The 100,030-nt window shown below is 34.6% G+C and carries 93 protein-coding genes and 1 other RNA gene (1 of these 94 running past the window's edge); 38 read left to right on the top strand and 56 right to left on the bottom strand.

Annotated elements, in window-relative coordinates; genetic code table 11:
• Positions 1 to 262 precede the first annotated feature (262 nt).
• From FHP04_RS06700 to xerA, 8 genes are all read right to left on the bottom strand, one after another.
• Positions 263 to 814: a hypothetical protein gene (locus tag FHP04_RS06700; protein ID WP_139855286.1), complete on the bottom strand. Its 552-nt coding sequence runs from the start codon at positions 812 to 814 to the stop codon at positions 263 to 265.
• Between the two features lie 157 nt (positions 815 to 971).
• Complete coding sequence (locus tag FHP04_RS06695; protein ID WP_139855285.1) at positions 972 to 1,370, bottom strand: hypothetical protein; 399 nt, start codon at positions 1,368 to 1,370, stop codon at positions 972 to 974.
• 245 nt (positions 1,371 to 1,615) lie between these two features.
• Positions 1,616 to 2,176: a hypothetical protein gene (locus FHP04_RS06690; protein WP_139855283.1), complete on the bottom strand. Its 561-nt coding sequence runs from the start codon at positions 2,174 to 2,176 to the stop codon at positions 1,616 to 1,618.
• A gap of 281 nt (positions 2,177 to 2,457) precedes the next feature.
• Positions 2,458 to 2,895 (bottom strand): hypothetical protein, encoded by a 438-nt coding sequence (locus FHP04_RS06685; protein ID WP_139855281.1) that lies wholly within the window; start codon positions 2,893 to 2,895, stop codon positions 2,458 to 2,460.
• 3 nt (positions 2,896 to 2,898) lie between these two features.
• Positions 2,899 to 3,363: a hypothetical protein gene (locus FHP04_RS06680; RefSeq protein ID WP_139855279.1), complete on the bottom strand. Its 465-nt coding sequence runs from the start codon at positions 3,361 to 3,363 to the stop codon at positions 2,899 to 2,901.
• A 233-nt stretch (positions 3,364 to 3,596) separates the two neighbouring features.
• On the bottom strand, positions 3,597 to 5,711 hold the full coding sequence (locus FHP04_RS06675; protein ID WP_139855277.1) for a GmrSD restriction endonuclease domain-containing protein: 2,115 nt from the start codon (positions 5,709 to 5,711) through the stop codon (positions 3,597 to 3,599).
• Positions 5,712 to 5,915: 204 nt separating this feature from the next.
• Positions 5,916 to 6,890, bottom strand: coding sequence for a hypothetical protein (locus tag FHP04_RS06670; RefSeq protein WP_139855275.1), 975 nt, complete (start codon positions 6,888 to 6,890; stop codon positions 5,916 to 5,918).
• 52 nt (positions 6,891 to 6,942) lie between these two features.
• On the bottom strand, positions 6,943 to 8,073 hold the full coding sequence (xerA, locus tag FHP04_RS06665; RefSeq protein ID WP_073221019.1) for a site-specific tyrosine recombinase/integron integrase: 1,131 nt from the start codon (positions 8,071 to 8,073) through the stop codon (positions 6,943 to 6,945).
• 84 nt (positions 8,074 to 8,157) lie between these two features.
• Between xerA and FHP04_RS06660 the strand changes: the two genes are divergently transcribed.
• Positions 8,158 to 8,541, top strand: coding sequence for a hypothetical protein (locus tag FHP04_RS06660; protein WP_073221022.1), 384 nt, complete (start codon positions 8,158 to 8,160; stop codon positions 8,539 to 8,541).
• Positions 8,542 to 9,160: 619 nt separating this feature from the next.
• Here the strand turns inward: FHP04_RS06660 and FHP04_RS06655 are convergent.
• Positions 9,161 to 10,375 (bottom strand): hypothetical protein, encoded by a 1,215-nt coding sequence (locus FHP04_RS06655; protein WP_139855273.1) that lies wholly within the window; start codon positions 10,373 to 10,375, stop codon positions 9,161 to 9,163.
• A gap of 2,565 nt (positions 10,376 to 12,940) precedes the next feature.
• On the opposite strand from FHP04_RS06655, the gene FHP04_RS06650 reads away from it, so the two are divergent.
• Entirely contained in the window at positions 12,941 to 13,363 is a 423-nt protein-coding gene (locus FHP04_RS06650) for a DUF6943 family protein (RefSeq protein WP_139855271.1), read from the top strand.
• A 458-nt stretch (positions 13,364 to 13,821) separates the two neighbouring features.
• Here the strand turns inward: FHP04_RS06650 and FHP04_RS06645 are convergent, their stop codons facing one another.
• The 4 genes from FHP04_RS06645 to FHP04_RS06630 are packed head-to-tail and all read right to left on the bottom strand — an operon-like array spanning position 13,822 to position 15,455.
• Positions 13,822 to 14,055 (bottom strand): hypothetical protein, encoded by a 234-nt coding sequence (locus tag FHP04_RS06645; RefSeq protein ID WP_139855269.1) that lies wholly within the window; start codon positions 14,053 to 14,055, stop codon positions 13,822 to 13,824.
• Positions 14,056 to 14,059: 4 nt separating this feature from the next.
• Positions 14,060 to 14,296 carry a hypothetical protein gene (locus FHP04_RS06640; RefSeq protein WP_139855267.1) on the bottom strand — a complete coding sequence of 79 codons (237 nt, stop codon included), beginning with the start codon at positions 14,294 to 14,296 and terminating at the stop codon, positions 14,060 to 14,062.
• Positions 14,274 to 14,696, bottom strand: coding sequence for a DUF5675 family protein (locus FHP04_RS14710; protein ID WP_139855265.1), 423 nt, complete (start codon positions 14,694 to 14,696; stop codon positions 14,274 to 14,276). The genes FHP04_RS06640 and FHP04_RS14710 overlap by 23 nt, the downstream gene beginning before the upstream one ends.
• Positions 14,697 to 14,702: 6 nt before the next feature.
• Complete coding sequence (locus FHP04_RS06630) at positions 14,703 to 15,455, bottom strand: hypothetical protein (protein WP_139855263.1); 753 nt, start codon at positions 15,453 to 15,455, stop codon at positions 14,703 to 14,705.
• A gap of 198 nt (positions 15,456 to 15,653) precedes the next feature.
• On the opposite strand from FHP04_RS06630, the gene FHP04_RS06625 reads away from it, so the two are divergent.
• Complete coding sequence (locus FHP04_RS06625) at positions 15,654 to 15,854, top strand: hypothetical protein (RefSeq protein WP_139855260.1); 201 nt, start codon at positions 15,654 to 15,656, stop codon at positions 15,852 to 15,854.
• 271 nt (positions 15,855 to 16,125) lie between these two features.
• Here FHP04_RS06625 and FHP04_RS06620 read toward each other — a convergent pair whose 3' ends face one another.
• The gene (locus tag FHP04_RS06620; protein ID WP_139855258.1) at positions 16,126 to 16,413 is read right to left on the bottom strand and encodes a hypothetical protein; all 288 of its coding nucleotides are present in this window, start codon (positions 16,411 to 16,413) and stop codon (positions 16,126 to 16,128) included.
• A gap of 647 nt (positions 16,414 to 17,060) precedes the next feature.
• Here FHP04_RS06620 and FHP04_RS06615 point away from each other — a divergent pair.
• The gene (locus tag FHP04_RS06615) at positions 17,061 to 17,978 is read left to right on the top strand and encodes a DUF5996 family protein (RefSeq protein ID WP_139855256.1); all 918 of its coding nucleotides are present in this window, start codon (positions 17,061 to 17,063) and stop codon (positions 17,976 to 17,978) included.
• Positions 17,979 to 18,067: 89 nt separating this feature from the next.
• Here the strand turns inward: FHP04_RS06615 and FHP04_RS06610 are convergent, their stop codons facing one another.
• From FHP04_RS06610 to FHP04_RS06590, 5 genes are all read right to left on the bottom strand, one after another.
• Positions 18,068 to 19,387, bottom strand: coding sequence for a TolC family protein (locus FHP04_RS06610; protein WP_139855253.1), 1,320 nt, complete (start codon positions 19,385 to 19,387; stop codon positions 18,068 to 18,070).
• Positions 19,365 to 22,463, bottom strand: a complete 3,099-nt coding sequence (locus tag FHP04_RS06605; RefSeq protein ID WP_139855250.1) for an efflux RND transporter permease subunit — start codon at positions 22,461 to 22,463, stop codon at positions 19,365 to 19,367. The genes FHP04_RS06610 and FHP04_RS06605 overlap by 23 nt, the downstream gene beginning before the upstream one ends.
• Entirely contained in the window at positions 22,460 to 23,542 is a 1,083-nt protein-coding gene (locus FHP04_RS06600; protein WP_139855296.1) for an efflux RND transporter periplasmic adaptor subunit, read from the bottom strand. Before FHP04_RS06600 ends, FHP04_RS06605 begins: the two co-directional genes overlap by 4 nt.
• A gap of 167 nt (positions 23,543 to 23,709) precedes the next feature.
• A complete protein-coding gene (locus FHP04_RS06595) occupies positions 23,710 to 26,178 on the bottom strand; it encodes an outer membrane beta-barrel family protein (protein WP_139855248.1) in 2,469 nt (822 codons plus the stop codon).
• A 24-nt stretch (positions 26,179 to 26,202) separates the two neighbouring features.
• The gene (locus FHP04_RS06590; RefSeq protein WP_139855246.1) at positions 26,203 to 26,634 is read right to left on the bottom strand and encodes a DoxX family protein; all 432 of its coding nucleotides are present in this window, start codon (positions 26,632 to 26,634) and stop codon (positions 26,203 to 26,205) included.
• 196 nt (positions 26,635 to 26,830) lie between these two features.
• Here FHP04_RS06590 and FHP04_RS06585 point away from each other — a divergent pair, with 196 nt between their 5' ends.
• The 5 genes from FHP04_RS06585 to FHP04_RS14500 all read left to right on the top strand — a co-directional run bounded on the left by FHP04_RS06585 (position 26,831) and on the right by FHP04_RS14500 (position 30,142).
• Entirely contained in the window at positions 26,831 to 27,859 is a 1,029-nt protein-coding gene (locus FHP04_RS06585; protein ID WP_139855244.1) for a sensor histidine kinase, read from the top strand.
• On the top strand, positions 27,859 to 28,563 hold the full coding sequence (locus FHP04_RS06580) for a LytR/AlgR family response regulator transcription factor (RefSeq protein WP_179951775.1): 705 nt from the start codon (positions 27,859 to 27,861) through the stop codon (positions 28,561 to 28,563). The genes FHP04_RS06585 and FHP04_RS06580 overlap by 1 nt, the downstream gene beginning before the upstream one ends.
• Positions 28,564 to 28,631: 68 nt before the next feature.
• The gene (locus FHP04_RS06575; protein WP_139855240.1) at positions 28,632 to 29,243 is read left to right on the top strand and encodes a trimeric intracellular cation channel family protein; all 612 of its coding nucleotides are present in this window, start codon (positions 28,632 to 28,634) and stop codon (positions 29,241 to 29,243) included.
• A 23-nt stretch (positions 29,244 to 29,266) separates the two neighbouring features.
• Positions 29,267 to 29,584, top strand: a complete 318-nt coding sequence (locus FHP04_RS06570; RefSeq protein ID WP_139855238.1) for a GNAT family N-acetyltransferase — start codon at positions 29,267 to 29,269, stop codon at positions 29,582 to 29,584.
• A 417-nt stretch (positions 29,585 to 30,001) separates the two neighbouring features.
• Positions 30,002 to 30,142, top strand: coding sequence for a hypothetical protein (locus FHP04_RS14500; protein ID WP_158319123.1), 141 nt, complete (start codon positions 30,002 to 30,004; stop codon positions 30,140 to 30,142).
• A gap of 8 nt (positions 30,143 to 30,150) precedes the next feature.
• Here FHP04_RS14500 and dnaE read toward each other — a convergent pair whose 3' ends face one another.
• A complete protein-coding gene (dnaE, locus tag FHP04_RS06565; protein WP_139855236.1) occupies positions 30,151 to 33,138 on the bottom strand; it encodes a DNA polymerase III subunit alpha in 2,988 nt (995 codons plus the stop codon).
• Positions 33,139 to 34,353 carry a DNA polymerase IV gene (dinB, locus tag FHP04_RS06560; RefSeq protein WP_139855234.1) on the bottom strand — a complete coding sequence of 405 codons (1,215 nt, stop codon included), beginning with the start codon at positions 34,351 to 34,353 and terminating at the stop codon, positions 33,139 to 33,141. It abuts the gene before it with no gap.
• 227 nt (positions 34,354 to 34,580) lie between these two features.
• Here dinB and FHP04_RS06555 point away from each other — a divergent pair, with 227 nt between their 5' ends.
• The 8 genes from FHP04_RS06555 to FHP04_RS06520 all read left to right on the top strand — a co-directional run bounded on the left by FHP04_RS06555 (position 34,581) and on the right by FHP04_RS06520 (position 40,908).
• Complete coding sequence (locus tag FHP04_RS06555) at positions 34,581 to 35,156, top strand: sugar O-acetyltransferase (RefSeq protein ID WP_139855232.1); 576 nt, start codon at positions 34,581 to 34,583, stop codon at positions 35,154 to 35,156.
• 206 nt (positions 35,157 to 35,362) lie between these two features.
• The gene (locus FHP04_RS06550; protein WP_139855230.1) at positions 35,363 to 36,046 is read left to right on the top strand and encodes a DUF6624 domain-containing protein; all 684 of its coding nucleotides are present in this window, start codon (positions 35,363 to 35,365) and stop codon (positions 36,044 to 36,046) included.
• Between the two features lie 221 nt (positions 36,047 to 36,267).
• Positions 36,268 to 36,651, top strand: coding sequence for a hypothetical protein (locus FHP04_RS06545; protein WP_139855228.1), 384 nt, complete (start codon positions 36,268 to 36,270; stop codon positions 36,649 to 36,651).
• A 220-nt stretch (positions 36,652 to 36,871) separates the two neighbouring features.
• Entirely contained in the window at positions 36,872 to 37,414 is a 543-nt protein-coding gene (locus FHP04_RS06540) for a DUF4287 domain-containing protein (RefSeq protein WP_139855226.1), read from the top strand.
• Between the two features lie 242 nt (positions 37,415 to 37,656).
• A complete protein-coding gene (locus FHP04_RS06535) occupies positions 37,657 to 38,145 on the top strand; it encodes a MepB family protein (RefSeq protein WP_139855224.1) in 489 nt (162 codons plus the stop codon).
• Between the two features lie 55 nt (positions 38,146 to 38,200).
• On the top strand, positions 38,201 to 38,863 hold the full coding sequence (locus FHP04_RS06530) for a hypothetical protein (RefSeq protein WP_139855223.1): 663 nt from the start codon (positions 38,201 to 38,203) through the stop codon (positions 38,861 to 38,863).
• 245 nt (positions 38,864 to 39,108) lie between these two features.
• The gene (locus FHP04_RS06525; RefSeq protein WP_139855221.1) at positions 39,109 to 40,497 is read left to right on the top strand and encodes an MATE family efflux transporter; all 1,389 of its coding nucleotides are present in this window, start codon (positions 39,109 to 39,111) and stop codon (positions 40,495 to 40,497) included.
• Positions 40,498 to 40,701: 204 nt separating this feature from the next.
• A complete protein-coding gene (locus FHP04_RS06520) occupies positions 40,702 to 40,908 on the top strand; it encodes a hypothetical protein (protein ID WP_139855218.1) in 207 nt (68 codons plus the stop codon).
• Between the two features lie 101 nt (positions 40,909 to 41,009).
• On the opposite strand, the gene FHP04_RS06515 is transcribed toward FHP04_RS06520, so the two are convergent.
• From FHP04_RS06515 to FHP04_RS06505, 3 genes are all read right to left on the bottom strand, one after another.
• Positions 41,010 to 41,498: an MgtC/SapB family protein gene (locus tag FHP04_RS06515; RefSeq protein WP_139855216.1), complete on the bottom strand. Its 489-nt coding sequence runs from the start codon at positions 41,496 to 41,498 to the stop codon at positions 41,010 to 41,012.
• Between the two features lie 230 nt (positions 41,499 to 41,728).
• Positions 41,729 to 42,493, bottom strand: a complete 765-nt coding sequence (locus FHP04_RS06510) for a CDP-alcohol phosphatidyltransferase family protein (RefSeq protein WP_139855214.1) — start codon at positions 42,491 to 42,493, stop codon at positions 41,729 to 41,731.
• Positions 42,494 to 42,588: 95 nt separating this feature from the next.
• Entirely contained in the window at positions 42,589 to 44,079 is a 1,491-nt protein-coding gene (locus tag FHP04_RS06505; protein WP_139855213.1) for an aminotransferase-like domain-containing protein, read from the bottom strand.
• An 86-nt stretch (positions 44,080 to 44,165) separates the two neighbouring features.
• Between FHP04_RS06505 and FHP04_RS06500 the strand changes: the two genes are divergently transcribed.
• Positions 44,166 to 46,055, top strand: a complete 1,890-nt coding sequence (locus FHP04_RS06500; RefSeq protein ID WP_139855211.1) for a TonB-dependent receptor plug domain-containing protein — start codon at positions 44,166 to 44,168, stop codon at positions 46,053 to 46,055.
• A gap of 153 nt (positions 46,056 to 46,208) precedes the next feature.
• Here FHP04_RS06500 and FHP04_RS06495 read toward each other — a convergent pair whose 3' ends face one another.
• Positions 46,209 to 47,399, bottom strand: a complete 1,191-nt coding sequence (locus FHP04_RS06495) for a T9SS type A sorting domain-containing protein (protein WP_139855209.1) — start codon at positions 47,397 to 47,399, stop codon at positions 46,209 to 46,211.
• Between the two features lie 349 nt (positions 47,400 to 47,748).
• Positions 47,749 to 49,029: a PQQ-dependent sugar dehydrogenase gene (locus FHP04_RS06490; RefSeq protein ID WP_139855207.1), complete on the bottom strand. Its 1,281-nt coding sequence runs from the start codon at positions 49,027 to 49,029 to the stop codon at positions 47,749 to 47,751.
• Positions 49,030 to 49,226: 197 nt separating this feature from the next.
• On the opposite strand from FHP04_RS06490, the gene FHP04_RS06485 reads away from it, so the two are divergent.
• Positions 49,227 to 51,578, top strand: a complete 2,352-nt coding sequence (locus FHP04_RS06485; RefSeq protein WP_139855205.1) for a TonB-dependent receptor family protein — start codon at positions 49,227 to 49,229, stop codon at positions 51,576 to 51,578.
• Here the strand turns inward: FHP04_RS06485 and FHP04_RS06480 are convergent.
• From FHP04_RS06480 to FHP04_RS06460, 5 genes are all read right to left on the bottom strand, one after another.
• Positions 51,573 to 52,025: a methyltransferase family protein gene (locus FHP04_RS06480; RefSeq protein ID WP_139855203.1), complete on the bottom strand. Its 453-nt coding sequence runs from the start codon at positions 52,023 to 52,025 to the stop codon at positions 51,573 to 51,575. The genes FHP04_RS06485 and FHP04_RS06480 overlap by 6 nt on opposite strands.
• An 89-nt stretch (positions 52,026 to 52,114) precedes the next feature.
• Positions 52,115 to 53,173, bottom strand: coding sequence for a metallophosphoesterase (locus tag FHP04_RS06475; RefSeq protein ID WP_246051400.1), 1,059 nt, complete (start codon positions 53,171 to 53,173; stop codon positions 52,115 to 52,117).
• A 243-nt stretch (positions 53,174 to 53,416) separates the two neighbouring features.
• Positions 53,417 to 53,803 carry a hypothetical protein gene (locus FHP04_RS06470; protein ID WP_139855199.1) on the bottom strand — a complete coding sequence of 129 codons (387 nt, stop codon included), beginning with the start codon at positions 53,801 to 53,803 and terminating at the stop codon, positions 53,417 to 53,419.
• A gap of 57 nt (positions 53,804 to 53,860) precedes the next feature.
• Entirely contained in the window at positions 53,861 to 54,712 is an 852-nt protein-coding gene (locus FHP04_RS06465) for a universal stress protein (RefSeq protein ID WP_139855197.1), read from the bottom strand.
• A 154-nt stretch (positions 54,713 to 54,866) separates the two neighbouring features.
• Positions 54,867 to 55,499: a YceI family protein gene (locus FHP04_RS06460; protein WP_139855195.1), complete on the bottom strand. Its 633-nt coding sequence runs from the start codon at positions 55,497 to 55,499 to the stop codon at positions 54,867 to 54,869.
• Positions 55,500 to 55,627: 128 nt separating this feature from the next.
• On the opposite strand from FHP04_RS06460, the gene FHP04_RS06455 reads away from it, so the two are divergent.
• Positions 55,628 to 56,398, top strand: coding sequence for a patatin-like phospholipase family protein (locus FHP04_RS06455; RefSeq protein WP_139855193.1), 771 nt, complete (start codon positions 55,628 to 55,630; stop codon positions 56,396 to 56,398).
• Here the strand turns inward: FHP04_RS06455 and FHP04_RS06450 are convergent, their stop codons facing one another.
• From FHP04_RS06450 to FHP04_RS06430, 5 genes are all read right to left on the bottom strand, one after another.
• Entirely contained in the window at positions 56,399 to 57,163 is a 765-nt protein-coding gene (locus FHP04_RS06450; RefSeq protein WP_139855191.1) for an exodeoxyribonuclease III, read from the bottom strand.
• A gap of 183 nt (positions 57,164 to 57,346) precedes the next feature.
• On the bottom strand, positions 57,347 to 57,925 hold the full coding sequence (locus tag FHP04_RS06445) for an outer membrane beta-barrel protein (RefSeq protein WP_139855189.1): 579 nt from the start codon (positions 57,923 to 57,925) through the stop codon (positions 57,347 to 57,349).
• A gap of 115 nt (positions 57,926 to 58,040) precedes the next feature.
• Complete coding sequence (locus FHP04_RS06440) at positions 58,041 to 59,582, bottom strand: acyl-CoA carboxylase subunit beta (protein WP_139855187.1); 1,542 nt, start codon at positions 59,580 to 59,582, stop codon at positions 58,041 to 58,043.
• A gap of 81 nt (positions 59,583 to 59,663) precedes the next feature.
• A complete protein-coding gene (accC, locus tag FHP04_RS06435; protein ID WP_139855294.1) occupies positions 59,664 to 61,103 on the bottom strand; it encodes an acetyl-CoA carboxylase biotin carboxylase subunit in 1,440 nt (479 codons plus the stop codon).
• Entirely contained in the window at positions 61,099 to 61,593 is a 495-nt protein-coding gene (locus FHP04_RS06430) for a biotin/lipoyl-containing protein (protein ID WP_139855185.1), read from the bottom strand. The genes accC and FHP04_RS06430 overlap by 5 nt, the downstream gene beginning before the upstream one ends.
• A 116-nt stretch (positions 61,594 to 61,709) precedes the next feature.
• Between FHP04_RS06430 and FHP04_RS06425 the strand changes: the two genes are divergently transcribed.
• Complete coding sequence (locus tag FHP04_RS06425; protein ID WP_139855183.1) at positions 61,710 to 62,828, top strand: PQQ-dependent sugar dehydrogenase; 1,119 nt, start codon at positions 61,710 to 61,712, stop codon at positions 62,826 to 62,828.
• Between the two features lie 151 nt (positions 62,829 to 62,979).
• On the opposite strand, the gene lepB is transcribed toward FHP04_RS06425, so the two are convergent.
• The 6 genes from lepB to FHP04_RS06395 form a co-directional block, all read right to left on the bottom strand.
• Positions 62,980 to 64,539 carry a signal peptidase I gene (lepB, locus tag FHP04_RS06420; protein WP_139855181.1) on the bottom strand — a complete coding sequence of 520 codons (1,560 nt, stop codon included), beginning with the start codon at positions 64,537 to 64,539 and terminating at the stop codon, positions 62,980 to 62,982.
• Between the two features lie 123 nt (positions 64,540 to 64,662).
• The gene (gene dapB, locus FHP04_RS06415; protein WP_139855179.1) at positions 64,663 to 65,373 is read right to left on the bottom strand and encodes a 4-hydroxy-tetrahydrodipicolinate reductase; all 711 of its coding nucleotides are present in this window, start codon (positions 65,371 to 65,373) and stop codon (positions 64,663 to 64,665) included.
• Positions 65,374 to 65,400: 27 nt separating this feature from the next.
• Positions 65,401 to 65,979, bottom strand: a complete 579-nt coding sequence (locus FHP04_RS06410) for a DUF5683 domain-containing protein (protein ID WP_139855177.1) — start codon at positions 65,977 to 65,979, stop codon at positions 65,401 to 65,403.
• The gene (locus tag FHP04_RS06405; protein WP_139855175.1) at positions 65,969 to 66,868 is read right to left on the bottom strand and encodes a ParB/RepB/Spo0J family partition protein; all 900 of its coding nucleotides are present in this window, start codon (positions 66,866 to 66,868) and stop codon (positions 65,969 to 65,971) included. Before FHP04_RS06405 ends, FHP04_RS06410 begins: the two co-directional genes overlap by 11 nt.
• Entirely contained in the window at positions 66,869 to 67,639 is a 771-nt protein-coding gene (locus tag FHP04_RS06400; protein ID WP_139855173.1) for a ParA family protein, read from the bottom strand.
• Positions 67,640 to 67,829: 190 nt separating this feature from the next.
• Entirely contained in the window at positions 67,830 to 68,714 is an 885-nt protein-coding gene (locus FHP04_RS06395) for an SDR family oxidoreductase (protein ID WP_139855171.1), read from the bottom strand.
• 179 nt (positions 68,715 to 68,893) lie between these two features.
• Between FHP04_RS06395 and FHP04_RS06390 the strand changes: the two genes are divergently transcribed.
• Complete coding sequence (locus FHP04_RS06390; protein WP_139855170.1) at positions 68,894 to 69,520, top strand: SDR family oxidoreductase; 627 nt, start codon at positions 68,894 to 68,896, stop codon at positions 69,518 to 69,520.
• 69 nt (positions 69,521 to 69,589) lie between these two features.
• Here the strand turns inward: FHP04_RS06390 and FHP04_RS06385 are convergent, their stop codons facing one another.
• Positions 69,590 to 70,273 (bottom strand): 2'-5' RNA ligase family protein, encoded by a 684-nt coding sequence (locus FHP04_RS06385; protein WP_139855169.1) that lies wholly within the window; start codon positions 70,271 to 70,273, stop codon positions 69,590 to 69,592.
• Between the two features lie 173 nt (positions 70,274 to 70,446).
• Between FHP04_RS06385 and pheT the strand changes: the two genes are divergently transcribed.
• Positions 70,447 to 72,873, top strand: coding sequence for a phenylalanine--tRNA ligase subunit beta (gene pheT / locus FHP04_RS06380; protein WP_139855168.1), 2,427 nt, complete (start codon positions 70,447 to 70,449; stop codon positions 72,871 to 72,873).
• Between the two features lie 18 nt (positions 72,874 to 72,891).
• Here the strand turns inward: pheT and FHP04_RS06375 are convergent, their stop codons facing one another.
• Positions 72,892 to 73,470: a fasciclin domain-containing protein gene (locus tag FHP04_RS06375; RefSeq protein ID WP_139855167.1), complete on the bottom strand. Its 579-nt coding sequence runs from the start codon at positions 73,468 to 73,470 to the stop codon at positions 72,892 to 72,894.
• Positions 73,471 to 73,623: 153 nt separating this feature from the next.
• Between FHP04_RS06375 and FHP04_RS06370 the strand changes: the two genes are divergently transcribed.
• The 3 genes from FHP04_RS06370 to FHP04_RS06360 all read left to right on the top strand — a co-directional run bounded on the left by FHP04_RS06370 (position 73,624) and on the right by FHP04_RS06360 (position 74,944).
• Entirely contained in the window at positions 73,624 to 74,343 is a 720-nt protein-coding gene (locus FHP04_RS06370) for a hypothetical protein (RefSeq protein ID WP_317129556.1), read from the top strand.
• 126 nt (positions 74,344 to 74,469) lie between these two features.
• Positions 74,470 to 74,712, top strand: coding sequence for a putative signal transducing protein (locus tag FHP04_RS06365; protein WP_139855166.1), 243 nt, complete (start codon positions 74,470 to 74,472; stop codon positions 74,710 to 74,712).
• Between the two features lies 1 nt (position 74,713).
• Positions 74,714 to 74,944, top strand: a complete 231-nt coding sequence (locus tag FHP04_RS06360) for a DUF2007 domain-containing protein (RefSeq protein WP_139855165.1) — start codon at positions 74,714 to 74,716, stop codon at positions 74,942 to 74,944.
• A gap of 95 nt (positions 74,945 to 75,039) precedes the next feature.
• Here the strand turns inward: FHP04_RS06360 and FHP04_RS06355 are convergent, their stop codons facing one another.
• A complete protein-coding gene (locus FHP04_RS06355; RefSeq protein ID WP_139855164.1) occupies positions 75,040 to 76,665 on the bottom strand; it encodes an ABC-F family ATP-binding cassette domain-containing protein in 1,626 nt (541 codons plus the stop codon).
• Positions 76,666 to 76,808: 143 nt separating this feature from the next.
• Between FHP04_RS06355 and FHP04_RS06350 the strand changes: the two genes are divergently transcribed.
• Entirely contained in the window at positions 76,809 to 78,197 is a 1,389-nt protein-coding gene (locus FHP04_RS06350) for a TlpA family protein disulfide reductase (RefSeq protein ID WP_139855163.1), read from the top strand.
• Positions 78,198 to 78,285: 88 nt separating this feature from the next.
• Here the strand turns inward: FHP04_RS06350 and fsa are convergent, their stop codons facing one another.
• The 4 genes from fsa to ffs all read right to left on the bottom strand — a co-directional run bounded on the left by fsa (position 78,286) and on the right by ffs (position 80,689).
• Complete coding sequence (fsa, locus tag FHP04_RS06345; protein ID WP_139855162.1) at positions 78,286 to 78,939, bottom strand: fructose-6-phosphate aldolase; 654 nt, start codon at positions 78,937 to 78,939, stop codon at positions 78,286 to 78,288.
• 63 nt (positions 78,940 to 79,002) lie between these two features.
• A complete protein-coding gene (locus tag FHP04_RS06340) occupies positions 79,003 to 79,482 on the bottom strand; it encodes a hypothetical protein (RefSeq protein WP_139855161.1) in 480 nt (159 codons plus the stop codon).
• A gap of 111 nt (positions 79,483 to 79,593) precedes the next feature.
• Positions 79,594 to 80,400, bottom strand: a complete 807-nt coding sequence (locus tag FHP04_RS06335; protein WP_139855160.1) for an SDR family oxidoreductase — start codon at positions 80,398 to 80,400, stop codon at positions 79,594 to 79,596.
• Positions 80,401 to 80,590: 190 nt separating this feature from the next.
• Positions 80,591 to 80,689, bottom strand: an RNA gene (gene ffs / locus FHP04_RS06330) — signal recognition particle sRNA small type.
• An 87-nt stretch (positions 80,690 to 80,776) separates the two neighbouring features.
• Between ffs and FHP04_RS06325 the strand changes: the two genes are divergently transcribed.
• Both FHP04_RS06325 and FHP04_RS06320 read left to right on the top strand, forming a co-directional pair.
• Positions 80,777 to 81,820, top strand: a complete 1,044-nt coding sequence (locus FHP04_RS06325; protein WP_139855159.1) for a glutaminyl-peptide cyclotransferase — start codon at positions 80,777 to 80,779, stop codon at positions 81,818 to 81,820.
• A 175-nt stretch (positions 81,821 to 81,995) separates the two neighbouring features.
• The gene (locus FHP04_RS06320) at positions 81,996 to 83,525 is read left to right on the top strand and encodes a hypothetical protein (RefSeq protein WP_139855158.1); all 1,530 of its coding nucleotides are present in this window, start codon (positions 81,996 to 81,998) and stop codon (positions 83,523 to 83,525) included.
• 76 nt (positions 83,526 to 83,601) lie between these two features.
• Here the strand turns inward: FHP04_RS06320 and FHP04_RS06315 are convergent, their stop codons facing one another.
• The 3 genes from FHP04_RS06315 to FHP04_RS06305 form a co-directional block, all read right to left on the bottom strand.
• A complete protein-coding gene (locus FHP04_RS06315; protein WP_139855157.1) occupies positions 83,602 to 84,099 on the bottom strand; it encodes a lipocalin-like domain-containing protein in 498 nt (165 codons plus the stop codon).
• A gap of 161 nt (positions 84,100 to 84,260) precedes the next feature.
• Complete coding sequence (locus FHP04_RS06310) at positions 84,261 to 84,740, bottom strand: nucleoside deaminase (RefSeq protein ID WP_139855156.1); 480 nt, start codon at positions 84,738 to 84,740, stop codon at positions 84,261 to 84,263.
• A gap of 174 nt (positions 84,741 to 84,914) precedes the next feature.
• Entirely contained in the window at positions 84,915 to 86,189 is a 1,275-nt protein-coding gene (locus FHP04_RS06305) for a serine hydroxymethyltransferase (RefSeq protein WP_139855155.1), read from the bottom strand.
• Positions 86,190 to 86,475: 286 nt separating this feature from the next.
• Here FHP04_RS06305 and fahA point away from each other — a divergent pair, with 286 nt between their 5' ends.
• Both fahA and FHP04_RS06295 read left to right on the top strand, forming a co-directional pair.
• Positions 86,476 to 87,756, top strand: coding sequence for a fumarylacetoacetase (fahA, locus tag FHP04_RS06300; protein WP_139855154.1), 1,281 nt, complete (start codon positions 86,476 to 86,478; stop codon positions 87,754 to 87,756).
• A 154-nt stretch (positions 87,757 to 87,910) separates the two neighbouring features.
• On the top strand, positions 87,911 to 89,092 hold the full coding sequence (locus FHP04_RS06295; protein WP_139855153.1) for a hypothetical protein: 1,182 nt from the start codon (positions 87,911 to 87,913) through the stop codon (positions 89,090 to 89,092).
• 29 nt (positions 89,093 to 89,121) lie between these two features.
• Here FHP04_RS06295 and ytxJ read toward each other — a convergent pair whose 3' ends face one another.
• Positions 89,122 to 89,514 (bottom strand): bacillithiol system redox-active protein YtxJ, encoded by a 393-nt coding sequence (gene ytxJ / locus FHP04_RS06290; RefSeq protein ID WP_139855152.1) that lies wholly within the window; start codon positions 89,512 to 89,514, stop codon positions 89,122 to 89,124.
• Positions 89,515 to 89,742: 228 nt separating this feature from the next.
• On the opposite strand from ytxJ, the gene clpB reads away from it, so the two are divergent.
• On the top strand, positions 89,743 to 92,343 hold the full coding sequence (gene clpB, locus FHP04_RS06285) for an ATP-dependent chaperone ClpB (RefSeq protein ID WP_139855151.1): 2,601 nt from the start codon (positions 89,743 to 89,745) through the stop codon (positions 92,341 to 92,343).
• 53 nt (positions 92,344 to 92,396) lie between these two features.
• On the opposite strand, the gene FHP04_RS06280 is transcribed toward clpB, so the two are convergent.
• Together FHP04_RS06280 and FHP04_RS06275 are read right to left on the bottom strand one after the other, a co-directional pair.
• On the bottom strand, positions 92,397 to 92,927 hold the full coding sequence (locus FHP04_RS06280; protein WP_139855150.1) for a hypothetical protein: 531 nt from the start codon (positions 92,925 to 92,927) through the stop codon (positions 92,397 to 92,399).
• Positions 92,928 to 93,176: 249 nt separating this feature from the next.
• Entirely contained in the window at positions 93,177 to 93,362 is a 186-nt protein-coding gene (locus FHP04_RS06275; RefSeq protein ID WP_139855149.1) for a CsbD family protein, read from the bottom strand.
• Between the two features lie 156 nt (positions 93,363 to 93,518).
• Between FHP04_RS06275 and FHP04_RS06270 the strand changes: the two genes are divergently transcribed.
• The 5 genes from FHP04_RS06270 to FHP04_RS06250 all read left to right on the top strand — a co-directional run bounded on the left by FHP04_RS06270 (position 93,519) and on the right by FHP04_RS06250 (position 98,688).
• Positions 93,519 to 94,073: a SixA phosphatase family protein gene (locus FHP04_RS06270; protein WP_139855148.1), complete on the top strand. Its 555-nt coding sequence runs from the start codon at positions 93,519 to 93,521 to the stop codon at positions 94,071 to 94,073.
• Between the two features lie 66 nt (positions 94,074 to 94,139).
• Positions 94,140 to 94,607: an SsrA-binding protein SmpB gene (smpB, locus tag FHP04_RS06265; RefSeq protein WP_139855147.1), complete on the top strand. Its 468-nt coding sequence runs from the start codon at positions 94,140 to 94,142 to the stop codon at positions 94,605 to 94,607.
• A gap of 134 nt (positions 94,608 to 94,741) precedes the next feature.
• Entirely contained in the window at positions 94,742 to 97,225 is a 2,484-nt protein-coding gene (locus tag FHP04_RS06260) for a DUF5686 and carboxypeptidase regulatory-like domain-containing protein (RefSeq protein WP_139855146.1), read from the top strand.
• A 161-nt stretch (positions 97,226 to 97,386) separates the two neighbouring features.
• Positions 97,387 to 98,103 (top strand): dienelactone hydrolase family protein, encoded by a 717-nt coding sequence (locus FHP04_RS06255; RefSeq protein ID WP_158319122.1) that lies wholly within the window; start codon positions 97,387 to 97,389, stop codon positions 98,101 to 98,103.
• Positions 98,104 to 98,169: 66 nt separating this feature from the next.
• Positions 98,170 to 98,688, top strand: a complete 519-nt coding sequence (locus FHP04_RS06250; protein ID WP_139855144.1) for a GNAT family N-acetyltransferase — start codon at positions 98,170 to 98,172, stop codon at positions 98,686 to 98,688.
• Here FHP04_RS06250 and FHP04_RS06245 read toward each other — a convergent pair.
• Complete coding sequence (locus tag FHP04_RS06245) at positions 98,685 to 99,326, bottom strand: protein-L-isoaspartate(D-aspartate) O-methyltransferase (RefSeq protein ID WP_139855143.1); 642 nt, start codon at positions 99,324 to 99,326, stop codon at positions 98,685 to 98,687. The genes FHP04_RS06250 and FHP04_RS06245 overlap by 4 nt on opposite strands.
• Before the next feature lie 326 nt (positions 99,327 to 99,652).
• On the opposite strand from FHP04_RS06245, the gene FHP04_RS06240 reads away from it, so the two are divergent.
• A protein-coding gene (locus FHP04_RS06240) for a Gfo/Idh/MocA family protein (RefSeq protein ID WP_139855142.1) crosses the window boundary here: on the top strand, positions 99,653 to 100,030 show its beginning. The gene runs 591 nt beyond the window's last position; only the first 378 of its 969 coding nucleotides appear in the window; the start codon lies at positions 99,653 to 99,655; its stop codon lies beyond the right edge, outside the window.

Raw genomic sequence — 100,030 nt, 5'->3', positions numbered from 1 at the left:
TAGTATCGAAAAACTTGATGGCCCTGGTTTGCAACCAGTCCTACCATAAAATACTGATTATTTTCCTTCCAAATTCGCGCGCTTTACTGATTTTTTAAATAACCTAGCAAGCAAGGGTTATTGCACACAACGGTCTTGTGTATGGCTCGTTGCGGGAAATCCGCGAGGATTTTCCGCCGTAGCCGAAAGATAGCAAATTGCAATGAATTCCGATTAGGAATTCAGCCGCAATGAGCTATACACGGTGTTGTAGCACGTTTTTTTATTTTATATTCTCAAAAAATTCAATCGGATTTCTCAAAAATCTGTCCGCATCTGAATCTTTAATTAATTCAGCTAAATTTTGAATTTTCGGTTCGCACAAATTTCCTTTGTCGTCCATTAAAATCCATTCTTCTCTGTCGCATAAATCCAACATTGATTTTATAAAAGTCAGAGTTGAGTCGGTCAAGTCAGTCCGAAATCGAAAATCTTCAATGTAATTTTCTTTCTCGTTAAAATCTATACTCAAATCGTGGTCAAATTCCGCTTTTTCTGTTTTCCAACTCGTTCCGCCATTCCATTCCGCACGAGTTATTATTTTGTCAATTTCATTTCTCAATTCCGCAATATCAATTTGAATTCCTTTCCACCATTTTGTTGAAATCGCATCTTCAAATTCAGGTTCTGGTGCGTCATTCAATTCCATATCATAGTTTTCCCAATACTTTTCCCATTCAGCGTGTTTAATTTCGAGCTGTTTTGGTATTCCGCCATATTTTTCTTCAATCGGCTTTTTTGGAAGTACAAATGTCAGAAATTGGTTTATTGCCATTAGGTTTTCTTAAATGTGCTACAACGTTTATGTATAAGAATAGTTGCGGGTTTGTATGCGAGGATTTTCCGAAGGAAAATCAGACGTTACAAACACGCAACGACCTTTGTTTTAGCACTAAATCGCAATTATTTTTATACGGTGTTAGCATACGTTTTTATATTTCAGCGTACATAAATTCAACTTTCTCCAATTCAATTCCGCTTTTGGTTTTCTTTAATTTCATTCGATAATTACTATATCCAACGTATCTAATAATATCTTCTGATTTGTCCGATTTTGGCTTTTGTAAAATCCGCAATCTATATTCCGTTTTATTTATCCGAACGAATTCCGCAATTCTATATTCAAATTTTAAATCCGAATCTTCTTTCAGCTTGAATGTAAAATGAGTTCCGTTCAGATTGTTTTTTAAAAACTCCGCATTTATTAATTCAGGAATCAGTTCCGTATTCTGAATAATAATTTCATTCCCATATTTGTCGATGAAACTAAATTCAGATGTTTGATTTTTAAACCCGAAAGAAACTCCGATTAAAATCAGAATTAATGTCAATTTCGATATTTTGTTTTTCAGTTCCAATGTTTTTCTCAAATGTATGCTAACGTTCCGGCTATGCGCAGTGCGGGATTGAAAAGCGATAGTTTTCAATCGTGCACGGCTGTGAGCCAAAGCTGTGATTTTGTGTTTTTACTTTATTCATCTAAAATACCAAAGCGGAGCTTTGGCGGGATAGGGGATGAGATCTATCGGCTATTCCTTCAGCCCGCATTGCGTATAGGTACTGTTGGCAAGCGTTTTTATTTTTCTTTATATAGCCCATTTATTCTCTCAAGTTTCAATTGGTCACAAGAGTTTTCTTTTATATGAATAATTGTGAATCGTGATTCGTTCTGGTTTTTTTCTTGTTTAGATAGAAGTAAGATACAAGAACAGTCTTTGACTTTCATGTTGAAGGAGTGTGCTTGAATGTCTGTTGAATCAATATTGACCACTTTCTTGTTCAGAACATCTAAAGTCATGGATGCGGTAGATTCGTAAGAATCAGTTTTGTCAATTACAGTCACTTCAAGGTCTGTGTAATTTAGCCTTTTAAGTTTAAGCTCAACTCCTTCATCGTTTTGAAAGTTGTAAGTCTGATTTTTCTCAATTCCTGTTGAAATATTGGCTATTAGATAATTTGTGTCAGGGTTTATTTGAATTATACTGTCGTGTTGAAGGGTAAAGCCGTGATTTTCACTTCCTGTAAGAGCTGTCCCAATACTATCAACGTATTTTATCATTCCTCTAGAATAGTCTTGATTAGATTCAATTTTGCACTGAGTTGTTAATAGGATTATGAATGGCAGAATTTTCTTCATTTTCAAATGCTTGCCAACGGTTGGGCTATGGCAAGTAGGGCAGGTGATAAGAACAGACCTTTCCGTTTAAGCACTTAGCCAAAGCTTTTGCATTTAGTTTTTATCTTATTTTATCTAAAAGCCAAATCAAAAGATTTGGCGGACTCTGCAAACACGCCCAAGTCAATGGATTCAGCACTTTCTGCCCTATTTGCTATAGCCGTTGTTGCCAACTGTTTTTCCCGTTCGGGAAGCCCATAGTACCCTATTTTTTCGATTTATTTTCGGTAGATATTCTTGTTTTAAGGTTTTGAAATCGGTACCAGACTAAATTCTTTCACTTTCAAATATTTTGCCATTCCTCGGTCAATTCTGTTAGTGAATACATCTTCGATAGCCTTACCCGAATCTGGGATAGCCTCGAAAACTATTTCGACGTTTTTCTCATCTACCTCTATATTCGACCATCTGAAAACAATTGCATTCAGTCTGCTATTACTACCATCTTGGTTCATGGTCCCCATTGATTTTACATACTCCGGCATTCCCCAACGGTTTATGCACATACCTAAATTGCCTAAATCCGCAAATTCTCCTGTTGAACTATTGTAATACAATGCCTCTTTGAATTGTTCGTAAGAAAAAGTGTTTTCGTCTTTTTTTTCGTTACAAGAGTTAAACAATAATATAAATGTTGCTGTTGCAGATAGAAGTGCTTGTTTTGTTCGTAAAATGTTCATGCTTTATTTAAAAGTGAGTTTTTCGTTAACTAGTAAGTGATTTTGCTTATCCTCTTCTGTGAGGTGAACCCATTCATTAGTTCCTCCAATTTTAGAATAAGTTCCACTTTCAATTCTGTTGTTATACCGCTTTTTCAATTCAAGAGATAAATCATTTAATTCTTTTATCTCTATTTGAAAATCATTTTTGGAAAAATAAATCGAACCTATATTTTGATAATAGGTTTTCAGTCCATTCCAGTTTTTAAATTTGCCTAAAACTAATTCGTCAATGTCATTGCAAGAAGATATTAGTATTTCATATTTTTCTTTGACAATTTCGGCAAAAAAGTCTTCGATTGAATACTCTTTTAAACTTGTATTCAATCTCACGCTCCCTATGATGTTTGAAATAGTCAATCCAGTCTGACCTTTTTCAACGCAATAGAGATTTATATATTCTTTCCAAAAGTATGTGCTTTGATTCATTCGTTAGTTTGATTGTTTTTTCAAATAGTTGGCAACGGTCTTGTATATGAAACGTAGCGTGTAAAAAGACGCTAACTTTTCGGATTATGCACGAGCCGAATTTTTAAATTTTTCTTTTTATATTTATTTTACTAAAAGCCAAATTTAAAAATTTGGCGGTCTTCGCAAATACACACAAACCTCTCGAAAAGCCTGTAATAGCTATGTTTTATATACGTTGTTGCCCACAGTTATTATTTCCAATGTAGCTTTTCGTACTCGCTTTGTTCTTCTCTGTTTTTCGGAATTGATGAGTTTCCATTTCTGACGTAAAAACTGTCTTTCCCCTCAAAATTCGCAAACACAGGTTTTCCACTTTTTAGGATTTTAACTTTGCAAATAGTCTTTTCGTCAATTATTGGAAATGTGATTTTTAGATGCTTTTCAAAGTTTGAACCTAAATGTTTTTTAATGATATTCCTTAAATGCAATTCAAATCCGTCAACATCTTTTTTAGAAAAGGTTTCAATATCTTTGTCAAGTCCTAAAGCATTTCCATTATCGTCAACTCCGATTATTAAAATTCCGCCTTCGCTGTTTAAAAATGCAGAAACGGTTTTGGCAATTACATATTCTAAATTTTTATTTACAATATTCTGTCTTAAATCGTAGCGTAAAGTTGATTTCATTTCCAACTTTTCATTTTCTCCGATTAAGATTAATTCCTTTAATTCGGTATCTTCTATTTTTTCCGTTTTTGTAAACTCAATTCTATTTTTCAAAGCTTTATAAATAGAAGTCGCTCTTTTTTCTAAAAACACAGAATAATCATCGCTGTGAATTCCAAAATCATCAATATCATCAATTAAATGTGATTTTATAGATTTATGCAATTCCGCATTTTCGTCCAAGAAGTCTTGAATATAAATTGAAGGTGCTTTTGCTCTAATTTTGCGTTTGTTTAAATCTGCACCAACCAAAGTGATATTAACAATACTATTTTCATTTCCAATTCCTTGTTTTCTCAAATATGATTTTGGGAAAAAGTGATGATAATTTTTACTATTCGCCATTTTTAACCAAGAATTATCAAGAATAACTTTTCCGTTATCTTGAAAGTCTTTTGGCTCTGAATAAGCTAACAAACAAAGAACTGCTTTACAATAACTATTTCCTGCACTAAAATTTGTGTCTATTAAATCTCTTGGCGAACTTAAAAAGACTTTTAATTCATCGTAGTTTGGTCGTTCTCCATTTAGAATTTGGTCAATTCTTTTAATGTCTTGAGCAAGTTTAGATTCTGTTGAACTTGAATATCTATATGATAACGATATTCTCCAAAAGAACTCTTCCAAATATTTAATCTGTTCGCCTTTTGGCTTTTCTTTATGGTAGTAAAAAAAGTAACTGAAAGGAACTAAAAGTGCATCGTAAGGCAATAAAGTTGACACAGGAATTCTATAAACTGAACGGAAATAGTCAATACTTTCTTTAAGCGATGAAATTACATCATCCCAAATATCAATAATACTTTGCTTGTCTAATTGTAAAACGACTTTTCGTTTACACTCTTTGTTTTTGCTTAATATTAAACCTAAAACATTTAAAATTACTGTACTTGATATTGTTTCGTATTTACTGACTTCAAGTTGTTTTAGTAATTTTTGAAATCGGTCTTGCATATCGAATTTCTGTTCCTCGTCATAAGTTTTTGCAGACATTATCTCAAATAGAGTTAAGGTTTGTCCGCCTGTATTTATTCGAGTAAAAACTTCTATTGCAGAATCAATATCTTCTTTACGAAGTACTACTGTCGAGAAATCATAAGAAGTAAAAGTTTCTTTGTATTCTTGAATTTTGTCTATATCCTCATTTGAATAATTTTCTCTTAAATCGCTGTATTTTGAATTTAGCAAATCTTTTAGAGAGATATTTTTAGTTTCAGGTTGTTCCGATAAAATTATTTGTTCATCGTTATTATCAATATCGCCTTCTAAATCAACGAATATTGAACCATAATTCGTAATCTTTTTTTCTCCTTCTTTTTGAATTGAAGCACCCAAAAATGCTGCGTACAATGATGTAATTCGCTGTTGTCCGTCCAAAACGTACTGAACTTTTATGTCGTCTGGAACAGGTGGCAAAACAAGATTTCCAATATTCTTAATATCGTTTAATCTTTCGTTGGTTTCCCACAAAATAAAAGTGCCAATCGGATAGCCTTTTAAAATACTGTCCAAAAGTTTTGCAGTTTTGTCAATACTCCAAACAAAATCCCGTTGGAATTTCGGGATTTTAATTTGTCCTTTTTGAATTTCGGATATCAAGTCCGTATATTTTTTTGAGTCTGGTTTTGGCTGTTTATTCATTCAGTTTAATTGTATTACTGGTGTTCGTTTTAATTGTGGGCAACGGTCTTGTATATGGCTCGTAGCGTGCAAATTAGCGATAATTATTCGGTTAAGCACGAGCCGAATTTTTTAATTTTCTTATTACCTTTTTTTCAATAAGCCAAATTAAAAAATTTGGCGGACTTGCAAATATGCCTTAACTTCGTTTAAGCAACTAATTAGCTATGAGCTATATACGTTGTTAGCACCAGTATTTTTTTTCGTTTTCATTCGATAGACTAAATATAAAAATACAACCAGAATTATCGTAAACTTAAAAATCAGTCCCAATAAGTTCTCTCCGTTTATAAAGTAGTCCGATGATGTTGTTAATAAAGTTAAGGTCTGTGAATAAATCACAATTCCGATACAGACCAATGAAAATATTAACTGATTTTTAAAATTCGCTCCAATAACTATTGCAAAGCAAACCAGAAATAAAGTCAGAAAACTATTTAAATATCGAGTGTTTTTTGTCCAATTAGATTTTCTTAATTGCTTTGTCAAGAGCGTATTCTTTCTTATTTCGTTTTTTAATTGAAATAAATCTCTGCGATTAAATTCTATTGTCAACTCGTTTTTTGAGATTCCATATTCGTTAAGTTCCGTTTTAGAAAAATCACTTTGAATTATGCTATCAGGAATTTTTTTAAACAAGTCAGAGATAATTTTCTTTTGAGACTTATTTTCAGTTTCTAAAGAGTCAGAATATTGGTTTATAAGTCCAATACTCATCATATCAACATTTGTTTTTTTGTATTCGGTAGCTTTTTCAATTCTTTCTTGTGACGTAAATGGTTCTTTTCTTGCGTTTTCATATCTATCCAAGAATGTTGTCATTCGCAGTTTTGGCACCACACTATTGGATAGTAAGAATATTAGTCCGCCAAAGATTAGTGATGCGATAAGTCCGAATTGGAAAAATTTTGAGAGAGGAATTTTCTCTTTTATTAATTCCGCTGTAACCAAGATTAAGGCAATGAAAACACCAAAATTAATTACTGCTGGTATTTGACTAAAACTAAAAAGTATTCCATTCGTTAGGTCAAATCCAAATTCGCTAAAATATAAGCTGATGGTCTCAACAACTAAAAACAAGTAGTAAACTAAACCACTTATTGTAAAATACGATATAAATTTTCGCAGGATTTTTGTCATATTGGTGCTAACAATTGGATAAACTCCCATAGGGAGTTTATATCCATCATACCTACAAATCTAACGGATTTTTTATAGTATCAAAATTATTTGTGGCTACATGTGTGTAAATTTCTGTCGTTTTAGTAGAATTATGACCTAATAACATCTGAATATATCTTAAATCTGTACCAGACTCCAATAAATGTGTAGCAAAACTATGACGCAATACATGTGGCGAAACCTTAACTAGAATACCTGCCCGCTCCCCTGCACTACTCACTATTTTAAAAACACTATTCGCATGGTATTTACGACCCTTCATTCCCTCAAATAAATACTCCTTAGGTTGGTACTCCTTATAATACAACCTTAAATCCACCAACAACTTTTTAGACAACAATGTATACCTATCCTTATTACCCTTAGCACCAACAACACGTATCACCATTCGCTTGCTATCAATATTCTCAGGCCTCAAATTCAAAAGCTCACTACGCCTTAATCCAGCCGAATAAAGTAAACTCACTATACACTTATGTTTTAAATTATTAGTCGAGGCTATAACACGAAACACATCCTCCTTAGACAAAACAACAGGTAACTTCTTTTCTTTCCTAGGTCGCTCTATTTCATAAAATCTATTAGGCATACCCAAAACAATTTCATAATAAAACTTAATACTGTTAATAGCCTGGTTAATATAAGAGGTAGAATGACGCTTCTGTATTAACATTTGAATATACCTTCGTATATCAAACTCATTCAAAGTATCTATTTCTTTACCTTTATAATAATTAATAAAACGCTCAAAACAAGACACATAAGCCTTCACCGTATTGTTTGCATACTTTTTTAATTCTAGCTTCTGTAAATAGCAAGGCGGACAAGCCCTATAATCATCAGGCAAAGCTCTTTTCTTATACCAAGAAACATCAAACTCTTCATCCAAATTCTTAGATCTATTAGACCCAAAAAAATACTTGCCATTAACCCAAGCAACACCCTTAAAAACAGTGAAAATACTAGTAAGATTATTAGAATTATTAACTATATAATACATGCTATACTCCTCAGACCATTGTAAACCCGGCAACTCCCGTATCAATGCATTCAATACCTTATCCGAATAAAACTGCAAACCAATATATTTCTTATTATCTAGCAATAAGTGCCTTAAAGTAATATGCTTTTTAAAATCCATAACCAATAATACTAATAATCAACATTTTAACCGTATATTAAGCGTATAATAAACGTATAACAATCAGATAAACATCCAATAGCCATGCAAAAACAAAAAAAATGCAAATCATGCAACAAACTTTTGTCTGGTCGATCAGATAAAAAGTTCTGCGACACCTATTGTAAAAGCTCCTATCACTACCAAAAATCAATAGAAGAAAAACCAAATTTCTATACCAAAGTAGATAAACAACTAAAAACAAACCGACGCATTTTAAAAAACTTCAATCGAGCAGGAAAAGCAACCGTAAGAAGTGAAATATTAATAAATAAAGGATTTAACCCCAATTTCTTTACCCACTATTGGAAAAACAAAAACCAAGACGTCTATTTATTTATATATGAATATGGCTTTCTAAAGAAATCAGAACATGGGGTAGAAAAATTTGTCCTGGTAAAATGGCAAGAGTATATGACAAAAAAATAATAGTAAAAACAAAAGCCAAATCGTGAAATTTGGCCTTGTAATTAAATCCTTAAATATAAAAACCTGTATGTTTATAAAAACTGAACTTTATAATAATCTAAAACACTAAAATTGTAAATCTGCAATAATATCAAACCCCGCTAGTGCGCGAGTCCCCTCGCGTTCTTTCCTCATCCAACACAAATTCTCATTATCGATTTAAACACCCCACCTTCAGCACTTACTCATTCTTTCGTACCGCAGGCTACACTCCTTCAAACGTAGGAGCCTACGGTGTAGTTTATCTTGAGCGCAGTCGAAAGGCGCAGCATAAGCAATAATTTAATAAACAGAAACTCTTTCCATTAAAGCAATATCAAATTCTTGACAATGCTATTTGCCAATGTGCGCACTGCAGGAAATAACATAATATTTTCGGTTACTCAATTTAATATAGAAAGGTAAGCGGCCACATCAAAAATTGCAGTCAACGATCCCAAATCAGGGAAAACCGACTCCTGAAAACCCATCCCAAACTAGACCAATCCCCATAAGGACAAACCGACATACACCGGTTCAGTCAACACTGCATTCATGTTGGGTCGTACCCACCACACGAATGCTTAGTTATTGTGTGTAGTTATTTTATCCATCCGCTTTGTTGAAACGAACGATATATTTGTTTTAAATTATCTTCTTTTAATACGTCTTTAATTTTTTCTGTTACTCCATAAATACAGCCTTCACAAGTATTGAGTTGAATTTCAGATTTATTTAATTCACTCATTCTAGTAAACCAAGATTCTGGAATATCAATTTCATTCTGAACTAGGTATTGTAGTCCGATATAACCATAGGTCGCAATTTCTGGATTTAATGATTGCAACCATTTTGCTAATTCTTTAAAGTCTTTTTTATTAACTAGGGCAAGCATTTTTTGGCATTTGTCTGGTGGTGTTCCTGCAATTCCACAAAAAGTTCCGTATGTGTAAACATCAAAGTCGGTTTTCTCAAAGTTCGAGTTTTCTATTCTTTCAAATAGTGTTTTTTGTTCGTTATTGTCTGTTAGTTTTAAATAAACTAATTCATTATCAGATGATTTAATTATGTTTAGGTTATAAGAACTACCTACAAGCCATAATTCAGAGGTTTCTTGATTTAAATTGTTCTCAATCTTTCTATTGAAGCTTATCCGTTTTTCAATTCCATAGGGTTTATTTTCGGTAACTTTTTCTTTACTCCAAAAGCTGTCCAATTCCTGAAAGTTGAAACTGTCCGATTTAAGAATTGCTATCAAACTGTTTAATTTTTCTTTTACAGGTTTATCGTTAAACTCGAAGTTTGTTCTCGAAGAAATTCCAAAATCGCCACTATTGTTTATTTCTATTTTGAATATTTTCTCTTCTGAATCATATCCTTTTTTATTCGGGTCTTTTTTGATATAGTAAGAAATTCCATTTTGAGTATTCCAAGCATAAGTCTTTGATGTGAAACAGCCTTTGTCATTGTATGTATTCCAGACGTCTTTCATTGTACTTTCATTTAGTACAATTCCGTTTTCTGTTGTTGCTTTAAAAGGCGATTCAACTGAAATTGACCTAACAATTTGGTTTTTGTCATATGGGTCAATTTGAAAAGTTAAACCGATTTTGTTGTAACGATAGTTTGTTATCAAAGTCTTTTCGGATAAAGTATATTCAGTTCCATACGTTTCAATAACATCCGAAATATTGGATGAGTCAATCACAATAGATATTCCCTCAATTCCTTTATTCGGAATTAGCACATTTGTTTGTCCAGATAATGGATTAAAACAAAGTATTAAAAGGATGATATTTATTGTCTTTAATGTCATTTTCATAATTACACACAACGTCAGTCTGTCTCAAAACTACACTAATTTTCCTTTAAATTCAGTTTCAGGGTTAAGATTTCCGTATTTCATGAATTTTATGAAATTTCTCGGGAATGCGATTTTTAAAGCTTGCTGAGTGGATAATTGGGTTATAGCAAGCAACATAACCCCTAAAACGAATTGAGCGCAGCGCAAACGTCCGTTATATCGAACTTTACCCCGCTAGTGCGCGAGTCCCCTCGCGTTCCTTCCTAATTACACTTAAATTCCAAAACGTCTATTTAAGAACAATTCAGTAAACTACAACATCACCTTCAAACCTACCATAAAAAAACCTAATTTTATTACGGGATTCCTCAATGAAGTAACATTTTATTACAATACCATCCAAAAAATAGGAATTCTACTAAAGAAACAAAGCTATTGTAAATAACCAAACGCCCCACCTCCGGCACTTACTCATTCTCTCGTTCCGCAGGCTACACTCCTTCAATCGCAAGAGCCTACGATGTACTTTATCTTGAGCGGAGTCGAAAGGCGCAGCATAAGCAATAATTTAATGAACATTAGTCTTTCAATTAAAGTAAAATCAAATTATTGCCTATGCTTTTTGCCTTTGCCCTCACATCAGCACACATCAAAACACCTAGTTAAACCATTAACCTCACGGAAGGGCAGGTAAATAGGTGTTCGTCAGTCGTTCCGCTTTGTTCCGCAAAACATCCCGACAAGGGTATACAAAGCAGCTATACCTTAATATTTTAAATGGAATAGCTGCCCTTGTCGGGACCATAACTAGCACCACTGCGGCGACACGTCCTCGTTGGCGCTATTTATTTGTTTTGCTTCACACGCTACTCTCCTTCCTCACCCGTGGCTACTCCATCCCCCCAAACGGTGCGCAAGGTGAACGCAGAACTCAGCTCGCTGAAGTTATGCTGAACCGCAGCCAACGTTGCGCACCGCGAAACCCCAATAAGGTGCCTGCCCGACAGCAGGCGGGTTCGCAAGCTCACAACTTAATAATTGGGGGTCTGCCGCCACTTGTTAATTGGGCGAGCCTGCGTGTCGCTGCGGGCTAATCGGGCTGTCACGATTTTTGCATTGCCAATGCTTACAGTCACTAAGTTTCCCTCATTCGTGCCTCATTCCCTCAACTTAGCCACCTCCAGCAACGCGCACAAGAGTAGCTCCTTCCCTCCACTACACGTGCCTAAATACCTTTATTTCGCAATGCCAATACAGAAAAGCAAAAACAAATACTCTAATCTATAAAATCAGTATATAAATACAACTAGCTATTGCTCCATTCCGGCTCCGGCTCGTTTCGTCAATCCTGCCCTGATGAATAGAAGGGATCAGTCGCTACCCTTGTCTTTTCCAACGCCAAAGCAAAAAATCGCGCCAGCCCTGCCGTAAACGGTAGCTGTCTGCCGCCCTCGACCCTCGTTCTTTTGCATCCAGCACCCTTGCTCCGCTCGCAGGCGGCTCGCATTATAGTTCCAGCAATCCATTCCGCTGCTCTCCATTCCTTGCTTCCACTATAGCTCCGCTTTGGTTTACCTGCCTAATGTAATATTATCAATTTTCAAGGTTGTTTTATAAAAGCCTCTTTTTTGGCCTATCGAAAATTTATCGTAATAATTTGAAATGAGAGCGCCGTCAAAACTTTAGGCTGTTTGAGCAATCCAAGTCTGTTACCAGATCAAAAGTCTTTAAAGCGAGTTCCTAAAGTTTAGGTGCCGAATGAAAAATTTAGATAAGTTTTCGTCAGCCTAGATTTTTTTGGTTCGTTTTTTCATCAATGGAAAAAATGAACATGTTAAATGTCTAAAACAAGATTTAATAGAAACATACTGTTATCCGGCTTCTACAAACAAGAACCCTTCAGATTCACCCCATTTACATAAAGGCAATAATCACACTTTAAATTCGGCTTTGCATTAACCTTCCATTAGAAATAAGTAAAAACTCAAACATAAGGCAAAGTTACAGGCGTGCGGATGCGAGAGCTGCAAGGGTTCACTACGCCTGTATGAAAAAATCTCCACCTTATCAGGTAGTATTTTTCCATCCATCCCTTGCATCAGTCGCACCGATCCTGTGTTAAATGGCATTATGTTTAAGTTTTTATTTAGAGTCCGTTTAGGCAGCCGGTGGTTGCTGGCGGGCATACGCACCTCTGGCAAGCCGTTCTTTATTGGTGCGCATTACGTAGGCTTCAAGGAGTATACGTTGCGTATTTTTTGGATAGAGTGCTGCCTCACAGAGCTCCCATTTTAGGGGGCTCTTTTTTTTATCGTTTAGCGAAAATTTTAAAAAGAATTCAGCAAAGTTAGGAGGGTTGCTTCCTCCGCACCAGCCACACAACGGGTTATCAAGGTCAAGCACTTTGTGTTTTTATGAAAATCTCCACCCTTCGGGTAGTATTTTCATCCAAAAACCTTGACAACCCTAGCAACCCTCCTGGTCTAAAGCTTTCTCTTTTCTTCATTTCGTTTTTCTGAAAAAAAATGAAAGCAGAAAAGTGATTCTCAATAAAGTTTAATTAAAAATTGATGCATTATGAAAGCTTTCAAAATCAAAACACATCGACCAGGGCAAACCTACCAAGCCCCACATTTCTTCATCCTTAGCAAAGGAAACAATGCCGGAAAACCAAGTGTTTCTGAATTCACAAACTCATTTGTAATTACAGCAAACACTCAAAAAGAAGCCCATCAGCTCTATTGGATTTGCAACATCTTATACACTGGGCACTACTTTCGTACAAGATTATGCGGGTCCGTAATTCCATTTATCCGAATTGACGAAGTTCAATCACTATTGGAACGAATGATCTTAAATTATGAAGGACACCATTGGTACGGCCGCTTCCAAGCCCTTGAAAAACTGGAGCAATTAATCAAAGTTCTTCAGCACCAAAAAAACTGCATTAACCAATACAAACTATTACTGATGCAGTCCTACCAACTGGATAGAGATTGAACGATTTATCCGAAAACGAAAAAGCCCAGGAGTAATTCCCTGGGCTTCTGATTATAATTACGATGAAGATCTATACCTCATCTGAATTTTTCTTTTTCCGAAAACTTACATCCGATTTGAAGTCAGATAGTTTAATAATAACAGATTTTTAATCCTGTTACCCCGGCCTATCGAAAACTTATCGTAATAATTTGAAATGAGAACGCCGTCAAAATTTTAGGCTGTTTGAGCAATCCAATTTATTAGGATATCAAAAATCTTTAAAGCGAGTTCCTAAAATTTAGGCGTCGAATGAAAAATTTAGATAAGTTTTCGCCAGCCTAGACTTTTTTGTTGAAGCCTGCCCTGAGCGGAGTCGAAGGGTTTTGGGCAATGCAAAAAAGAAAAAACCTCAATGAATTTTAGAATCTTAAGTATTTTCTCAAAATTTATTTAAAGCAGAATTGTTTTCTTATTAGTTATTCCGCTGTTTCATCTTTCTTCTTCCGAAAACTTACATCCGATTTGAATTTTGCAGAAAAGAAATTTTTGACAACAATTTTTAAAGATATCGAAACCGAAAAACTAACTACCGCACCAACAAATGCAAGAATCCCTGTTCGAATTAAATCATCCGACCCAATAACCGGCCACGTAGCCAAAAAAGTACCACCACAAGTACCAGCAATTGTTGAAAGCGATTTAAACGACATCTTCTCAATTATTATTTTCTTTATTTTTTAATTCTTCACCATCACTAACCACCGCCTGACTCACCGCCGTAACGACAGTTCCAGCCACTGTTAGATAAGAAGCAATAGAAATTAATGTTGCAGGCAGCGTGATAGGAGCCGTCAAAATTGCAGCTCCCGAGGCACCCAAGGCAATACCAACATTCCGCAAAATCTTAAAGAATTTTGGCGTAGGTTTCTTATATCGATCTAATATGTTCATACAAACTGTTTTTAATGGTTAATACAACTTCCTCTTTTCGGTCAAAGGCCTGGTGGCACAATGAAAGGACCTTTTGCATCGCCGCCCGGGAATTGCTTCCCCTTCCAATGCCTACCAACTCCGAAACTGGTGCAATACACCCGCGTAGCTCTTTCTTTGCATAATTGGCTGAATGCAACAAAATCAACTGCCGATTAGGTACATTCTTAACCAATAGATGATTACCAAACTTCTTTGAATATCTAGCCTCAAGTTTATAAGAGTCCTCAGGAATACAAGATTCCATCTTCCGATTATCCACCCAAGGAAGCTCAATGGTAAAACACAAAAACCGATTATTCAAAAAGAGGGAGCCATTGGTTCCCTCTTGATGATAACTACGTTCTAAAACCAACTCCATAGTCTACTACTTATCGGTGAGCACAATTGCCAAGGCGTTATACATTCCGTTTTTCAGCGAATACATCTCACCATTTACCTCCTGATAAAACTCAACTCCAAATACCCCAACAACAGGAAGTGTTGAGTTTGCAGTAAGCGTAGAAACCAAGTTCAATGCAGCCGTATCAGGTACTGTATATGGTAGAATCCCAGAGCTGTCCATATCAAAAACAAACAAATCGTTTTCAAAATCTAACTCGGCAGCACCCGAAATCATTCTAAAATGAGTCGTTCCCCCTGGAGCCGCTATTCTTACTACTGGACTAAACGGTGCCAAATCCGCAGTAAACTCACCTGTAACTCGGTCAAAACCTGCAGTGTAAGGAGAAAACAAAGTGTTTCCCAGCTTCCCGCGAATGTTAAAATCAAAATCATTAATCAGATCAAGATTTCCATCCTGAACAGTTCGTAACCCCCTCTCATTTACCGTATCCGATTTCACAACTACAAGCATCTCTTTGGTTAATCTACTAGTAACACGTTTGTCTTTTGCATTCTGCATCAAAATACGCAGCGCATTTCTAACAAGCTTTCCACCCTTGCCAGCACGTCCAAATTCAGCACCATTCTCACGAGTTCTCTGAAAAGCAGGATCGTTCATAATACGGTTCTTGTCCACACCGCCCTTTTCTCGAGCTAAGTGTCCATCCGATGTCTTATAAAAGGAAATATCTCCGATAGTTCCTTTTAATTTAATAATTCCACTTTGTCTTGCCATTGCTATAAAATTTTAAGTTCTCAACAAATCACCGTATTTTTATAGCACTACACGATTTTGACCCTCCACCCATTCCGAACACAGCAGTTTTTACCGTTATTTCCGGTAAACCATTCCTATATTTTAAATAAAGCTGAGGTATAGATCAGGTATGGATGGAGTATAGATAGTGTATGGATAGAGTATGAAAAACCTATTATGAAGTCAGATCGAGTATGCATATTCCCTAAAGACGTCCAGCGCATCACCGGAAGAAGTGAGCGATACGGAAGGCTACTCCTACACCAAATCAGACAGCATTTAGACAAACAACCTCATCAATTTATCACCGTGGATGAGTTCGCAGAATTCACGGGTATTAATATTGAGACAGTAAAGGACTTTCTTAAAAACAACTAATCTGCATTATTTCTTATGACTGACATTAGACAAAAGTTCTTATCTTTACAATTGAATATGAAGGTAAATCAATTCAACGCACAATAAATCATATATACCCTAATCAGACACCCCTCTGAAACACAAAGAGTTAACTTACTGATAATCAATGGGTAACACACAGGGTTCTCTTCCTGTCATCTCGACAAGAAAAAACACCAAACAACACTAAAACCCTGTAAATCATATGGTTTACAGGGTTTTTTAGTTTTCGAATTCATAGCAGAAAATATTACAACTCCCCCTTTTTGACAAATTGGTAGTAATTACTTTTTTTCCCATCGATGATTCTTTCATCATACAGCAATTGGAAATTATTTTCATCAAAAATTTCAAAAAAAACATCCCAGGAAATATTATTTAAAAACTCTTTATTCTCGTGAAAATTGATTCTTAACATTTCCCCTGCCATAGTCTTATTGGCTATTCCTTCTGTCATAGCAGGTACACCTTCTCGCTCTTCAACCCAATTTCTAATGGTTGTATGATTATCTGTTGTTTTTAAATGGTCTGAATTCATAATTTATGCATTTTAAATTATCTCAATAATGTTGTTGATTGTCTGGGCTCTTGATAACCTCAGCCAGAATCATGATTACCCTGCCGATTTTAATTTTTAGGGTTAATAAATCTTCTTCTTATAAAGTTAGCACTAATATAAATATACTAACAATCTTGTAATAACTAATTCTCAAAGGTTTAACAAGATTAAAAATTATTGATTTTTAAATTCACCGAATCTACGATAATCAGGTAGTCATATAAATTCGCATAATTTAAAAAGCAAATTGCTATAATTCAAACCTTTGCACTTGGATTTGGCTTTACTAAAAATTGAAGCTAATTCACAGAATTTAATTCATTAACAGTAGCAATGTTTTAATTTCTTCCCAATACCTAATGTTCCAATTCTTGAATAGGAGAATGGTTTGAGTTTCGAAAAAATAAAAAATGGATTGGATTATATCTGTGCAAGTGAAAAGTGACCTTGCATTTAAGAAATATTTAAATTTATAAAACCATAAACACAAAAACCATTGTCTCTCATTTTTTAAAGGCAAATCAAAAATTTAAGAAAGAGTTTAATAGTATATTTTGGTTAACCTACACATATTGATTAACTTATAAACTCTAAATTTGATTGCCAAATAATTTAAAAACAAATCTATGAAAAATAAAAATTGGCCAGAATTATCTTTTAATAAAGGAAAAGAAACCTATGAGACACTTCATCTATGGACCCAGATAATAGGAAAAATTAAATTGGAACTCAACCCTTGGATAAATCATTCCTGGCACACCACTCTAGAAATTACAACTCACGGCCTAACTAGCGGGCCTATTTTTGCCGAAAACAAGCAAATTGAGATAAGCCTAAATTTTTTAGAACATCAATTAACAATTGTTTCCAGTGAAAATGAAAAGAAAAGTTTTGACCTAAAAACTCTTAAAGTTTCTAGTTGTTACAATGAGCTTATAAACCATCTGAACAATATTGGTATAGATGTTAAAATAAATACCCTTCCCAACGAAATGGAAGACCCGCTTCATTTCCACGAAAACCATAGCGGCACTTATAATGAAGAAGCTGCTATCAATTTGCATAAGTCATTGTTGAAAATGAACCGAGTTTTTTATGAGTATCGCTCAAAATTTTTAGGCAAAAGCAGTGAAGTAATGTTTTTTTGGGGCAGTTTTGATTTAGTTGTTTCAAGATTCTCTGGGAAGGAAGCGCCTTTGCATCCCGGAGGTTTTCCTAATCTTCCAGATTGGGTAACGCAGGAGGCATATTCGCATGAAATAATGAATTGCGGGTTTTGGCCTGGCAGCGAAGGAACCCCATTTGCTGCGTTTTACAGCTATATCTATCCTGCGCCAAATGGTTTTAAGGAAGCTACTTTAAAACCTAACAGCGCCTACTTTCATAAGGAACTTGGTGAATTTATTTTAAAATATGAAGACGTTCAAAAAGCAGATAACCCCTCAGAAATGTTAATGGAATTTCTACAAAGCAGTTATAACACCGCAGCCAATCTCGCTAAATGGGATAAGGAGAAATTACAATTTAAATTGAAGAAAAATTAGCGATTTGAAAAAATCAATCGTAAACGAATTTTTTTAATTTAAAGAAATAGAAAAAACTTTCCAATATTTAATGAGGAAGCTTTTTCTGTTTATATATTTAAATTACCCGCCAATTCCTTTAAGGTGATTTCTGAAAGTTTAGCCTCATAAACCGCATTGCTAGAACGTAATACGGCATTGATGTAGTTGAGCTGTGCCGTTCTAAATTCTATGGTAGGAATAGTGCCAATCTTGTATTTCGCTATTGTGATATCCAGGTTTTCTTTGGCAATATCCTCATTGCTAAGTTCTAATTCCATCAAAGTTAAATTGGTTTGATAGGTTTGATAGGCAATAGAAAGTTGAGACAATAAACTTTGGGTTTGTTGTTCTATCAATAATTCTGAATTTTCTATTTGAATTTTAGCTATTTGTTCATTTCTATTTTGGTTGAAACCATCAAAAAGATTAAGTCTGGCCGATAAACCAACATTAAACCCTCTGGATTCATTACTAGTGGAAAATCCTAAATCCGATTCAGAATTGTTGAATAAATAGCCTGCCTGAGCACTAATTGTGGGCAAGCGGCCGCCTTTTATTTGTTTCAGTTCTAATTCAGTTATTCTTTTATTTATAAGTTGTGCCTGTAATTGCGGGTTTTGTGCTTTGGCTTCTTCTTCTAAAACAGAGAGCTCTAAATTTTCTTCGATGGAAATCAAATCAATAACATTGAAATCTGCTTTCGCATCTCTACCCATAATTTCATTCAAACGGGTTTTGGTGTTTTTAAACAATTCCTGTTGCCTAAAATACTGGGTTTGATCGGTATTTTCATCCACTTGTGCATTCAATAACTCTAATTTTGAAGCTTTCCCAATGCTAAATCGATGGTTTGCCAATTCCACTCTCTGCCGAGAAATCACCAAAGTACTATCCAAGGCATTCAGTTGCCTTTTCTGCTGTACCAAATTGTAATAGGTAGTCATTACATCTCTTACAGTACCTAATATGGCTTGTTGCAGTTCGGCTTCACCCAACTTTTTCAATTCCTTTAACTGATCGTATCGCGCAAACATTCGTAAACCATCAAAAATGGTCCAGTCCAACTCTACCCCATAAGTTAAATTATTATTTTTTGCATTATCCTGGGAAAGGCTTGTGCCGTCGGAACGAGTTTGAGTAATATTTTGAATGCCATTATTGTTGTTCGCTACTGCATTCAAACTAGGTAACATTCCAGCAAAACCCGGACTCACGGAGGTTTCATCTATTTTAAGCTCGTTAGTAACAATTTTAATTTGGTAATTATTTTCAAGAGCTATGGAAACTGCCTCGGTTACCGATAGAAGTTCTTCTTCTTGAGCATTTGCATTAAAACTTATAAATGCAATAAATAATACAACCAAGTTATGTAAGGCTTTCTGCTTCATATTGTTCAATTTTATCAAATTCTGGACTGTGCTCTTTTTCTCTAGACCACATTAAATAAAGTGCGGGAATCACAAAAAGCGTAAGGATTAACGAAAACATCGTCCCTCCTACAATAACGACCCCCATCCCCATTCTACTCTTTGATGCTTCACCTAAGGAAAGGGCTATGGGCAAGGCTCCCAAAGCAACGGTTAAACTGGTCATTAAAATAGGTCTTAATCTCGATTCTGATGCTTTTAAAATGGCTTCTCCTTTTGCTATACCGCTTTCACGAAGCTGATTGGCAAATTCTACAATTAAAATTCCATTTTTAGTTACCAAACCAATTAGCATAATGGTACCAATTTGACTAAAGATATTCCAAGTCTGTCCAAAAAGCCATAACGAAAATACAGCACCGGCAACCGCCATAGGCACGGTAAGAATAATAATAAAAGGATCGATAAAACTTTCGAATTGGGCTGCTAGTAATAAGAAAATGAGCAGTAGCGCCAAGCCAAAAGCAAACATGGTGTTGCTACTACTTTCCACAAAGTCACGAGATTCCCCTCCTAAATCTGTTGTAAATGTATCGTCCAATATTTTTTCGCTTATAGCGTCCATAGCTTCTATACCATCGCTAATACTTTTACCTGGGGCCAATGCAGCAGAAACGGTGGCGCTCATATAACGGTTGTTGTGATACAACTGTGGAGGACTGCTTTGTTCTTCGGTGGTTACCACGTTATCTAATTGTATCAATTGGCCTTGATCGTTTTTCACATACATTGCTGCCAAATCCATTGGGGCACTTCTATCGGCTTTATCAAACTGACCCATAACCTGATACTGCTTGCCATTCATTAAGAAATATCCAAATCGCTGTCCGCTTAAAGCCAATTGTAGCGTTTGGGCCACATCTAGAACAGAAACACCCAAGCTTTGAGCTTTTTCACGATTAATGGTCACGTAAACTTCTGGCTTATTAAATTTTAGATTTACATCGCTATTTGAAAATGTGGGATCATTCTCTACAGCATCCATAAATTGAGGTATTTTTTCGCGTAATTTCTCAAAATTCTGTGCTTGAATGATAAATTGAATAGGCATGCCACCTCGTCTGCTCACCGAAATAGTGGGTGTTTCAGATACACTAACTCGGGCATTTGTATAATCTCGTGTCCACCGTGTTAAATCCTGAGCAATTTCTTGCTGACTTTTTTCCCTATCTGAGGGATCAACTAAGGTTATTATAGCACGACCACTGTTTACCGCACCAGAGCCAAAACCTGGGGACGTGATAATCAAGCTAACTTGTTTTTCGGGGATGGAATCGTTTATCAACTCGGTAATATCGGTCATTACCCGATCCATATAGTCGTAAGAAGCTCCTTCTGGTCCAGTTACCGAAGCCCGAATATAACTGCGATCGTCGTAAGGTGCAGTTTCTTTCTTAAGAACGGTGTAAAACAGACCAATCATCACAATACAGATTAGCAGAATAGGAAAACTCAACCATTTCTTATCGATAAACTTTCTTAAATTATAGGCATAACTTTTATTCATCTTCTCGAAGTACCGCTCTGTGATCCTATAAAATTTCCCGTGTTTTTGTTTTCCTGGACGCATTAAATACGCATTCAACATTGGTGTTAGGGTAAGAGAGACGAAAGCAGATACCATTACCGCACTAGCAAGCACCACCCCAAATTCCCGAAAGAGTCTCCCAACAAATCCTTCCAAGAATATAACTGGTAAGAACACGGCAGCAAGGGTAACTGAGATTGAAATAATGGCAAAGAATATTTCTTTAGAGCCCTTTACAGCAGCTTCAATGGGCGACATCCCTTCTTCCACCTTTTTGTAAATATTTTCGGTAACCACAATACCATCATCTACTACCAGACCTGTGGCGAGAACTATAGCCAAGAGAGTTAACACATTGATGCTGTATCCAAAAAGCCACATTATAAAAAAGGTTGCAATAAGCGATACGGGAATATCAATAAGCGGTCGTAGCGCTATGGACCAATTCCTAAAGAAAAGGTAAATAACTAGGATTACTAGGATTATGGCGATAATTAGGGTTTCAACTACTTCTGTAATGGCGCTTTTTATAAACAAAGTGTTGTCCCGAGATATATTCAAAATAAAATCTGAAGGCAAGTCTTTTTTTAGCTTTTCATATTCTATGTAGAACGCATCAGCAATATCCACATAATTGGTTCCTGGTTGTGGTACAATGGCCGTTGCCACCATAGGTTGGCCACTGTCGGACAGTTTGGTCTCCATATTATCGGCTTCCAAACGCGCTCTCCCCACATCGCTCATCCTTACAATCCTTTCGCCATCCGCTAATATGATAATGTCGTTAAATTCTTCTTCGGTAGATAGGTTTCCTATAGTTTTTACCGTTAGTTCTGTATTGGCACCCGTTAGTTTTCCTGAAGGAAGCTCCACGTTTTGCGCAAGCAATGCATTCCTAACATCAGCTACGGTAACACCATAAGCTGCTAATTTTGCTGGGTCCAACCAAAGACGCATAGCATATAAACGATCTCCCCAAACTTGGATACTACTTACCCCGGGAATAGTTTGAAGCCTTGTGGCTATTACGTTTTCAACATAATCGGAAAGTTCCAAAACATCTCTATCGTTGCTTTGAACGGTCATTACGATAATAGGTTCCGAATCGGCATCGGCTTTTGAAACCACGGGAGGCGCATCAATATCGTCCGGAAGCCTACGTACGGCTTGGGAAACTTTATCACGTACATCATTGGCGGCGGCTTCTAAATCTTTATCTAGATTGAACTCAATATTAATACGGCTAGAACCTTGATTGCTGGAAGAAGAAATATTCCTTATTCCATCTATCGAATTAATAGATTTTTCTAAAGGTTCTGTAATTTGCGATTCAATAATATCTGCATTGGCTCCAGAGTATGAAGTGGAGACCGAAATTATTGCTGGATCAATGGAGGGAAATTCGCGTACCCCAAGGTATGTAAAGCCAATAACCCCAAAAAGCATTATGGCAATATTCATTACAATGGCCAAAACCGGTCTCTTTATACTAAGGGTCGATAAATTCATTTTGTTCTAGTTGTTTTATCCAAGTTTTCTAACTTCACATTTACCGGAGAACCATCCTTAAGCGCCATTACACCAGTGGTAAGAATAGTATCACCTACCTTTAATCCAGAAAGCACACGGGCATCTTTGTCGGTACGAGCACCTGTTTCCACTTCAACCTGAACAGCCTTTCCATCTTTTAAAACAAATATTACTTTTCCATTTTGAATAGGAATCAATGCCTCTGTTGGCACCATTATGGCATCCGCTACAGTTTCCAAAGGAAGGTTGACATTGGCAAACATTCCAGGATACAAAGTTCTTTCGGGATTATCAGCAATAGCACGTACCTTTAAGGTTCGAGTAGATAAATCTATCATAGGTTCTACAGCGTAAATTTTTGCGCTTAAAGTGTCTTTACCACCAGAAACCGTAAATGAAAGCTCGTTGTTTACTTTCATTCTATTGGCATATTTTTCAGGAATACTGAATGTTATTTTCAACTTGTCTAGATTTACCAAAGTAGCGATGGGAGTAGCGGGCGTCACATAGGTTCCTTCTGAAATGTTTCTTAAACCAATTGTACCAGAAAATGGTGCTCTAATAGTCGCTTTTTTCAATTGAGCCGAAATAAGTTGCGATTGAGCTTTAGAGCTTTTAAAATCGGCACTGGCAATATCGTATTCTTCTTGGCTTATGGCTTGTTTTTCCAAAAGTAGTTTTGCCCTGCGCTCATTTTCTGAAGCCAATTGTTGTGCGGTGGTAACCCGTGAAAGTTGCGCGCGCAATTCAGAATCGTTTACTCTTAAGAGTACTTGTCCTCTTGAAACCCTTGTACCTTCCTCAAAATTAATAGCTTCTACTACGCCCGTAATTTCACTACGTATATCCACTTGCTCATTAGCTTCAAGTGTTCCCGAAAGCGACAGATTATCAGTAAATTTTTCAGGTTTTACAACAAGACCTGTTACCGTTTTAATGGACGGTCCGCCCGTATTTTTAGAGGAATTGGCAATTTCACGATTATCCATTATTCTGTAGCCAATCAAGGCTATGATTCCAATAATGAGTAAAATGTAAACGATATGCTTGGTCTTCATATATAAACTCTTTTTGTTCTCGTTATTCATCTAAGTTTAGATGTGCATAAACACACAAAACTTACTTTTTAAAATGCAATTTATTTTTAACAACCCAAATTATAATTTTAATCAACTCTTTCTATTAAATTTTAGTGAAAGTTACTTACAATTTTATTTATTTGAAATTAAAACTCTTCATCGTCATCCTCGCTATTTCGGTTACTTTGCGAACGTTTCTGCTTTTTCTGATTAAATCTATACGTAAAAGCTAAATTAAACGAGCGAGGACGTCTTTGGAATTCACTTTCACTTATAAAGGTATTGGTAGTAGTAAGGGTATTGCTTTTTCGAGAGTTAAATAAATCACTCACATTGAAACCAATGGTAGCATTATCGTTAAAAACATCTTTACTTAGCGCCAAGTCTACAGATAAAATGCCTTCATTCTCAGATTGAGCATCATTGGAGGGTCCGCGATAAAAAGCATTGGTTTGCCATTCAATTTTGTAAGGCAAGGATACCTTAGCGCTACCTCTGGCAAAATAACTAGTGTTTTTAGCACTATAATCCACGCCATTAAATTCACCTTTTGTATTAAACTGAAAAAAATTAAAGCTACCATTAAGTCGTAGCCATTTGGCTGGATTAAAAAGTATACCGGCTTCAAAGCCAATACGTTCGTTGGTGCTTAAATTAATTGGAAGCATTCTAATAATAGGAATGCCATTTGCAGTTTCGTTTCCTGTATCTTCCTGAATGCGTTCAAAAGCATCTGTTTCGTTTTGATAATATACTGAAGTGGTTAGAGTGACTTTATTCCAACGCTTTAAATACCCCAAATCGAAGGCATTTGCAAAAGCTGGGTCTAGATTAGTATTTCCTTGAAAGATGTTTGCTTCACTGGAACGAGAAGGAAATGGGTTAATCCATCGACCTCTAGGTCTGTTAATGCGTCTATTGTAACCTAGGGTTATATTTTCACGGTCATTTAATTCGTACGTTACATTGAGTGTAGGAAATAATCCCGTGTAAGATCTGTCAAAGTCAAGATTTAGTGCCTCGTCACCTCCAGAATCAACATTGATTGCATCTACCTTACCTTTTAATTGGGTATGTTCTAATCGCAAGCCTGCCAAAACTGAGAATTTGCCATACTTGTTACCATATTGTGTATAGAATGCGTTTACGTTTTCATTATAAGTAAAAATATTAGATAAGCCATCATCACGTACAAAAACACCACCAGCCACTTCTTGCTCGGTTAATTCATAATCTGTTTGGGTTTCTCTGAAATTACCTCGATACCCAGCTTCAAATTGCGCATTCTCGCCGATGGGCAATACATAATCCATTTGTGCCAAGTATTCTTTTTGAGTCTCGTCTATTGTTATTAGTTCAGATGGTAGTATTTCAAGTTCAGGTAAGACATTGCTTTCATTAATTCTAGAAAGTCCTTCTTCCTTTCCATTTTCATATTGAAAATCGGCTTTTAATTCATGCCCCTTAGTATTAAATTTTGTAATATAATTTAAAGCAAATTGGTAATTTCTATCTGTTTCAGATTCAAATTCTGTTCTATTTCTACTGATGGCTAAATTATTTAATCTGTTAAATTCATCAGTAGTATTTACGGTTTCGTCATCATCATTTCCCAATGAAAAAAATCCTGAAGCAGTGATAGAGGTTTTATCAGAAAGAAAGTATTCAATCCCCAAATTGGTATTGAAATTTCTACCAATACGTTCGCTATCCCGATTTTCAATAACTAGAGGATTTATAATGCTATTGGCTAGATACTGGTTTTTAAAAATAGCTTCTCCGGGAGATTCACGATAGCGATAACCTGTGGTATTAAAAATATTAAATTTTTCTGTACGTAAGTTGATGTTACCACTAACACTACTGCTGTTAGGATACCCTAAATTTGTTTGTATAGAACCATTTAATCCTAAGGTTTTCTCCTTTCGCAAAATAATATTTAAGATCCCGGCTGTACCTTCGGCGTCATAACGGGCAGATGGAGATGTAATTACCTCAACCCGGTCAATAGCGTCAGCAGGTAAAGCGCGTAAGGCATCGGTAGATCCGAACCCAGCCATTGCAGATGGCTTACCGTTAATTAATATTCTTACATTTTCGTTTCCTCGTAGCGCTATTGCACCATCAATGTCTACCGTAACCGAAGGTACATTTGCTAATGCGTCGCCAACATTGGCTCCACTTGTAGTTAAGTCTTTACCTATGTTGTAAATTTTCTTGTCGAGCCTTACCTGTACTTCAGTAGTTTCTGCTCTTATAACAACCTCATCGAGAGACTGAGAGTCTTCTGTAAGTTTAATGGTTGGTAAAGTAGTGGATTTAGTTAAATTCTGATTCTCTAAAACTTTTGTGGCAAAGCCTATAAATTCAAAACTTATATTATATTTTCCCGCAGATACATTAATTGCATATTTACCTTGTGAATCTGTTATTCCACCAGTGACAGTCTTTCCTCTACTGTTTGTGAATACTACAGTGGCATATTCCAAAGCCACGCCAGTTGATTCTTCAATAATATTCCCGCTTATGGTAATTTCTTCTGAACTTCTATTAGGATTCTGCCCAAAAGAAAATGAAGTCACACATAATATAATAATGCTTATATACTTTGTCATAATTTGAATCTTATATGAGACCTTTTATTTTTTTACAATTGTTCTTTTATTATTTAAATAGTAATCAACAGAATATTTACCCGGACCAGTAAAAAATAGGCTTAAGTAACCAACACCATAAAGCAAAGCTCTCTCCATTATTCCAAAATCATCATTAATATGAACGATAAATGCTGCCACTAACATTGTTATCATTAAAGGAATCAAGGCCCAACGCGTTAGAAGCCCAAACACCAACAACAAGCTGCATATAACTTCGGCAAAAACTGCCAAAGCTAGAGATGCGGTATCGCCTACGCCAAAAGGGTCTGAAAAGTGAATTTCGCCACCGCCAAAAAGTCGCTCCCATTTTCCAAGTCCGTGAGCAAATAACATTGTTAAACCTAAAAACAGCCTTAAAATCAAGAGGCCAGAATCATTTAAAGTGAAATTTGAAAATTTTGCTATTGCTTTCATATTTTGTAGTTTTTTTTGATAGTGTAAAGAAACCAACTGAGTTGGGTGGAAGAAAATATTTTCCCGTGAACGACAGTACTTCTACCCTGAAAAGCATTTTTCTGTTTAGCGGTACAAAAATGTTGTTTAGCGGGATTAGATGGTTGATGACGATTTTTATTAAGTTATAACCTTATAAATTATTTACTTTTATAGAATGAACCTTAAGACGTCCACCTCGCTTTTAAATTCAAAGGAGCTCATCTTCCAGATAATTCTTAATATCACGGTATTTATATTTTACGGATTTGATAGACGTCATCCTGGTATAGAGTTCCACCGAGTATATTTCTTTCTTAATTATGCATTGGCGGCACTCATTATTAATTATTCCTTATTACCCCGCTATCTTTATAAAAACCGTTATATTGAATTTGCGATTTATACCTTCGTCATCATAGGGTTTGTAATATTTATAGAAGAAGCATTTTTAGAACAAATATTCTACCCTAATACACGAGGTAAAAAATTCTTGGGTGTATTCTACAACCTATTAAGTACCATGCCAACCATAACTATTTTAGTGGGTTTTAAATTTGCTTGGGATGCCTTAAGAAAACAACAGGAAGTCTTAGATTTAAAAAACTCCGCCAAGGAAAGTGAACTTCAATTTTTGAAGTCGCAAATTAACCCACACTTTTTGTTCAACAATATGAATAATCTTTATTCGTATGCGGTGGAGAAATCATCAAAAACACCAGAGATAATTTTAGAACTTTCTTCAGTACTGCGATATATGCTCTATGAGTGTAAAGCCCCTTTTGTACCCTTGAAGAAGGAAATTGAGCATATAGAAAACTATATTAAATTAAGTGAGCTTCAAGTTGAAGAACGAGGGGAAGTAAATTTTAAAATAGGTAATATTCCAAATAATTATCGGATAGCACCTTTAATACTATCCGTATTTATTGAAAATGCATTCAAACACAGCGTTTCTAGTCAAACAGAGAATATTTCAATAGTGATTGAAGTTAATGTAAATGAAGTAGGGGTTTTAAATTTCAGTTGTAGTAATACATATTTGAAACAGAGTAATACCCAAAGTCTAGATAGCGGAATAGGCTTGGAAAACGTAAAAAAAAGATTGAAACTGATTTATCCAAAGTGTCACACTCTAAAAATAGACATTGAAAATGACCATTTTATTGTTAAGTTGTCTATTGATTTAAGTAAAACTCAAGAATAATGAATTGCATCATCATAGAAGATCAAATGCCAGCACAGCGCATTTTAAAAAGATATATTGAAGATGTAGGAACCCTCAATTTAATAGGTACATATACTGACGCCCTTAGCGCAATGCAGGTTATAAATTCGGAAAAAGTTGATGTTGTTTTTTTGGACATTCACCTCCCGAAATTATCTGGAATAGAGTTTTTAAAAACACTTACCAATCCACCGCAGGTTATATTAACCACTGCTTTTCAAGAATATGCTTTAGAGGGGTATGAACTAAATGTGGTTGATTATCTTCTAAAACCGTTTTCTTTTCAGCGTTTTGTAAAGGCTGTTTCTAAAATTAGCAGGAAAGACGATTCACCTATTGATAAAAAAAGAGAGGAACAAAAAACCACTCTTGAAGAAGTGTATATAAAAGATGGGTACGAACACATTCGAGTTATAACTGATGATATTTTTTATTTAAAAACTGATTCTGATTATACCGAAATTCACTTAAAAAACAAAAAACTACTGTCTTCAGAATCTTTGCGATACTGGGAAGACACCCTATCTTCAAACAAATTTATGCGAATTCACAAATCGTATATCTTTAATATCTGTAAAATTTTAAAAATTTCAGGGAACCAAGTATTTTTAGAGGATGATATAGTTATTCCAATTGGGAGGGCTTATAAAAATGATTTTATGAAACGGTTTACTTCAAAATAGAAAACAGTATATTCGTTATTACTGTTAAATAATGCATCCAATTTTACGCCTAAAATCAACAAATAAATATGGATATAAATGTTCTTTATGTTTTTGATATGATTGGAACGGCTGCTTTCGCTCTCTCTGCGGTTATACCAGCTATACGAAAGGATATGGATCTTTTTGGAATATTTACAATTGCTTTTGTAACGGCAATTGGAGGTGGAACTTTAAGAGATTTACTTATTAGCGCTCCAATTGTCTGGCTACACAATATGACCTATGTATATATTATTATAGGGACGGTAATTCTTGCGGTAATTTTCAGAAATAGATTGATTTATATGAGTGAATCTATTTCTTTTTTTGACACTATAGGCCTTTCTGCATTTACGCTAATTGGTATTGAAAAGGCAATGGACGCGGGTTATTCTGTACTTATATGTATTGCCATTGGAACTATGACGGCGTGTTTTGGTGGGGTTATCCGAGATACGTTTTTGAATAAAATTCCTGTAATTTTTATAAAAGAAATTTATGCAACTGCAAGTATTGCCGGAGGAATAGTGTTTTTTGCACTTTTAAACGTACTTCCCAATACTTATGTATATGTAATCACCGGCTTGGTAGTTTTTGTAATCCGTAGTCTTTCAAAAAAATATCATATAACTTTACCTACAGTACAATTAAAAAAATAGCCTAATCAATAAAAAATAGAATTATGAAAACTGAATATATCAACATTCCTTTAGTAAAAAACGAAGAGAAAAAACGCTTTGAAATTGAGGTTGACGGGCACTTTGCTTTTATCGATTATAAAGAACCTGGTGACAAAATCGCATTAATACACACCGAAACCGATCCAGAACTTGCTGGGAAAGGTGCTGCAGCTGCCGTTGTAGAAAAAACATTGCATTATCTGGATGAAAATAATATTGTATTGCTTCCTTTTTGTCCTTATGTATTCGCCTATATAAAGAAAAATCCAGAATGGAAACGTTTAGTGAGTCCTAAGTTTAATGGTTATGATAAACTATAATGTAGTTTGATGGTAATTATTAGATTACTTGACCGAGATAGTTAATTCGGGACTCCACTCCTTATCCTAAGTTTGGTATTATAATGCATTAGAGAATTAATTATTTTTATGGATAAAAGACTGTTCTAAAAGCGACTATGGCCGTCGGTTCAAGCGCAGTTGAAAATCTTAAGTTACTGATCAACAATTAGGTCTCGTCTGCGCCCGGCCTGACAAATCATTTATTTTTTAACTTTTAAACAACCTCATTTTCATAACCTTCTCAAAGCTTGTATTTGGGAATATTTTCAGGATTTTAATAAAGCTTGGAAGTTTAAATCTCTATTGATCTTATAGACTTAATTTCATATTTTTATATTTTATAGATAGAAATTAATCCTTTGAATTTCTAATACTTAAAAACCTAAATCTAAAATTATGGATGATAAAGAAAATAATACCCGCCCTGAACAACGACCTATTGATCCTGAGAAAAATAATGCTGCTCAAGAAAGAGAATATCGAAAAGATAAAAGAGCAGGGAAAATTGGTAATACGAAAATCGATTCAGAAGAATAACTAATCCGCTAAAGAATAGTATTCTTACTAGAGTTTTCAATTCCAGATTGCCGTGGGTCTGGTAAAAGATTTTGAAACTTTATTTTTTCAACAACTATAGATAAGTAGTCTAAATCATCAACTACCTTTCCTGTAATCAAATACACTCCGTTTGTTCTTATAGAATATTTACGCGCAATTTCAGGAAAGCGAACTGTATCAAAAATCACTCCTTCGTAATCGATAAAGGTCCCGAAAATCATAATATCACCTTTACTGGTACCCGTCTGCTTGGCGGTAATCAACTTACCAAAAATAGAAATACGCTTCCCTATATTATAAGGAATGTCTTTAACCAAACAATTAGGCAGGTTGTCTTTTTGAATTAGATTGAAATACCCCTTTAATGGAAAACCTATTAACTCCAATTCATCGTAAGCATCAATCAAATGATTGCTAAGTATCTCTGGCAATGTAAAATTTACTTGCTTAGGCTTAAACAACAATAATGCAGTATCATCAAGCTTGTTTTTTGAAGATTTAAGATGAGCTTCCCACATTATTTGATGCTTGTCTTTTCCTGTAAACCTAAAACAGTCTATTCGAATTAATGTTATTAATTGTTCGATACCAATAGGCACACGATCTATAAAATCATCAAAGTCCTCAAAATCGCCATACAATCGTCTCGATTTTAATATCCTCTCCACTACCCTTTCCTCCAAATCGCGTATTAATACAAACCCCAAGTAGATGGTTTTACCTTGAATTATCGTTTCATAAGAACTATTATTTATACAAGGTTTTTCTACAATTCCTCCCTGTAAAACAATTTCTTGAACATAGGTTTCAATAGAATAAAATCCACCGCCATTATTGAGTACGGCAACCATAAACTCTAAAGGGAAATATCGTTTTAAATACAAGCTCTGATAACTTTCTACAGCATAGGATGCCGAATGGCCCTTGGCAAAAGCGTAACCCGCAAAAGCACTTACTTGATCCCAAACCTCCATTGTTAGTTCTTCAGAATACCCTTTTTGCAGACAGTTACTCTTAAACTTTTTCTCAACAGCTATAAATTCCTCTTTAGATCTAGACTTCCCACTCATCCCTCTTCTCAATACATCTGCTTCCCCCAAATCCAGTCCTGCGAAATAATGCGCTACTTTTAAAACATCTTCCTGATAAACCATTACACCATAGGTTTCGTGAAGAATTTCTAATAAAACAGGATGACCGTTCTTTCGCTTTTCGGGGAATTTATGCCTTATTATATATTCATTTTTCATTCCGCCATTGGTTACTCCAGGCCTAATAATCGAGCTTGCAGCTACAAGACCTAGATAATCTTGCGTGCGCAACTTGGTCATTAAAACACGCATGGCAGGAGACTCAACATAAAAAACGCCCATACAATCTCCAGTTTTCAACAATTCATTGATATTAGGGTCATTTTTAAACTGATAAACCTGATTTATATCTGCTACTTCTGCTTCAGGTTGATTGTACTTTATAATTTCCAGACATTCTTTTATCTTAGAAAGTCCTCGTTGCGCTAGAATATCAAATTTAAAAATGCCGACATCTTCAGATATAATCATATCAATCTGAACTGTTTGAAAGCCCTTTGGCGGCATAAATGTGGCAGCAAAATAGTTGATAGGTTTATTCGTAATTAAAATCCCTCCGGAGTGAACACTTAAATAATTTGGAAACCCACTTATTAATTTCCCGTATTTCACAATCAGTTGAAAATATTCATCCGCTTTTGAAGCCGTTTTCCCACTTTGTAGAAATGCATCTATTTCGTGTTTTGGAATTCCAAAAACTTTTCCAAGCTCTCGTACTACTGCCCGGTATTTAAATGTAACATAAGTCCCCATTAATGCAGTATTCGGGAACCTCTCAAAGATATATCGTGTAATATCATCCCTATCACGCCAGGAAAAATCTAAATCGAAATCGGGAGGCGAGGACCTATATATGTTGATGAAACGTTCAAAGTAAAGGTCGAGCTCAATCGGGTCAACGTTTGTGATTTCTATAATATAAGCAACCACACTATTAGCACCACTTCCACGACCTATATAGGGGTAATTCTTCGACTTTGCGTATTGCAATAAATCCCAATTAATTAAAAAATAGGATACAAAATCCATCTCCTTAATAGCTTTGAGCTCCTTTTCAATTCTATCATAAACAACTTGATCAGGATTTGGATATCGTTTTTCGAGATTCTCAAAAACCAATTTTCTCAGAAAATTAAAATCAGCATTTTTATCTTCCAAATAGCACTGTTGATTCTGATTCTCTCTTTCTGAATTGAATTTGAAAGCTACATTTGTTTCAGAAAGTAGTCTCTTAGTGTTTTCAATTGCAAGAGGAAATTCTTCAAAGTGATTTAATATTTCTGCTTTTGAAAACATCTTATCAGTTTTCGAGCCTTGTTCTTCTTCAGGTAGTTTGCTTAACAAAGTGTTTAACCCAATTGCTCGCAATAATCTGTGAGCGTTATAATCTCTTTGCCCGCGAAATGTAACCGTCTGTTGAATAATTAAATTTTCATAATTCCGATATTTCGAAAACTTCAGCTTTCTTAACCCCACAACAGACACCCCTATATATTCATTCTCCTTAAATGAAGTCTTTTCCAACTCCATTACCTTTTCAAATGGATATATTATTGCGCAATCCTTTAGGCTAGGACATAAATCAGGGAACTCTTTTTTTTGATGTAGGTATTCGGTTAAATATTCATTTAAACATTGAAACCCTAAATTGCTTTTAGCAATAACAACGTATTGCTGATTTATTCCATTTCGAAAATCGACACCTACCGAAACCTTAATATTATATGCTGAAGCATTTTTAAGCACGCTCAAGCAAGCAGAAGTGGAGTTGATATCGGTAAGCGCAAACGAGTCAATATCATTTTGCTGCGCCAACTCCAGAAGCTCAATTTCTGAAATGGTACCGTAACGTAATGAATAGTAACTGTGACAATTTGTATACATTTATTGCTTTCTATGTGCCAACAACAAAGGAGGTTCGCCATTAAAAGGATTGTGATTGCTACGAATAGATTTTACATCTAGCGTAGAAGCTCTCATTACAGCCCCGCTGCCAAATCGATTTCTAATTTTATCGAGTGATGCGTATAAATTCAAATTCTTTAAATCGTCGTCAAACAAGTTTATTTGATAATGCCCCCCAGTAAGATGTGAGAAATTAACGCCAATTAATCGCACCAAAATTCGCCTTTGATATATTTTATTAAAGAGACTGTGAATGAGCGGTATTAAAATATGATCGGCACTTGTAAAAGGAATTTTTAATTGTTTGCTATAGGTGCTAAAATCTGAATACCGAACTTTAACCGAAACACAACTTGTAAGCTTATTGCCCAACCGCAATTGATAAGCGAGCGTCTCTCCCATAGCAGTTAGACTAGCTTCAAGTTTTTTAATATCTATAGTATCCTTATCAAACGTTCGTTCGGTAGATATAGATTTTCGTTCGCTATATTGAACTACGGGTGTTTTATCAATACCATTGGCTCTATTCCAAATAAGTCTTCCGTTTTTACCCAACACCGAAACCAACATTTCTACAGGCATATTCTGAAGGGTGCGGACTTCGTGAATTCCCAGATTTCGTAATTGTTGACTTGTAACTTTTCCCACCATCGGAATTTTACGAACAGAAAGAGGCGCTAAAAAATCTTTCTCAAAACCAGAATCAATTTTAATTTGGTTATTAGGCTTTGCCTCTCCAGTAGCTACTTTAGAAACTACTTTATTCTTGGAAAGACCAAATGAAATTGGCAAGCCTGTTTCTTTAATAATGGTGTGTCGGAGTTCTTTGGAAAATTTATAGTTTCCAAAAAAACGATCCATTCCCGTTAAGTCTGCATAAAACTCATCTACACTAGTTTTTTCAAAAACGGGAACTTGAGATTTTATAATTTCGGTCACCATATCTGAATACTTCATATAGGTGCTGGAATTTCCTTTTATCACAATAGCTTCTGGACATAGCTGCCTTGCCATTTTCATCGACATCCCCGAGTGTATTCCAAATCCTCTGGTTTCGTAACTACAAGCAGCAACCACTCCTCTATCACCAATACCACCAACTAGAACAGGACGCTTCAATAAACGACTATCTAAAAGTCGCTCTACCGAAACAAAGAATGTATCTAAATCTAGATGTAAAATTGACTTTTCCATTAATTTCCTACTCGCTAAAACTATAAATTGAATAATACAAAATTATGGATTATATCCAAACTAATGGAAATAATCCAACATAAAAGATATTAACAGTAAAAGTGATTTAGTGGTATTTAATGGAAAGCGAGGCAGTACAAAGCGTTAGCTTTAAAATTTTGTGATTTAGAGGTTGGTTGTTTTTATTTAATATATTTACGTGTTGACATTCATTTGAAAAAATATTCGTGACGGAGAAAGAAAAAATGCTTAAAGGAAATTATTATGATTCCAGAGATTCGGAGTTAATGGATATGTATCATAAAGCAAGAAAATTATTAAAAGAATATAATAATCTCAATTCAGAGTTAATCAACGAACGAGAACGAATTTTAAGCGAGCTCTTTAATTTTAAAGGCTCAGGCGTTTGGATTGAGGCCCCATTTTTCTGTGATTATGGAGAAAATATTTCAATCGGAGAAAATACATTTGTCAATACAAATTGTATGTTTTTGGACAATAATAAAATAAGCATCGGAAGAAATGCATTAATTGGACCCTATGTCCAAATATATACTGCAAGCCACCCTTTAAAAGCATCTGAGCGAATAATTGAGAAAGGAATTGAATCTCGTTATCTAACTTCAACAAAGCCAGTTAAGATTGGCGATAAAGTTTGGATTGGAGGGAATACTATAATTTTGCCAGGTGTAACTATTGGTAACAATGTGACAATTGGAGCAGGAAGTGTTATAACTAAAGATATTCCTGATAACGTTTTAGCATTTGGAAACCCTTGTCAAGTGAAAAGAGAGTTAGAATAAAAATGAATCGCAACTCTGGTGGTGCGCTCCCAGAACTTCGATGGTGCGCGATTACATCGCGTTCCTTTCACAATCCCCTATTCATCCATATTAGCAAACACCATGATTCCATACACATAAACAGATTGCTTTAAAATTTTGTGACTTAAAGATTGGTGGTTTTTATTTGATATATTTACGTGATGTAATACATTAAAACCAATACTGTGAAAAAACTTGTATTACTTATAATTGTTATTTTTTCATCTTGTCTTGAAAAAGATAAATTTAATCCTGAATTAAAATCTGAATTATCTTCAATTTTAATAAGAGATCAAGGCTTTAGAGAATTATTTAATGGGAATATAACAGAAAAAAGAAAATCCGAGCTTTTAAAATTATTAGAAATAAGCGAAACAGATTTTTTAGAAAACGAACGTGATATTTTTCGAAAAAACGACAGTCTTAATTTAATAAAAATTGAGAAAATTATCAACAAATATGGGTATCCAGGAAAATCTTTAGTGGGAGAACCAGAGAATGAAACTGCGTGGTTTGTTATTCAGCATTCGGGTAAAATTGCGGATTATTTTCCTATCATTGAGAAAGCTGGACAAAAAGGAGAATTAGACCTCGTTAAAGTTGCGATGATGAAGGATAGATTACTAATGAACTTGGGAGAAGAGCAATTATATGGTAGCCAAGGAAAAAGGATTTTTCTTGTATGGCCACCTATGAAACAGACAGATTCTAAAGTTATAATTTGGCCTATTAAAAACCCTGCGACAGTAAATACTTTGAGACAACAAATCGGCTTCAAAAATACTGTTGAAGAATACGCCCAAAGTTTGGGCATTGATTATAAACCTTATACTCTATCAGAAGTTAATCAAATGAATTCTGCAAAATAATAATTGGTTTTCATCTATTCACCAATCTCAAAAGCCTTAGGGACGCAATTTTTTATGGTTGGACAATTGTTGTTAATTTAATTACTTAACCACCCCCGATTAATAGCTTAAGTGTCGGCATGCATTTAAAATGAAAAAAACCACAAAAAAAAATATTAATTTGGACGTTTTCGATTCTTGGAATTGGAATCATTGGATACATAGGTTTTGTAGGTTATGAAATGTATACTTTTGTGAGTGGTTGCGGAATGGATGACGGACCATTTAATGCAGTCCTAATTAAGCAATCAAAAATTTCGGAAAATTCGGAAATCATTAAATTGAAAAATAACGGAGTCTTAATTTTGGACAATCGAACAGACTCGCTCTCACCAACGCTGACTTTAAAAGAAAACGGAATTATTAAATGGACTTTAGACACTGATACACGCAACACTAAAGGATACGAATCGACACGAATTTGGAAAATAAGCAATGTAATGGTAACTAAAAACTCTGACCCTATAAAACTGAACTTTGCAGGACATTGGACTTATGGAGCAGAAGCAGGTTCAATGGAAATTTCTCGAGATGATGGTGAAAATAGTTTTTGTTTGAGTTGGTAAAAAAATAAAGGTGACGCGCCAACACCATGCCTAATTAATCGTCTATTGTAGCTTACTTAAAAATATGTGTAGTTATCGGGACGCAAGTTTTTGATTCATACAGCCCACTTCGCTCGTGTCTATTTGGTTTGAATTGGTTAAATTAGTAGCAGAATCATGCAATCACTCTTACCGGAAAGCGTGACCCACTAAAATCCGAAGAACATAAAACATTATTCCTATGGACAAAGCTCTCAAAACAATGATTGACAATATGCCTGAAAAAACAGGAAAATCATTAAGCGAATGGAAAGCAATCTTGAAAGAAAAATCCTTTACCAAACATTCAGAAGGTGTAAAATATCTAAAAACTGAGCATAATGTTACTCACGGATTTGCCAATACTATTGTAACGCTTTCTAAGGATGAAAATACTCCTTCCGAAGACCTTATTGAAAATCAATATAAGGGTAAAGAAAATTTAATTCCAATTTATAAGGAACTCATTACATACATTAAATCATTAGGGGATGATGTGACTATAACTCCAAAAAAAGGAAGTGTAAGTATTATACGGAAAAGACAATTTGTTTTAATTAAACCTGCTACTAAAACTAGAATTGATTTAGGTTTTAAATTAAAAGACAAACCTACCACTGAAAGACTTGAGGACTCCGGGCCTTTTGGAACTATGTGTACCCATAGAGTAAAGATATCGGAACTGAAAGAAATCGACCGTGAACTAAAAAAATGGATTAAAGAGGCTTACGAAAAATCGATATAAACGGGCTACCTTAACGTTCTCTGCTTACTTACCTCGCTAGTGCACGATTGCATCGCGTTCCCTCCCAATTCCATGTTCATACATATTAGTAAAACACCGTGAAATCATTTAGCCATAAACCACCGCTACCTAAGAACCGAAACTTTCGAGAGCATCATCACGAAATTCTGACTTAGCATTTACCAAACCATACCCCAATAAAACCCAACAATCCCATACAAATAAATAGAGAGAACATTAAAATGAACAGCAATTTAAAAAAGATTGATAGAGAAATATACGCCCAATGTTCTCTTCAAATTTCGGACTTAAAAAAAGAACCAGAAGGAAAAGAATATGATGCTTGCCAATTCAAACTTAACGGAATGAATATTATTTGTAGAAGTTCTAAAGTTACACCTAAAAAAATTGGACAATTTGTAACTTTCTGGAAACGAAATAATGATGGAATAACAGAACCTTTTAACGAAAATGACGAGATTGACTATTATGTAATAAATGTAAATTCGGAAAATAATCTTGGGCAATTTGTATTTCCAAAATCTGAATTAATTAATAAAGGAATAATAGCAACAAAACTAAAAGACGGAAAAAGAGGGTTTAGAGTTTATCCTAAATGGGACAAAGCAGAAAATAAGCAAGCTAAAAAAACTCAAAAGTGGCAGTTAAATTACTTTTACGAAATAAATAATTCAACGGACTTAAATAAAGTGTCGGAATTATATAAATAACCACTATTAATACCGCGCTGCTGCGCGATTGTATTGCACGCATCCCATGATTTGAATGAAAAATTCCATTTTAAAATATTCAATAATTCTCTTTTTGCTTTCTAGCTGTAGAATAATATATCCTGACATTAAATATGAGCCTATCAAATTTGGTTCTTACTACTTTCCCACATATGATGAAGTGAAGTTTAAGGAGAAACAAAAAGAATCTGGAGAAATCAATCTGTGGAATTCCACAGGGCCTAACGATTCTCTTAGTGAATTTACTAATCAGTGGTACTCAAAACACCTTAATAGTCTTGGGGAACCAATCTTACATACCAAGAAGAATAAAAAGAAAAAGGTTATAAGATTCACGCATTTAGGCACTTGGTCCAACCCTTATTCATATAGATTAGAGAAGGACGATGAGGTGGTAAAAATAACCTACAATAAAACAAGAGGACTTGGTGGTTATAAAGCAGGTAGGAGAATTAAACACAAAACAAAGAAGGTAGATTTGGAAAAATGGGAACAAATCATAGAAAAAGTCGATAAAATTGATTTTTGGAATATTGAAACTCACGACCCAAACATGATTTTTGACGGAGAAGAATGGATTTTAGAAATCTTAATCGACGACCGATATCATTTTGTAAGCAGAAATAGCCCAGATGTTTACGATGGAAAAGAATATGCGGAATTATGTACGCTGATAACGAACTCGTTTAGTGAATAGAATTATTGCTAACGAGAGTTTAAACATAATTTAGAATAAGTCATTATCCAGAAGTAACTGTATAAATCATCTTTACAAAAAATCAAATATCAAAAAAAAATCAGCTTTGAATTCCTTACTACTTCTTCAATAAATGAATACCCTGAAAATGTGAACAAGTTTATTTCGTTTTGTAATCTATAATCTTATAAGTATTAAGAGTTATTTAGGTATTACTTCGGAAAGGTTGTTATAATTTTGCCGTAATGACTCCTAATAAAAAAAATAAGTTTACAGAAGGGAGAATTCTTAGCTCTCTTATAAGCTTAGCTCTGCCCATAATTTTCGCCAATATTCTTCAATCTGCTTATCAGCTTATTGACACCTTTTGGTTAGGACGATTAGGGGCCGATGCAGTTGCGGCTGTGAGTTTAAGTTTTCCATTGCTTTTCTTAGTACTATCGTTAGGTGCAGGACTTACCTTGGCTGGAACTGTTTTGGTAGCGCGGTACAAAGGTGCCGAAAATCAACTGCAGGTAGATTTTAGTTCATCTCAGAGTGTTTTTCTTATTTTTCTAACTTCTATTGTATTAGCGATTATCAGTTATTTTGCTTCAGCTCCCTTAATGCAATTAATTGGTGCTGGTCCTGATATTATAGACGACTCTATACAGTATTTTAAAGTTTCCTCCTTAGGTTTTGTTTTTCTATTCCTGTTCTTCATTTTCCAATCACTAATGCGGGGAATTGGGAATGTAATGCTACCTGTATATATTGTTTTATTTACTGTAATACTCAACGCGGTTTTAGACCCGCTATTCATATATGGCTATGGGTTTGTGCCTGGATATGGCGTAGCAGGAGCAGCTGTGGCTAGTGTAGCCACTCAGGCTATTGCTTCTATTATCGGTTTAGTTATTCTTTTTAGAGGGAAGCACGGAATTAAAATTTCGCTCTCGTCTATGTACTTTAATATAGAAAACTTAAAAAGAACTTTTAATATAGGTTTTCCAGCAAGTATAGAACAATCTACTCGTGCTTTGGGGATGACGTTTATGATGGTGATTGTTACAAGTTTTGGAAGTGATATAGTAGCCGCCTACGGAATTGGTGCTCGTATGTTGAGTTTTATTGTAATTCCTGCCCTCGGACTAGGAATAGCAACTACCTCTTTGGTAGGACAAAACATTGGAGCTTTAAAGATAAAACGTGCTCAAAAAGCCGCTGTTTTAAGTGCTAAAGTATCTTTCTTTGGCTTTACTGGGTTAGGATTATTAATGTTTTTGGTTGCCGAACCTTTAACAACCTTCTTTATTCCAGAAGATCCACAGGTAATTCAGGATGGAACTTTATTTATAAAAATAATGTCGCTGAGTTTTGGCTTTCTCGGACTACAGCAGGTAATGAACGGTACTTTTAACGGTGCAGGATTTACAAAAGCATCCATGTTTATTTCTATAATGAGTTTGTGGTTGGTGCGTTTCCCATTAGCTTATTTGCTTTCATATACATTGGAAATGGGCCCCGAAGGTATTTGGTGGTCCTTCCCTATTTCAAACCTAATAGCAGGTATTGTTGCTTTCAGTTATTTCAAAACAGGCTATTGGAAGAAAAGGGTTGTTCGAGATAGAAGCTTTCTAACTGCTCATGATTAATGTTCCGCATCAAGATAAATTATTCATTTTTAAAAGTTAACAAATTAACTATCTCCACTTTATCGGTGTTAAATTATGTTAGCTAATATCGGAAAACGCAAAAGTTTTAATAGTTTGGCGAGTCAATAAATCTTTCAATTTTCATCTAAAGAAATTTGATTGACAGTAACTGAAGCAATTATTAATCTAATAAATATCTGTATTATGAAGAAGAAAACGCCAATGCTCGACCCAAAAGTTAAAAATGAACAAGATATAGAAAAGCAAGACTCTCCTGCTGAACCAAATTCAAAACCTGATACCGTAAAAAAACCAGAAAAAGGTGATGCTAAAGATGTTCCAGAATCTAACGACCCTGCTGGATATAGTGAAACTGAAAACATAAAGAAATCACCTTATAAAAAGGATTAAGTTTTTTAAAATATAAAGTGAGTTTATGCAGAAATAAGGAGAATACTCACATAATTATAGGTTGATTGTCTTCAAATCGACAATGATTTTTGAAGGCAAGTTCAACCTACTTTTTTTCCAATAACTCCAAAAATAAGGTTTACAAGAAGTACTGCAACGGTAAATAAAATCAGATCGGTTACCAAATATAAGGCAGCTAAACACCCTGCGGCTGCGCTACACCAGATTGTGGCAGCTGTAGTTAAACCTTGTACTGTTCCTCCTTTTTTGAGAATTACTCCTGCCCCTAAAAAGCCAATCCCAGTTACCACCTGACTTAGCACTCGAGTGAGATCTATAAACTTCCCTCCTTGATATTCCAAGGATAGGATAACAAAAGCACAAGCACCTACCGCAACAAGCATATTGGTTTTTAAGCCAGCATCTTTCCCTTTAAATTCTCGTTCTAAACCTATTAAAAGCCCTGCAACAATGGCTAACAGAATTTTAAATAGAAAATCCGGACTAAACGAATAGTCTGGCTCCTCTCCTATGCCTGTAAGTACTTTTTCAGTGGTTTGTATAACACTAAAAAGAAATGAAAACGTCATTTTGCTATTTTTTTAGGTTACTGATTGAGTCGATAAAATTTATATTGGTTTTAAAAATTTTTGTTAGTGAATTGCTTAATAGTAAAGGTCTTAAAAAAACACGAAAAGAATTAGATTCTACTTCCAAAATTTATACAATAATGATGAATACCTTGTTATTAAGCTTCAAAATCTTTCAAATACCACGAGTTTTTAATTACCCTAAATCTTAATCCTCAAAAACATTCGGCTTAATAAAACTGTTTTCTAATTGCGATAAAAACAAAAACCATAACAGTATAAGCTAAAAAGAACGGGAGAATAAACTCTTTAAGATTTAAAATTAACATTACTGCTATTAAAAATAATTGAAAACCGAGACCGAAGGTTGAAATCGCCGTCATAAACCAATTTGGAAATATTTTACTCTGACTCGCTTTTCTGTCCAGAGCATAAATTATTTTATCAAAGACTCCATAGCAGAATTTATATAAAGCGAAGAAAATGTTTACATGTTTCTGCTTCTCTCCTTCTAAGGCAATAGGCGTTTTATTTTCAAAAACTCGGCTAGTACTATCTCCATCAAGTTTATTCCGTAGAATAACGTAGTAATAATTGTAAAGAGTGCCTTGTAATTGTAAACCTAAAAAAGCTAGAACACCAATATACCAAGCGGTATTACTAATATAAGCGATAGCTGTAAATATTATAGCGTTTAATATAATATCGGCTACAGAATCTAAATATCGGCCAGTATATGAAGGCTTTTCTTTTACTCGAGCTAACTCTCCATCTGCAGCATCTAAAATTGATTTTAAAATCAGAAAGAAAGCAGCCAACCAATAATAGCCTTTAACAACGCAATACACCCCAAAAAGGCCAGCGATTATAAAACTTATAGTCACATGAATTGGAGTAAAAGAAGTGTTTTTTAAAGCGTTGGCAATGGCTTTAGCTATCGGGCGTCCATAGTCGGATAAGTCTAGGAATTTATGTTGTTTTGGAAGTTTAGACATTCAGAGCTGCAATAATGAGTATTAAATTCTAGTAAATGTAAGGTTTAATGTTTAAAGCCTATTTTCAATAAAAAATAAGCAATTAAGGAAGTAAACTAAAGTTCTATTTTAGAGATAGAAACCTCGTAAAAAGCATCTTTGAGAATTAGTAATGTCTTTTCAATTTCATATTCGTTTAAATGTGCAAAAGACAACCTTAGAGCTGTTAAATCACGATTTTGGTAGAGACAAACACTTGGAATTAACAAGCCTTTTTTTCGTGCTTTTTTCTGTAATAAAACAAGTGAAATGTTTTCTATAAACTCAATCCAAAAGGCTAAACCGGACTCCGGAATTTTAAATTCAATTTTATTCCCGAAGTGGTAAGCTAAAAGGTTTGCAAATAATTCTTTTCTTTCCGTAAGTAGCTTTTTAGATTTTCTTTGATATCTGTGAATGTCACCCTGATGAATGATTTCCCCTAAGGCTTTTTGCTTCATTAAATCGCTTTTTCCAAAGACATTTAGGTATTTCGCTCCTTCTTTAAGTAAATCTTGTGGTCCGATTATGAAATTCATTTGAAATCCAGGGTGTAAAAACTTCCCGAAACTACCCATATATATCACACGATTTCCACCGTTTTTTGCAAAAAGAGTATCTCTTTTACTTTTCTCCATTGAAAATTCAAAATCGGTGTCATCTTCAATTATGATGAAATTATACTCTTCTGCTAATTTTAATAACTGAGATTTTCGTTTATCAGAAAGGTTAACGGTGGTAGGGTATTGACACCTAGAATTTATATAAACAAAACGAATCTCTCCCGCTTTAAAGTTATTTTGAATAAAGTCTATATCCATTCCATTTTCATCTATAGGAATGGTTTTCATTTTTGCACCCGCTTGATTAAATATCATATTAGGGAGAAAATAGCTGAGTTCTTCCACCAAAACAATATTGGCTGAATTAATCAACAATCGCGATAAGATTGAAAGTACTTGCTCCACGCCATAAACAGGTAGAAGAAAATTTCTTGAAAGATGAAAGCCTCTAGTTAGATTTAAATAATTACTTAGTTGGTTTCTAAAGAATATATTTTCATCAGTCGAATTAAAATGTGGATTCAATTTATTCTTTCGTTTTAAAACAGAAGCATAAAAACGAACAAGTTCTTCCGAATTAATCACTCGATAATCCGGTGTGCCATCGGTAAAATAATATTCTTCTACATTTCCTTCCAAGGGAGTATCTAAAATAAAATCTTTTCTGAAGTGATAATTAGCCTTTACGGGTGGTTGCTTAAAAGCGTTCTGTTTTAATGCTTTACTTGTGGAATTTTCAGGGTTTTTAACAAAGGTTCCAATACCAGGAAGTGTTTTCACCCAACCTTGCTCCTGAAGTTCGGTAAAAGCGGCTACTATTGTTTTTCGATGAAGCTGTAGCTCTTCTGCTATTTTTCGGCTACCAGGAAGTTTATCGTCAGCCTCTAAATAATTGCTTTTTACGGCGTTAATAAACTGATACACAAACTGCATATAGATGGCCTCTTTACTCCTGCGATCTATTTTTATTATTGACTGAAATCGAACTTTAACTGGACTACTCATTATTTACAATATGGACTACCAAAATTAATGGTTTAATCCGAACCTTTGCGCCCAATTTTAGAAATAGTATAGTTTAAAAAATATTTATGAAAAACACATTAGTTGCTTTAGGATTAACGTCAGTATTTTCAATCACTGGATTTACTCAGGAGAATGATAGTATTGTAGATTCAAAACTGCAGCAGAACACCTTAGAAGAAATTGTAATTCGAGGAAATCGTCTTGAAACACCTTTTAATAAGGTAAGTAGGGATATTCAAGTAATAACCCAAAAACAAATTGAAGCGCTTCCAGCAAAATCCCTTAATGAAGTTTTATCTTATCTAAGCGGAGTGGATATTCGCCAGCGTGGCCCGTTTGGAACTCAAACAGATATTTCTATCGACGGTGGCACTTCAGAACAAACGCTAGTGCTTATTAACGGAGTAAAAATGCTTGATTCTCAAACAGCGCATAATATGATGAATATTCCTATTCCATTAAGTGCGATAGATCATATTGAAGTATTAAGAGGTGCAGCAGCTAGAGTATATGGTATAAACGCCCTTACTGGAGCTGTAAATATCGTTACTAAAAATCAAAATTATTCGTCGGTTACTGCAGATGTGAAAGGAGGAAGTTCTTTCAAAAGTAAAGATGAAGGTGATGGTTCAGGAATTTACGGAGGTGGATCTATTGAGGTTACAGGAATTTATGGTACTGAAAAACAAAGCCAATTAATCTCTGTTTCACAAAGTAATTACAACGGACAGCGATACAATTCAGGTTCAAAAAACACTCGGTTATTTTACAATGGAAGTTATGATATAAACATAAACAACAGCCTTCAAGCAATGGCGGGTTACACTACGAGTTTGTTTGGGGCAAATGGATTTTATGCTGCGCCTTACGATGTCAATTCGGAGGAGTTGGTAGAATCGTCTGTTTTCAGTATTTCTTCAAAACATAAACTCGACAACTTTACCTTTTCTCCACGTATTAGCAACAGATATGGAGAAGACGACTACCGTTTTTATAAAGACGATTTAAGCAAAGCTCGTTCACAACACTACACCAATGCTTTAATGCTTGAATTTAATAGTAGCCTTGAAACTAAAATAGGAACTTTGGGGTTTGGCTGGGAATCGAGATTAGAACAAATAAACAGTTCAAATATTGGGGAACACAAGCGAAATAATCACGGTGCTTATGGAGAACTAAAGAGTGGTATAGGTGAGAAATTGCAAGGTTCAGTTGGAGTTTACGCAAATTACAATACCGATTTCGGATGGCAGCTGTATCCAGGAATAGATTTGGCCTATCTTATAAATGATAATTGGAAGGTTTCTACAAGTATTGGCTCAGGACAGCGAATTCCTTCATTTACCGATTTATATTTGGATCAACGCCCAGGGAATGTTGGAAATGAATTACTTCAACCTGAAAATGCTTGGAATTACGAAGGAAATATTCAATACGCTAAAAATAATTTTCAGGCAAAAGCGGGCTATTTTTATAGAAGTATTACAGATTTCATCGATTGGATGAGGAATGATTCTTCTGAGCCGTACTCACCAACTAACTTCGGTGAAAATAAAATGCACGGTGTTTTCGGTAGAGTTAACCAAGATTTTACTTTAGGAAACAACCAGTCTATAGGATACCAAGTGAGTTATAATTATCTAAACCCCTCTATAGAGACTTCATCTGATAATCAATCTAAATACACCTTAGAGTCTTTAAAGCATCAGTTTGTTGCAGGACTTCATTATAGAAACAAAAACATTTCCTTAAATGTAGTAAATAGATGGTTAAAGCGCGAGTTAGCGAATGGGTACAATATTGCTGATGTTCGTCTAAATTACCACCTAAAAGACTTTCTGTTATATTCTGAAGTGACCAATATATTTAACGCATCGTACAATGAAGCTGGCGCAGTGCCAATGCCAACACGCTGGTTTAGTTTAGGTGTGAAATACAACTGGAAAAACATCTAAAAATATAGAAGAACAGTGTAGATAAAATTTCTTAAAGATTTATATTTCCTTTACTATAATTAAAAATAAATCACCCTCTTAAATCCAGGTTTGGATGTAAGAGGGTGATTTTTGATAGTTAGTAATTAACTAAAAACTTTAGGATTGGATGTATTACTTTATCACAAACTTTCCAGTCGTTTTTGAATCTCCTATCTCAACCTTATAAAGATATACTCCAGAAAACCAGTATTTTGTAGGAACTGTAATGGTGCTATTTACTCCATTTTCAATAGCTTTATTGTACTGTACTCTACCCATAACATCGGTAATTGTTAAGGTTACTTTATTACCCAGTTCTTTTGGAAGCTGAAGGTTAACAAAATCACTAGCAGGATTTGGATATACAATTGCTTTTAATGTTGATGGCAATTCTTTTACACTTAGTACCTCAGCTGGAACTGGAGCTTTATAAACCCCTCCTACATCTTCAAAGCTAGAAAATACTCCACAGTACATAGTTTCTCCATTGAAAACAAAATTCATCGGTACTCTGTAAAGATCGACTCCTGGCACAGGTGAAAACGCAGGGAATTCTTCGCGATAATCAGTCCAAGTTTGTCCGTGATCTAAAGTATAGTAAACCGCGTCGTGCACATGCCCCATATAGAACGCTCCTTCGTAGTATTCTAAAATTCTAACTGTAGTTTGTAATCCGGCAGGAATTAGCATTGTTTCCCAATTCTGAAAATCGGTAGTATATCTTATCGCATCTGGAATTCCACCAACATTGTAAGCCACATAAAAAGTATCGTTAACAACTAATAAACTACCTGCGTACTCGTAATCGTCCACTTGTGACCAAACATCTGCTGTTTCATCGTACTTCCAAATTCCAAAAGCTCCTACATTGTATAATTCCCCATTAAAAGATTTTAAATTATATGTCCACTGCCCTCCGTTGTCAGGATTGTCAACAACCCATAAAGATTCCTGATCGGTAAGGTGCCATGTTTCACCATTGTCTTCACTATAAACAACACCAATACTTAAAACAGAAGCATATACTCTTCCGTTGTGGTATTCCATTGCATAAATGACATCATTTTCAGTAGCAGAAGGAAGCAAGGCTTTAAAACTTACATTGGTCCAAGTTTCACCATTGTCGTGTGAAATAGCGACATTGCTATCCACACCGCCCATATAAACACTTTCATCTTTTACAAGAGAAGATGTGTAGGCATAATCTGTAGCAGTAGATTTTGTCCATGACGCTCCTTCATCTTGAGAGATGTAAATTCCACCTAATTCAGGATAAATATCTTCGGCAGCAATTAAGTTTCCATTTTCGGCTTGACTTAGCACCCAGGTACTCTTATCAAAACCTGTGGATTGCCATTGTGCTGTAAGGACAGAGGTATTTAAAAATAAAAATGCAACTAGTGCGAATAGTAAAGTTTTTTAATCATAATAAAGGGGAATTTTAAGGGTTTTTAAAAAGTTAGATTTTTTAAATTATTAGTAATATTTTAAAATTTACGCGCTAACATAACAATTAATTTTAACAATAAAATGTCAATTTCAATATTTTGCAATCACTTTATTCCCCACCTTTAGGTAAACAAAAGGCTATTAGCGCTTTATTGTATTATTCTATTTAATTATTAACTCTTTGAACGTTACTAGATTGGCAAATTAAACACCCTTAATAATATTAATTTCCCTGATAACTAACCCTCCATATATGATGTGTTTTATCGTCTGTAATTAACATAGAACCATCTGCTAAAACAACTGCCCCTACAGGTCTGCCACGCACCTCATCTTTCTTTGGCTCAACTATAAAACCTGTTAAAAAATCCTCAACTTTCCCTGAAGGCTTTCCATCTTTAAATGGAATAAAAATCACCTTATATCCTGAAAGTATATCTCTATTCCAAGAGCCGTGTTGGACTACAAATGCTCCGTTTTTGTATTTCTTTGGAAAAGCATCTGCCGTATAAAACACCAGGCCTAAAGAAGCAGTATGCGAACCAAGATCTACATCTGGAACTATAGCAGATTTTAATCTAACATTGGGTGGTACAGGCATTCTAGGGTCAAAATTGTTTCCCCAGTATGAATAAGGCCAACCGTAATAACCATCTTCCTGAACAGAAGTTAAATAATCTGGCACCAAATTATCTCCTAAGCCATCTCGTTCATTTACGGTAGTCCAAAGGGTTTGAGTTGTTGGTTCCCAATCCATTCCTACTGGATTTCTAAGGCCAGAAGCAAATACACTAAGATTGCTACCGTCGGAATTCATAACTAATATATTAGCCTTCATCACTTCATGCTCCATTCCTTTTTCACCAATATTATCGCCACTACCTACTGCTATATAAATTTTAGAGTTATCTTCATTGGCTATAATATTACGAGTCCAATGCTGATTCACTTTCCCAGCTGGTAGGTCTACAACTTTTTGCCCTTTCGTCTTAATTTTTGTCTGTCCTGTTTCATAAGGAAAACTCAATATCGCGTCGGTATTTGCTACATATAAACAATCCCCTATTACCAGCATTCCAAATGGTTGATTTAAACCTTCTTTTTTAGTTAGTAATATTTCTCTAAAATCAGGGAGTCCATCATTATTTGTATCCCGAAGTAGGGTAATTCTATCGGCACTGCGTTTTAAATTGTTTGATCCTCCTGCACCAATAATCGCGGCACCTATTCGCTTTAAAAGACTATAATTACTATTGCTTTCAGCTACTAATACATCTCCATTTGGCAATACGTACATCCAACGTGGATTCTCAAAACCATCTGCATATTTAGTAACCTGAAAACCTTCAGGAGCTTTGGGAGTTTCACTATCTTTCCATCCTATTACATTAGAATAATTGGAAACCGACTTTGTTTCAAAAGGTTCAGGTAATGGTTTTTCTTCTTGTGAAAAGAGAGACAATTGGACTATAATTAAAGCTAAAAGTGAAATGGACTTTTTCATTTTTTATATTTTAAACTATTCAGTATTGAATAGTAGTTAATGCCAATGAAGATATTGTATAAGATTAAAAATTTCTCTTAACAAATTGTTATACTTTTAAATAGAAACAGCTGAGTTAAAAATTAGGTAAACTTTCTGCCTCAATTAGCCAATTCTATTCTTATTGCTTATTTTTAAATAGATTCGAAAAATTAGATATGAATAAAATTTACTTACCCTCCTCCTATTTTAAGTCTCGCTATTCAAACCTATCATTTTCTATTATCGCAATAGCATTTGTTTTCTTGAGTGTTTTTTCCAACTCCTTGAATGCACAAGAAATACAAGGAACAGTTTACTCAAATACTAATAAACCTATTAGCGGAGTGTCTGTATTCTTGAATAGTAAAAAGCTTACGGAAACAAATAGCGAAGGGGTTTTTAGCCTTTCGAAAGCTTATCAGCTTCCTATTAATTTGAGATTGGAACACCCTAAATATTATATTAGTACTATTACAATTTCAGAAAACAACTCTACTTTTAAACTATCTCCACTTTCAAAATCGGAAGATTTAGATGAAATTATCTTAACTACAACTACCCAGAAACAAACCTCACCATCAGCAGAAATAATAATCCCAACTGAAAAAATAAAGACGGAGAAATTTGATGCGTATAGTCCTATTGAGCTTATTTCGGTAATCAATGAAACGCCTGGGGTATTTATTCAAAGTGGTGCATTAAACACCAATAGAATTACGATTCGCGGGGTTGGGTCACGGACACTTTATGGCAGCAATAAAATTCGCGCTTATTTTAATGGTATTCCAATTACAAACGGAATTGGGGAAACAACCATTGATATGTTTGACCCAGAAGATTTACAATCGCTAGAAGTTATAAAAGGCCCAAAGGCTACTCAATACGGCACCAATCTAGGGGGAACGCTTTTATTAAATTCAAAGCAAGCTGCGGTAGGAGAAACTTTTCTGAAATCAAATCTAAGTTTTGGTTCCTTCGGCCTTATAAAGAATACTGTGAGCGCTGCAACGGCTACAGAAAAGTTTTCGTTGAATATAAATTACGATCATCTCGAAACCGATGGATTCAGGGAAAATAATAAATACAATAGAAATGGATTACTACTGACTTCCAACTATAAACTAAATGCCAAAAGTGAAATTTCACTTTTAGTAAATTACATCGATTATAACGCGCAAATTCCTAGTTCAATTGGCAAAACTGCTTTTGAAGAAGACCCCACACAAGCTGCATTTACATGGAAAAAGGCACAAGGTTATGAAGACAATAAAATTCTATTAACTGGTTTAAGTTTTACGCATCATTTTTCGGATAATTTTACTAATAGAACTAGCGTATTTTACACCTATATAGATCATTATGAACCGCGACCTTTTAATATTTTAGATGAATTCACCAATGGTTTTGGAGGAAGAACGGTTTTTAATAAAGATTTTTACTTCTTGGAAAACAAGGCAAATTTCAGTTTTGGAGGAGAATTTTATAAAGATCAATACAACTGGAAAACCATAGAAAACCTTTACGAAGACAATAATGGCAATGGAAGTTTAGAAGGAAATTTATTAAGCGATAATATTGAAAATAGAGATAATCTGAACATCTTTGCCACTGTAACAATTCCATTTACTGAAAAACTCAAAGGACAGTTTGGGCTGAATTTCAATAACACAAACTACAGCTTTACCGATGAGTTTAATTTAGGTGATGCCAATAAAAGTGCAGACCGAGACTTCGACCCTATTTTTGCACCGAATGTAAATCTGCTTTATCAATTTAATGAGAACTTAAGTGCTTATTTTAATTTCAGTCGCGGATTTAATTATCCTTCCATTGAAGAAACCCTAACTCCAGAGGGTGTTATAAATCCAGACCTCGGACCTGAAAAAGGATTTAATTACGAAGTAGGAAGTGAAGTATTTCTATTAAAAAGGAATCTTCACTTTAAAGTAAACGCCTATCTTTTAGATATTGACGATTTATTGGTTGCCGAGCGTGTTGGCGACGATCAATATATCGGTAGAAACGCAGGAAAAACAGAACATAAAGGAATTGAATTGCAACTCTCATACCTCCATCCATTAAGTAATTCTGGTTATATTTCGCCCTATATCAATGCTGAATTCAACAATCATAAATTCATTGATTTTGTAGATGGTGATCGCGTTTTTTCTGGTAACAAACTCACAGGAGTTCCTGATAGAAAAGTGAATGGTGGAATTAATTTTGGATTTAAAAATTTCATTTTAAACACCAATTTTCTTCATATAGGCGAAATGCCTATGAATGACGCTAACCAACTTTATTCAGAAAAGTATACCGTTTTAAATGCTAAAGCATCTTATAAAAAAGAGCTTTCTAAAGCTTTATCAGCAGAAATGAATGTTGGCATCAACAACTTTACAGATGAAAAATACGCTTCTTCTATATTGATAAATGCAACTGGTTTTGGCAATAGTGAACCACGGTATTATTATCCAGGAATGCCTAGAAATTGGTTTGGTGGAATCAAACTGAAATACGTTTTATAACCCAGGAAAGAATCGTCCTGATCGTTTTTTATATTCAGTGTAGTTCGGGAATTTTTCAATCAGACGTTTTTCTTCGTATAAACTTTTTATGTAAAACAGTACAAAAAGAACTGTAGCGATAAGCAATCTATACCCAGAATCAGTGATTACAGCATAACCGTAGAAAGCTAAAATTAACCCCGTATAAATAGGATGACGAACCAACTTATAAATACCAGTCTCAACTAGTTTGGCGCCAGGTAAAGGGCTAGGAAATGGTGATAGGTGAATATTGAGATGTAAGACAGCAACCACCGTTATAAAGGCTCCGGAAATAAATAATAATAACCCAATCCAAAATAATACCTCCGGAAATATTATCGATAATACTTCAAAATCGAAAGCAAAAGCTATAATCAACAGGAATTGAAACAGCACAAATAATATGTCTTTTAGTGGAATTTTCAACTGGAGCTAAGATTAGTGGTGACTTTTTACAAAGATGTAAAAGATATTTCTATCAGACATTAATTTTCAAACCTGACTTTTAAGAAAAATTATTCCGATTTTTTTAAAGTGATAAGGGTAATTTCTGGACGCATCCCCATCCTACCTGGAAAACCGAGCCATCCCAACCCTCTAGTAACATATAGGTTTTGATTTTCCACAGTATATAATCCTGCCCAGCGTTTGTATTTATATTTTATAGGGCTCCATTGCTTCCCCATAATATTAATTCCTGCTTGCATGCCGTGGGTGTGCCCGGAAAGTGTAAGGGCCACATCGGTGTATTTTATCACCTCTTCATCCCAATGAGTGGGATCGTGAGAAAGAAGTATTTTAAAAGGTATATCCTCAATATTATTTAACGCTTTTAATAAATCACCATCCTGCCTGAATGGTGGAAGACCCCAATTTTCAACACCTGCGATTGCAATTTCTTGATTATCTCTTTTAAGTGTAACACTTTCGTTTAGTAGAAGTTTGAAGTCTATTTTATCATAAAAAGATTTAATTTCTTCAAAATTTTCACTTTTAGCTTCTGGGGAATCCCATTTGCTATAATCGCCATAATCGTGATTTCCTAGAATAGCATATTTCCCAGTTTTAGCCGAAAGTTCTTTTAGGACTTTATCCCATCCATTTAATTCCCAAGCATAGTTATTTACAAGATCTCCTGTAAAAAAAATTATGTCGGCTTCCAATTCATTTATAATATTAACGGCTCTTTCTAAAATTCTATATCGATAATTAAAACTTCCAAGATGTAGATCTGAAATATGAATAATTTTATAACCGTTAAAAGCTTCAGGTAACTCTTTATGAGCTACTTCAATTCGATATACTTTATATTTATAAGCTCCTTTAAAGATGGCGTAAACAATTACGAAGAATGGAAGAAACCCTGCAAGTAATCCTACTGTAGGAACAATGATTAGAGATTCTGTTTCAGAGAAAACATAGTTTGAAAAATATAGAATGCTAATTATTATTACGAATAATATTTTAGGTGTAAATGAAGAAATTGTAAGTCCATACAATGAAGATACTAACGTTTGCCTTTTAGTTACAGGCAAGGCATCCATTTTAATCTTTAGAATTAATATGGCTGACACTAAGCCAATTGTAAATGTCCAAAACAAGATATTGATAATCGTATTCAACAATGGAGAGGTTAAAAGCTGAGTAATAGATTGCAGCCAGTAAAAGGTGAGCACGTCAACCCCCACAATAACTACACACAATAAAAAAATTGTAAAAAGTGAATACGAACGCATTATCAATTTATTAAATTACATTCTTAAAATTACACAGTAGTTTGAGCATTATTAAATAACGACAGAAAATTAGTGGAAAATTTAATATTGAATTAATCCGTAACCAGTATTTAATAAGTACAAGCCCATAAGAAATAACAGTACATAAATAACTTGAATTAATTTAAGGCTTATAAAATCAATTGCCTTTAATGCCAATGATGGAAAAGCGAAAAGCATTAATCCTTTAAATAAAGCTATCCAACCTATCAAACTAACAATTACCGTGGCGCTAGAATCCCAAATATTATGGAAAAGAATATTGAGTAAACCTATTACAATAGCAATAAAGGCAACAAGTATTGAAAACTTCTCATCTTCTAGGAATGACAAAATTTGTTTTATCCGCTTGGGGTTATAGCTTAATATAAAAAAGAAGAATATTAAATACCAACCCCAAAACTTCGCTAAAAAAATAGATACATCCATAATTCTTACATTTAATTAATTTTCTCTTGTTTTGAATTATTTCCTTTAATAGAACTATTAATTAGTAAACTCAATTGAAGGTATAACCATTATTGGCATGTTTGTATGGTATACCATTTGTCTAATTACAGGCTTAAAAAGTAAGTTTTCAAAAAAGGAATGTTTATTTTGAATCATCACTAAAAAATCAATTCTTTGCTTTATTTGAAATTGCTCAATAGCTTTTACTAAGTCCACATCTTCAGCGGTATGAAAATCGTGAGGGTTATTTTTAAAAAACTCTCCAAATTGATTTTTTACATTTTCTTGTGCCTTACTCAACGGCTGCCCCAAGTATATATTTAAAATATTGAGTCGGGAGTTATGCAGTTCGCAAATAGACTTTAGCAAGTTTAAATTTTCATTTTGCATTGAGAATTTAAAATCTGAAGGAAATAAAATCTCCTTGGGCTCCTTAAAAGTATAGTTATCAGGGACAGCGATTACAGTACAGTGTACTTTTTTTATGGTAAACATTGTATTTGTACCTAAAAAAACCTCTTTTGCACCAGTGGCTCCCTTAGTTCCCATTATGATTAGATCAATATTTCGATCTTTAACAACCGCTTTTATTTCATCCGTCAACAAATTGAAGGATGACAGTCTTTTAAAGGAATGATTAGAGTTATCATATTTCTCCCTTAGTTTCTCTTCTAATTCTAGCAATCCACTTTCAGAGTTTTTTCTGATAATTTCTTCTAACAATAATGAAGAATAACCCTCATTGAATGTAGCCATACTATAGGCTACAGGGGTATACGTATTTAATAGATAAAAAGTACACTCTTTGTTTTTATAAAGTTGTACTGCATATTCTATAGCGTTAAAAGCGTTATCAGAAAAATCTGTCGGGAGTAAAATATTTTTCATTCTATGAAGGTTTAGGTTAATTAGCTCGTTGCAACAAGCTAATTTAACCTATAAACCAAACGTTTACAATGACTTAAATCATATTGAAATGTTTAGAACACTTAGAAATGATAAAAAACTAGGTATATAAATTTTTAAGTTGTCGATAAGCTTACTAATTATTAGTATTCCTTAATGGTATTTTGATTTCCACATCTATCTCTGGCCAAAGTTTTGAAATACCATCAGCCCCCTTAAGGTGTTCCACACATTCCCTCTCTATTCTACTGAGTGCTTCCTCCCCTTTCCATTTTTTTAAATCTAGTTTGGTAAATATTGAAATTGTGTCATTCACCAATGAATATGTGAATGGAATATTTTTTGAGATTTTATTCATTTTTACCCTAACAAAGCCCTTAGACTCATTTACTTTTAAAATAGTTCCATTGATAGTTGAAGTATTAAACGCATCAAAAAAAGAACTTCTTAGTTTAAAATCTCTAATTGCATTCATCGCATCAACACTATGGGTAGGAATCGATATTCTTAATTTGGTTAAGAGATTTTCAACAGAACCAGATTTACTATGTTTTTTAATAGAATAATCATCAAAAGTTCCAGTAACGGCTATTTTGTCTGTAAATTTATAAGCTGTCCAAGCCACAGTTATTCCGGAATCATCAATAACGAAGGATTGATTTTTAGAAATTTCATTTTTGCCTTCCCTTGATTCTTTTGCAGAATTATTACAAGACCAAAACACAGAAATTATAAAAACAAAAACAAGGGACCTTAAAATGAGTTTCATAAACAAATGATTATTAATGTAATACCTACAAATCTAGAAACTTAAAAATTCATTTAATATGACCTAAATCAAGTTTTGTTACTTTTGAATATAATTACTTTGTTAAGTAAATTAATTAAATTGACTAGATGGACAACATAGGTTTAGTACTATCGGGCGGTGGAGCGAGAGGCGCAGCTCATATTGGAGCATTAAAAGCATTTGAAGAATACGGAATTTCTCCAACACACATTTCAGGAACTAGTATTGGCGCTATAGTAGGGGCACTTTATGCCGCCGACGTTCATTGGACTGAGATATTAAAGTTCTTCAAAAACACTTCTATTTTTCACACCAAAAGATTCGCATTTAACAAGCCAGGATTTCTAGATACCGAAAAGTTTTATGACGACCTCAACGTCTATCTCCCAAGGGATAATTTTGACAGCTTACAAAAGCCTTTATACATTACTGCAACAAATGTTTTAAACGGAAAATTAAAGATTTTCAGCAAGGGGCAACTTATAAAACCAGTAATTGCTTCTGCTTCATTCCCAGGGGTTTTTACACCTACAGAAATCAATGGTTCATATTATATCGATGGAGGAATTCTGAACAATTTTCCCGTAGAACCAATAAAAAAGCACTGCGATAAGATTATTGGAGTCTATATCAATTCCCTTAAAAAGATAAGCATAAAAGATTTGAAATACTCTTATAGTGTTGCAGATAGAGCCCTGAAAATTAGGGCTGCTTACGATTCAATAAAAAAGTTCCCAGAATGCGATTTAATTATTTCTCCTGAAGAAATTGGGGAGTTTGCCGTTTTCGGAATGAGCAATACAGACATCATTTTTGAACTAGGATATAACGCCACAATAAAAGCTTTAGAAGAAAATAAAAATCTTTTTAAAAGCTAATTACAGTTTCACTTCAAGCTTAATTGGGCAATGATCGGAACCGTAATATTCTGATAATATTTCAACATTCTCCACTTTTTCTAACAATTGATTACTTACCAAGAAATAATCAATTCGCCAACCAGTATTACGCTCTCTTGCTTTAAAACGATAGCTCCAATATGTATATGCAACTGTATCTGGATTAAAGTGTCTATAGGTATCTACAAATCCTTGGTTGAGCAGGTTATCCATCCCATCAATTTCTATTTGAGTATATCCAGCAGTTTTGTTGTAGTTAGACTTGTCGTTTTTAAGGTCTATCGCTCGATGTGCAACGTTTAAATCGCCACAAAGGATAACAGGTTTTGTTTTTTCTAAAGACTTTAAATAGTTTTTGAAATCTACATCCCATTTCTGTCTGTAATCAAGTCTTACTAACTTCTGACCAGAATTCGGAACGTAAACATTCACCAAAAAGAAGTCTTCAAACTCTGCGCATATTACTCGTCCTTCTTGATCGTGTTCTTCAACTCCCATATCGTAACTAACTGATATAGGTTCTATTTTACTTAAAATAGCAACGCCTGAATATCCTTTTCTTTCTGCAGAATTATAAAATTGGTGATAGTCCTTTAACTGAGATAATGCCTCAGCAACTTCCTCATCCTGAGCTTTAGTTTCCTGAAGACATAGAATATCTGGATTTATTCTGGAGATATCCTCGAAGAAATCTTTTTGAGTTATCGCCCTTACACCGTTAATATTCCAAGAGATTATTTTCATTGCTAATTTTTATTTTTGTAAATATCAGAAAGGAGAAAAGAATATCCAATAAATATGAAGATCAAATTTAACCAAGACAGTTAATATTCGTGAACGAATTTGTAAAGGTAATTCTACCCATAAGATTTTCTTTATCAAAGGCAGTCGATAGGCAATTAAACTATCCGCAAATATTTAAGTCAATCAAAACTTCTTCGCCAAACCAATTCCAAAAGAGAAATAGTTAAGTTTCGTTTCTGTAGAAACATTTTCAACTTCTATATCTGTTGAAAGAGAACGATATCTTAACATTGGTCGCAATGAAATTTTGGAAGCCAACTCATAATCTATCCCTACTGCAAGTTGCCACCCAAACCCATATTCTGTATCTGCAGTTATATCGCCTGCGATATTTTCTAATTCTATGTGATTGTAAATTGCACCAGCTCTCGCCAAATAAGAAAATGAAGAGGTACCAATTTGACGATTAATTTGAAATCCAAAAGTGAACCCTTTTTCTAACAAAGTAATGTCCTCGTGGGTAAAAACATCATCACCTCTAAATTGATTAAAGCCCCAACCTGCATAAAAAGCCAAGTGAGGCATAATTTTATATGCGCCTGTTATCTCAAATCCATACCCGATATCGGCATCAGTATCACCTACATCACTTGTAGGGAAATTTAAACCAGGTCTGAACTCAATAGCCCATTTCTCCTGCGCAATGGTGGGGGTCGAGAATAAAAAAATAACAGACAAAATTAAAAGATAATATCTCCTCATAATTCTAAGATTTAACTTAATTATATCTCCAAATTACTGCGAAAAAAAACCTTTAACTATGACTTAAGTCAGTTAAAGGTTGTTAATCAACTATCTAAATAAATAATAGTAAAAACTACAAAGGAATATTTCCGTGTTTTCTATTGGGTCTCACCACATCTTTAGTTTCTAACATTGTGAATGCTTTTAATAGCTTTCTACGGGTTTCACGAGGTTGAATTACTTCATCTATAAATCCACGTTGTGCAGCTTTAAAAGGGTTTGCAAACTTTTCGGCATATTCGGCTTCTTTTTCTGAAAGTTTCAATTCAGGGTTTTCAGCTGCTGCAATTTCTTTTCTAAAAATAATTTCACTAGCTCCCTTTGCTCCCATTACCGCAATTTCAGCAGTTGGCCAGGCGTAATTCATATCTGCACCAATATGCTTACTATTCATTACGTCATAAGCTCCACCATATGCTTTTCTGGTAATAACAGTTACACGTGGCACTGTTGCTTCACTTAAGGCGTAAAGAAGTTTAGCTCCATTAAGAATAATTCCGTTCCACTCTTGATCGGTTCCTGGAAGGAAGCCTGGAACATCTACTAAAACTAAAAGAGGTATATTAAAACAGTCGCAGAAACGTGTAAATCGCGCTCCTTTTTTAGAGCTATCTACATCTAACACTCCTGCCAAACTCATTGGTTGGTTTGCTACAATTCCGATACTTCTACCACCTAATCTTGCAAATCCAACAATAATATTATCGGCGTAATCTTTATGCACTTCAAAGAAAGAATCGGTATCGATAATTCCCTTAATCACCTCGTGCATATCGTATGGCTTATTTGAAGAATCTGGAACTATATTTTCCAATTCATCTCGATATTCATCAGCAGCTTCAAAAGGAAGTTTTTCTGGAGTTGTTTTATTATTTTGAGGCAGGTAGCTTAAAAGAGTTTTCATCTGTTCTAAACAAACAATATCATTTGCAGCTGTAAAATGCGTTACCCCACTTTTTGTAGCGTGGGTTTTCGCTCCTCCTAATTCTTCTGAAGTAACAGTTTCATTCGTAACAGTTTTCACAACATTCGGACCTGTAACAAACATATAACTACTGTCTTGAACCATCAAAGTGAAATCGGTCATTGCTGGTGAATAAACTGCTCCCCCGGCACATGGTCCCATAATGGCAGAAATTTGAGGGATTACTCCTGAAGCTTGAACGTTTCTGTAGAAAATATCTGCATATCCACCTAAAGAGCGAACCCCTTCTTGAATACGCGCTCCACCAGAATCGTTTAATCCAATAACGGGAGCACCAACACTCATTGCGTGATCCATTATTTTACAGATTTTCTCGGCGTGAGTTTCTGATAAAGCTCCTCCAAAAACAGTAAAATCTTGTGCGAACACATAAACTAAACGTCCGTTAATTGTTCCGTAGCCAGTAACTACACCATCCCCATAATACACTTCTTTTTGCATATCAAAATCGGTGGTTCTATGGGTAACGAGTATGCCCATTTCTTCAAAAGAGCCTTCGTCTAAAAGATATTCTACACGCTCGCGAGCAGTTAATTTCTTTTTTTCGTGTTGTTTTGCAATTCTCTTTTCGCCTCCACCCATCTTGGCTTCAGTTATGAATTCTTGCAGTTTTTTATTATTGTCGCTCATAATTTTTGTAATTGACATCTATGCGAAATCTGGGGCTTCACGGTATTTTTTTACCGCAGAGGCGCAGAGGACGCAGAGACATTACTTCGGTAATTGAAGTTTTTCTGAATCTTTAAAATATTGTTTTAATGCAAATAGTGCCGCCACTTTTGCCTCTTCTTCATTAATAGTCTTAAGCTTGTCTTCGGAATAGTATTTCTTCACAAAATTAGTATCGAAATTTCCACTGCGGAAAGCCTCGTGTTCAAAAACAAATTTTCCAAACGGAAGTGTGGTACTCACACCTTGAACATCGTAATTAGCGATTGCTTCAAGCATACGTTGCATTGCAGCGTTTCTTGTTTTTCCGTAAGTAATAAGCTTAGACAGCATAGGATCGTACTGAATTGGCACTTGCATACCTTCTGTAAATCCATCATCCACACGAATATTCTCACCACTTGGTGGTCGGTAAACTTCTAGTTTTCCAACACTCGGCATAAAATTATTAAGTGGATCTTCGGCATAAACACGAACTTCAAAAGCGTGTCCTTTTATTTTTATATCCTCCTGCGAAAAAGCAAGCTTTTCGTTATTAGCTACATTAATCTGCTGTTCTACTAAGTCGAGACCAGTAATTAATTCGGTAACTGGATGCTCCACTTGTAGGCGGGTATTCATCTCAAGGAAGTAGAAATTTAGATTTTCATCTAAAAGAAATTCCACTGTTCCCGCTCCAACGTAATCACAGGCTTTGGCAACTTTTATAGCCGCTTCTCCCATGGTCTTACGCAATTCTGGAGTAAGAACTGAAGATGGTGCTTCTTCTACAACTTTTTGATGACGTCTTTGAATACTACAATCGCGCTCAAAAAGATGAACTGTATTTCCAAAATTATCAGCTAAAACCTGAATTTCAATATGGCGTGGAGAAGTAACAAACTTTTCAATAAAAACAGAACCGTCGCCAAATGCATTTTCAGCTTCGCTAATAGCGCGTTTCATTTGGTCTTCAAATTCTTCGGCATTCTCAACTACTCGCATTCCTTTTCCACCACCACCGGCAGAAGCTTTTATAAGAATTGGAAATCCAATTTCTCTAGCAATTTGTTTGGCTGCTTCAACATCTGTAATGGCTTCATCGGTACCAGGAACCATAGGAATATCATAAGCTTTTACCGCTTCTTTAGCAGCTAGTTTGCTTCCCATCACACGAATTGCGTGCGACTTTGGCCCGATAAAAATCATTCCACTTTTTTCAACCTTCTCTCCAAACTCAGCGTTTTCACTCAAAAATCCATACCCTGGGTGAATAGCATCAACGTTTAAGTCTTTAGCAACTTTAATGATGTTATCTCCTAATAAATACGATTCGTTTGAAGGAGGTGGGCCGATGCATACGGCTTCATCTGCAAACTTAACGTGTGGAGAGTTTCTATCTGCTTCAGAATAAACTGCAACCGTTTTGATCCCCATATTACGGGCGGTTTTCATAATTCTTAAAGCTATTTCGCCACGGTTGGCAACTAATATTTTCTTAATCATTTTTCTCTAATTCAATTAGCAATTTTCCTTTATCAACCGTATCACCTTTAGCGACATTTACAGTTTTTACAATTCCATCTCGAGAAGCTGTAAGAGTGTTCTCCATCTTCATAGCCTCAAGAACACAAAGGGAATCACCTTTTTTAACTTTATCGCCTTCAGCAACATTAACTTCTAAAATAATCCCCGGCATAGGTGCGTGGATTTCGTCTTCAAAGGAATCATTTCCTAAAGAAAGCCCCATTTCTTTTATAAGCGCATCCAAAGGTGTTCCTACATTAACACGGTAAATATTACCATTTACTTTTACGCTGTAGTTTCTATTAATGAAGTCGTTTTCTAAAAGTTCAATTTCGAAAGATTTGTTGTTGTGAAGTAAATGTATTTTTTGACCAGAAAGTTCGGTTTGGTCTATGTTCTCGGTATCTTTTTTGACAAGTTGGAATTCGTAATTCTCATCCACCGAAACGCTATAGCTTTCTTTCATAATTTTGAAAATTTTGGTTAAAGATAAGGTTTGTTTAGGTTTTCGACCAAAAGGAATTTCCTAAGATTTTAAAAATCACACTCATTTTTGGTATCTTTAAGCTAAAAGAAATAAAAATGAAGAAATACCTAGTTATTTTATCGACCTTTATCGTTTTTACATCTTGTGGACAGCAGAAAAAGAAAGAAGATGTAGCCTTAAAAACAAAACCCCAGACTTATAAAACTGAAATGTTTGTAAGTGACCTTTCAATTCCGTGGGGAATGACTTGGTTGCCTGAAGGCAGTATGCTTATTACTGAAAAAGATGGGAGATTAATACACTTTAAAGATGGCAAGAAAATAGAAATAACAAATATGCCTGCGGTATATGTAAATGGCCAAGGTGGGTTATTAGACATTAAACTACACCCAAATTATAATGAAAACGGGTGGATTTATATGACTTATGCTTCTGAAGAAGGCCCAGGGAAAGGAGGTCATACTGCTTTAATGCGCTGTAAACTGGAAGGTGATTCCTTAACAAATATCGAAATGCTTTATAAAGCCAGCCCAAACTCTTCGGCAGGACAGCATTTTGGTTCCAGGATTGAATTTGATAAAGATGGTTATGTGTATTTCACCATAGGAGAACGAGGAGATAGAGAAGTTAACCCGCAAGACATTACTCGTGATGGAGGTAAAGTTTACCGATTAAAAGACGATGGTAGCATACCTGAAGACAATCCATTTTTCAACGAACCAAATGCTAAAAAGGCAATTTATACTTATGGAAATCGAAATCCACAGGGAATGGCTATTCACCCTGAAACAGGAGAAATATGGATGCACGAGCACGGACCAAAAGGCGGGGATGAAATTAATATTGTGAAGAAGGGTGCAAATTACGGTTGGATGGTAGTTACCTATGGGGTTAATTACAGTGGCACAGAAATCACAGATCAAACTGAAAAAGAAGGAATTGAACCACCTATTTACTATTGGGTACCTTCTATCGCTCCTTCCGGAATGGCATTCGTTACTAGCGAGAAATATCCTGAGTGGAAAAACAAATTACTCGTAGGTTCGTTGAAGTTTGCATATGTTGAACTGCTAACTCTTGATGGAGAAAAAGTAACCAAACGAGAAAAAATAGCTCAGGATATCGGACGAGTTCGAAATGTAAAGATTGGTCCGGATGGACTGATTTATATTGCAGTAGAAGGACAAGGTATTTACAGGTTAATTCCTGAATAAATAAAACCTATTCTCTTTAAAAAACAAAGTCGAGACCAATTTGATAGATCTCGACTTTGTCTTTTTTATTCATCCTAGATATCAGAATGGAGCCTAATATTCCACAATAATTAGTAAGGATTGAAGTTGAAAGGCTCGAACTAAATTGCTTTTACTTTTTAGTTCCTTTCTTTTTCTTTCTAAAGAAATCAAAAGCGAACCAACCTATTACTGCAATTACGAAATACATTAAATAAGACACTGGTTTTCCACTTCCACCTACTGTTGTGAAAACTCTATCCCAACGTACTTTTTTGTTAATTCCATCCCAGCTCATCCATACAAATACTGGTTTTCCTACAACGTGATTATAAGGTACAAAACCCCATGTACGAGCATCCTCACTGTTGTTTCGGTTGTCTCCCATCATCCAATAGTAATCCATCTTGAATGTATAATCGGTTAATGGTTGACCATTTAGAAGAACTTCCGTTCCTGATTGAGTAATTTTATTTTCAATTCCTATTTCGCTTCCTTCATAAACTTCTATAATACGCTTGTAGAATGGAAGAGTTTCTGGATTTATAGAAACTGTTTCTCCTTTCTGAGGAATATAAATTGGTCCGAAGAAATCATTATTCCAAGGATATTTTTGATCGTTTGGAAAAATCCCTGGATCCCACTCTCCTTTTTCACTTCTAAGACGCGTAATTTCAACCACATTTGGGTTGTTTTTTAGCATATTCATAGACTCTTCAGAAATAGCTGCAAAACGATATGTATTATTACCGAATCCATAACGATCGGTAATATCATATCGATTATAAAGCATTTCTGGGTTTAATTGTCCGTTTACCTTAACGTCATACGCAAATTGAACTTTAGCACGGTCTGGAAGTTGGTTTTTCTCTCCATTAATATATACGTAACCATCGCGAATTTCTAGAGAATCTCCAGGGACACCTACAGCACGCTTTACGTAATTCGACTTTTTATCGATTGGCTTGTAGTAATATTTCCCATCACCATACTGCTGAAACGCGTTTACAGTATCTACAGGCCAATTAAATACTACAATGTCATTTCGTTTTATACTCTGAAAACCTGGCAATCTGAAATAAGGTAGTTGTGGTTTTGAAAAATATGATTTTTTATGAACCACAGGAATTGTATCGTGCACCATTGGAAATGCAACAGGCGTCATCGGGTTTCGAGCCCCATAATGAAACTTACTCACAAAAAGAAAGTCACCAACCAATAAGGTTTTTTCTAACGATGAAGTTGGAATTGTGAAAGGTTGCATTACATAAGTATGCACAACTGTTGCAGCTACAACGGCAAATAATATAGAACTCACCCACTCTCCAGTTGAAGTACGCGGTTTTAAGCTTCTATCCTTTATATGCGTAACATCTTGAGTGTAATTTATGTAATAAATGTAAAGCCCTAGAGTAACTATCCCTAAAATTGTATCCGTAGTAGAATTACGTCCAAAACTGCGTAAGGTTTCAACCCAAACTACCGGAAACATAATCAGGTTAACAATGGGAATAAATAATAAAATAGTCCACCACCAAGGGCGATTAATAATTTTCATTAAAACCACAGCATTGTAAACAGGTACTGCTGCTTCCCAAGGTTTTCTACCTGCAGCCTTATAAAGCTTCCAAGTTCCTGCAAAGTGTATTAATTGAACTATTAAAAATAATATAAACCAACCTGTCCAACTCATAATTTGTAATTCGTTAAATTGTAATTCATTTAAACCCCTTATAATCTATACTGCAAAATAATAGGGATAGTATATTTTAATTTTAATTGAAATTGTACTAATACAACTACAATCTCAAAACTGTTAATCCGCATTTGTTAAGCCTAAAACATCCTTCATTGAGAAAACACCTTTTTTATCTTTAAGCCATTCCGCGGCCAAAATAGCACCCTTCGCAAATCCTTCACGGCTATGTGCTTCGTGTTTTAAAGAAATTGTATCAATATTAGATTCATAGGAAACTATGTGGGTTCCTTTTACGTCTTCTTCCCTTTTAGCAGTAATTGATAAAACTTCGTCCGAAGTAGAATCTAGATTCCATTCTTTTTTACTGTTGTATTTTAAAATATTCTCAGCTATTGTTATTGCTGTTCCGCTTGGGGCATCTTTCTTTTCAAGGTGATGCGTTTCTTCAACAGACACATTGTACTCCTTCCATTGAGCCATCAACTTAGCAGCATATTCATTAATGCTAAAGAAAAGATTAACTCCAACACTGAAGTTTGACGCATAAATAAAACTTCCGTTACGCTTTTCGCATAACTTTACCATTTCATCATAACTTTCTAACCAACCTGTAGTTCCTGAAACTATTGGTAAATCTGCTTCTAAAGCGTTTTTAATATTACTTACTGCAGCTTCGGGAGAAGAGAATTCAATAGCAACCTCAGCATCTTCTATATTACCTTCAGAAGATTCCAACCAACTTTTAAAAACAATTGAATGACCACTTTCTAAAGCTAATCTTTCAATAGTTTTCCCCATTTTACCATAACCGAGTAAAGCTATTTTCATAATTTTCTATTCTCTATAAAACACCAACTATTTAAATCGATACGTCAACGACATTCCGTATTGTGGTTTTGCATTAAATTGATTGTAATTTAGGCTAGGTTGTAATGACAGGTCTTCACTCACTTCATATTGTTGTAAATGAGCATCTACGTTTGCATCAATAACATTAAGCAAATAGAAACCTAGAGTTACAATAATACTGTAACTCTTATTTCTTTGTGCTGATTTTTGAGCATTTATAAGTCTATCGTTTGAAATCCCTTGAAATTCATCATCTGTATAGCCTGCAAGTCTTCGCTTATAAGCATCTCTAAAACGATTATAGTCGTCGTCCTGCTGCTTATAAAAATAAACTCCAGCTGCCATTCCAGCATAAATAATAGGGATTTTCCAGTATTTTTTGTTGTAAGCTTGTCCTAATCCAGGGATTACTGCTGAGTAAAATGCAGCTTTAGCTGGAGCCAATGGATTGTATTCAACCTTAGGCCCGAGTGAATCTTTCACTACAATTACTTTTTCTTTCTGTACAGAAAGAGAATCAGCTGTCTGCGCAAACAGTGATGAAGCGAAGATTAAAAAAAAAATATTTAGAAGATTACTTTTCACTTTTAATTAGCTTCAAAATACGCTCGAAATCATCTTGATTTTTAAATGGCACAACCAACTGCCCTTTTCCTGACTTTGAAACCTTAACATCCACAGCAGTTTCGAAAAGATCTGTAAGTTCTTTCTTTGCTTTTTTAGCAAAAGGTGGTGCACTTGGTTTTGATGGAGTAGCTTTTTTATCTGGGTTTTTAAAACTTCTAACTAAAGCTTCTGTTTCACGAACCGATAAGTTCTGACCTAAAATTTTCTCGTAAATATCGAGTTGATCAGATAAATCTTCAACATTAATTAATGCTCTACCGTGGCCCATACTTATAAAGCCATCTCGCATTCCTGTTTGGATTATTGGATCTAGTTTAAGCAAACGCAAATAGTTTGCAATAGTAGATCGGTTTTTTCCAACTCTATCACTCAATTCTTCTTGAGTAACGTCTATTTCTTCAATTAAACGTTGGTATGAAAGTGCTATTTCAATAGGATCTAAGTCTTGTCTTTGGATATTTTCAACCAAAGCCATTTCTAGAGATTCTTGGTCGTTTGCAATACGAATATATGCTGGTATTGTTTCTAAACCAACCAATTTTGAAGCACGGAAACGACGCTCTCCACTTACTAACTGATATTTATTAAAATCTAATTTACGAACAGTAATCGGCTGAATTACACCTAGTTCTTTTATCGATGAAGCAAGTTCACGAAGGGATTCTTCATTAAAACTAGTTCGCGGCTGAAAGGGGTTTACTTCAATACTACCTAACTCCAACTCTACTATGCTACCAACAACTTTGTCGGCATTTTTGTCTTCAACAGATTTTATATCATTGGTAGGATCTTTCAACAGTGCTGAAAGACCACGACCTAATGCTTGCTTTTTTATTGCCTTCGCCATTTATTCCGTTTCGTTTTTTTTGATTAACTCGTTCGCCAAACTTAAATAATTATCCGCTCCTCTACTTGATGCATCGTAACTAATAATACTTTCACCATAACTTGGCGCTTCACTTAAACGCACATTACGCTGAATGATTGTTTCGAAAACCATTTCATCAAAATGCTTTTTCACTTCATCTACCACTTGATTTGATAGACGTAAACGTTGATCGTACATGGTCAACAACAATCCTTCAATATCAAGGTTTACATTGTGAATTTTCTGAACGCTTTTTATAGTGTTCAAAAGTTTTCCTAAACCTTCTAATGCAAAGTATTCGCATTGAATAGGGATAATTACAGAATCTGATGCTGTAAGAGCGTTAAGGGTTAATAACCCTAAAGATGGCGCACAGTCTATAAGTATATAATCGTAATCATCTTTTAAACCTTCAATAGCTTTTTTAAGCATATATTCACGGTTCTCAACATCTACTAATTCAATCTCGATTGCCACCAAATCTATATGCGACGGAATTAAATCTAAATTAGGAGAACTTGTAGATATTATCGCTTCTTTTGCGGTAGCACTATGTTCAAGCAACTGGTAAGTACCTAGTTCTACAGTTTCAACATCAATACCCAATCCTGACGTAGCGTTAGCCTGCGGATCTGCATCTATTAGTAAAACTTTTTTCTCTAAAACGCCTAAAGAGGCCGCTAAATTCACAGAGGTTGTAGTCTTACCAACTCCTCCTTTTTGGTTTGCAATTGCAATTATTTTACCCATTAATTTACTTGAGATTTTAGCAGTTAAAAGTACAATTAATTATGTTGATAGAAAATCATTTTTGTTAACACTAAGTAAACAGACTCTCTATTTGAAAATGCAAAAATAAAAAACACCAAATTCCAAACCTACTTGTTTAACAAGTGAGCTTGGAATTTGACTGTAATCTCGATTATTACCGATTTAAAATTTATTTTTTTGTTTTTTGTGAACGAATCATAGCTTCAAGCATATCCCACATTTGTTGTGGTACTTCCTCAAGCTGATTCATTTGCCCTGCGCCCTTTAACCATTCGCCACCATCAATAACAACAACTTCACCATTGATATATGCAGAGAAATCTGAAACTAAATATGCCGCTAAGTTTGCAAGTTCTTGGTGTTCACCAACTCTCTTAACCGGAACTTTTTTAGCTGGATCGAATTTTTCTTTTAAGTCGCCTGGCAGCAATCTATCCCAAGCCCCCTTTGTAGGGAATGGTCCCGGTGCAATTGCGTTAAAACGAATTCCGTATTTAGCCCATTCAACGGCAAGAGAACGCGTCATAGCCAATACCCCAGCTTTTGCAGTAGCACTTGGAACAACATAAGCAGAACCTGTGAAGGCATAGGTTGTAACAATATTTAAAACCGTTTTATTAGTTTCCTTTTTATCAATCCAATGTTTTCCAAAAGCTAAAGTACAATTTTTGGTTCCTTTAAGAACGATGTCAATAATGGTATCAAAAGCATTCGCTGAAAGTCTTTCGGTTGGAGAAATAAAATTTCCTGCAGCATTATTTAAAAGAACATCCACAGAACCAAACTCTTTTACCGATGCTTCAACCATAGCTTCTACTTCTTCATAGTTCCTAACATCACATTGCACTGGAAGAACTTTTCCACCTGTGGCAGTTTCCAGCTCCGCTTTAACTTTTTGTAACTTTTCAATATTTCTAGAGGTAATTACCACATTAGCACCTAATTCTAGAAAATAGGTTACCATTGCTTTCCCAAGGCCACTTCCGCCTCCAGTTACCACTATTGTTTTTCCTTTTAACGCGTCGTCGCGTAACATTTTTGAAGTATAGTCCATCGAATAATTTGTTTGTAGGTAAAGATAAGAACTAAAGTAATGAATGAAGAATTAGTTAACAAGAATTAGCAGTTGTAAATAACCTTCTAAAGTTAATAAAGCGATAAATGATTGCTTTTAAGGCGTTAAATAATGTGAAATGGCTAGCCTACTAAAAGCATTACTCTTAACTTACAACTATGGAAAAAGTATTAGTAGCAGGTGCAAATGGCACCACAGGAAAAAAGATAATTTCAATTTTAAAACAATCTGATAAATACGAACCTTTTGCTATGGTTCGCAACAAAGAACAAGTTGAACATTTTAAAAAAGATAATGTAAAAACAATACTTGCAGATTTAGAACAAGATGTAAGCGGAACTACTAAAGGAATGGATCGTGTTATTTTTGCAGCTGGTTCTGGTGGAAAAAACGTTAAAGGCGTAGATCAGGAAGGAGCTAAAAAACTTATGGATGTATCTAAAAAAGATGGTATTAAGAAATTCGTAATGCTAAGCTCAATGGGTGCTGATAATCCAGAAGTTTCCTCTGAACTGAAAGACTACCTAAAAGCTAAGCAAAACGCAGACCAACACCTAGTGAATTCAGGACTTGAATACTCAATTGTACGTCCTGGCGCTCTGAACAATAAAGCTGGTAAAGGTAAAATTGTATTAGAAAGCAAACTAAATCAACAAGGTGAAATATCCCGTCAAGATGTGGCTGAAACTTTAGTTGGGTCACTAGAAAGTTCTGTTGCTAGAAATAAAACTTTTGAAATCTTACAAGGTGATACGCAAATTAAATCTGCTTTAGAGAAGATTTAGAATTTAGAATACAAATACTAAAAAGCACGTAATTTACTTTACGTGCTTTTTTTATGAAATTTGGTGAAACTATTCTGAAGTCCACAATAGTTTTTGAGCAGTTCCGTGATCTCCTAATTGATATACAGCTAAGGATGATGGCAAGAATGGTATTGGCTTAAAAACAGTTTCAGATAAGCTATCCAATAAAACTCTTTGAGCTACCCCCAAACTTATGTGTGGGTCAAAATTTTCGTAGCTGTACTTTTCAACAAAATCGGGCACATAATCTACAGTAAATTCACTTATTTCACTTCCATCCGGATTTTGAACAAAAGACTCTTGAGACCCACCTTTAACTATATACGGTTTTACAAGTTCTATCGTTTTTTTATGAAGATTAACTATAGATTCGGTTCTACTATGCCTAATCATTGCAAAACTATCTTCAGTATCACGAGAGTAGTATAAACTTTCGGTATAAATAGTATCATTTTTAATTGTTTCGAAAAGACCTTCAACAGCTTTATTAACTTTCGGCAAATCTTGTTCTTTTATAAAACATTGCAAGAGCGTTATATGCGGAATGTGGTTATCGTCAAGCTTTATCGTTTCAGGATTATTCTGATTGATTAAAGTATTTAATTGAAGTGATTGCGCTTGCATCGCTTCAGAAGGAGTTAACAGCACATCAATTGCAATTATTTTGTCATTCTTAGGAACACAGGATAATACCATTATAGAAGTAGCTATTAAAAATGCGATTTTTTTCATATTTCAAAACTAATATTAATCGATTAGATTTTGATTAGAAAACTGTATCATTTTGATTCCCCACCAACTAAATCTCTTTTTAAAATAATATCGCAAACAATAAACAATTAACTAGACACATAATACGCGAGAATATTATCTTTGCAGACTGTGTAAACTATTTTAACTAGAATATGACAATTTCTTACAACTGGCTAAAGCAATTTATTGATCTTCCTTGGGACGCTGAAAAAACAGCAGAACTATTAACCGACCTTGGTCTTGAAGTGGAGGGAATAGAAGAATTTTCTTCCGTAAAAGGCGGATTAAAAGGTATTGTAGTAGGTCACGTACTTGAATGTGAACAACACTCTAATGCCGATAGATTAAAAGTAACTAAGGTAGATGTTGGTGGCGAAAAGCCTTTACAAATAGTTTGCGGTGCACCAAACGTAGCCGTAGGTCAGAAAGTTCCTGTTGCTACTATTGGCACAACCTTATATGACGCCGAGGATAAACCTTGGGAGATTAAAAAAGGGAAAATTCGCGGAGAATCAAGTGAAGGAATGATTTGCGCAGAAGATGAACTAGGAATAGGAGAATCTCACGATGGAATTATGGTTTTAGACAACGATTTAGTTCCTGGAACTCCTTTGTCTAAAATTTTAGAAGTAGAAAACGATACTATTCTTACAATAGGACTTACTCCAAATCGCGCCGATGCAATGAGCCATTGGGGTGTTGCAAGAGATTTAAAAGCTGGATTGTTACAAAAAGGTATCTCTAAAAAGTTAGACACTCCTTCTACTAGCAGTTTTAAAATAGACAACCGAGTATTAAAAATAGGTGTTCAAGTTGAAGATAGCTCACTTGCTCCAAGATACTGCGGAATTACAATTAGCAATATTAAAGTAGAACCATCTCCAGCTTGGCTTCAAAATAGATTAAAATCTATAGGAGTTGCTCCTATTAACAATGTGGTTGACGTTACTAACTATATTCTCCACGACTTAGGACAGCCACTTCACGCCTTTGATGCTGCGAAAATATCAGGCAATAATGTAGTTGTAAAAACATTACCTGCAGGAACTAAGTTTACAACTCTTGACGGCGTTGAACGCGAACTCCACGAAGAAGATTTAATGATTTGCGACGCTGAAAAACCAATGTGTATTGCAGGGGTTTACGGCGGTTTAGATAGCGGAGTTACCGAAAATACAACAAGTATTTTCTTAGAAAGTGCATATTTCAATCCTGTGAGTGTTCGTAAAACAGCGAAACGCCACGGCTTGAGTACCGATTCATCTTTTAGATTTGAAAGAGGTGTTAACCCAAATATCACCGATTACGCACTGCGTCATGCGGTAATCCTAATAACTCAATTAACTGGCGGTCACGTTTCAAGTGATTTAATAGACATTTATTTAAAGAAAATAGACGACCATCAAGTTGTATTGAATTTTGAAAAAACCAATAGAATTATTGGTGAAGAAATTCCTCAAGAAACCATTAAAGACATTCTTACTTCTTTAGAAATAAAGATTAATAACTTTACTGAAACGGGTATCGGGATGACTATTCCGGCATATAGAAATGATGTAACTCGTGACGTTGATGTTATTGAAGAAATATTGAGAGTTTATGGATACAACAACATAAACTTCACACAAAAATTAAATGCGTCTATTGCCCCTATTACTCCAGGACAAGATTATAGTGTGCAAAATAAAATAGCACAGCAGTTAACGGGGCTTGGTTATAACGAAATGCTTAACAATTCACTTACAACACCTAAATACGGTGGAATGAGTGAAACGGTTAAAGACAACTACAATGTTGAAATGCTAAACCCATTAAGTAGTGATCTTTCAGTTATGCGTCAGTCTATGTTGTTTTCTGGATTAGAAACCATAGCGTATAATGCTAATAGAAAGAATAGCGACTTAAAGCTTTTCGAATTTGGAAAAACATACCATAAATTCCCAGGAGGGCATATAGAAAATAAACACTTAGCATTGTTTATTACTGGTTTTAAAACACAAGGAAATTGGGCTTTACAAGAAGTAAAAACTAATTTCTTCTTCGGAAAAGGAAATGTTTCAGCCATTTTAGAACGACTAGGAATTAATGATTACTCCGAAACTTCTACAGACAACGATATCTTCTCTGAAGGAATTGCTTTTAAAAAGAACAAGTCTACAATTGTGGAATTTGGAATCGTAAAGAAGAAAATCGCTAGTGAACTAGATGTTGATGCAGAGGTGTTTTATGCAGATTTTAATTGGGATGAAGTATTAAAACTAATTCCTTTAAAAACACTTAAGTTCCAACCTATTCCAAAGTACCCAGGATCACAACGTGATTTTGCACTTTTATTAGATGATTCTGTAAGCTTTGGCGACTTGCGTATTGCCGCGTTTAATACTGAGAAAAAAGTATTGAAAGAGGTAACGCTATTCGATGTTTATAAAGATAAAAATCTACCGGAAGGCAAAAAGAGCTATGCATTGTCATTTACTTTTGAAGACAAATCCAAAACATTAACCGACAAACAGGTTGATAAAATAATGGATAAGCTTAAAAGAACATTTGAAAATGACTTCGGCGCAACTCTAAGATAACTGAGTTTTACTTAAAACTTACTCTTCTTCTGTCGGGAAAACTAATCCATCCACAATATGGAAAAATCCGTTTTTGTGATAGAAGTCTGATGCTATAATTGTAGCAGTTCTGTTTTCAGAATCTATAAGTTGTAGGTTGCCATCTTTTTCTCTAATAGCTAGGTTTTGGCCATTTAGAGTAGAAAGGTGTGCTGTTCCGCCATTTTTTAAAACAGCCATTTTTAAACTGTGACTATCCAACCTACCTGGCACTGTAAGATACCTCACTAGAGATTGTGTTATTGATTTATTACTGATAATTGAATCTCTACTCTGTTCTTCAATTTTCATAAAAGCATCATCTACAACAGCAAAAATGGTTACCATTTCCTCTTTTTCAAGTTTTGCCTGCAGCACTTCATCATTCAATATTTCAGAAAAAAATGTAAGCGATTTTGCTTCTGAAATATTATCAATAAAGGATTTTGTTGAGGTAAATGTTATATCATTCCATTTTTTAGAAACTTCTACTTTTTCAGCAGAAAGGTATTTTTGCGCAACAGCGGAAGTAGTTAAATTGATTACCAATAGAAGTAATAAGGCATTTTTGAATGGCATAGCATAATTTTTATAGGTGTAAATATAGCAAATACAACAGCAAGTTTGTGAAAATCAATTTACAGCTATACTGTTTAATAAATTCATAAAGTATTTAAATTATTTGTTTTGATGAAATCTTGTGCTTAAATTTATTCATCCTTAAGCTTCACAATGATGTTTTCAAAAACAAATATCGAACAAAAACTTCGCAATTATCGTTCAAAACGTATTGACGAAAATTCTATAATGGATGAAGTTTATCGTATTTTTTCTAACAACGAAATAGAACGATCTCAAATTGTTTCACGGCTACAAGAAAAATCTAAGGAACAGGAAAATTCATTTTCATTCGATTCTCTAGATGGCAAACGAATTTATCATATAGAAGACATAAAAAAGCTTTGTATAAACTACAGATTGCGTTTTTTAGATTCACATTATTTTAAAGGAGACTTTCCAAAAGAGGCTATTTCAGAAATAAGAAATCTAGAAAAGGAACATAACACTAAACTTAAGAACTTTAAAATTGTTGCTCCTGCTAAGCTTTTAAAGCTAGAAAATGCTGACGACCCACTACTTTTTGCTCCTATGGGGAATGACTATTTTTATTTAATACACAAGTGGGGAAACGATTTACACCCCTTCAGAAAACTTCTGATGTGGCCTTATAAAAGCTTTGAAAACATTGTGTTTACGGTAGTTGTTATTAGCATTCTACTCACAATTTTAGCACCTATAAATATGTTAACCTCAAACCCTAGTATTGGGCTTTATATATTTTTGGCTTTTTACATATTTACAGCACTTGGAGGAATTGTAATTTTCTACGGTTTTTCTAAAGGGAAAAATTTTAACGGCGCTATTTGGAACAGCAAATATTACAACGCTTAAAATCCACTAAATTCTTCTTACTAAAACGGGCATCCATATTTTTGTGAAATTTTTCACACATAGTTTATACTTGAATTTGAAAATAAGTTAGTAATTTGATAATCTAATCCATAAACATATACAACTATGTCAGATAATTCAGAAGAAACAATTCGCATATACACTGGTTCAGATATTATGGCCCAAGCTTTAGTAGAAAGATTAGAGAATGTAGGAATCACTCCTATCCTTCGAGATGACGAACAAAGCGGGGTTATGTTTGGTTCTGGGAGTAAGTTTGACGACCAAGTACGCATCTTTGTTCGTAAGGATGAACTTTCGGTAGCGCAACCTATTGCAGATGCTTTTATTGAAGAAACAAAAGAATAACATGGCGAACACAACAAGAATTTATACCGGTCCAACACTTATTGCAAAAGGATTAGTTGCACGATTAAATGAAATAGGAATTAGTCCTATAGAAAGAAACGATCATGACAGTAGCTTAAGAGCTGGACTTACTATGGGTATTGCAAATCAAACCATGGTTTTTATCCGAAAAGATGAAGAGCAGAAAGCACAACCTATAATTGATGAGTTTCTAAAAGATATTGAAGAGTAACAGGATTATTTAAAAATAGCTTACAATTTAAGAAAACAAAAAAAGCGGTCTAACTTTTATAGTTAGACCGCTTTTTTGTTGTTAAGAGTATTTAATTAAGCTTCAACAGCATACATTTTATCTCTTAATTCCTTAATTTTCTTATCGCTCATATACTCATCAAAGTTCATATATCTGTCTATTGCTCCATTTGGAGTAAGTTCGATTATACGAGTACCAACAGTTCTAGCAAATTCGTGATCATGAGTAGTAAGAAGAACAGTTCCTTTAAAGTTTTTAAGTGAGTTGTTAAACGCAGTAATCGACTCTAGGTCTAAGTGATTTGTAGGCTCATCAAGCATTAATACGTTTGCACGCATCATCATCATTCTACTAAGCATACAACGTACTTTTTCACCTCCAGAAAGCACATTACTCTTTTTCAAAGCTTCTTCTCCACTGAACAACATTTTTCCAAGGAAACCTCTTAAAAACACTTCTTCGCGTTCTTCTTCAGTTTTTGCATATTGACGTAACCAATCTACTAATGACAGGTTATTTTTGAAGAATGCATCGTTATCTAAAGGCAAATAACTTTGATTTGTAGTAACACCCCACTGGAAAGCACCACTATCAGCTTTCATATTATCATTTAATATCTCATAAAATGCTGTTGCTGCACGAGAATCTTTTGAGTAGATAACTACTTTATCCCCTTTAGCTAAGTTAATATCCACATCTTTAAAAAGCACTTCCCCATCAATAGATGCCGAAAGGTTTTCTACATTTAATATTTGATCTCCTGCTTCGCGTTCGCGTTCAAAAATAATTGCTGGATAACGACGGCTAGAAGGTCTGATATCTTCAATATTTAATTTTTCAATCATTTTCTTACGAGAAGTTGCTTGCTTACTTTTTGCAACGTTCGCACTAAATCGCTGAATAAATTCTTGAAGTTCTTTCTTTTTCTCCTCTGCCTTTTTATTTTGTTGAGCACGTTGGCGTGCAGCTAGCTGGCTACTTTCGTACCAAAACGTGTAGTTACCGCTGTAATGGTTTATTTTTCCAAAATCGATATCACTAATATGGGTACAAACAGCATCTAGGAAGTGACGGTCGTGAGATACTACAATCACACAGTTGTCGTAATTTGCTAGGAAACCTTCAAGCCAACTAATTGTTTCGTAATCTAAGTCGTTTGTAGGCTCATCCATAATAAGCACATCTGGATTCCCAAAAAGTGCTTGCGCAAGAAGTACACGTACTTTTTGTTTACCATCAAGATCCTTCATTAATGTATAGTGTAGACTTTCATCTATACCTAAGTTTGAAAGCATTGCTGCAGCATCACTATCTGCATTCCAACCATTCATTTCTTCAAAGGCAACTTGAAGTTCGCCAATTTTTTCGGCATTCTCGTCTGTGTAATCTTCGTAAAGCTTATCTATCTGAGTTTTTATTGAAAACAACTCTTTGTTTCCTCGTACAACTGTCTCAAGTACGGTAAATTCATCATACGCGTTGTGGTTCTGTTCTAGAACCGACATACGTTTTCCTTTTTCTAAATGTACATGTCCCGAAGTAGGCTCCTGTTTTCCTGAAAGGATTTTCAAGAAAGTAGATTTACCCGCACCATTGGCACCGATAATTCCGTAAATATTCCCTGTGGTAAATTGTGTATTTACATCATCAAATAAAATACGTTTACCAAATTGAACCGAAAGATTTGAAACTGAAAGCATAAAATTCTGTATTTTGCGCAAAAGTAGCTAATTAAGCAACACCCTGAAAAATATTAAAGCTTTAAAAACCCTTTTAACCTTCATTTAACATTAACCATCAGAAGGCTCTGCTATCTTTGTGTGTTAATCTAATTTTGTCTCATTTGTTTAGAAAACTACTCCTTTTACTTTCTGTTCTTGCACTGTTCTCCTGTAAAAATAAGGAAGAAAATACTGTGCAATCTACCTATATACGTGGGCAGATTATAAATCCTACGCTAGATTACGTCATATTTTCTAAAGGAAACATCGTTTTAGATACGATTCCTCTAGACGAAAATAACTTCTTTGAATATTCTACCGACAAAATTAAAGCTGGATTACATCTTTTCAGTCATAGTGAAGGTCAGGTATTTTACATTGAACCTGGCGATAGTTTATTAATACACATCAACACTATAGATTTTGACGAATCATTAGCTTTTTCAGGAAAAGGCGGGGACCAAAATAACTTACTGATTGAGCTTTATCTAAAAAATGAGAAGGAAAATCAAAATCTTCCAAAATGGTATTCCCTTTCTTCGGAGGAATTTCAAGGCAAAATAGATTCTTTAAAAGCTAGCAAACTTCAGAGCTATGAAGAATTTATAGCAAATAATAAAGTTTCTGAAAGTTTTAAAGACATTGCGCTTTCAAACATTGAATATGATTATTATTCAAAAAAAGAATTATACGGAGCTGCGAATAGAAATACTCCTGCTAAGTTTTCTGATGATTTCTTTAATTACAGAAAAAACATAGATTTCAATAAGGATGAATTGAAGTTTTATTATCCATATTATCGTTTTCTAAATCGATATTTTGAAAACATGGTTTGCACAAAGTACAATGAAAATGATGTAATAGATCGAAATTCATTCGATTACAACTACAAAAAAATCCATATTATAGACAGTGTAGTCGCTTCAGATTCTATTAGAAATAGACTTTTACGCTACAATACGATCATGTATCTCTTTAATGCACAAAATGAAGAAGAAGAAACTCGACTTTTTGAAGCATACAAAAAGATGAATACGGATAAAAAATATTTGAATGAAGTTGAACAAGTTTATAATGCTTCAATTCAACTCATCAAAGGGAAGAAAATCCCTAATGTTCTATTGGTTAATACCGAAAATGTATTAAATGAATTAACCAATGTTATTAATGCCCCTACTGTGTTGTTTTTCTGGAGAGGGCAGCCTGCAATTCAGCACAGAAACTTGCATAAACGCGCTTCCGAGTTAAAAGCTAAGTTTCCACAATATGATTTTATAGGTGTAAATACAGACACGCACTTTAAAAGATGGAGAGACATTGTTTACAAATCTAAATACGATTCTAAGTTTGAATATCAGATAGAAAATCTAACTGATGCAGAGAAAAAATTCATATTAAGATATATCAATTACGTAATTGTTATCGATAAAGATGGAATTATTTTGGATGGTAAAACCAATATGTTCAACATAGATTTTGAAGATCAATTACAAGCTTTCCTAAACGAATAACGCTTTAATAAGTTGTTTTGAAGCAACATATTAAAGCGTTATTATTTTATTTTAGAGTTCTCCTACTTCAATATTTACTGAAGTCTCATTAATTTCCTTTTTTATAATCTTCAAGAAACTTTTCTAAGCCAATATCGGTTAGTGGGTGTTTTAGCAACCCTTCTATTGAAGACAAAGGACCGGTCATAACATCCGCTCCTATTTTAGCACAGTTAATTACGTGCATCGTATGGCGAACAGATGCTGCTAAAATCTCAGTTTCGAAGCCATAGTTATCATAAATTAGTCTAATATCTGCTATCAATTCCAATCCATCAGTTGAAATATCGTCAAGTCTTCCTATAAAAGGAGAAACATAAGTCGCTCCAGCTTTTGCAGCTAATAATGCCTGTCCTGCAGAAAATACCAAGGTACAATTTGTGCGAATACCGTGGTCGGTAAAGTATTTTAATGCCTTTACACCATCTTTAATCATTGGAATTTTCACAACAATTTGCGGGTGTAACTCGGCAAGCTCCTCACCTTCCTTCACCATACCTTCAAAGTCTGTTGCGATTACTTCTGCAGATACATCTCCATCTACAATGTTGCAGATATCTACATAATGCTTTAAAATATTATTTCGGCCAGTAATGCCCTCTTTAGCCATCAACGATGGATTAGTAGTTACGCCGTCAAGCACACCTAGGTCTTGTGCTTCTTTTATTTGGTCGAGGTTGGCGGTATCAATAAAAAATTTCATAAAAGTGGTTTCAAATTAATTATTGTAAAAATAGTGAAGAAATGATTGATAGATAGATATTAATTAGTTTTTATTAAGCCCACAAGTAATATTATAGGTTCCGATTATTAGCGTAATATCTGGGATTACCTTAAAGAAATCATTTTCAATTTTATTAACCAATTCGGGACAATCCTCAATAAAAGGAAATAATATTGATTTCGCTTTATTACTTCCAAACCTGCTTGTCTCAATTTTAGTCAATTTTTCCTGATTTTTATCTCGAATGAAATATTGATAATCCGTATTGTATTGATTATTTGTTATTTGTTGGTAGAGTTCTAATTTACCAATGACGATTTGTTCAACAATCTGAAGTTTTTTATCTCCTATAACCGGAAGGAAACGTAGCTTAGTTATACTTCCAGATTCTTCAGTTAATAATACTGAGTCAAGTAGTTCAATCTTTATTTTGTTATAGCTGTCACCAACTTTTTTGTAATATTTGAAATTTTTATTATTGTAAGTCCCTCTCATTTCAGAAATTACTTCACCAGATTTCAAATAGATTGTACATGGTCGTGTGATTTGTGAAAAGGCAATTAAAGGTATTGTTAAAGCTAAAAGAAAGATATAAAATTTTAGTTTTATATTATTTGTATTAACCTTAAAATATCACTTCAACCCGTAATGCTTCAAAAGCATTCGTTCGTAAACTCTATCTGGCAATACACGTTTTAAAACAATAGAAAATTTTTGCAAAGGAGCTCCTACCTTATAGTGTATCTTAGGGTTTGGGGTTTCAATAATTTTATGAACTACTTTTGCCATTTCTAAGGGATCACCGCCATTATCTACATGTTCATCCATCATCTTTAGGGTGCTTCCGTAATCCCTTTTATAAGGTGAATCATCCAAAACTGGAGCGTGATATCTACCTGCAGCAATATTAGTAGCGAAATCACCTGGAGCTATATTGGTCATTTTTACACCAAATTGCAATGTTTCCATTCGCATTGCCTCTATAGTAATTTCTAAAGCAGCTTTGGTTGCAGAGTATATTCCACGATATGGAAGCCCCATGTACCCAGCTATAGAGGTGATATTTAATATATGTCCTCCTCCCTGTTCTCGCATATGTGGCATCACAGCCTTAATCACATTAATTGGCCCGTAAAAATTGGTTTGAAAAGCCTTTTTAATTTCAGATTCTGGAGTCTCTTCAATAGGCCCAGTGATTCCAACACCGGCGTTATTTATAACAACGTCAATCCTTTTTGATTTGTCGATTATTTCAGAAATAACAGCCTCAATAGATTCAATATCGTTTACGTCCATCTTTAATAACGGAAATACCGAACTTGAAATTCTATTAGGGTTTCTACTTGTTCCGTACACTTGGTAACCACGTTTTGATAAATATTCGCCAATAGCTTTACCAATTCCTGAAGAACCGCCTGTGATGAGTACTGTTATAGACATAAAATTTTGTTGAAAAGCAAAGGTGCGTTTATGCAATCAGTTTTCCAAATAGTTTTTGCAAAAAGACACTAGAACCAAAACTGCTGTGCTGTAAGAAAAAGGATGAGTTTGAGATATTTTTTTAGAATCTATTCTGTTTCCCTTCAGAACTGTTTTGAGCTACTTTCAGAACGAAAGTTTATTGCATAAAAAATGGCAAGCTACCTACATCACACCGCTACGACCATTTACCTTTGCTGCGTTCCCGCCCTGGAGGATTCAACAGGAGCTGGTTGTGTAGGACTTGCCGCTGCAAAGATAAAGCTTTTTCAAGTTTTTCCAAGTATTTTCACATTTCAATTTTAATAAATACCTTGCAGAAAAATTATCGTGAATCATGAAAATCTATAACGCTTTAATTCCTACACTCTTACTGCTTTTTTTAGGTAGTTGCGGAAATAATTCTGAAGACAAAAAAGATGCTTTTTCACTCGAAATTAACGAGCCGAAGAAGACATATACCACCGAAGATGTTATTTCTTTGACATTAAACAACAAGAAAAGTTTAAAAACAGATTCTATCGCCTACTTTTTAAACAATGAGAGACTTGAAGTTTCAGGGAAAACGGTTTCTCTTTCTGGACAAAAACTGGGAGAAAAAACGTTATTAGCTAAAATTTACAGCGATGGTGATGAATATGAAGCATCAACAAAACTCCTTATTTTATCTTCAATAAAACCGAAGCTATACACATATAAAGTTATTGAAACCTATCCGCACGATATAAATGCATATACTCAAGGTTTAGAGTTTAATGGTGACATTCTATACGAAAGCACAGGGCAGTACAAAGAATCTACCCTTAGAAAAACCGATTACAAAACGGGTGAGGTTTTACAAATGGTAAAACTTGCCGATCAATATTTTGGCGAAGGACTTACCATATTGAACAACAAAATCTACCAACTTACTTGGAGAGAAAACACAGGTTTCATCTACAATTTGGAAACTATGGAACAAACTGGAACTTTTGTTTATGGCAAAAGTAAAGAAGGTTGGGGACTATGCCAGGATGGTGTAAACATCTATAAAAGTGACGGAACAGATAAAATATGGACCTTAAACCCAAACACACTTGCCGAAAAAGACTATATCGAGATTTTTACAAACACTAGTAAAATCAGCAGTGTTAACGAATTAGAATGGGTAGAGGGAAAAATTTACGCGAATGTATACCAACAAGGTTCAATCGCTATTATCAACCCTAAAAATGGGGCGGTAGAAGGAGTAATTGACCTTACCGACCTTAAAGATAAAGTGACGCAGCACCCAAAACTAGATGTCCTAAACGGGATTGCTTATAAAGGTGAAGAAAACATACTTTACATTACCGGTAAAAACTGGGATAAGCTTTTTAAAGTTGAGATTATTGAAAAGTAAAAACCGTTATAATTTTAAGTAACTATTTTTCAACCACGAATTCACTAAACAAATTGTGAATTCGTGGTTGATTTTTTTTACAATAATATTTTACAAAATATCCTTTCAAAACTTCTTTTAGCATTACAATAATAAGCTTCATAAAAAGTTATATTTTTACCAAAACTTTATTTGAATGAGGTATTTATACGGATTGGCAATTTTGAGTTGCTTAGTGCTATGGAGTTCGTGCCGAAACGACTTTGAAACTGTTGCAAGTACTGGAAAATTAGAATTTTCGAAGGACACAGTTATGTTAGACACTATTTTTTCTAACATTGGTTCTAGCACATATAATTTAAAGGTTTATAACCGAAGTGATGAAGACATCAACATTCCTACTGTTCGATTGAAACAAGGAGAATCTTCAAGTTACCGACTTAATGTAGATGGTATGCCTGGAAAGGTATTTGAAGATGTTCAGATACTTGCCAAGGACAGTATTTTCATATTTATTGAAACCACTTTTGACGTAACGGGAGTACCTACAAATCCTAAAGAGTTTCTTTATACAGACCAACTTCTTTTCGATACCGGCGGCAATGAACAAAAAGTAGAATTAGTTACTTTAGTGAAAGATGCTGTTTTTTTATATCCTGAAAAATATGAGGACGGTACTTACGAATCTCTCAACTTGGGTATGCACAGTGATGGTAATGATATACTTGTAAAAGGATTCTTCCTTGACGACGACGAGCTTACATTTACAAATGAAAAACCCTATGTAATTTATGGCTATGCAGCTGTGCCAAGTAATAAAACACTTATGGTTGAAGCTGGTGCTCGTGTTCATTTTCACGCAGGAAGCGGAATTATAGTTGCTGAAAATGCTACTATGAAAGCTATGGGTGCACCAAGCTTGGACCGCGAAGCAATGGAAAACGAAATTATTTTTGAAGGCGATAGATTAGAACCTGGTTTTGCTGATGTTCCTGGACAATGGCTTACCATTAGATTCACAAGTGGAAGTGTAAATAACGAATTCAATTACACAACTATTAAGAATAGTACAGTTGGATTATTACTGGAAGACAGTCCTGTTACTTTAAAAAACGTACAGATTTACAACAGCGCGAACGTTGGTTTATTAGCGCGAACTGGAGTTATTGATGCTGAAAATATGGTAATAAGCAATAGCGGACAATCATCATTAGCAATACAACTTGGCGGAAGTTATGAGTTTAGACATTCTACATTTGCTAATTACTGGAACAATGGATTCCGCACCTTCCCTACAGTTTCATTAGACAACAGTTTAGAAACTGAAGAGTATATTTTTGTAGCGGATTTAGTAAAAGCTAATTTCACAAACTGTATTATCTATGGAAGTGAGCGTCGTGAATTTTCATTATTAAAAAATTCGGAAGCTGATTTCAATTTTAACTTCACCAATTCATTGTTGCGTTTTGAAGATCCTACAGGTGAATTTAACGACAACCCAATTTATGATTTTGAAAACCCTCAATATTATACCGATTCAAAGTTCAATATAGAACCTATGTTCCAAGACACTGCGCTTAACAATTACAATATTGAAGCCGGAACTTCAGGAGCTGACAATATTGGTAAAAATAATGTAAGCCCCAACATAGATTTAAACGGGAATTCTAGAAGTACTCCTCCAGATGCAGGAGCTTATGAGGCTACTGTTTTTCCTGAACCTTAAATTTTAAAACATTTATTTTCAACAAAAAACCCATCTCTAAGATGGGTTTTTTACTGCACTATTTTTAATAAAATTGTTATTTAACCTTCAACCATTTTAGTTTTAATCTTGAATTTTTTCTTTCTACCGGTTGCATAATTAAAGTATCGCCAACAAAGTAAAACCTTCTTTCGGCTGTAAGTCCAAATTCGGAAGGGTTTGAATGCGAGAGTTTGTAATGAGATACAATACTATCTGCTTCAGAAACTTTATAATTCCCCATATAATAATAGGACTTAGTAATGTGTTTTAAAGCTTCTAATGAAATGGAATCTGTAAAATTTGGAAATTCTACTCCTGCACTTTCGTATCCTTTATCGTAAAGATGAAGTGCTACATGATTGTTGTTATCGTATAAAAGATAACCATCCATCCCACCGCGGTAATGACCCCAAGTATTAGTTGTACTATCGCGCACCTTCATACTTTCCAATTTCCAAAGACCCGTAATTGATGGGCTGGTAAGTTTTTCGTTTTGACAGGAAATCGCAAACCATAAAACTCCGGCGGCAACGATGTATTTTATTTTCTTCATTTATTAAAAACTCAATTCGAAATAATTCGTAAAAAGCAAATATTAAATTATATATTCTTTAATCTGGGATTTGCCGCAAGGTCTACTTTTGACTTTGTAGTTATAGTTAATTGCTCTAGAAAGTCGTAGATGATATTGAAAATCTTGTAGAAGGGGATAATTTAGTAATCCACCCTACCCTCTTTATCTTCCCATTTATTAAAAACGACTCTACCTTCTTCTCTGTTCAGATTGATAAATTTCACGTTTCTATCTTCAATATTCTTATCTATTTCATCATAAATAAAATGGTCGTCGAAACCTATTTCAGCTGCGTCTTCTTTAGTACAAGCATAATACACAGCTTTTGGTCGAGCCCAGTAAATCGCACCTAAACACATAGGGCAAGGTTCGCATGATGTGTAAATAATACAATCATCCAACTGAAACGTATTCAGCTTTTCACAAGCCTTACGAATAGCTACAACCTCAGCGTGAGCAGTAGGATCGTTACTAGATGTTACTTGATTATAACCTTCGGCGATAATTTCACCATTCTTTACTACTATCGCTCCAAAAGGACCACCAGCATCAGCATTCATCCCTTTTTCAGAAAGTTCAATCGCTCTATTTATAAATTTTTTATCATCTTCTGTAATCATTTCAATTTATTTTTAAAAAATAGTTCTAATTGTTTTTAGTAACTATTAGAAAATTTATCTATCGATTTAATTTATTCAGGTTTAAGTCTAAAAAAACCAATAATAAAAAAACAACTCTCCAACTATACCTAGAAATATTTCAGGGAAAATTAGAGAGTTGTTTTCTAGGAGTTATTACATCTTAAAAAGTGGTAAACCAGACATCATCTCGTTAACCTCTTCGGCAATGCTCTCTAATTTAGCTTCGTTATCGTGATTCATAATTACCTCATCAATCAAGTCGACAATTTTGCCCATATCTTTTTCAACCAAACCACGTGTTGTAACGGCTGCAGTTCCAACTCTAATTCCACTTGTTACAAAAGGTGATTTATCATCAAAAGGCACCATGTTTTTATTTACTGTAATATCAGCTTTACTAAGTGCTTCTTCTGCCTCTTTTCCAGAAATATTTTTATTTCGAAGGTCAATAAGCATCATATGGTTATCTGTACCACCTGAGATAAGATCGTAACCTTTATCAACAAAATGCTTTGCCATTGTAGCTGCATTTTTCTTCACTTGTACCATATAGTGCAAGAACTCATCTGTTAATGCTTCACCAAATGCAACTGCTTTAGCCGCGATAATATGCTCTAATGGCCCTCCTTGGTTTCCTGGGAAAATTGCACTATCCAAGATACTACTCATTTTACGAAGTTTTCCGTTTTTCAGTTTAATACCAAATGGGTTATCAAAATCTTTCCCCATTAAAATCATACCTCCACGAGGACCGCGTAAGGTTTTGTGTGTTGTAGTAGTTGCAATATGGCAATGAGGTAATGGATCCCCAATAATACCTTTAGCAATAAGACCTGCTGGGTGAGCTATATCTGCAAAAAGGATTGCTCCAACTTTGTCGGCAATCTCGCGAAAACGCTTGTAATCCATTTCACGTGAGTACGCAGATGCTCCAGCGATTATCATTTTTGGCTTTTCTCTCAGTGCGATTTCCTCAACCTTATCGTAATCGATTAGTCCGGTTTCTTTTTCAACACCATAGAAAACAGGGTTGTAAAGTTTACCAGAGAAGTTTACTGGTGAACCGTGCGTAAGGTGACCACCGTGAGAAAGGTCAAAGCCTAAATATTTATCGCCTGGGTTTAAGCAAGCTGCAAAAACTGCTGTATTTGCTTGCGAACCACTATGTGGCTGCACGTTTGCATATTCAGCTCCAAAAAGTGTTTTTGCACGATCAATTGCTAGTTGTTCAACTTCATCAACAATTTCACAACCTCCGTAATAGCGCTTACCTGGATAACCTTCAGCATATTTATTAGTTAAAACTGATCCAGCAGCTTCCATAACTTGGTCGCTTACAAAGTTCTCTGAAGCTATCAGCTCCAAACCATTTTTCTGTCTTAGTTTTTCCTCTTCTATAAGTTCAAAAATCTGTTCGTCGCGTTTCATAGTAAAATTTTATTATTTGAAATAAGGGTTAAAACATCTGTTTATTTTCAAAAAAATTAAGCTCTTAAAACCTTTTATGAAGCTAATATTTTTTTTGAAAGTTAATTAATTCCAAAAATAGCAAATCCAATTGGTAACTGTCGTGAAATATATATATTTGATGAAGAATTTAATGAACAAAACATAAGTTACAAACTATTCTTATTCCATAATTAATTCCTTGAATTTCAGTAATTCGAATAATTTTTACTTAGTTTTATTTCACAACTATAAAAGATATTAAAAAATGCCTATAACAGCTAATGACCCTAATCGAAAAACCTGGCTCGAAACTAATCCAGATACAGATTTTCCAATTCAAAATATCCCTTTTGGCGTTTTCTTAACCAGAGATGATATTATTACTATCGGCACCCGTATAGGAGACTATGCTATAGACCTAGGTGCTTTACATCAATTAGGCTATTTCAAAGGAATTGACCTTACTGATGATATTTTTCTTCAAGACACATTAAATGATTTTATAAGCGACGGAAGAAAAACTTGGCGTTTGGTACGTAACCGAATTGCCGATATTTTCGATAAGGAAAATCCTGAGCTTCGCGATAATGAAAATCACAGAAAGCACATTCTATTTACTATGGATGAAATAGAAATGCAGCTTCCTGTACAAGTAGGAGATTACACCGATTTTTATTCAAGTAAAGAGCACGCAACAAATGTGGGAACGATGTTTCGCGGAAAAGAAAATGCTTTAATGCCAAACTGGCTTCACATCCCTGTTGGATACCACGGAAGAAGTTCGTCTATTATACCTAGTGGAATTAATGCTCGTAGACCTTGGGGACAAACTATGCCTGAAGGAGCTACCGAACCTGTTTTTGGTCCGTCAAAACTAGTTGATTTTGAGCTTGAAATGGCTTTTATCACTACTGATGCCAATGCTTTAGGTGAACCGATTCCTGTAAATGAAGCTGAAGATTACATTTTCGGATTAGTACTTTTCAACGATTGGAGTGCTCGTGATATTCAAAAGTGGGAATATGTTCCTCTTGGACCATTCTTAGCGAAAAACTTCGCTTCTTCTATATCACCTTGGATTGTAACTTTAGATGCACTTCAACCTTATAAAGTAGAAGGTCCAAAACCTGAAAGAGAACAGCTACCTTATCTTCAGTATAAAGGAAAGAAAAGCTACGACATCAACCTTGAAGTTTATATCGCTCCAGAGAATGCAGCCGAAACAAAAGTTTCTACTTCCAACTTTAAATATATGTATTGGAATATGGCTCAGCAACTTGCGCATCATACTGTAAATGGATGTAATGTAAATAGCGGTGATATGATGGGAAGCGGAACTATTTCTGGACCAACTCCAGATTCTTATGGTTCAATGCTAGAACTTACTTGGCGCGGTGCTAAACCTATCACTCTTTCGGATGGTACGGAAAGAAAGTTCATAAACGATAACGACACCGTAATTTTAAGAGGATACTGTAAAAATGACAAAGTGCGTATTGGCTTTGGTGAATGTAGAACAAAACTACTTCCAGCGATAAAGCAATAAAAATTCAATTTTATTAAACCACGGAAACGCTAAAATGATAATATATTAGTGTTTTCGTGGTTTTTTATTTACCCCAATTAATATACGATTAAGTATTTATCTAAAAATTGGTACTACTATTGTATTTTAGCTTTCACAACTAATCCAAATTATTATGAAAGCTTATTACATTCTTTTATTTACAGCACTTTTAAGTTTTTCTTGTAATAGCGTAAAACGAACTGAGAGATTTGTTTCTCAAGGGAATTACGATGAAGCTATAAATCTTGCGGTTAAAAAACTTCAAAAAGATAAAACTGCTAAAGAATTCGACACACACATCAAACTTTTAGAAGTTGCATTTTTAAAAGCTACGGATAGGGACTTGCGTGAAATTGAGTTTCTTAAAAAAGATAAATCAACTTCGAGTGCTAAAAAAGTCTACTACTCATACCTAGACTTAAAAGATCGCCAAAATAAAATTCGCCCCCTCCTACCGCTACACAGTCTTGAAATGGGACGGAAAGCAAACTTCGTTTTTTCCGATTATTCAAATGAAATACTCAATTCAAAAGAAAATTATCTAAATGCTCTATATCAAGAAGCTCAATTATATTTAAATAGTAATTTGAAAAAAGATTTCCGTAGTGCATTCAATGTTTTATGTGAAATAGACGAAGTGCAACCAAATTATCGGGACGTAAAAAAACTAAAGGAAGATGCTCATTTTTATGGAACCGATTTCGTTTTAGTTGAATTAAACAATCACACAGGACAATTTATCCCATTTAGATTGGAACAAGATTTATTAGATTTTAACACCTACGACTTAAATGAATTTTGGAAAGAATATCACGGAAAACCTGAGCAAGGTATTAACTACGATTTAGGTATAGATCTGAATTTTCAAACAATTCAAATTTCTCCTGAACGTATTTCAGAAAGACAATTCACTAGAGAAGAACGTGTAAAGGATGGTTACGACTACAAATATGACAGAGGTGGAAATATTATAAAAGACAGCCTTGGCAACCCAATAAAAATCGATAAGGTTAAAGATGTTTCGGCCTTAGTAACTATTACCACGCAACAGAAAAGTGTGTTTGTTGGAGGTGAAGTAGTCTATAAAGACTTAAACAATAGAAGGAGGATAAAAAACTTCCCTCTTTCAGCAGAATTTATTTTTGAAAATGTGTTTTTAAAATACCGTGGAGACAAACGTGCATTATCTAATGAAGATATGCAACTTCTAACCAATCATTTTATAATTTTCCCAAGCAACGAACAAATGGTTTTTGATGCTGGTACAGTTATAAAGGAGAATTTCAGGGAAATTCTAATAAACAACCCATTTTAAATAAAGTAGTTAAAAGTACTAAACTATAGTTAAATAAATTTTGTGAGGTCAGCAGCATCAATGCCGTTATGTGAATCGTGGTGCACCACTACCCCATCTTTAATTACAATAAGCTGTGGGCTTTCGTGGTTTACTTTAAAACGTGTTGCTATTTCATTTGAAATATCGCGATTTTGCAACAAATCTAGAAAATACAATTTTAGCTGATCGTCATTTAAGCTATAATTTTTTTCGAACATCTTTAGGACGCCACGACTCACACCACATCGAGTGGAGTGTTTAAAAATTGCAACTGGTTTTGTTTTAGACTGTGCTACTAAATCGTCTAATTGCTCTATTTTACCTAAAACGTGCCAAGGAGTTTCTACTATTTCCTCTTTAGCAGCATCTCTTGGTGATTTAAACATATCAAATAGTCCCATAATAATTTCTTTTTTACAAAGCTACAAGTTCTATTGTCATAAATATCTAAATGAAATGATAAAAGCTAAAAACAACGGTCATAATGTCTGTTAAATGACTGATTATTACAGACATTTTGTCTTAATTTTATAATGGCTTTGTATTTGTAATTCGACTAAGCACAATAACTTTCGCTCTATAAACGAAGCCGAAAGAAATAAACAAAAAGCAAAAAAAGAATATTATATATGAACTTTAACAATTTTACCATAAAAAGTCAGGAGGCCATCCAAAAAGCGCAGCAAATAGCGCAGGGATTTGGCCATCAGCAAATTGAAAACGAACACATACTCAAAGCTATATTTGAGGTGGATGAAAATGCCACACCATTTATTTTAAAAAAATTAAATGTAAACCTTGTTACCCTTAAACAGATTTTAGAAAAGCAACTAGAAAGTTTCCCTAAAGTTTCTGGTGGTGATATTATGCTTTCACGTGAAGCCAATAAAGCTGTACTTGAAGCGAGCAATATTGCTAAAAAAATGGGCGATGAATTTGTTTCTATTGAACATCTTCTATTGGCAATTTTAAATTCTAAAAGTGCTATTGCCCTAAGTCTAAAAGACCAAGGAGTAACCGAAAAAGGGATGAAAGCTGCTATTCAGGAATTACGAGGTGGCGAAAAAGTAACTTCACAAAGTGCTGAAGAAACCTATAATTCATTAAACAAATACGCTAAAAACCTGAATCAACTAGCTCGTGATGGCAAGATGGATCCAGTAATTGGTCGTGATGAAGAAATAAGAAGAATTCTACAAATTCTTTCTAGAAGAACTAAAAACAACCCAATGCTTGTTGGAGAACCAGGAACTGGTAAAACTGCAATTGCTGAGGGTCTTGCTCACAGAATAGTGGACGGGGATGTACCTGAAAATTTAAAGACTAAAGAAATTTATTCATTAGATATGGGTGCGTTAATCGCCGGAGCCAAATACAAAGGGGAATTCGAAGAGCGATTAAAAGCTGTTATTAAGGAAGTAACTTCAAGCGAAGGAGACATTGTTCTTTTTATCGACGAGATACATACTCTAGTAGGTGCTGGAGGTGGACAAGGTGCAATGGATGCCGCGAACATCTTAAAACCAGCATTAGCCCGTGGTGAATTACGTGCAATAGGAGCAACAACGCTTGATGAATACCAAAAGTATTTTGAAAAAGACAAAGCCTTAGAGCGTCGATTCCAAAGAGTTGTTGTAGATGAACCTGATACTGAAAGTGCAATTTCAATATTACGAGGAATTAAAGAAAAGTACGAAACCCACCATAAGGTACGCATTAAAGACGAAGCCATTATTGCTGCCGTTGAACTTTCAGAAAGATATATTACAAACCGTTTCCTTCCAGATAAAGCCATTGACTTAATGGATGAAGCAGCTAGTAAACTTAGAATGGAAATCAACTCTAAGCCTGAAGAACTAGATGTTTTAGACAGAAAGATAATGCAACTTGAGATTGAAATTGAAGCGATAAAACGTGAAAACGACGAAGTTAAGTTGAAGTCTCTACATTCAGAATTAGCCAATTTAAAAGAAGAACGAAATGAACTTAATGCAAAGTGGCAAAGTGAGAAAGAAGTAGTAGATAATGTTCAGAATCTGAAAAAGGAAATTGAAGAGTATAAGCTGGAAGCTGAACGCGCTGAACGAGATGGCGATTTTGGAAAAGTAGCAGAGCTTCGTTACGGAAAAATTAAAGAAGCCCAGGAAAAGCTTACCAAACTTGAAACGCAATTGGCGGAAAATGACGAAAGCACATCTTTAATTAAAGAAGAAGTTACTCGAGAAGATATTGCTGAAGTTGTTGCAAAATGGACTGGAGTTCCAGTTACCAAAATGCTTCAAAGTGAACGTGAAAAACTATTAGTTTTAGAAGATGAGCTTCACAAACGAGTAGTTGGTCAACACGAAGCAATAGTTGCAGTAAGTGACGCCATTAGAAGAAGCCGCGCAGGATTGCAGGACGAAAAAAAACCAATTGGTAGTTTCTTATTTTTAGGAACAACTGGTGTAGGTAAAACCGAGCTAGCTAAGGCCTTAGCTGAATATCTATTCGATGATGAAAGTGCCATGACGCGAATTGATATGAGTGAGTATCAGGAAAGACACAGTGTGAGCCGCTTAGTTGGTGCACCTCCAGGATATGTGGGATATGACGAAGGTGGACAATTAACCGAAGCTGTACGTCGTAAACCTTATAGCGTGGTGTTGCTAGACGAAATTGAAAAAGCACACCCTGATACATTTAATATTTTATTACAGGTTTTGGATGAAGGTAGGTTGACAGACAACAAAGGACGATTAGCAGATTTCAAAAACACCATAATTATTATGACTAGTAATATGGGTAGTCAGATAATTCAAGAGCGTTTTGAAGCGGTGAAAGATCCGGATACTGCAATGGAAGGTGCTAAAACTGAAGTATTAGCATTACTAAAACAAACAGTTCGTCCAGAATTCTTAAACCGAATTGACGACATTATAATGTTTACACCACTCTCAAGAACAGACATCCGCAAAATTGTGGAACTTCAATTGAAAGGTGTGTCTAAAATGTTGCTGAAACAAAATATTGTTTTAGACGCTACACCTGAAGCTATCGATTATTTAGCGGAGAAAGGTTACGACCCTCAATTTGGAGCAAGACCAGTGAAGAGAGTTGTACAGCGAGAAGTTCTAAACGAGCTATCTAAGGAAATTCTCGGAGGAAAAATAACTACAGAAAGTATTATACTGCTAGATAGTTTTAATGATAATCTTGTGTTTAGAAACCAAGAGAATATAGTAGAATAATTTAGTATTACTATTCTATGAAAATCCCCCAAGCGAAGGTTTGGGGGATTTTTTTATCTAGTTTTAAGTTTTACATGAAGTTCATATTCGCCCTCAGCCAATCCATTTGCTCCTGTCACACCAATTACCACTTGGAAAGGATTTGCAATAGCCGTTAAATTTTTTACTGTACGCGTATGATTCTGAGTTCTTCCTCTTTTTTTAAAATCCCATTTATGTTCAGCTTCACAACTCACGCAACTGTATAAATTAGGTACTATATTTTTCTCCGAAACTGTTCCAACTTGATATGCGTAAATGCTAAAATTAGCTCTACGATTTTTAGGAACCACCGTTACTTCCATTTCGGAATAAGCCGGTAAATCGGTATAATATAACACATGATTTCCTGTAAATTTATTTTTTTGCGTTTCTGGGAAACATGCATTATTACTTTTCCACGCCCAAGATAAATCCTCCATAGGCTTACCTTGATTAAGGTTTCCTTTCAAAATACCATTGCCATTTTGAAAATATATAGGTTCTTGACAGTAAGATTGTAGCGAAATAAATAGAAACAAAAGTGCAAGTGAAAATATTTTCATTTTATTATTAATTTAAATGGTTAGTGCAGTTTTAATATCAAAATTTCTATAAAACTATTAACTAATTTATTCTTTAGTACGCTTATTTAGTGAACACCTACTTTTTATTTAGTGAATAAAAAATAAACTGCTAGAAGCTGCTCTGTATTTGTAGAAAAATTAGACACAACAAAAAGCCCATCAAAATTCTATTATTGAATTTTGATGGGCCTGGCTTTAAATAAAGCAGTAACTATAGTTTAGAAATAACTACCACTTATCTATCATATCCTTTAATTGTTCTTTGGTTTTACCCGTTTTCTCTTGAAGGCGACCAAGTAATTCATCAGACTTTCCTTCAGCGTACATTAAATCGTCATCGGTAATGTCTGCAAATTGTTGCTTAAACTTACCTTTTACTTGATTCCATTTTCCTTTAAACTGATCTTCGTTCATAGCTTTTTGATTTTAGTTTAATTAATTATTTTTTTTGATACTATAAAATTACATGTCTTCCCTGAGATTTTATATTAATGAAACCCTAAAGGTTCTTTGAATTAAGTTATAACTTTGCTAACAAGTCTTAAATGATGTTATTTAAAACACAGCACTATGAAGCAATTTTTATTATTATTAATTTTTACGTCGCTTTTTACATTTTGTGGGCAACAAAAAGATAAAAACATAAATGAACAGTCTTCAGAGGAAACTAATGAAGTAAAAACCCCACTATATAAAGCAACATATTATTTAATTCGTCATGCCGAAAAGGATAGAACAGATCCTGAAAATGAAGATCCTAGTCTTAACATAGATGGAATGATGCGTGCAAAAAATTGGGCGAAATATTTCGAGACAATCAAAATAGACGAGATTTACGTAACTAAATACATTAGAACCAAGCAGACAGTTTCCTTTATTGCTCAGCAAAAAGCAATTTCTCCTAAAACTTACAATCCAAACACATTATACTCTGAAGACTTTCTAAAAGAAACCAATGGTAAAACCGTTATCATTTCGGGCCACAGCAATACTACCCCTATGCTGGTAAACAAACTTATAGGAGAACAAAAATTTAAAGACATGAATGATAGCGATAATACAACACTTTTTAAGGTATCTATCGATGGAAACAACCGAAACGTAGAGACTTTTAAAGTGGAATAACATCTTCTTTTCGGATTTTATAATAAAATTTAGAAATTCTTCTTTATTCATTCTATTTTTGCATCTATGGCAATTCAGAAAAACGTAAAAATTAAAAATCGTAAAGCTAGGTTTGAGTATGAGATTCTCGATACTTTCACTGCAGGCATTGTTTTACGCGGAACCGAAATAAAAGCCATCCGAGAAGGTAAGGCCTCGATTGCTGAAAGCTTTTGTGAATTCAATAGTAAAGGTGAACTCTTTGTCATAAACATGACTATTCAAGAGTATAGCCACGCTACTCATTACAACCACAGCCCTAAAAGTGAACGTAAACTTCTTCTCAATCGAAGTGAATTAAAGAAACTTGAAAAAGAAGTTAAAAACTCTGGATTAACCATTATACCATTAGTGCTTTTCACTAATAACAAAGGGTTAGCTAAAATAGATATCGCTCTTGCTCGAGGTAAAAAACTATACGACAAAAGGGAAACCATAAAAGAAAGAGATACCAAAAAACAACTTAGCAGAATTAAGAAATCCTTTAATAATTAGTTGTTTTCACAGTTTTAGCATCTTCGTATTCTTCTAACTAAAAGAAGTTTTGATTACATTTCCGATAACAATACTTTAGCAAAATGTAAACTTTTTTATTAGTATTTTGCAATAACTAATCTTCCAAAATACTGATGAAAATAAAATTACTTCTTCTAGTTTTCGTATTAATTTCAACAACTATTTCTGCTCAGATAGTAGGAAAAGTAACCGACACTAATGGTGAACCACTACCCTATGTCAATATTTATCTTCAAAATAGCTATATAGGAACTACAACAAATGACGACGGTAACTACTCTTTAAACGTATCTGATAAGAAAGAATACAAAGTTTCATTTCAGTTTTTAGGTTATAAAACGTTAACCAAAAATATCACGGCTGCATCTTTTCCTTATATCTTAAACATATCACTTGAAGAAGAAACAACAAGTTTAGATGAAGTAGTTGTAGATACTTCAGAAGACCCCGCCTATCGCATTATTCGCAAGACAATTGAACAGCGTAAAGAAAACTTAGAAAAACTAAGCGAATACACTGCCGACTTCTATTCGAGAGGACTGTGGCACGTGAAAGATGTTCCAGAGAAAATTTTCGGACAAGAAGTTGGTGATTTTGATGGGGCGCTAGACAGTACACGTACAGGAATAGTTTACCTATCGGAAACTATTTCGGAAATAGCCTATCAAAAACCTGACAAATTCACTGAAAAAATTATTGCAAGTAAAGTAAGCGGTAATGATAACGGATTTAGCTTCAACAGTGCGCAAAGTGCAAATATTTCATTTTACGAAAATACGGTAGAACTAAATGCTGCTCTTGTTTCGCCAATTGCAAATAATGCCTTAAGCTATTACAACTATAAACTCGATGGAGTTTTTTATGAAGGCACAAAGCTTATCAATAAAATTAAAGTTACACCTAAACGCCCTAAAGACCGAGTATGGCATGGATATCTTTATATAGTTGAAGAGGATTGGCAACTTTACGGCGTAGAACTCTCTACTACAGGAAGTGCAATTCAGATACCTTTTGTAAGTGATTTATTGATTAAGCAGAATTATAAATACGACACCGATAATGATTTTTGGGTTAAGCTTTCTCAAACTATCGATTTTGGGTTTGGCCTTTTAGGAATGAAAGGAGATGGCCGTTTTATTGCTGTTTATAGTAATTACGATTTTAAACCTGAATTCACTAAAAAGTCATTTACCAACGAAGTACTTTCCTTTAAACCAGAAGCTAATAAAAAAGACAGTCTATTTTGGAAAGGAATTCGTCCAGTGCCACTAACCAATGAAGAACTTAAAGATTACATTAAGAAAGACAGCCTTCAAGTATTGAGAAGCTCGAAGAAATATTTAGATTCTATAGATGCTAAATCAAATAAACCTGGAGTAATGAGCCTATTAACCGGCTATACTTACAAAAACTCATACAACAAGTGGTCGGTGGGATACGAAGGGCCAATAAGAGGGGTAAACTTCAACACTGTACAAGGATGGAACAGTAAAGCTGGATTAACTTTCTTTAAATGGTACGATGATAACCAAACAAACACGCTATCGGCAGCCGTTAGAGCAGATTATGGAATTGCCGAAGACCGACTTCGATTTACAGCTGGCATTCTTAGAAACTTCAATTGGAAGAACAAGCTGCGTTTTTCACTCTCAGGAGGAAGCAAGGTTGCTCAGTTTAACGATGAGGAGCCCATATCTCCACTAATAAACACAATCGCCACGCTTTTCTTTGAAAGAAATTATATGAAGCTTTACGAGCTTAATTACGGACGTCTGGCCTATAGTCAGGAAGTTTTTAACGGACTGCACTTATATGCATCTGTTGCCTATGAAAACCGTCAACCGCTCTTTAACAATACCGACTATGTTACAATTCCGAATAAGGATGTAAGTTACACAAGTAATAATCCCCTATTTCCAAACGACTTCACCAATGCTGCAATTTCAGAACACAACATTGTAAAGAGTAAGTTACGAGCTCGAATTAATTTCGCTCAAAAGTATTTTTCAAATCCAGATATGAAATTTAATATTGGTGATAATAAATTTCCTGAACTGAATATTTCAGTAGAAAATGGAACCGCTATTACTGAAAGCTACTACGATTATACCCACTTAGAAGCGAGTTTAAATCAATCAATTTCTTTAGGAAATAAAGGTCAATTTTATTACAATTTAAAAGGAGGAACCATCGCAAACGGTGAAGGAATTTCATTTATAGATTACAAACATTTCAACGGAAATCAAACAAGAGTGGGCACTTCGCCAAATTATACTAATGTATTCAACCTAATGCCCTATTACGAATTCAGCACCAATAAAAGTTATTTTGAAGGGCATTTAGAACACGACTTCCGCGGATGGATTTTAGGTAAAATTCCAGGAATAAATCAGTTAAACCTCAACTTAGTGGCAGGAGCACATTTTTTAAGTACTGAAGAAAGAAAGCCTTATTCCGAAGTTTCAATCGGTATCGACAATCTTGGTTTTGGAAAATTTAGACTCCTCCGCGTAGATTATGTTCGCTCCTATTACAACGGTGGTAGTCAAGGCGCTTTCATATTTGGTTTGAAGTTTATAGACCTTTTAAGACTATAAGCATTCAATCTATCTAAATCATTATTAGCGTATTATCTTTTTTGTTATATATTTCATTGTGATGAAATTGACAATAGCGAAAATCATTTCTTTAAAAATAAAAGATGAAAATTACATTTAAACTCCTGCTCATATTTTCGCTTTTTACAAGCTGTATCCCAATGCAGAAAGTACCCAAAGGTGCGAAAATGACCGATTTTTTTCATTTTCAAAAAGCTGATAATTACGATGCTTCCAAATGGGCTGTTTTCCTACCTGGAACTGGAGGTTTGAGGATTTTTAAAGACACTACGCACTATTTTAACGTAGCTAAAAAACTTAATGCAGAAGGAATTTCTGTTTTATTGGTCGATAACGTTGCAGCTTATAAGGCATCCAAAAGAAATGTTGACGAAGAAGAGCCCTCTCAAATACTTTGGACGCTAGAACAAGCTTTAAAATGGGCTAGAGAGAGTGAAAGAATCTATCCAAACTCCAAAGGAAGCATTGTAGGTTGGTCACGTGCTGGCTTAGGCTTAATACCTTTGGCAAATGACAAAGCGCAACTAGAGAAATTTCATATTAAGTCAATTGCAATGTTCTATCCCGCAAATGGCTATGAGATGAAGTTAAAACCAAAGGTTCCAGTTCTAATTATGACGGGAGGAAGAGATAAAATTGTAAAAGTTGACGATATCCTTGAGCACATGATTGCAGAGAATGTAAACATTCAAGTTTATGATGAAGCCTATCACGGATATGATGTTGAAAGTTTAACGAAAGGCAAGTATTACAGAATCATTCCATTTATCAGTAAAAAACACTATTTATTAAAATACAATCAAGAAGCCGCAAGTGAATCTTTTGAGGAGTTGATTGAGTTTTTAAAAAAGCAATGATTACATATCCTCGCTTTGAATGTAAATTCATTTCAAAAACAAATTTCATAATATAGAAAAGCACTTATGGCCACCCCCTTCCCTATTCTTAAAACTGAACGTTTGCATCTACGTGAGATAAATCTTTCGGATGTAGATCGAATTCATTATTTCCGTTCAGATGAAGAAATCACAAAATTCATTAAAAGACGGGAGCCGCAAACTTTTGAAACGGCGGTGGCACATATTACAAATATTAGCAGCCAATTAAAGAAAAATCAGTCCATAACTTGGGGGATAACTTTACAAGATTCAACAGAATTAATTGGCTCGATTTGTCTTTGGAATTTTTCAGAAGATAAAAAAACTGCAGAGGTTGGTTACGACCTAGATCCTAAATTTCAAGGCAAAGGTTTTATGAGTGAGGCCCTAAAAGCAGTTTTAAATTATGGCTTCACTGAAAGAGGTTTTGAAACTATTGTGGCTTACACAGATTACAGGAATACTCCTTCAAAAAACCTCTTAAAACGCTTTGGATTTATTCCAAGTTGCGCTATAAAAGACACTGATAACCAAAATAATGAAGTGTTTTACTTAAACCGTTAGTTTTTATCCTCTAGGAGAGGTACAAATCGGAATTCTCCGTGCCCTTCTTTCACAAATTCGGTCTCAGATTTACGAGTAAACACCGTCATTATCTGAACATTTTCACCTACAGGAATCACTAATTTCCCTCCAATTTTCAACTGAGCCAATAAAGGATTTGGTACAAAAGGTGCACCTGCGGTAACTATAATTCCGTCATAAGGAGCTTCCTCTTCTAACCCAATATACCCATCACCAAAAATCATTCGCTTTGGTTTATAACCTAATTTCGGAAGAAATAATTTAGTCTTTTTAAAGAGTTCGTTTTGCCTTTCAATGGTAAAAAGAGTCACCCCTAATTCTAAAAGAACGGCAGATTGATATCCGCTTCCAGTTCCAATTTCAAGAACTTTATCCCCCCTTTCAACTTCTAAAAGTTCTGTTTGTCTAGCTACAGTATAGGGTTGAGAAATAGTTTGATCTGCCGCAATAGGAAAAGCTTTATCGGTATAAGCGTGATCTACAAAACTAGAATCCATAAAGAGATGCCTTGGAATCGTACTTATAGCCTGCAGAACATTGTTATTTACAATTCCTTTCTTTTTAAGAGTTTCAACAAGCCTCTTGCGCATTCCTTGATGAGTAAAGGTATCTTTCACATTATTAGATTTTATTTCCGAAGAATTCGGGATAGACAATTATGTTACAAAGTAACCAAATAAGCTTTATAAGCCTTAATTTGCGAGGACCAAATTCCAAAATAAATTTCAATATTCAAAAACCAAATTCCCTTCACAACTACTAAAACAGGCCAACTTAATGATTTTCATTGCTTGAACTTACAATTAAACTTATCAACATATAAAATCATAGACTCGGCTCATAAAGTTCAAAATTTTAAAACACTTAAACTACTCAACTTTTAACCCCTTCAACTTTTAAACTTTCCCTTGAAAACCCTTACATTTGTGAAAAACACACGTCAATGTTAAAAGCTGGAGTTCTAGGTGCTGGACACTTAGGAAAAATACACTTAAAACTACTGCAACAATCATCAAAATACGAACTTGTTGGTTTTTACGATGCAGATAAACAAGCTTCCGAAAAAATAGAATCTGAGTTCGGCTATAAAAGTTTTCCAACTATGGAAAGCCTTATAGATGCTAGTGAAATGGTTGTGGTAGTAACACCTACAAGCACACATTTTGAATGTGCTAAAAAAGTTCTTAAAGCTAAAAAACATCTTTTTATTGAAAAACCCATCACAGAAACTGTTGCGCAAGCAGAAGAAATTCGTGATTTAGCTAAAGAGATGAAAGTTCGCGGCCAGGTTGGACAAGTTGAACGTTTTAACCCTGCCTTT

The organism is Aequorivita sinensis (genome assembly GCF_006346335.1).
Taxonomy (GTDB): domain Bacteria; phylum Bacteroidota; class Bacteroidia; order Flavobacteriales; family Flavobacteriaceae; genus Aequorivita; species Aequorivita sinensis.
The sequence above is the reverse complement of the archived record's forward strand: the minus strand, read 5'-3'. Positions and strand labels throughout refer to the sequence as shown.

Bases quoted from the DNA above. Each gene is read 5' to 3' on its own strand.
- FHP04_RS06700 (WP_139855286.1), bottom strand. From the start codon at position 814: ATGGCAATAAACCAATTTCTGACATTTGTACTTCCAAAAAAGCCGATT.
- FHP04_RS06690 (WP_139855283.1), bottom strand. From the start codon at position 2,176: ATGAAGAAAATTCTGCCATTCATAATCCTATTAACAACTCAGTGCAAA.
- FHP04_RS06685 (WP_139855281.1), bottom strand. From the start codon at position 2,895: ATGAACATTTTACGAACAAAACAAGCACTTCTATCTGCAACAGCAACA.
- FHP04_RS06680 (WP_139855279.1), bottom strand. From the start codon at position 3,363: ATGAATCAAAGCACATACTTTTGGAAAGAATATATAAATCTCTATTGC.
- FHP04_RS06675 (WP_139855277.1), bottom strand. From the start codon at position 5,711: ATGAATAAACAGCCAAAACCAGACTCAAAAAAATATACGGACTTGATA.
- FHP04_RS06670 (WP_139855275.1), bottom strand. From the start codon at position 6,890: ATGACAAAAATCCTGCGAAAATTTATATCGTATTTTACAATAAGTGGT.
- xerA (WP_073221019.1), bottom strand. From the start codon at position 8,073: ATGGATTTTAAAAAGCATATTACTTTAAGGCACTTATTGCTAGATAAT.
- FHP04_RS06660 (WP_073221022.1), top strand. From the start codon at position 8,158: ATGCAAAAACAAAAAAAATGCAAATCATGCAACAAACTTTTGTCTGGT.
- FHP04_RS06655 (WP_139855273.1), bottom strand. From the start codon at position 10,375: ATGACATTAAAGACAATAAATATCATCCTTTTAATACTTTGTTTTAAT.
- FHP04_RS06650 (WP_139855271.1), top strand. From the start codon at position 12,941: ATGAAAGCTTTCAAAATCAAAACACATCGACCAGGGCAAACCTACCAA.
- FHP04_RS06645 (WP_139855269.1), bottom strand. From the start codon at position 14,055: ATGTCGTTTAAATCGCTTTCAACAATTGCTGGTACTTGTGGTGGTACT.
- FHP04_RS06640 (WP_139855267.1), bottom strand. From the start codon at position 14,296: ATGAACATATTAGATCGATATAAGAAACCTACGCCAAAATTCTTTAAG.
- FHP04_RS14710 (WP_139855265.1), bottom strand. From the start codon at position 14,696: ATGGAGTTGGTTTTAGAACGTAGTTATCATCAAGAGGGAACCAATGGC.
- FHP04_RS06630 (WP_139855263.1), bottom strand. From the start codon at position 15,455: ATGGCAAGACAAAGTGGAATTATTAAATTAAAAGGAACTATCGGAGAT.
- FHP04_RS06625 (WP_139855260.1), top strand. From the start codon at position 15,654: ATGAAGTCAGATCGAGTATGCATATTCCCTAAAGACGTCCAGCGCATC.
- FHP04_RS06620 (WP_139855258.1), bottom strand. From the start codon at position 16,413: ATGAATTCAGACCATTTAAAAACAACAGATAATCATACAACCATTAGA.
- FHP04_RS06615 (WP_139855256.1), top strand. From the start codon at position 17,061: ATGAAAAATAAAAATTGGCCAGAATTATCTTTTAATAAAGGAAAAGAA.
- FHP04_RS06610 (WP_139855253.1), bottom strand. From the start codon at position 19,387: ATGAAGCAGAAAGCCTTACATAACTTGGTTGTATTATTTATTGCATTT.
- FHP04_RS06605 (WP_139855250.1), bottom strand. From the start codon at position 22,463: ATGAATTTATCGACCCTTAGTATAAAGAGACCGGTTTTGGCCATTGTA.
- FHP04_RS06600 (WP_139855296.1), bottom strand. From the start codon at position 23,542: ATGAAGACCAAGCATATCGTTTACATTTTACTCATTATTGGAATCATA.
- FHP04_RS06595 (WP_139855248.1), bottom strand. From the start codon at position 26,178: ATGACAAAGTATATAAGCATTATTATATTATGTGTGACTTCATTTTCT.
- FHP04_RS06590 (WP_139855246.1), bottom strand. From the start codon at position 26,634: ATGAAAGCAATAGCAAAATTTTCAAATTTCACTTTAAATGATTCTGGC.
- FHP04_RS06585 (WP_139855244.1), top strand. From the start codon at position 26,831: ATGAACCTTAAGACGTCCACCTCGCTTTTAAATTCAAAGGAGCTCATC.
- FHP04_RS06580 (WP_179951775.1), top strand. From the start codon at position 27,859: ATGAATTGCATCATCATAGAAGATCAAATGCCAGCACAGCGCATTTTA.
- FHP04_RS06575 (WP_139855240.1), top strand. From the start codon at position 28,632: ATGGATATAAATGTTCTTTATGTTTTTGATATGATTGGAACGGCTGCT.
- FHP04_RS06570 (WP_139855238.1), top strand. From the start codon at position 29,267: ATGAAAACTGAATATATCAACATTCCTTTAGTAAAAAACGAAGAGAAA.
- FHP04_RS14500 (WP_158319123.1), top strand. From the start codon at position 30,002: ATGGATGATAAAGAAAATAATACCCGCCCTGAACAACGACCTATTGAT.
- dnaE (WP_139855236.1), bottom strand. From the start codon at position 33,138: ATGTATACAAATTGTCACAGTTACTATTCATTACGTTACGGTACCATT.
- dinB (WP_139855234.1), bottom strand. From the start codon at position 34,353: ATGGAAAAGTCAATTTTACATCTAGATTTAGATACATTCTTTGTTTCG.
- FHP04_RS06545 (WP_139855228.1), top strand. From the start codon at position 36,268: ATGTATACTTTTGTGAGTGGTTGCGGAATGGATGACGGACCATTTAAT.
- FHP04_RS06540 (WP_139855226.1), top strand. From the start codon at position 36,872: ATGGACAAAGCTCTCAAAACAATGATTGACAATATGCCTGAAAAAACA.
- FHP04_RS06535 (WP_139855224.1), top strand. From the start codon at position 37,657: ATGAACAGCAATTTAAAAAAGATTGATAGAGAAATATACGCCCAATGT.
- FHP04_RS06530 (WP_139855223.1), top strand. From the start codon at position 38,201: ATGAAAAATTCCATTTTAAAATATTCAATAATTCTCTTTTTGCTTTCT.
- FHP04_RS06525 (WP_139855221.1), top strand. From the start codon at position 39,109: ATGACTCCTAATAAAAAAAATAAGTTTACAGAAGGGAGAATTCTTAGC.
- FHP04_RS06520 (WP_139855218.1), top strand. From the start codon at position 40,702: ATGAAGAAGAAAACGCCAATGCTCGACCCAAAAGTTAAAAATGAACAA.
- FHP04_RS06515 (WP_139855216.1), bottom strand. From the start codon at position 41,498: ATGACGTTTTCATTTCTTTTTAGTGTTATACAAACCACTGAAAAAGTA.
- FHP04_RS06510 (WP_139855214.1), bottom strand. From the start codon at position 42,493: ATGTCTAAACTTCCAAAACAACATAAATTCCTAGACTTATCCGACTAT.
- FHP04_RS06505 (WP_139855213.1), bottom strand. From the start codon at position 44,079: ATGAGTAGTCCAGTTAAAGTTCGATTTCAGTCAATAATAAAAATAGAT.
- FHP04_RS06500 (WP_139855211.1), top strand. From the start codon at position 44,166: ATGAAAAACACATTAGTTGCTTTAGGATTAACGTCAGTATTTTCAATC.
- FHP04_RS06490 (WP_139855207.1), bottom strand. From the start codon at position 49,029: ATGAAAAAGTCCATTTCACTTTTAGCTTTAATTATAGTCCAATTGTCT.
- FHP04_RS06485 (WP_139855205.1), top strand. From the start codon at position 49,227: ATGAATAAAATTTACTTACCCTCCTCCTATTTTAAGTCTCGCTATTCA.
- FHP04_RS06470 (WP_139855199.1), bottom strand. From the start codon at position 53,803: ATGGATGTATCTATTTTTTTAGCGAAGTTTTGGGGTTGGTATTTAATA.
- FHP04_RS06465 (WP_139855197.1), bottom strand. From the start codon at position 54,712: ATGAAAAATATTTTACTCCCGACAGATTTTTCTGATAACGCTTTTAAC.
- FHP04_RS06460 (WP_139855195.1), bottom strand. From the start codon at position 55,499: ATGAAACTCATTTTAAGGTCCCTTGTTTTTGTTTTTATAATTTCTGTG.
- FHP04_RS06455 (WP_139855193.1), top strand. From the start codon at position 55,628: ATGGACAACATAGGTTTAGTACTATCGGGCGGTGGAGCGAGAGGCGCA.
- FHP04_RS06450 (WP_139855191.1), bottom strand. From the start codon at position 57,163: ATGAAAATAATCTCTTGGAATATTAACGGTGTAAGGGCGATAACTCAA.
- FHP04_RS06445 (WP_139855189.1), bottom strand. From the start codon at position 57,925: ATGAGGAGATATTATCTTTTAATTTTGTCTGTTATTTTTTTATTCTCG.
- FHP04_RS06440 (WP_139855187.1), bottom strand. From the start codon at position 59,582: ATGAGCGACAATAATAAAAAACTGCAAGAATTCATAACTGAAGCCAAG.
- FHP04_RS06430 (WP_139855185.1), bottom strand. From the start codon at position 61,593: ATGAAAGAAAGCTATAGCGTTTCGGTGGATGAGAATTACGAATTCCAA.
- FHP04_RS06425 (WP_139855183.1), top strand. From the start codon at position 61,710: ATGAAGAAATACCTAGTTATTTTATCGACCTTTATCGTTTTTACATCT.
- lepB (WP_139855181.1), bottom strand. From the start codon at position 64,539: ATGAGTTGGACAGGTTGGTTTATATTATTTTTAATAGTTCAATTAATA.
- dapB (WP_139855179.1), bottom strand. From the start codon at position 65,373: ATGAAAATAGCTTTACTCGGTTATGGTAAAATGGGGAAAACTATTGAA.
- FHP04_RS06405 (WP_139855175.1), bottom strand. From the start codon at position 66,868: ATGGCGAAGGCAATAAAAAAGCAAGCATTAGGTCGTGGTCTTTCAGCA.
- FHP04_RS06400 (WP_139855173.1), bottom strand. From the start codon at position 67,639: ATGGGTAAAATAATTGCAATTGCAAACCAAAAAGGAGGAGTTGGTAAG.
- FHP04_RS06395 (WP_139855171.1), bottom strand. From the start codon at position 68,714: ATGGACTATACTTCAAAAATGTTACGCGACGACGCGTTAAAAGGAAAA.
- FHP04_RS06390 (WP_139855170.1), top strand. From the start codon at position 68,894: ATGGAAAAAGTATTAGTAGCAGGTGCAAATGGCACCACAGGAAAAAAG.
- FHP04_RS06385 (WP_139855169.1), bottom strand. From the start codon at position 70,273: ATGAAAAAAATCGCATTTTTAATAGCTACTTCTATAATGGTATTATCC.
- pheT (WP_139855168.1), top strand. From the start codon at position 70,447: ATGACAATTTCTTACAACTGGCTAAAGCAATTTATTGATCTTCCTTGG.
- FHP04_RS06375 (WP_139855167.1), bottom strand. From the start codon at position 73,470: ATGCCATTCAAAAATGCCTTATTACTTCTATTGGTAATCAATTTAACT.
- FHP04_RS06370 (WP_317129556.1), top strand. From the start codon at position 73,624: ATGATGTTTTCAAAAACAAATATCGAACAAAAACTTCGCAATTATCGT.
- FHP04_RS06365 (WP_139855166.1), top strand. From the start codon at position 74,470: ATGTCAGATAATTCAGAAGAAACAATTCGCATATACACTGGTTCAGAT.
- FHP04_RS06360 (WP_139855165.1), top strand. From the start codon at position 74,714: ATGGCGAACACAACAAGAATTTATACCGGTCCAACACTTATTGCAAAA.
- FHP04_RS06355 (WP_139855164.1), bottom strand. From the start codon at position 76,665: ATGCTTTCAGTTTCAAATCTTTCGGTTCAATTTGGTAAACGTATTTTA.
- fsa (WP_139855162.1), bottom strand. From the start codon at position 78,939: ATGAAATTTTTTATTGATACCGCCAACCTCGACCAAATAAAAGAAGCA.
- FHP04_RS06335 (WP_139855160.1), bottom strand. From the start codon at position 80,400: ATGTCTATAACAGTACTCATCACAGGCGGTTCTTCAGGAATTGGTAAA.
- FHP04_RS06325 (WP_139855159.1), top strand. From the start codon at position 80,777: ATGAAAATCTATAACGCTTTAATTCCTACACTCTTACTGCTTTTTTTA.
- FHP04_RS06320 (WP_139855158.1), top strand. From the start codon at position 81,996: ATGAGGTATTTATACGGATTGGCAATTTTGAGTTGCTTAGTGCTATGG.
- FHP04_RS06315 (WP_139855157.1), bottom strand. From the start codon at position 84,099: ATGAAGAAAATAAAATACATCGTTGCCGCCGGAGTTTTATGGTTTGCG.
- FHP04_RS06310 (WP_139855156.1), bottom strand. From the start codon at position 84,740: ATGATTACAGAAGATGATAAAAAATTTATAAATAGAGCGATTGAACTT.
- FHP04_RS06305 (WP_139855155.1), bottom strand. From the start codon at position 86,189: ATGAAACGCGACGAACAGATTTTTGAACTTATAGAAGAGGAAAAACTA.
- fahA (WP_139855154.1), top strand. From the start codon at position 86,476: ATGCCTATAACAGCTAATGACCCTAATCGAAAAACCTGGCTCGAAACT.
- FHP04_RS06295 (WP_139855153.1), top strand. From the start codon at position 87,911: ATGAAAGCTTATTACATTCTTTTATTTACAGCACTTTTAAGTTTTTCT.
- ytxJ (WP_139855152.1), bottom strand. From the start codon at position 89,514: ATGGGACTATTTGATATGTTTAAATCACCAAGAGATGCTGCTAAAGAG.
- clpB (WP_139855151.1), top strand. From the start codon at position 89,743: ATGAACTTTAACAATTTTACCATAAAAAGTCAGGAGGCCATCCAAAAA.
- FHP04_RS06280 (WP_139855150.1), bottom strand. From the start codon at position 92,927: ATGAAAATATTTTCACTTGCACTTTTGTTTCTATTTATTTCGCTACAA.
- FHP04_RS06275 (WP_139855149.1), bottom strand. From the start codon at position 93,362: ATGAACGAAGATCAGTTTAAAGGAAAATGGAATCAAGTAAAAGGTAAG.
- FHP04_RS06270 (WP_139855148.1), top strand. From the start codon at position 93,519: ATGAAGCAATTTTTATTATTATTAATTTTTACGTCGCTTTTTACATTT.
- smpB (WP_139855147.1), top strand. From the start codon at position 94,140: ATGGCAATTCAGAAAAACGTAAAAATTAAAAATCGTAAAGCTAGGTTT.
- FHP04_RS06260 (WP_139855146.1), top strand. From the start codon at position 94,742: ATGAAAATAAAATTACTTCTTCTAGTTTTCGTATTAATTTCAACAACT.
- FHP04_RS06255 (WP_158319122.1), top strand. From the start codon at position 97,387: ATGCAGAAAGTACCCAAAGGTGCGAAAATGACCGATTTTTTTCATTTT.
- FHP04_RS06250 (WP_139855144.1), top strand. From the start codon at position 98,170: ATGGCCACCCCCTTCCCTATTCTTAAAACTGAACGTTTGCATCTACGT.